The organism is Paraburkholderia phymatum (genome assembly GCF_038900715.1).
In the GTDB taxonomy this organism is placed as follows: domain Bacteria; phylum Pseudomonadota; class Gammaproteobacteria; order Burkholderiales; family Burkholderiaceae; genus Paraburkholderia; species Paraburkholderia phymatum_A.
In genome coordinates this window covers 1-115,343 of record NZ_JAYMRZ010000010.1, presented here as the reverse complement: position 1 = coordinate 115,343, position 115,343 = coordinate 1, and the positions used below count along the sequence as shown (strand labels likewise).

Below are 115,343 nucleotides of genomic sequence, written 5' to 3'. Positions count from 1 at the left end.
CGATTCCTGCCCGCCGAGTCGTTCGATCTTGCGCTCCTGGAGAAACCGCAGCAGGCTGGCCTGGCTTTCCAGCGGAAGATCGCCGATTTCGTCGAGAAACAGCGTGCCGCCGTTCGCTGCCTCGACGCGTCCTATCCTGCGTTGCGTCGCGCCCGTAAACGCGCCGCGTTCGTGACCGAACAGCTCCGACTGCACCAGCTCGCGCGATATCGCGCCGCAATTGATCGCGACGAACGGCGCGTCGCGGCGCGACGACCGTTGATGAATCGCCGCGGCCGTCAGTTCCTTGCCCGTTCCCGATTCGCCCGCTATGAACACGGGCGCATCCGTCGACGCGACCCGCTTGATCGACCGGAAGAGCGCCTGCATCGACTCGCATGAGCCGATCATGTCGCCTTCCGTGAAGGTATGAACGGGCGCGTGTTGCGGCGCGCCCGCGAGCGTCGCCATTCCGCGCGCATGCCCGACGGCCCTGACGGCCCGCTCGGGGACGACGGGGACGGTCACATAGTCCGAGCAGTAGTCGCGCACGAGCCGTCGCATCGTCGAATCGGCGAGTTGCCCCGGCGATACGATCGCGACCCAGCCGATATTCGGCATCGCCAGGCATGCATCGAGCGCTTCGATTTCATGGAGCGGCAATCCTCCCGCAAGGTCGAGGAGCCCGCCCGCCGCATCGGAGCCGTCGACCGCCTTCGCCACCTCCTTCACCGACCTGACTGGTTTCACCTGCCAGTCGCACTGCTCGAAGAATTGACGGATTTCCGCGCTGGGTTTCGCCGACAGGTAGATCAATCGCCGCACGTCCATACCTCCCCCTTCGCGCGCCTGCGTCCGGAAGACAAGGACGCTGCCCGGTGCGCAACGACATGCACCGTCATCGTGAACGAACGCGCGATCGTCGTCGGTCCATTCGACATTCTTATCGGCGCATGCTTTTTTTGACTTTAGGTGGGTAAACCATCACGCGCATCGCTACGACGTCGCCGTGACCGTCAGTTTGCCTGATTACCTGTCATCCGGTCATCGACGATCTGCACGGGAAGCACACATTCAGATCGCGTCACGGACGCATGAAGGAAAAGCACACTTAAAAAGCATAGGCGCTGACGGACATCCACATCATCGTCGTTCAACCGCCGTCGAACAGGCGTCGACACTTCGAGCCAGCCTGAAACATCGCGCGACACGCGTCGCTGATACTTGCCGTCATGCCGCCCACATATCCGACTGCATGACGGCCAACGAATCCACGACATTGACAGGAACTCCCATGACGCTCACCTGTTTCATCCGCTATCAGATCGATCCTTTTCAACGTGACGCATTCAGGCAGTATGCCGAGAATTGGGGAGAAATCATTCCGCGCTGCGGTGGCCATCTGATCGGCTATTTTCTGCCGCACGAAGGCACGAACGACATCGCGTGGGGTCTCGTCGCGTTCGACAGCCTCGCCGCCTACGAAGCGTACCGCGCGCGGCTGCGCACCGATCCGGCATCCGTCGAGAACTTCCGCATGGCGCAGGCGAAGCGCTTCATCCTGCGCGAAGAACGGACCTTCACGGAAGCCGTCGACGGCACGCTCGGCAAGCCAGCGCAGCCCACGCGCCCCGGCGAACGCTGATCGTGCGAATGCGTGCAAGCCGCGCTTATGCGTAGGCACCCAAAGCGCGCATCGCACGCCGGACGCGAGCTGGATCGCCGTTTGCGGAACCGGTTGCGGAACTTATGGCGCCCCGCCGCTGTCGTTTTATTTTTCAGTCGAAACGTGGTGGCTCCCGGCGCCGCATCGCGTCCAGCCGTACGCGCATCGCCGCCGCCCACCGGCCCTACATGCGCACATTCCTTCTGATCTGTCTGCTGGCGCTGTTCAGCGCCCCTGCCTTTTCCGCCGTCACGGCGACGACCGCGACGGGCGCCTCCGCCACCACCGTCACGCTGACGCCCGAACAGGCCCGCGAGGCGCTGGCCGTCCTCAACGACCCGAAAAAACGCGCGCAGATCGAAGACACGCTGACGGCGCTCGCCGCTGCAGGCGCGCTCGCGACACCTGCCGTGCCGGCGCCCGCATCCGGCGCGTCGGCGGCTGCGGCGGCGAGCGCATCGGGCGCGAGCGCGCCCGCCGCGTTCAAGTCGAACGGCCTTGCCTCCCAGTTGGCGCGCCAGGGCGCGCATTGGCTCGCGCAGGGCGGCGCGACGCTTAAGCGATCGGTGGCCGTGCTGCTCGATACGTCGTCGGCGCGGTACTGGTGGAACGTGCAACTATCCGATCCGCACGAACGCGCGAAGGTCGGCGGCGTGCTGCTCGCGCTGATCGGCACGCTGCTGCCCGCGATCGTCCTCGAGTGGATCGTGCGGCGCGTGCTGCGCCGGGCGCGCGCGGCGATCATCGCGCGGCGCGAGGCGCGCGAAGCACGCGACGCGGCGCATCAGGCAGAAGAAGACGCAGCGGCGCGCGCAGCGGGCGCCGTGAGCGCCGCGGCGACGGCGACCGGAACGGCCACGGACAGTAGCCCACCCGCGAGCCCGGCGGCACGGTCGATGTCGACGCCGCCCTCGTCGGCTGCTTCGTCGGCGGCTTCGGCTGCCACGCCAGCCGCCAGACCCTACACTCTCGACGACGAACAGAAGGAAGCCCGCAGCAAACGCCAGGCGGCGCATCACTGGACCACGCTGCAACGACTGCCGAGCGCCGCGCTGCAACTGTGCGTGCGCATGCTGCCGCTGGTCGCCTTCGTCGCGGCGGCAAGCGCGCTGATGTCGTTCTTCACCGACGACGGCACGATTCAGGACGACGCGCTCAACGGGCTGATCGACCTCTATGTGATCTGCCGCGCGATCGTGATCGCGGCGGGCTTTTTCCTGCAACCCGATGCGCCCGGCCTGCGCCTGTTGCGGCTGCCCGATAGCTGGGCGCTCTTCATGCAGCGCTGGGTGGTCCGCATCGTCAGCGTGATCGGCGTGGGCGGCGCGCTGATCCAGATTTCCACTGCGCTCGGCCTGAGCGATGCGGCGCATCTGCCTCTCGTCAAGCTGCTCGCGCTGGTCGGACACGTGATGGTGTCGATCATGATCCTGCAATGCCGCGCGCCGATCGCCGCGCTCGTGCTGGAGCGCACGAGCGAGAGCCAGCGCCCGATGAAGCTGCTCGCGCACGGGCTCATCGACATGTGGGCGGGCGTCGCCGTGTTCGTCGTGATGGCGCTGTGGTTCGTGTGGGCGCTCGACGTGCACAACGGCTACCGGACGCTGCTGCACCTGGGCGGGCTGTCGCTGATCGTGCTGGTCGCCGCGCGCATCGTGTCGATCGTGGTGTACGGCGCGCTCGGGCGGCTCTTTCATGTCGAGGATGAAGAGAACCGCTCGCTGCTGCATCAGCACGCGTACCGCTACTATCCGCTGATACGGCGCATCGTATCGACGGTCATCGCGGTCGTCACCGCGCTCGTGCTGTTGCAGGTGTGGGGCATCGGCGTGTGGCAGTTCTTCCGTCCGGGCGCGATCGGCCACCGTTTGACCTCCGCGCTGATCACGATCTGCGTGGCGGCCGTGATCGCGCTGATCGTGTGGGAAGTCGCGAACGTCTCCGTCGAGAAGCGCCTCGATCAATGGACGAAGAGCGGCGATCTCGTGCGCGCCGCGCGTCTGCGCACGCTGGTGCCGATGCTGCGCACGGCCCTTTTCGTCGTGATCGCGATCGTCGTCGTGCTGACGGGCCTGAGCGAGCTCGGCGTGAACACGGCGCCGCTGCTTGCGAGCGCAAGCATCTTCGGCGTCGCGCTCGGCTTCGGTTCGCAAAAGCTCGTGCAGGATTTCATCACGGGGATCTTCCTGCTGATGGAAAACGCGATGCAGGTCGGCGACTGGGTGACGCTCGCGGGCGTGTCGGGGACGGTCGAGTATCTGTCGATCCGCACGGTGCGTCTGCGCGGCGGCGACGGTTCGTTGTACACGGTGCCGTTCAGTTCCGTGTCGACGGTGAACAACACGAACCGCGGACTCGGCAATGCGGCCGTGAAGGTCAGCATCGCCTACGGCCAGGATGTCGATCTCGCGATCGCGACACTGAAGGAAGTCGGCGCGGCGCTGCGCGAGGACGACAAGTTCAAGGACGGTATCCTGTCCGACTTCAGCTTCTGGGGCGTCGATGCCGTCGACGGCGCGTCCGTCACGCTCGTCGGCCAGATCCAGTGCCGCGACAGCTCGCGCTGGCCGGTGCAGCGCGAATTCAACCGGCGCATTTTCGACGCGTTCCGCGAGAAGGGCATCGCGATATCGAATCCGCAGCGCAACGTGCTTATTCCGCCCGATGCGCCGCAGGGCATTGCGAACGGCGACGAACCCGAAGGCCCGCCGCGTCCCGCGAGCGCACCCGACGGCCCTAACAAGGACAAGCCCGAGCCGAAGGCCGCGCGTCACTGAAGCATCGTTCGCGTTACGACGAGTGCTCGATGCCGACGAGACGCGCATCGAGCAGACTCGCGAGCGCTTCGCCGCCCTGCTGCATCACGTAGTCGTGGTTCCATTTGAAGAACGGACGCGCGAGCGGCGCAAGCAGGTTCATCCAGCCTCGCTTTGTGCGCACGCGCCATTCATAGCGCACGACTGTCACCGCGTCGTGCGACGAAAACTGCCAGCGCCCCGTGCCCTCGACATCGCCGCACGCTTCGCCTTCGAGCACGACGAGCGGCTCGACGCGCGTCACGCGCATGTCGAACGCGACGCGATACGGCAAGCGGCCTTTCCACGTATAGCGATGCAACGCGCCGACGCCGTCGCTCGCGCCCGTCTCCACTTCGATCACGCGCTCGACGCTTTTCCACCAGCTTGGCCAGGCGGCGGGATCGTGGATCGCGTCCCACACGGCCTGGAGCGGCGCGTTGATGCGCCAGATCGTGGTGAAGCGGTATTCCGTATGCACTTTTGGTTCCTTTTTTTGTCTGCGACGCTGTTGGTTTTTTTGCCTTTGTCGCGGGCATCCGCGATGAGTCTGCGACGGCTTCTGTTGTGGTGCTTTTGCCTTTGCGCTGGCATCCGCGAATGCGTTGGTTTTCTTTGTCCTTCGCTGGCATCCGCGTTAGCGCCTCGCGGCGCGGGCGTTGCCCCTGTGCGGGGCGGCACTTGCTTTTGTTTGCAACGGCTTTTGTTGCGGTGTTCTTGCCTTTGCGCTGGCATCCGCGTTAGCGCCTCGCGGCGCGGGTGTTGCCCCTGTGCGGGGCGGCACCTACTTTTCTTTGCAGCGGCAAAGAAAAGTAGGCAAAAGAAAGCCGCTCACACCGCCAATGCTCTGTATTACCCACGGGCTCTCAACGTCCCCACGGTTCGCGCCGCAGCGCACTAGCCCATGTTCGTTGCCAGCGCACTACTTAAGCGCCTCACCTGCATCGTGCACCCGAATTACGGATCGCGATATCGAACGTCCTGCGCCCCTTTGCGGCAAACTGTGTGTAGGCATTCGCACCACACAGGAAACCCTCGCTACGGATGCAGCTCAAGTGCGGGCGTTGTCCTGTACGGTACGGCAACCACATTCACTACCGACATGCGGCGCTGAAACGTTCGATGCCCTTAGCTGCGCCACACGCGTATGAAGCGGGTGAGGCGTCTAGCCGGAACGTTGGCAACAAACATCAGCGAGCACACTGCCGTATGAAACACAGGGACGTTGAGAGCCCGTGGGTAAAGGTCAAGCGCGGGCGGTGTTAGCCCGCTTTCTTTTGCCTACTTTTCTTTGCGGCGGCAAAGAAAAGTAGGTGCCGCCCCGCACAGGGGCAACGCCCGCGCCGCGAGGCGCTAAGCGGATGCCAGCGCAAAGGCAAAAAACACCCACAAGAAATGCCGTTGCAAACAAAAGCAAGTGCCGCCCCCGCACAGGGGCAACGCCCGCGCCGCGAGGCGCAATCGCGGATGCCAGCGACAAAGGCAAAAAACCCAACAGCGTCGCAGACAAAAAAAGAAAGCTAACCGACCCTCCACCACCGCGGCAACAGCCGCCTGACATCACCCCGCCGATACCTGTCATCGATCAGATGCACGACGCCCGCATCCTGCTCGGTGCGGATCACGCGCCCCGCCGCCTGCACGACCTTCTGCAAGCCGGGAAACAGATAAGCGTAGTCATAGCCATTGCCGAACTTCGCGTCGAACGTGCGGCGCATCTGCTCGTTGACATCGTTCATCTGCGGCAAGCCGAGCGTCGCGATGAACGCGCCGATCAACTGATCGCCAACGAGATCCACGCCCTCCGAAAACGCGCCGCCCAGCACGGCAAAGCCGACGCCCGCCCCGCTCGCGCGAAAGCGCGCGAGAAACGCGTCGCGTGCCGCTTCGCCCATGCGCGGCTCCTGCGTCCAGATGGGCACCTGCGGGTGACGCTCGCGCATCGAATCGACGACGCGCTGAAGATAATCGAAGCTGCTGAGAAAGCCGAGATAGTTGCCGGGACGCTGCGCGTACTGCTCAGCGATCAGATCGACGATCGGCGCGAGCGAGCGCTCACGGTCGCGCCAACGCGTCGATACGTGATGCGCGACATGCACGTCCAGTTGCTCTGCCCTGAACGGCCCTTCGACGTCGAGCCAGCCTGTATCGTCCGGCAGGCCGAGCATGTCGCGATAGAAGTGCGGCGGACTGAGCGTGCCCGAGAACAGAACCGTCGCGCGCGCGGCCGCATAGCGCGGCTTCAGGAACGGCGCGGGAATCACGTTGCGCACGCAAAGCGATGTCGACGGCTTCGCGCGCGCAGCCGCGTGATGCAAATCGAGCGTCACATCGACAATCGAATGATCGCCGAACGCCTCAACTAGCGACACGAAATGCAGCGCGTCGAAATAGAAGCGCAGCACGGTTTCATCGATGGCTTGCGGCGCTTCCGCAAGCTGATCGCCAATCGATGCGATCAGATTCTGCACCGCGGATTGCAGCTTCGTCGGCACGGCGGCCAACACTTCATAAGCCGCGTTGCGCTCGCGGTTCAACGCATTCCACTCGCGATTCACGCGGTCGAATGGCTTCTTCAGCGCAGCGGGCGCCGCGTGACGCGCGCTGCGAAACGCGCCCTGATCAAGCGTCGCGCTGTACATGCGGCGCGCACGGTCGGGCAGATTGTGCACCTCGTCGACGAGCACCGCGACACGCCAGCCGTTCATCTGCGTGAGCGCATACAGCATCGCGCTGCTGTCGAAGTAGTAGTTGTAGTCGCCGATCACGACATCGCACCAGCGCGACAACTCCTGCGCGAGATAGTACGGACAGACGCCGTGCGCGAGCGCTGCTTCGCGCACGGCCGCGCGATCGAGCGTGCGCGACTGCAAGGCCGTGTCGCGCGCAGCGGGCAGCCGGTCATAGAAGCCGCGCGCGAGCGGACACGATTCGCCGTCGCACGATTTATCTGGATGCTCGCACGCCTTGTCGCGCGCTACGAGTTCGAGCGTGCGCAGCGGCAGCGTCCCTTCGCTTCGATGCAGCGACTCGATCGCATCGAGCGCGAGAGCACGGCCCGGCGTCTTCGCGGTCAGAAAGAACACGCGGTCGAGATGATCCGCGCCGCACGCCTTTAATAGCGGAAAGATCGTGCCGAGCGTCTTGCCGATGCCCGTCGGCGCTTGCGCCATCAGACAGCGTCCGTCGCGCGCGGCGCGAAACACAGCCACCGACAACTCGCGCTGCCCGCTGCGAAACTCGCGATACGGAAAACGCAGCGCGTTCAGCGCCGCATTGCGCGCATCGCGATGCGCTGCTTCGCGCGCGGCCCACGCGACGAAACGTTCGCACTGGTCCTCGAAAAACGCGCGCAACGACGCGGCCGTGTGCTGCTCGGTCAGCACGGTTTCCTTCTGATCCGCGATGTCGAAGTAGACGAGCGCGACCGTGAGTTCGTCGAGTTCGCGCGCTGCGCACAGCAGATGCCCATACACGAGCGCCTGCGCCCAATGCAGCACCCGATGATTCGCAGGCATCCGTTCGAGATCGCCGCGATGCGTCTTGATCTCTTCGAGCCGGTTGAGCGCGGGATCGTAGCCGTCGGCGCGGCCGCGCACGGTGAGCGAACCGTGCGCGCCTGTCAGCGTGATCTCGGTTTCGTAGCCTGGCGCGCGCCGCGCCGTCACGGTCTGATGTCCCGCGATACCTTCGAGCGCCGAAGGCGCAGGCGTGAAGCGCAGATCGAGATCGCCGCGCCGCGCGGTGAATTCGCAGAGCGTGCGCACGGCGACGATGTAACTCATGCCGTCTCCGTGTCGCTGATGTCGCTGATGTCGTTCATGTCGCCGATGCTCATGCTGGCGATCGCATTCGCATCGTCGTTGCCGCCGACCCAGCGCACGTCGAGCACGCTCACGGGCATGCGATGCTGCATGCAGTACTCGAGCCAGCGGATCTGGTTGTCCTGCAGACGATCGCCCGGCCCTTTCACTTCGATCAGCTCGTAGCGCCGTTCGCCCGGCCAGAAGCGGATCAGATCGGGCAAGCCCGAACGGTTCGCGCGGACGTCGGCCAGCAGCCGCTCGAACCACAGCTTCAGATGCGCAGCAGGCAGGCAATCGAGCGCGAGCGTCAGCAACTCGGGCGTCAGCATGCCCCAGAACACGAATGGCGATTGCAACCCAGCTTTGGTTTCGAGGTGACGCTGTATCGTCGCGCGATATTCACCGCTGTCGAGTTGCGCGAAGCACGCGTCGAACTGCGCGGCACGGCGCAAGCGAAAATCGGGCGCGTGCAGATCGGCGGGACCGCGCTGGAACGGGTGAAAAAACGCGCCGGGCACGGCCGCGAACACGGGCTCCCAACACAAGAGGCCGAAGAGCGAATTGATCAGCGCGTTCTCGACGTAATGAACGGGCGCGTCGTCCGTCGACAGATGATCGCGTGCGATATATTCGACTGCAAACGGATCGGCAGGACGCGGCAGTTCGAGCATGCTGCGCGGCGCGGCGCGCGCTCTCGCCGGCTTGTGCGCGGCAAGTCCGAGCCGTCGTTGCAGACGCGGCACGATGCGTGCGAGACGCTGCAACTCCTCTTCGCTTTCCGGTTCGTCGGCGGCTTGAAGCGCCAGCACGAGCGCTTGCGCATCGCGGCCCGCGCGTTCGAGCACGCGCATGCGCCGGTGCCGCGCGCCGGGCCACGCGCAGCGCTCGTAGACGCGCAACGCCGCATCCCAGTCGTGCCGGCGCTCGGCATACTGGCCGATCGCGAACAGCAGCTTCGCGCGGCGCAGCGCAAGCCATGCGTTACCTTGCGTATCGATTGCATCGACGGCTTCGAGCAGCGGCTCCAGCGCTTCGTCGTCCGTCAGTTCCAGCGCTTCGCGGCACGCGTGCAGCGCCAGGTAGCAGTCGACATCGGCGCTTTGCTGAAACGCGCGCGACGAATCGGCGAACGCGACGCGCTCGTACTGGAACACGCCCAGATCGGCGAGCACGAACTCGGACCAGTCCTGATGCAGATTGCCGAAGAACATCAGCCTGAAGCGCTCGCACAACGGCGCGACGCGCACGCGCAACGCGGCTTCGTCCGACGCGGCATCCCACTCGCGATAACGCCGTTGCCTCGCATCGGCAGCATGGTCCGCATGGTCCGCGTCCGCGCGCAACGCTTCGAGCCACTCGGCCTTGCGCGCGCCCTTGAGCGCAGGCGCGTCGGCGAACATGCGCTGAAGCTCCGGACGCGTCGCGAGCGCGAACAGTTCGTCGAGCGAGACGTGTGCATCCGCATCGATCCATCCGAGCGCGGCAAGCGGCGCGGCGGCCTGCAGCGGGCAACCGATCTCCGCATACGCGAGCCGCCCCGTGCGAAACAGCGTGCCCTTGCGCATCAGCATGCGAACGAGCAGCGCGCGCGACGCTCGCGGCAAACGCGCCCCGTCGTGCAGAAACGTGTGCAGAAAAGCGCGTTCGGCGTCGTCGAGCAGGTCGTCGTAACGCTCGACGATCCACGCGAGCGCGCGCTCGAAATTCAGCAGGTAGTAGAAGGGAGACCCGGAGTACGGATCGGGAGCGTCGGTCGGCACGAATGTCGGGGACAGAAAGGCTGAAAAAGAACTGTATATCTATACAGCCATCATAGCAAAAGCGGCCACACGTCCCGTCGAAATCAATCAACCTCGATGACAACCTGAACGCAACGACGTCACGTGCCGCGCGCTTCTGCTTCCGCTTCCGCCTCCGCATACGTGACCTGCACGGCGGGCACGAACCACGCGAGGCACAGCCCGATCAACGCCGCCAGCGCCGCGACGGCAAGCCCGATATGGATCGACGCGACGAGCGCTTCGCGCGCCATGTGCATCATCGGGTCGCCGGTATGGCCGGCCGCCACCAGCCGCTCGATCAGCCTGGACTGCTCCGCGCGATCGACGAGCACGTCGGGGCTCGCGAACGACTTGAGCCACTGCGCCGCCTGATACGAATCGAGCGAGCGGTTCACGCCCTGCGTGTACAAATGCCCGAGCAGCGCGCCCGTGATCGCCGTGCCGAGCATGCCGCCGAAGATACGCAGCGATTGCAGCAGCGCCGTCACGGCGCCGAGATGATCGCGCGCGACGATCTGTTGCGAACAGATCGTCAGATTCGTAACGACGAGGCCGAGCCCGACTCCGCTCAGGCCCATGCACGACATCCATACGATGTGCGGCTCGTTGCCCTTGAGCGCGACCAGCGCGAGACAGCCGATCACGCACAGCGCAAAGCCGATATACATGAGGCCGTTCGCGCGGCGGATGCGCGTGACGATGCGATTGTTGAGCACGCTGCCGACCGTGGTGCCGAGCAGCAACGGCGTGATCAGCATGCCGGAGTCGTGCGGCGACATCGCATAGCCGCCCTGGAACAGCAGCGGCACATAGAACACCATCGAGAACAGCGCGAAGCCGCCGAGCACGGCCATCGCGAACAGCGCCGCGAGCTTGCGGTCGAGCAGCACATCGACGGGCACGACGGGATAGCCCATGCGCTTTTCCCAGAAGTACAGCGTCAAGCCGCAGACAGTCGTGATCGCGAAGAGCAGGATCGTCGTGCCGCCGATGCCCTCCTTCGGCAGCAATTCGATCAGCAGTTGCAGCGCGCTGAACGTCACGGCAACGACGAATGCGCCGAGCCAGTCGAGCTGGATCGGCCCGCGCTCCTTCAGCCGGCGCAGTTTCGGCACGAACAGCTGCACGAAAACCAGCGACACCACGCCGATGGGCACGTTGACGAAGAACACGAGCCGCCAGCTCTGCATCTGCGTGAGCATGCCGCCCAGCGTCGGCCCGACGATGTTCGCGATGCCGAACGACGACGTGACGAACACGAGCCAGCGCAGTCGCAGCTTCGGGTCCGGGAACAGATCGGCGACCGTCGCGAACACAGTGCCGATCAGAATGCCGCCGCCGATGCCTTGCAAGCCGCGCGCGGCCACGAGATACAGCATGTTGGTCGCGAGCCCGCACAGCATCGACGCGAGCGTGAACAACAGGATCGCCGCGAGCAGGAACGGCTTGCGTCCGTACAGATCGCCGAGCCGCCCGAAGATCGGGATCGTGATGACGGATGCGAGCATGTACGACGTCGCGACCCACGCGTAGAAATCGAAGCCCTTCAGGTCGGCAACGATGCGCGGCAGCGCCGTGCCGACAATCGTCTGATCCAGCGCGACCAGCATCGAAACGAATGCGATGCCGAGCATCGCGAGCAGCGATTCGCGAAACGGCAGCAATTGACGGTGAGGATCATGAACGGCGATGGCGGACATCATGGCGTGCTCCACCCGGAAGGACGCGCCCGTTGCCGGCGTGCGAGCAGGCGGTCTTGTTCATGCAGAGTGGTACGCGCGCCTGAAAATAGCAAGCCGATTGCTCCACGCGCGTCCTTGCCGGCGCACGGCTTGCACACGGCAAGCGCTTTTAAGCTGACTGCACATATCGGCTTTTTCGCGCATGGCCACGCGAGCCGTTCCATACGATCGCACTGGAATAACAGCCGCAGATCCCGCGTATACTTCCGTAGCCATTCCGAACATAGACAAGCGGCCAGCCGTCGCACGACGCGCAATTGTCCTTATCGGTTTGCTATCGTGAACGCGCGACTAGAGCCAGGATGCGATGGACATTGCAACTCAGTCGCAACACGCTCTATGGAACCCGCTGACTGCGTACGGCGCGCACCTTTCCGACGCAAACGAAACGCGTCTACGCTCTCCGTCTTTTAATCAGAACAACGGAATAGTCACGCTTCCGATTCGTTGCGCAACGCCGTTTCATCCAATCGGCTCAGCGATTGAAATCACGCGCGAAATAAGTCCGTGCAGACCAGGAATAAACACCACTCGGCCCTCGTTCAATGACCGTCACGCCCTGTGAACAAAACAGGAACAAGGAGTACGGTCATGAAGTCTCTAGTCGAGGTGTTCGGCATCACGGCGTGTGCAGCCACGCTGGCGACGCTCGTGTCATGCGGCGGCGGTTCCAGTTCGAACAATCCCAGCCCGCCTGTGCAATCGTCGTTCACCGCGACGTCTCTCGTCTCGGATGGCGCCGTGCCCGCATCGCACACCGACCCGAACCTGAAAAACCCTTGGGGTGTCGCCTTCAATCCGAAAGGCTTCGCCTGGGTCGCGGACAACGGCACCAATGTCGCGACGCTCTATGACGGCAACGGCGTGCCGCAATCGCTGGTGGTCACGATACCCAACGGCAAGAACGGCACGGCATCGCCGACGGGCATCGTGTTCAACGGCACGCAGAGCTTCAACGTAGCGCAAAACGGCAAATCAGGGATCGCCGCATTCATCTTTGCGGGCGAAGGCGGCACCATTACCGCGTGGGCGCCCGCCGTCGGACCGACCAACGCATTCACGATGTACGACGACGGGACGGGCGGCGCCGTGTACAAGGGCCTCGCGCTCGCAGCGAACAACGGCGCCAACTTCCTCTATGCCACTGACTTCCACAACAACAAGATCGACGTCTTCGATACCAACTTCGCGAAAGTCGCAATGCCCGGCGGCTTCCACGATCCGGCAATTCCCGCCGGCTTCGCGCCGTTCGGCATCCAGGCGATCGGCACCAGCCTGTTCGTCACTTACGCGATGCAAGACCCCGCAAAACACGACGACGTCAAAGGCGCGGGACTCGGCATGGTCGATGTGTACGATACGGCAGGCAATCTCAAGCAGCACTTCGCGACGGGCGGCGAGCTGAACGCGCCGTGGGGCATCGCGCAGGCGCCAGCCAATTTCGGCTCGCTGAGCGGCGCGATACTGATCGGCAACTTCGGCGACGGGCTGATTCACGCGTTCAACGCATCGACAGGCCAATCGATGGGCTCGCTCAATGGCGCAACGGGCAGCCCGATCGTCCACGATGGCTTGTGGGGCCTCGCGTTCGGCAACGACCTCAGCAACCAGCCTTCGAGTACGTTGTTCTTCGCGGCGGGGCCAAATGACGAAGCGAACGGCGTCTACGGAAGAATCGATCTGAGTCCGGCGTCGACAACTGGTTCGACCACAGGCTCGGGCACGGGCTCGACCACGGGATCGGGCACGGGCACGAGCTCGCCGGGAGGTTCGACCACGGGCATGTAGCGCTTTACACGCAGCAAAGAAAAACGGCCGCTCGCGCACGACGAGCGGCCGTTTTTTTGTTGGACGCCAACATCAAACCTGACGACGCAGTTCCGCAGGCGGCACCTTCATCAGATGACGATACTTCGCGACCGTGCGTCGCGCGACGAGCACGCCCTGGTCCGCGAGCATCTTCGCAAGCGCGACGTCCGACAGCGGATCGCGCGTGTTTTCCGCAGCGATCATCTCCTTCAGCAGCGCGCGCACGGCCGCTGCCGAGCAGGTGCCGCCGCTCTCCGTGCCGAGCTCGCGCGGGAAGAAATGCTTGAACTCGAAGATGCCGCGCGGCGTCGCCATGTACTTGTTGCCCGTCGCGCGCGAGATCGTCGATTCGTGCAGCCCGAGTTCTTCCGCGACGTCGCGCAGGACCAGCGGCTTCAACGCGATCTCGCCGTACTGGAAGAACGGCCTCTGATGCGCGACGATGCATTCGGCGACGCGCTGAATCGTCTCGAAGCGCTGCTGCGCATTGCGGATCAGCCAGCGCGCCTCCTGCAACTGCTGCGCAAGCGGCGAGCGGCTCGCGCCCGCCGACTGCGCGAACAGTTCCGCGTACATCCGATGGATGCGCGCGCGCGGCAGCACGGCGGGGTTCACCGTCACGACCCACTTGTTGCGAACGTTGCGCACGATCACATCGGGGACGATGTAGTTGTCGTCCGCGCGGCCATACGAATTGCCCGGCTTCGGATCGAGCTTGCGCACCAGCGCGCAGGCAATCCGCAGCGCTTCCGCATCGCAGCCGATCTGCTTCTGCAACTCCGCATGCTCGCGCCGCGCAAGCCGGTCGAGATGATGCTCGACGACCTGCTTCGCGACATTGCGCGCAGGCGTATCCGCGGGCATCGCATCGAGTTGCAGCGACAGGCACTCCGACAGCGAGCGCGCCGCGAGCCCCGGACGATCGAGCGTCTGCACGAGACGCAACGCGACCAGCAGTTCTTCTTCCGTCAGCGGAGGGTCGAACTCCACGACGTCCGTCAGGTCGGCGAGATCCTGGCGCAGATAGCCGTCGTCATCGAGCGCTTCGATCACGAGCCGCGCGACTTCGCGATCGCGATCGTCGAGCCGGTACAGACGCAGCGCGTCGTGCAACTGCTCATGCAGCGTCGGCTGCGCGCGCGCCCACTCGGTCGGGTCGGCTGCTTCCGAATCGCCGTTGTAGCGCGACGGTCCGCGGCCATATCCGTCGCCCGCGAAGTCGCCGCCGCCGTCGTCCGAAGAAACGGGCGCCTCCGCAGCCGGCTCCGCCGCCGAGCCTTCGAGCGCGGTATCGCGTTCGGCAGCAGGCAATGCTTCGCCGTCGGCTTGCGTGCCGTCCGCCGTCTTGCTCGCCGCGAGTTCATCCGCGACGGTCGGGTCGTATTCGAGGAAGGGATTCGTATCGAGTGCGTTGCGCAGTTCCTGCTGGAATTCCAGCGACGACAGTTGAAGCAGACGCACGGACTGCTGCAGACGCGGCGTGAGCGCAAACGATTGCTTTGCGCGTAGTTCAATTGAAGGCGGCATACAGACTTTCCTTTCCTATGTACGAGTCTACGAGTCGGCAGTTGTTTGAGGCCATCACGCAACTGTCGTACCAAGTTCCGCAACTGCCTGTTTTGACTCGTCTTTGTCCGTTCCGAATGCCGATCCAATAAGCACTTTGCGCGCCGAATTTACAAATGTTCTGAAATTCGAGCCCAATCATCGCGCATAGCCTGCCCAGCGCTTAGCGGCTTGCCACAAGCGTTTCGCGTTGCCTCCCACGAATTCGAAAGCCGGTTGACAGCAAGCATGCGGCAGTGCGGCACATCGCTTGCTGAGCGCCTCTCAGGGACGCACGGCGTGCGTCGCGCGAGCAACGCACAGCAATTGCGCTCCCGTGTCGGCGACGGACCAGACGGAACCGCGGCGGCAGTGGCCCTTGGTCTGGTCATCGGCGGCGACGGCCGCGATCGATCGCACGGACAACAGGACCGCATCCCTGATCATCAACCGAGAAGGAGAAACCATGAAAACCATCCCGTTCCTCAAGGCCGCAGGCAGCATCGCATGTGTTGCATTCGCACTGAACGCGACTGCGCAGACCACGGCGTCCGCGCCGCCGGCAACGTCCGAAAGCCTCGGCCAGCATATCGACGACGGCACGGTGACGACCAAGGTCAAGGCGGAACTGCTCGGCGCGAAGAACGTGAAGTCCACGCACATTCACGTGAAGACCCGCAAGGGCATCGTGTGGCTCAGCGGCTCGGTGCCGTCCGCCGAAGACAAGACGGCCGCGCAGGACGTCGTGCAGAACGTGTCCGGCGTGAAGGGCGTGAAAAACCATCTGAAGATCGCGGCTGAATGAGTGCCGCCGGGCGCCGCCGGATGATCGTCACCTGATCGTCACCTGATACGCGGCGCTCGTTAAACATGGCCGCCCGTGTGCATGGGCGGCCATGTTTTTTCTCAGGTCTTCATTGCCGCGTACTGATCGCGCATCGAGCGAATGCGATCGTGATTTTGCAGCACGCCCTGATACAGCCGCTCGACGACGGCGCGCACATCGGCGGGGAGGTCCTTCTCGAGCGCATCGTGAAACCGCTTCTTCGCGACGTCTTCGCCCTTTTCGCAATCGGCGAGTATTGCGTGGTCCGAGCGGCTGCCGACAGCGGACTTCACATCGAGCCAGCCGCGATGCAGCGCACCCGCCACGCTGCCGCCGCTTTCGGGCTTGCCGCCCAGTTGCAGCACGAGATCCTGCAACTCGCGCGCGCCGCGCGAACAGCTCGCGGCGCTTTCGAGCAGCGCATCGTTCACGCTCGCGTGTTGCGCTTCCTCCGCTGCTTTCATGAAGCCGCGTTCGCCGTCCTTCGACATTTCGATCAGATCGTTCAGTACGGCAATGACATTGGTCGTCATGACTTCGCTCCCGTTCAGGTGACGCTTCAGCTAACGCATGAAACACGCTCACGCATGCACTCGTCATGCCCGCACGGCAGCGAGACGTGACGGCGACGCGGTTCGCATCTGCTCGTATCGGTTGGCGTCTTTTCCAATGCGGCGAGTAAATCATGCAGAGCTCGCGCGCCGCGCGCTGCCGCCGTTGCGCTGAAAGCCTCGCCGCGCGAGGGCTCGCAATAGAGGCACGCATATTGCTGCATTGCTCGCTGGCCCACTTTCACGCCTTTCGCAGACAGTAACCGCGAGGCGATTACACGATCTCAGATCACATAAAAGGGCCGGCATTCGACAAGGGAGAGCCTCATCATGAACATCAGAAGCGCGGAGCGTCTGCTCCTCGTCGCTATCGTCACGTCAGCCGTCGTCGCGCAGGTGCGCGTGCATACGCTGCCATCAGCAAAAGCCAACCCGTCCGCGCAGACGCGTACGGCGCAACCGCGGCCCACTCGCGAAGTGCCCACATGCGACGAAGCGCGCAGCGGGATGCTGCGCGCTTCGTGCGAGACGCGACGCGATCGACGACCCGTCGACAGTTACGACCGTGAAATAGAACGCACCCATCATTCGCGCTTGAACGACGGCTGGGTCTGATCGCCGGCGGCTTCGCGTTCGCGTTCAGACGTTCAGGCGCGCGAACAGTCCAATGCTGCAAATGACGCATACAGAGCACGCGCCACGCGCCGCTGTACGATCTGCAGCCGCATCGACTAGCGCCGCTTGACGCTGCGATCCGGCTCCATGCCTTCGACACGGAACAGCCCGCTGTGCAGGATCACGCTTTCGCCGCCGTTCTCATCGAGCGCCTCGGCGCAGACGGAACGGATGCGGGCGCGCCCTCTTTCATACGCGCCGAGCAGCGCGCCTTCGAGCGGCGAATCCGCGCCGAAGTGATCTTCGAGCGCCTCGGCCGTGATAGCGCACTCGACAGGCTCGCCATCGACGCGCGCCGTAAAGCGCACGACCAGGCTCGCCCCATCGAATACGGGCGCATCATCGGTGAATGTGATGTGCATGTGAGAGTCCTCGTACGCCGCACGCGGCATGAACACCTTGATCATCCCGTTCATGACGATGCCTTTCGCGCATCCGCGAGTTGCTGCGCCATCTGGAGATGGTGACGGATAACGGGGAGCGCGCGCGTCGCCGCGCTCTTCAGTTGCGCGTCCTGGCCGCTTTCGCTTTCCTTCCGGAACAGCTCGACTGCTTTCCGATGACCGCCCACGGCGACCTCGTCGATATACGCTTTGTCGAAGTCCGCGCCATTGAGCGCCTGCAGCTTGCCGATCAGCGCCGAATCGGCGCCCGGCGCCTTGCCGAGGCCCTTGCCCGCGGCGACCACGTCGAGGCTGCGCGCGAGCCGCGTGTGATCGGCGATCATCTGTTGCGCGAACTTCTTCACCTGCGGATCCGAGGAATTCTTCAGCGCGAGCTTGCTCGCGGCGATCTCCGTGGCGCCCGCCTGCGACGCGTCCTGCACAAACTGCTGATCGCCCGGCGACAGCTTCGTCTGCGCGCTGACGACGCATGTCGCCGCGCCGAGCGCGACGATCGCGGGCAATACGACGGCTCGAACGAGTGGGCGATGCATCATGCGTCTCTCCGCTTTAGCGCCTGCTCTGATCGCTTGCAGCATGGTTGCGCTGAAACTCACGCGGCTTTCTTCTTCGACAGCTGCGCAATCAGTGTCCTGTTGAACGCGGGAATATCGTCGGGCTTGCGGCTCGTGATGAAGTTGCCGTCCTCGACGACTTCCTTGTCGACCCACGTGCCACCCGCGTTGCGAATATCGTCTTGCAGGCTCGGCCAGCTCGTCACCGTGCGCCCTTTCATCAAGCCGGCGGAAACGGGCAGCCACGCGCCGTGGCAAATCACGGCGACGGGCTTCTTCGCCTGATCCGCCGCCTTGACGAACGCCTGCGCCTGCGGCAGCAGACGGATCGCGTCGCTGTTCACGACGCCGCCCGGCAGCACGACGGCGTCGTAGTCGTTCGGCGCGGCCTTGTCGAACGTCGTATCGACGTCGACGGAATCGCCCTTGTCGACGTGCCTGAAGCCCTGGATCTTTCCGCTCCTGGCAGAAATTACGTGTACTGTCGCTCCCGCTTCCGTGAGCGCACGGCGCGGCTCGATCAGCTCGGCCTGCTCGAAGCCGTCGACCGCGAGTACCGCAACCTTGCATCCCGTGAGTGCGTTAGCCATGTATTCGTCCTCCCTCACTATCCGGCTGCTGCGTTATTCGTCCCGCCGGCACGCGAACACGCGGCCGGGCATTCGTTGGTTAATACGAGCAAGTTCAGTGCCCATGGGTCGCCGCGATGCCGTCCATGCATGTCGCGCAAGTACGTGGCACCGCTATTGCGCGGGCTACGCCGTATCGCTGAACGAGCAAGATTCAACAACGCCAGATGAAAACGATGACCCGCCACGCGGTCGAAGCCATTGCCGGCGCGTTGCCGTTACCTTCGCCGATGCCAGCCGGACTGCGTCACGCCGACGACACGCGGCCCGGCTTCACGCGCAAGAAAACGCGGGGCGCGTTCGCGTATTTCGATCTGGACGGCAAGCGCATCACGGATGAAGCGCAGATCGCGCGCATACACGCGCTCGCGATTCCGCCTGCGTGGCGCGATGTGTGGATCTGCTCCGACGCGCGCGGCCATATTCAGGCCACGGGGCGCGATGCGCGCGGCCGCAAGCAGTACCGCTATCACGCGCAATGGCGCGAGACGCGCGACGCCGACAAGTTCGACCGCATGGCGGCCTTCGGACGCGCGTTGCCGAAGATACGCGCGAGCGTCGCGCGCGATCTTGCACGCGAAGCGATGCCGCGCGAGAAGGTCATCGCGGCTGTCGTGCATCTGCTCGACACGACGCTGATTCGCGTCGGCAGCGTCGAATATGCGCGGGAAAACCGGTCGTATGGGCTCACGACGCTGCGCAAGAAGCACCTGAAGATCCACTCAGGCGAAGTGCGTTTTCGTTTTGCGGGCAAGAGCGGGATCGAGCACGACGTGACCGTCGACAACGCGCGCGTCAAGCGCATCGTGCGCGCATGCGCGGAACTGCCGGGCCACGATCTCTTTCAGTACATCGACGAGGACGGCACGCGCCGCACGGTCGAATCCGCCGATATCAACGACTATCTGCGCAATGCGTGCCACGCGGACTTCACTGCGAAGGACTATCGCACATGGGCGGGCAGCGTGTTCGCGATGACCGCGTTGCGGCACCTCGTCTGCGAAAGCGCGGCGGAGGCGCGCCGTCATGTCGTCGCGACAGTGAAGGATGTGGCCGCGCTGTTGCGCAATACGCCCGCCGTGTGCAGGCGCTGTTACATCCATCCCGAAGTGATTGCCGCTTTCGAAGCGGGTGAATTGCAACAACTGCCGTCGCCGCGCGCGAGGCGTCACATGAAGGTCGACGAGGCTGCATTTGCGGCGCTGCTTGCGCAATGCGAAAGACGCGACCGGCTCGCGAACCGGCGCACGCGCAAGAACGGAGGCAACGCGGGGTCCGCCACATCGACGGAGATCGAGCGGGCGAGACTCGCGACGCTGCTGAAAAAATCGAGCGTGCTGCAAAAGACCGACAAGCTGGCCGACAGGCAAGCCACCGGGCGGACGAGCAAGCACGCGAATGCGCGAAAGACCGCCTGAGTGTCGCCTCGTACCCGTCGGGCTTCAGGCTGGCCTCAGGCTCGCCGCGCAAGCACAAGCACGCATGCGCCCTGTGCGGAACGCATGCGTGCCCGTGTCACTCCTCGTAGGCGGCCATCACGAGCCACATATCGCGCTCGCCGTCATGAATCTCCGCTGCCAGCGCGTAGGGATCGTTCGGTCCGCATGTTTTGAGTAGCGTGCGTTGCGCGACTTCCGCATTGTCGAATACGCAATCGTCGAGCGGACGGACTTCGCGCTTGCCTTCGAACATGTGCTCGTTCATCCGGTACACGAGCGGCTGCGTTTTCCATGTATTGAAGCAGTCCTTCACGTGCTGAAAGTCGCCACCGCAGATATTGCTCTGATAGTGAATTTTCGAACGCATCACATTACCTCCATGGGGCGCGTGTCCGTTGCCGCGGTTGTGGATGCTCTACCGCGCAAGCCGGATCGCGAGTGGGACGGGCGTTGATGCACCCGTTGTCCGCAACGCGGATCGCCACGTACCCCCGTTGTGCCGCGCCCTTCAGGTCCTCGATGAAGAACGCGGCGTGATCCGATTCCCTGATTACCCCGGGGCTGTCCGAGGTACCCCGTCACTGCGCGATGTCACTGGCTCGCGCCCGATGCCCCTGCTGCGCCGCTTGCGCCCATCGCGCCTGCGGCCGGGGCCATGCTGCTGCCCGCAGCCGCGCCCGTGTCGCCGCTGGTATTCTCCGCCTTCTTGCAGGCCGCGCCTAGTGACATCGACACGACCGCTATCGCGAGCAACGCGTATTTCCATCCTGGCTGTGTCATGATTCCTCCCGCCTTTGCTAAAGGTCCGGCATATCGCGCCACATCGCACTCGCATCGCGAAGCAGTGGCGCGCGCCGGACGGAATCAAGGGTCATTGCCCGAATCATTGCCCGAGTTATTGCCCCTTCGTATCGCTGCTTGCGTCGGCGCCCGGCACGTTCGTGCTGTCCGTCGCCGACTTCTTGTGCGACTTCGACATCTTATGATGCATCTTTTTCGATGCATGTGTGCCCGACGATGCCATGCCCGCCCCCGTCTCATCGGACGAACTCATCCCGGCGCCATTGCCGCCACCGCCCGCCGAACCGCCGCCGTTACTGCCGCCCGTCTGTGCAAAAGCGCCACCCGACAGTGCGAGCATTGCCGCTACGATCCATGCTTTACGGTTCTTCATCTGTTGGCTCCTTGAAAAACGTGATCAATGAATGCGGTTGACTGCCGCCAAAAAACCTGGTGCCGTCACTCGTCAGTTCAGCAAACGGTGTGCCCCTGCGAGGCCTCGCGCGCCCGGCTGGATGCGGCCTGGCATGGTTTCCCCAGGCATTTGCACGCGATGAACAGCCGCGCCGCGCGCACACGCTCTTTGATATTTACAAAGCGGACGTAAATCTTTCGTGGAATAAATGGCGCAATATGGGCGCTGTGCCGCCACGGGCCCGCGATGCATGCAATGCGTGTCCTGCTTTCCCGGCTTGTGAGTTGACTTTCGTGTTGGCTTGCTTGTTGGCTTGCGTATTCAGCCGATTACCCATTTCCCATCCACCGCATCTGATCGCATTCGATCGAAGGAGAAGCCCATGCGTATATCCACATCATTTCTGTTCGACCTCGACGGCACGCTCGTCGATAGCGTGTATCAGCATGTGCTCGCCTGGAAGGAAGCACTCGACGAAGAAGGCATCGAATTGTCGGTGTGGCGCATTCATCGAAAGATCGGCATGAGCGGCGGTCTCTTCACGCATCAGCTGCTGCGCGAAACGGGCGGCGACATGAGCACGGAACGCGTCGAGCGCCTGCGCCGCGCGCATGCGCGCGCATACAAGCAACTGCATGCGAAAGTGCGGCCCCTGCCCGGCGCGCAGGCGTTGCTGGCCGCGCTGACGGAAAGCGGCACGCCCTGGGCCATCGCGACCAGCGGCCGGATGGAAACGGCAGCCGTGAACCTCGAAGCGCTCGGCGTCGATCCGTCGAAGACCGTCGTCGTCACACGCGACGATGTCAAATACGCGAAGCCCGACCCCGATCTCTTCGTCGCCGCTGCGCACCGGCTCAATGTGCCGATCGAACATGCTGTCGTCGTCGGCGACAGCATCTGGGACATGCTCGCGGCGCGCCGTTGCCGCGCGCTCGGCGTGGGTCTGCTGTCGGGCGGCTACGGTCAGGAAGAACTCGAACGCGCGGGTGCGTTGCGCGTTTATGAAGATCCCGCCGATCTGCTCGATCATCTCGACGAAATCGCCGCGCGGCCCTGATTCGCGACGCTCTCTCGCTCACCCGCTCTCTTTGTGTTCGGCGCTGCACGGCGTGCTGCATACGTGGCACGCCGCGTGCAGCGCTTCTCTCATTCAGCGACTGCAAACATGTCGCATGGGACCAGAGTAAGGCACTGAAACGCCAACGCTGGTCGACCGCGCTGCATGGGACCGGAGTAAGTGCTCTGCATGGGGCTGGAGTAAGTGCTGAAGCACCAACTCCAGCCGACAGCTAAAGCGCCAACGCTGGTCGACCGCTTTGCATGGGACCAGCGCAAGTGCTCTGCATGGGGCTGGAGTAAGTGCTGAAGCACCAACTCCAGCCGACAGCTAAAGCGCCAACGCTGGTCGACACAGGGAGAGAGATCATGAACCGCGAAGTAAACTCCGCCGACACCACACCCCGCCCCGACGACGCGCCGCAAGGCCAGCCACTGCCGCCCGACACCACGAAGGAACTGCCCGAGCTGCCCGATCCCGCCGAAGTCGGCGAGGACGGCTAAGGCGTTCGTCGGACCATTCACGCATGCCGCGCCGACACGACGGCGCGAGGAATAGCTGTTGCTCGAATCCGGCTATACGCACACCCACGACGGAGAACGAATATGACGATGGCGAAGCAACCGCAAGGCGCGAATATCGTCGGCGCGAACAGCAGCCGATCGACAGGCCCGGGCCCCGATGTGATGGCGGCCGCCACGCTCGACGGCGACAAGGTACTGAGCGCCGACGGCAACGATATCGGCAAGATCAAGGACATCATGCTCGACGTGCGCTCGGGACGGATTGCGTATGCGGTGCTGTCGAGCGGCGGCTTTCTCGGCATCGGCGACAAGCTGCTCGCGATTCCGTGGAGCGCGCTCACGCTCGATGCGGATCGCAAATGCTTCGTGCTCGACATGCCGACGCAGAGCGTGAGGAACGCGCCGGGCTTCGACAAGGACCACTGGCCGTCGATGGCGGACGCGACGTGGGCGACGTCGGTGCATCAGTACTATGGGCGCGAGCCCTATTGGCGTACAAGCGAAAGCAACAACGCGGGCGATGGCGAATTCGGCGCCGGCGACATCCCGCCCGGATCGTCCGATGCGCCCGAAGCGGGCGGCGTGAAGCTGTGATACATCGGGGATGATGATGGCTACCAGCAAACGCAGTGGAACGTCGAGTGGCAAGAAGACGGCCGCGCATGCGTCGACGCGCACGAAAGGCGGCCGCCCGCCGCGCCAGCGGCACACGCAGGCGAAGGCCGCGCATCATCGCGCGCGAACGTCGTCGACGGGTTCGTCGAAAAGCACGTCGAAGTACTGGTCGCATCACGTGATGGAAACGAGCGACGCGATGGACCTTGAAAAGGACATCTTCAGGACGGGCAGCGCCGACGAAATCGCGCAATCGCTCAAGCGTTCGTCGACGCGCAGCAAGCGGCGCAAGGGCACGCCGTTCCAGTCGGCGATGTCGATGCTCAACTTCTATATCAACCGCGCGGGCCGCAATCTGCCGAAGTCGCGCAAGAGCACGCTCGAACAGGCCAAGCGCAAGCTGCGCGAGGCGTTCGGCCGCGCGCCCTGACGTCGATGCAGCGACACGATGCATCGACGCCCTTGCCTGCATGCGTGCTGACGGCCCATGCATGAAACAGTCTGGTGGTATCTGATCGTCGGCGGCGTGCTCGTGTTCATGGGCGTCGCCGCGACGACCTTCAAGCGCCTGCCGCTGTCCGCCGCGATGCTCTATCTCGCGATCGGCTATGCGCTCGGTCCGTCCCATCTGCTGCAACTCGACATCGTGCGCGACGCGCACTTTCTGCGGCCCGTCACGGAGGTCGCGCTGCTCGTCTCGCTGTTCGCGATCGGGCTGCGCCTGCGGCTGCCCCTCGTCGCGCCGCTATGGGCGCTGCCGCTGCGCCTGGGCTTCGTCGCGATGCTGCTGACGATTCCGTTGCTCACGCTCGTCGGCGCGTTCCTGCTCGGACTCGACTGGGGCCCGGCAATCCTGCTCGCCGCGATACTCGCGCCCACCGACCCCGTGCTCGCGCACGACGTGCAGGTGCAGGAATCGGACGATGTGGACCTGCTGCGCTTCTCGCTGTCGGGCGAAGGCGGGTTGAACGACGGCATCGCGTTGCCGTTCGCGCTGCTGGGTCTCGCGTTGTGCGCATCGGATACGGCGGACAGCGGCGACCCGCTCGACTGGCGCTTCGCGCTCACCGCCGTGGCGGGCGTCGTCGGCGGCCTCGCGATCGGCGGCCTGCTCGGCTGGATCACGACGGGGTCGGTCGCGTGGCTGCGCACGCGGCACGCGCAGGCTCTCGGGCTCGAAGGCTTCTTTGCGCTCGGCCTGATCGGTCTTGCATACGGCGCCGCGCAGCTTGCGCATACCTATGGATTCGTCGCCGTGTTCGCGGCCGGTGTCGCGATGCGCCGCGTCGAGCATCGCGCGAGCGGCCCGCGTTCGCCACGCGAGACGATCGGCACCGTCGATTCGGAAGATGTCGTCGCAACGGCCGCCGATCCGGAAAAAGCCCATGCGTATATGGCAGAGTCGGTGCTCGGCTTCACGATCGAACTCGAACGCATCGCCGAAGTGGCCGTGATGATGATCGTCGGCAATGTGCTCGCGAGCACTCACGCGTCGCTCTTTACATGGCAAAGCGCCGTGTTGATCGTGGCACTTTTTTTCGTCGTGCGGCCGCTCGCCGTCGAAGCGTCGTTGCTCGGCTCCGATGCGTCTCACGCGCAACGCAGACTGATGAGCTGGTTCGGCATTCGCGGCATCGGTTCTTTCTATTACCTTGCATTTGCACTCGAAGCCATGCAACACGGCTATTCGGCCGATATTCTCGCGCTGGTTCCGCTGACACTCGCCGTCATTACTTCGTCAGTCGTCGTGCATGGCATTACGGCGACGCCATTGATGAACTGGTATCACCGCGCGCGAAATCGTTAAATGGCACGCAAACGTTAAACAAAAAGGCATCGAGTACTCATAATACCGTGCATAACACACATCGATTAAATAATAGCGTCGTATTTAAAGCAGACCTGCTATTGGCGCCAATTCACGCAGTAAATTGACCCGCCACAGCAATGTCGCTAGGCGGGCTGTTAAATCTTGTCTATGATACGCGCTGTCGCAATTGAAAGAACCAGATGCAATAGCGCATGCCGGGTCTGTTCAATTCAATAGAACAACTGTGCAGATGACATTAAGCGGCTTGCATCATCATTCCCGGGATTTTCTTTGCGCCTTTAAGGCAGCAATTCCCTTGGCGTCACGCAGAGGGCGCTCGCGACGCATCGGCGGGCCATGCCGCGCGCTGTTTGTTTTCGTGCTGGCGTTAGCGCTGCCGCTGCGTTCCGCTTATGCGGACGATCTCGCACAAACCGTTACGCCACCTTCATTCGCGCTCTATTACGGCAAATCGCCGCCCGTCGACATGCTTTCGGCATTCGACGCGGCCGTCGTCGAACCCGACAGCGGTTTCGATCCGCTCGCGCACCGCTTGCCGCATACCACGTGGTTTGCGTATGCGAGCGTCGGCGAAGTGCTGCCGTCGCGCAGCTATTACGCGGATTTGCCGAAGAGCTGGCTCGCGGGACGCAATGAGTCGTGGGCCTCGCGCGTCGTCGACCAGAGCCAGCCCGAATGGCCCGCTTTCTTCGTCGATCACGTGATCAAGCCGCTGTGGGACAAAGGCTATCGCGGCTTCTTTCTCGACACGATGGATTCGTGGCAACTCGTCGCCAAAACGGACGACGCTCGCGCGCAGCAGATAGCCGGCCTCGCAAACGTGATCCGCGCGATCAAGGCGCGTTATCCCGATGCGAAACTGATCTTCAATCGCGGCTTCGAAATCCTGCCGCAAGTGCATGATCTCGCGTACGCGGTCGCTTTCGAATCGCTTTATCGCGGCTGGGACCAGTCGCGGCAGCGCTATACGGAAGTGCCCGCACAGGACAGCGAGTGGCTGCTACAACAGGCAAGGACGATACGCGAGCAATATCGTCTGCCCGTCATTTCGATCGACTACTGCCCGCCCGCCGACCGCGCATGCCAACAGGACACGATCGCGAGGATCAAGGCACAGCGCATCGTGCCGTATGTGACGGACGGCGCGCTCGCGACGATGGGCGTCGGCGCGGTCGAGCCCGTCAAGCGGCGCATTCTCGTGATTCAGGACCCGCCGCCGCGCACGGATCTGAACGTGTCGCCGGGCGTGCGTTTTCTGGGGATGCCGCTCAATTATCTCGGCTACCGCATCGACTACCACGACGCGCGAGACCCGCTGCCGCAAGGCGACCTGCATGACCGTTATGCCGGCGTCGTGGTGTGGCTCGACGGCGAGGTGCCGAACAGCAAGGCGTATCGCGACTGGCTCGTCGCGCAGATCGACGCGAAGATGCCCGTGGCCGTCTTCACGACCTTCGGCATTCAGATCGACCCTCGACTCGCGAAGAAGCTCGACCTCGAAACGGTGGCGGGCGCTCCGTCGAACGGCAAGCTCGACGTCGAATCGTATGATCCGAAGCTGATGGGCTTCGAAATGAAGCCGCATCCTCTCGCACGCGATTACACGCCGATACGCGCCGGGCAGCACAGCCGCTCGCTGCTGCGCCTGCGCTCGGGCGACTTCGTGATCGACGGCGCCGCCATCACGCCGTGGGGCGGCTACGCGATGCGGCCGTTCGGCGTGTACGAACTCGATGCCGTCGATCAGGAGCGCTGGGTCGCGCAGCCGATCGAGTTTCTGCGCGCCGCATTGCGCCTGCCCGCCGATATGCCCGTGCCGGATACGACGACGGAGAACGGCCGGCGTCTGCTGATGTCGCATATCGACGGCGACGGTTTCGCGTCGCGTGCGGAATACGCAGAAGGCGCGCCCAACACCGACCTCACGCCGCAATATTCGGGCGACATGCTGTACCGGCTTCTGCGCGATTCGGGCATGCCGACCACCGTATCGCTGATCGAAGGCGAAGTCACCGACGACGGCCCGTTCAAAAGCTACGCGGCGCACCTGCGCTCCATCGGCAGAAAGATCTTCGAATTGCCGAACGTCGAAGTGGCGACGCACACGTACACGCATCCGCTGCAATGGATGCGCGTGACAGGGCTCGGCATTTCCCGCACGGGCACGCAGACGGAAGGCGGCGGCGAGGCGAGCAGCAGCGGCCTGTCCGTCGACATTCCCGGCTATACGTTCAGCATCGACCGCGAAATCAAAGGCTCGATCGACTATATCGACCGCAACGTGGCGCCCGCCTCGAAACCCGTGCGCATGGTGCTGTGGAGCGGCGACTGCCAGGTGCCCTCGCCCGTGCTGAAGGCCTCCTACGACGCGGGCATGCTCAACCTGAACGGCGGCGATACGCTGATCACGAAGAGCTATCCGAGCTGGACGGCCATCGCGCCGCTCGGCGTGATGAAAGACGGCTACTACCAGATCTTCGCGCCCAACCAGAACGAAGAGCTGTACACGGGCCTGTGGCACGGACCGTTCTATGGCTTCTCGCGCGTGCTCGAAACGTTCGCGATGACCGACAAGCCGATCCGCTTCAAGCCGATCGACATCTACTACCACATGTTCTCGGGCACGAAGTACGCATCGATGAAAGCGCTGCGCGAAGTCTTCGATGCCGTCCTCAAGCAGCCCGTCACGCCCGTCTTCACATCCGAATACGCGCGCAACGTGCTCGACTGGCTCGACACCAGCCTGTATCGCGAGCCGGGCAGCAACGTGTGGGTCGTGCGCAACGGCTCGCATCTGCGCACCGTGCGGCTGCCCGCCGGCAAGGTGCCCGACATGACGGGCGCAACGGGCGTGGCCGGCTATCTGCCGGGACCGGGCGGCACCTATGTGCACCTGACGGGCGAAGGCATCGCGCGCTTCGCCGTCATCGATCAGTCGGCCGCGCGCGCCGTGCCCTATCTCGCCGAAGCCAACGGCATGCTCGATCATTTCGTGCGCACGCGCAGCGGCTTTTCGTTCGATCTGCGCTCGCATGTCGCGCCGATGTTTCGCCTCGCCAACGCGGGCGCGTGCCACGTGACGAAGCGCCCCGTCGCGAGCCTCTCCAACGACTATCGCCAACTGCATGTCGACGTCGCCTGCACAACCTGACCGGCAGCGGCTCTTTTCGCCCGCCGTCATCCTCGTGCTCGGCCTGCTGGTCGCGGTGATGCTGGCGCTCGCCTTTCCGCGCGAGAAGCTCAAGGCGCGGCTGCTGGAAGGCGCGAACGCCGACAGCCTGACGATCGCCTATCTCGAAGCGTGGCTGCGCGTCGATCCCGAGAATGCGGAAGTGCTGTCCGAGCTGACGCGCGAATACCTGAAGGGCCAGCGTGTCGCGGATGCCACGCGCATCCTCGATCGTCTTTCGCGCTCCGGCGACGTCGCTGCGCGGCAAAGCGCGCTGGCCATACGCGTATCGCTCGCGCAGCGGCGTCTCTATGCGCTCAAGCCCGGCGATCCCGCACGGCCCGCGCGCATCCGCGAACTTGACGCGCTGCTGCATGAAGCGCTCGGCTATGCATGGACTAACGAACAGTTGCAGACGCTTGCGCAACAGGCGCGCGGACTGAACGACAACGACCTGGCCGCACGCTATTACACGCAGCTCGCGAAGTCGGACCCGAAGCACGCGCGCGACTGGCTCACGGCGCTCGCGCAAACGCAACTCGGCAACCGGAACCCGCGGGCCGCCGCCGATGCGTGGTTCGCCGTGCAGTCGCTGGCCGCGACGCGCGACGAAAAGCGCGCGGCGTTCATCGCGGGTCTGCGCGCGCTGCAATCGGGCAACAACATGGCGGCCGCGATGCAAGCCGCCGAACAGCACATCGGCGATCTCGCCGACGATCCCGACACGCTGCGCTTTCTCGCGAACCTCGCGCTCGCGGCGGGACGTCCCGATCTCGCATCGAAGTACGTGAAGCGGCTGATGAAGATGTCGGCGCTCGACCCTCGCGATGGGCTCGCGCGGCGCGTATCGTTTTCGCGCCCGACGCAGGAGCCGGATGCACAGGCAGGCATAGTCGAGCATCGCACGTCACGCGGCGTGTGGCTGCGCGCAGCCTGGTATCGCCGGCCCGTGCCGCGCGCGACGATGTTGCGCCATGCGCTCGATGCGGCTGGCGCGCGCGGTCAGACGGCGCGGCTCGTGCTGATCGCGACGAATGCAACGAATGCGACGAATGCAGCCAACGCGACGAACGCCGCATCCACGCCATCCGCACCCGCCGCGTCCAGCAACGCCGCCGCTTCCGATTACGAACTCGCGTATCGCGTGTTTCTCGCGAACGGCGACGTCGCCAACGCGCAGCGCATCGCGCAGATGGCCGTCGACAAGGACCCGCGATCGGTCGTGTGGCACGAACGTCTCGCACAGGTCGCCGAGTGGAACCATCACCCGGAAGTCGCGCTGTCGAACTACCTGGCCCTCGCGAAGACGCGCGGCACACAGGACGACTGGAACCGCGTCGCGCGCCTCGCGCCCGGGCTCAACGACGACGCGGCGCTGCTCGCCGTCACGCTGCACCAGGCCGACGAGCAGCCGGGCAATCTCAAGCTGCTGGACACCGTGGTGTTTTCATACGAGCGTCTCGGCGATCCCGACTCCGCGCTGCGCTTTCTGCAAACGCGCTTCAAGGGCCCACTGCGCCGCGAAGCATCGGAGCGCTACGCGCAGGTCGCCGAGCGCAAGGGCGACGACGATCTCGCGCTGCGCACATGGCAAAGCCTCGAACGCGAATACGGGCCGAACGCGGAATACGGCCTGAAAATCGCCACGATGCTGTACGCGCGCGCGCATTTCGACGCGGCGCTCGCCGCGATGAACGAAGCGAAACGCGCCGCGCCGCCGTCGAGCGACGAATTCTGGCGCTTCTACGCGACGCTCGCCGATGCGAACCAGAACACGCGCGAAGCGAACCTCGGCTATCGTCGGTTGATCGCGGGCGGCAAGGCGAACGTGGAGGACTTCGAGCTGATGACGAACTTCTTCAACAACTCGCCGATCGACGCGGGACGTCTCGCCGAATACGCGTACCGTCACGGCGGATCGCCGCGCATGTTGTCGGAAGCGCTGTACGACTATCAGCACGCGCGTGCATGGGGGCGCATCAAGTCGTTGCTGGCGTCGCTCACGCCCGAGCAGCTGAAGCAAGCCGAACAGTCCACGACGTTCCTGCTCGCTCGCGCCGACTATGAGCGGCAATTGGGCCAGGACGACGCCGCGTTGCGCGACATCGAGCGCGCCGCCGCACTCGACCCGAACAGCACGGAAGCGCGCGCCGCCTATATCTGGTTCCTCAACGAGCGCGGCACCGATGCCGCCTTGCAGGCCGCGCTGCGCCGCTTCGCCGGCGACGCCGAAAGCGATCCGCAGCTATGGGGCGCGTATGGCGCGGCATGGCTGCGTCTCGGCGACGGGCGCAAGGCCCTGCACTATCTGCACAAGCAGACCGCGCGGGGCGAGCGAAGCCTGCTGTGGCGCCTGACGTATGCGGATGCGCTCGACCTGAACGGCCGCGTCGACGATGCGTGGCGCTTGCGCAAGCAGGTATGGATCGAGCTTGCGCGCCGCCGGCGCGATCCGTCGAGCGCACCGCCGCTGCCCGCCGCCGAAGTCGACGACCTGCGCGGCCGTTACGTCGCGCTCACCCAACTCCATGCGAACGGCGACCGTTCGCGCGCGGTGCTGATCGAGATGCTGCGCGCCGATCGCAACCGCACCGATGCCAACGGCGCGGCCGCATCCAGGCTCGGCGACATCGGCGAGTTGCCGCCCGCGAAGCAGGACGAAATCCGCAAGGACCAGCGCCTCTATTCGGCGATCGCGCGCGAGGTCGCGATTTCATGGGCGCAGAACGAAGACGCGTCCGACATGGAGCGCGCATGGCTCACGAGGCAGTATATCAGCGACAGCCAGCGCCCCGTCTATGCGCAGGCGCAGCTCGCGATCAGCGATGGCGACGTCAACGAACTGTCGCGCCTGCTCGACACGCTGCCCGATCTGATCCCTCAGCAGAACCGGATCGAGGCGCAAGCGCAGACAGGCCGCGTGGCCGCCGCGCAATCGAGCGCATTCGATGCGCTCACGCGCGGGCCCACGGACGAGACGACCCAGGCCATGGCGCGCGAGCAGTTGCTCGCGAACGCGCAGGCTTTGGCGGGCGCGTTCCGTTACGTCGATCAGGGCCCGTTGCGCTTCACCGAGGAATCGGCGACGGGCAGCGTGCGCGTCACGCCTTCGCAGCATCTGCAATTGCGCTACATGCAGCGCGATCAGACGGCGGACGGCTCGCAGCTCGCGTATGCGCCGAAGCACGACCGGCTCTTCGAAGCAATCTACGGTCACAAGGGACTCTACGACGAAGAGCACGTGACGCTCGGCCGCCGCAATGCGCTCGACGACTTCACGACGGCGCGCATCGAGGGCACGTACAACGTCACGCGGCGCCTCACGCTGACCTATGCGCTCGGCTACAACCAGGCGGCGACGGAATCCACGCAGCTCACGGTGGGCGGCACCAAAGACCTTGCGTCGCTCGGCTTCAGCTATGTGCTCGATCCGCACTGGTTCGGCGGCGCGCGCTACGAATATGCCCGCTTTCACGGACAGGATCGTTCGTATCTCGGCAACGGCGGTCTGGTCGAAGCGAACATCGGCTACAAGATCAAGGCCGATTACCCCGACTACACGATTCGCGCCGTTTTCGCGCATGGCCAGTACAACGCGACGGGCACGCCCGGCAACGACCTGCGCGTGCTGCTGCCGCAGGGCACGCCGTTCACGGCGGCCTCGTTCATGCCGCAGACCTTCACGCAAGGCGGCCTGCTCTTTTCGTTCGGCGACGGGCTGCCCGACGAGTATTCGAAGGGATGGCGGCCGATGTTCATCGGCGGGCCGCTGCGCGACTCGCGCGCGGGCTGGTCGGGCGAGGCCGAGCTTGGCGTCGTCGGCAGCGTGTTCGGCAACGATCAGCTGATGCTTTATGGCGCGTATCAGGGCGTCTCGTCGAATCACTCGACGTCGGTGAAGGAAGTCGGCGTGCGATATCGCTATCTGTATTGAAACTGCATTCAAGAGCATGGACCAGAGGGGAACGACATGAACCACAGCAACAACATTCGCGCGCGCACCGTGACGCTTGTTTCATCCGTCGCGCTGATGGCCGCGCTCGCAGGCTGCGCGGTCGTCGATCGCAGCGCGCCGCCTGCGATTTCGAAGAGCGACAACGTCGCCATCCTGCCCATCGCGAACAACACGGAGACGCCGCAGGCGGGCCAGCGCGCCGCGTCGATCGCGCAGAGCCTGCTCACGTCGTATGGCTACGCGAATCTGTCGCGCTATCCCGCGAGCGCGGACGACGAAACGCTGTTCGATCCCGCGAAGCCCGATGCGCAGCAGAACGCGCTGAACTGGGCGCGTCGGCAGAATGCGCGCTATGCGCTGACGGGCGCCGTCAACGAATGGCGCTACAAGGTGGGCGTCGACGGCGAGCCGGCCGTCGGGCTCACGTTCGACGTGATCGACGTGCAGACGGGCAAGGTCGTATGGACGGGCACGGGCAGTCGCACGGGATGGAGCCGCGATGCCGTGTCGGGCGTCGCGCAGAAGCTCGAGCGCGAGTTGCTGTCGCCGCTCGCGCGCTGAGCGCGTCCAAGCCGTCGGCCGTGTCGGGCTGCATCGTTGCATCGCGACCGCGATTTGACGGCATGTCCGACGCGACTATCATCGACCCTGAGTTCGAATCGAATCCAGACTAAATCCGGCGAACGCGATGAATACGCACGCTAACGAAGAATCGGCGCCGCGCGGGCGCCACAAACGACGACACCAGCCGCGGCAGGAGCAAAGCGTCGGCGCGGGTTCGTGGTGGGCGCGCGTGATCGCACCGCCGCGCGGCTCGACACACCGCAGCCTGATCGCGACGCTCGAAACGGTTGTCGCGACGCTGATCGCCATTGCCGTGTGCTGGGCCTTCGATCGCGACGATCCGCTCCTCGTGCGCAGCGGCTTCGGCTGGGTGTGGATCGTGCCGCTCGTGATCGCGCTGCGTTATGGGTCGATTGCAGGCGTGTTTTCAGGGCTGATTCTGCTCGCGTCGTGGTACGCGCTCTATCCGCAAGGCGACGGCACGACGACGCACGCTTCGCTCGCGCACATGCTGACGACGGGTTCGCACACGCAGCTCTTCCCTGTGAGCTTTTTCCTCGGCGGCTTTGTCGTCACGCTGCTATGCGGGCAATTCGGCGACATCTGGATCACGCGCTTGCGCCAGAGCCGCATCGCCAACGACTATCTCGCCGAACGCCTGTCGATTCTCACGCGCAATCAGTTCATGCTGCGGCTGTCGCATGAAAGGCTCGAACAGGATTTGCTGGGCCGCCCCGCCACGCTGCGCGACTCGCTCGCGCGGCTGCGCAGAATCGTGCTGGATCAGGAGCCGACGGCGACGCAGCAAGGCGCGGTCGATTTGCGCGGCGCGCAGCCGTTTCTCGACGCGGCGGCACAGGCCTGCCAGATCGAAGCCGCGAGCGTGCATGCGTGGCGCGGCGCCGCGCCCTCGACGGCCGTGGCCGCGTCGATCGGCGCGCCTTCCGCGTTCGATCCCGATGATCCGCTGGTGTGCGAAGCGCTCGATACGCGCACGCTGGTTCATGTCGAATCGAAAGCGAATCAGGACATCGCGCACAGCCGCTACGTCGTGGTCGTGCCGCTCATCGATGCGCAGAAGAATCCCGTCGGCGTGATCGCCGTCGAGCGCATGCCGTTTCTCGCGCTCACGCGCGACAACCTGCAATTCCTGCTGGTGCTGTGCAACGTCTATGCGGACGGCGTGCAGCATGCCGTCGTCACGCGCGAGACGCTCGCGGCTTTTCCGTCATGCCCTCACACGTTCGCGCTCGACTACGCGCGGCTCGTTCACCTGAAGCGCGATACGCAGGTGCAGTCGTCGATCGTCGCGCTCGTCTTTCACAACGACGACGCGAGCGCGACGCTCTATGAGCACGTGCTGCGCACGCGCCGCGCGCTCGACGTGCAATGGCCGCTGCAAGACGACGGGCATCGCGTGGTGCTCACGCTGATGCCGCTATCGGGCGAGAGCGCGGTGGACGGCTATCTGATGCGTATCGAAGAGAATCTGCGCGCGCAGTACGGTGTCGATTTCGAAGCGGCGCGCGTGGCCGTGCATTCGATGGCCGTGCCCGCCGACGAGCCCGTCGCCGAGCTGCGGCATCTGCTGGAGCGTTGCGATGTCCGCTACTGACGAAAGCACGCGTGGTCATCGGCGTGCCATACGCGCGCGGTCAGGGGGCGCGCACATCACGTTCGTCGCCGTGCTGCTCGTCGTGCTCGCGCTCGCGTTGCAGGTCGCCGTGTTCGCGATCGCGGCACGCAGCGCGCCCGACACCTCCGCGCAATGGCTCGGCGACATCGCGAGCACGGGCAATGCGTCGCTGCCCTCCATCGCGCATCTGAATACGCAGGTGTTGCTGCTGTGCCTGCTCGTGCAGGCGCTCGCCGCGCTCGCCGCCGCATACGGCCTCGCATCGGTGTTGCCCGTGCGCTATCGTCTGCCGCGCGTGGGTCTGCTGACCGCGCTGTGGGTTCTGAGTTTCGCGGTGCCCATCGGCGCCCTGCTCGGGCCGATCGGCGCAATGGCGATTGCCGCCGCGTTGCCGAGGCAGCGCGCGGAGTTGCCCGTCGTGACCGTCGACGAGCCCGAGTTCGCCGCGAATCTGATGGGCACCGTTTCGTATGGACGCGGCGCGCGGCTGAAGGCCGAATTGCAGAACGCCGAAGCAGGCACGTCGTTTCGGATGACCGCGTTGCTCGCGATGCAGTCGATGCCGGCACGCACCGTTTCGCCGCTGCTGCAAGGCATGCTCGCCGATCCGCTCGACGATATCCGCCTGCTCGCGTACGGCATTCTCGACAACCGCGAGAAGGGACTCACGCAGCGGATACTCGTCGAGCGCCCGAAGGCCGATCCGAAACTGCATCCCGAACTGAACGATGCGCAGCGCGCCGAAGCAAACCGGACGCTCGCGCAACTGTACAGCGAGCTGATCTACGAAAACCTCGTCACAGGCGACGTGTATCGCAATGCGGCCGCTCAGGCCGACGCATACGCAGCCGCGGCGCTCGAGCACGATCCGAACGACGCGGCGCTGTGGCGTCTGCGCGGCCGTCTTGCGATTGCGCGGCTCGACCTCGACGGCGCGGATACGATGCTGCAACGAGCGATCGACTGCGGCTTTCCGCGCGACCGCATGCTGCCGTGGCTCGCGGAAGCGGCCTGGCTGCGCCGCGATTTCGCGCGCGTGCGCGCGCTGCTCGGCGAAATGGACAGCCGCGCGACGACGCCGACGCTGTCCGCCGTCCTCGATTTCTGGAAGCCGCGCGGCCCCGGCGCCGCGCAACGTCACCCCGCCTGAGGCGTCGACATCATGCTCTCATCGCAAACGCCCGAACTGCCGCGCGCCGATTCCGCCGATATCTGCCTCCTGCTCGAAGGCACCTTCCCGTATGTGAGCGGCGGCGTGTCGAGCTGGGTCAACCAGATCATCCGCGCGTTTCCCGAGTACTCGTTCGCGCTGTGCTTTCTCGGCAGCCGTCCGCAGGACTATCCGAAGATGCCGTACGCGTTGCCCGATAACGTCGTGCATCTGGAGAACCACTATCTGTTCGATTTCGCGCCTCCGCCGCTCGTGCAGAAGCAGCGCGGCGATGCGTCCGCGTTCATGCGGTCCGCGCAACTGCACGACAGTCTGCGCAATCCGGCGATGCGTCACGCGGCGGGCCGCATGCTGAAGGACATGCTAGGCGATCTGCGGCCGGGCGGCGCATTGGGTGAAGACGCGTTTCTCTATTCGCGTGAGTCCTGGAACTATCTGACCGATCAGTATCGGCAGTTCTGCACGGACCCGTCATTCGTCGATTACTTCTGGACCGTGCGCATCATGCACACGCCGCTATGGCAGCTCGCGAAGATCGCCGAAGGGCTGCCGCGCGCGAAGATGTTCCATACGGTGTCGACCGGCTATGCGGGCTTCCTCGGCGCGCTCGCGCGCTATCGCTGCGCGCGGCCGCTGCTCGTGTCCGAGCACGGCATCTACACGAAGGAACGCAAGATCGACCTGTTCCAGAGCGAATGGATACGCGACAACCGCAGCATCTTCGAACGCGACGTATCGCAGATCGGCTATTTCCGCGACCTGTGGGTGCGCTTCTTCGAAACGCTCGGACACGTGTGCTACGACGCGGCCTCGGACATCATCGCGCTGTACGAAGGCAACCGCCGGCGCCAGGTGATCGACGGCGCGCCCGAAGAGAAAACGGCCAACATTCCGAACGGCGTGAATCTGCCGAGGCTCGCGCCGCTGCGCGCGCTGCGCGCCGCCACCGTGCCGAAGACGCTGTGCCTGATCGGACGCGTGGTCCCGATCAAGGACATCAAGACCTTCATTCGCGCGATGCTCACCGTCGTGCGCCGCATGCCCGAAGCGCAAGCGTGGATCGCGGGGCCGGAAGACGAAGACCCTTCTTATGCGGCCGAATGTCATGCGCTCGTCGAAAGCCTGGGCTTGCAGGACAAGGTGAAGTTTCTCGGCTTCCAGAAGATCGACGAGCTGCTGCCGAAGTGCGGCGTGCTCGTGCTCAGCTCGATTTCGGAGGCGCTGCCGCTCGTCGTGCTCGAAGGCTTTGCGGCGGGTGTGCCGTCCGTGACGACGGATGTCGGCTCGTGCCGTCAGCTGATCTATGGGCTCGAAGGCGACGATGCGGCGCTCGGCGCGGCCGGACGCGTCGTGCAGATCGCCGATCCGCGCGCGCTGGCGGAAGCGGCGCTCGATCTGCTCGACGACGGCAACTGGCATGCCGCGCAGCAGGCGGGCATTGCGCGCGTCGAACGCTACTACACGCAGGATCAGATGGTCGGCGAGTATCGCGAGCTCTATGCGCGGCTGACCGCGCAAGCGGATCTCGCCGACCCACCCGCATCGGAAGCCGCGCCGATGCCCATGTCGCACTGAACGGGAGCGCACAACGATGGCAGGCATCGGTTTCGAACTGCGCAAGATGCTCCGGCGCAATACGCTGCTGGGGCTGATGCAGGCATACACATACGCGGGCCTGATCGGCGCGGGGCCGTGGGTGCTGTCGATCGTCGGCATTCTGCTGATCGGCGTGCTCAGCATTCCGTTCGTGGTGCCCACGGGACTCATCACGCAGTTTCAGGTGTCGGTCACGTATCTGATCGCGCTGTCGCTGATCTTGACGGGGCCGTTGCAACTGGCCTTCACGCGCTTCACGTCGGACCGGTTCTTCGAAAAGCGGCGCGACCTCGTGCTGCCGAATTTTCACGCGGTGATATTCATCGTGACGGCGGCGTCGGCGATACTGGGCGGCCTCGCGATCGTGTTTCTCTTTCCCCAGCAGACGGCCGCCTACAGGCTGCTGATGCTCGCGGGCTTCGCCGTGATGAGCAACATCTGGATTGCGACGATCTTTCTGTCGGGCATGAAGCAGTACATGTCGATCATCGTCGTGTTCTTCATCGGCTATGCGGTGACGACAGGCTCGGCGCTCATGCTCAACACGTTCGGGCTGACGGGTCTGCTGTTGGGCTTCGTGATCGGGCAAACGGTGCTGCTGGCGGGCCTGCTCGCGCTGATCTACCGCGACTACGACAGTGACCATTTCATCTCGTTCGAGATGTTCCGCAAGCCGTATCGCTATCCGTCGCTGATGCTGACGGGCTTTTTCTACAACCTCGCGATCTGGGCCGACAAGCTGATGTTCTGGTATTCGCCGGGCACGGGCCAGCCGGTGATCGGTCCGCTGCGCGCGTCGATCATCTACGACATCCCCGTGTTTCTCGCGTATCTCGCGATCATCCCGGGCATGGCCGTGTTCCTGATGCGCATCGAAACGGATTTCGTCGAGTATTACGACGCGTTCTTCGATGCCGTGCGCGAAGGCGCGTCGTTGCAGCACATCGAGCGCATGCGCGATGCGATGGTCGAGGCGTTGCGCAACGGTATCTGGGAAATCATGAAAGTGCAGGCGATCGCCGCGATGATGCTGTTCGCGGCGGGCGCCATCCTGCTGCAATGGCTGCGCATTTCGACGCTGTATCTGCCGCTGCTCTATATCGACGTGATCGCGGCCAGCATGCAGGTCGTGTTCATGGGCACGATCAACGTGTTCTTCTATCTCGACAAGCGCAAGATCGTGTTGCTGCTGGTGGGCGGCTTCGTCGCGTTGAACGTCGTGTTCACGGCGATCACGCTGTCGCTGAATCCCGCCTGGTACGGCTATGGCTTCGCGACGTCGCTGCTCGTCGTGGTGCTCGCCAGTCTTTATCTGCTCGACCGCAAGCTCGATTCGCTCGAGTACGAAACGTTCATGCTGCAGTGAGGCCTGTTGCGATGATGAGGCGGCGTGAAGCGTCACGCCGCGTCATCTGCATGAAGCCTGAGTTGCAGCAGGCTTAATGACTCAGCCGTTGCCTTCGCGGCCCCAGCGCGTTTCCCCGATCTGCTGACGGCGCGGATCGCCCTGACGCTCCAGCATCCAGCCCGGATACTCGGACGGCAGGCGGCTCACTTCGTCGAGCTTCGCGAGATCGTCCGCGCCCAGTTCGACCTGGGTCGCCTTGATGTTGTCGTCGAGCTGCTCGACCCGCTTCGCGCCGACGATCACGCTCATCACCGCGCGCTGATGCAGCAGCCACGCGAGCGCGATCTGCGCGACGGATACGCCCTTCGTTTCCGCAATTGCGCGCATGACGTCGACGCAATCGAACGCGCGCTCGCGATCGACGGGCGGAAAGTCGAACGTCGTGCGGCGGCTGCCCGCTTCGCCCTGCTGCTCGCGGCCATACTTGCCGCTCAGCAACCCGCCCGCGAGCGGGCTCCAGACCATCAGGCCGAGGCCTTCGCTCTTCAGCATCGGCACGAGTTCGCGTTCGAGATCGCGGCCCGCGATCGTGTAATAGGCCTGCAACGTATCGAACCGCGCGAGCCCGAGCCGCTCCGACATGCCGAGCGCCTTCACGATCTGCCACGCGGCCCAGTTCGATGCGCCGATATAGCGCACATGGCCCTGCTGCACGAGCGTATCGAGCGCGCGCAGCGTTTCTTCGATCGGCGTCGCGGGATCGAAGCCGTGGATCTGATACAGGTCGACGTGATCGAGTTGCAGCCGTTGCAGGCTCGCCTTGATGCCGTCCATCACGTGATAGCGCGACGCGCCGCGCGCATTCGCAAAGTCGCCCGTCTGGCCGAACACCTTCGTCGCGACGACGACGCTGTCGCGCGGCACTTTCAGGTTCCTGAGCGCCTGCCCGGTGATCTGCTCGGAGAGGCCGGACGAGTAGACGTCGGCCGTGTCGATGAAATTGATGCCGGCGTCGATCGCACGGCCGATCAGCCGTTCGGCGTCGTTCTGCTGCAAGTCGCCGATGTGCTGCCAGATGCCGCCGGTGCCGCCGAACGTCATCGTGCCGAGACATAGTTCCGACACGAAAACGCCCGTGCGGCCAAGCTGGTTGTATCGCATGGTTCGAGACTCCATCGTGGGTGATGAATCGGGGCTCAGCCGATGAGGATACTCGCTGCCTCCCGATGCTGCTGGCGCGTTGCCAGCGCGGCAGCGGCGCCAGGGTTCTGTTCGTGCGATGCGGCGTCGGTCGTGACGCTTCGCTTTCATTCGGCACACGATCGCGCCGTTTTCGTTGCCTGCTCTGGATGCCGCCGGCCACGCGCCCTGCTTGCATTCGCATCGATCGTGCGCTTGTCATCGCCGCGATTGCGCCGCTGCGGGCGGACGTGAGCGCGGCTGACCGGTAGTTGCGTTTAGCCGCGCACGAACGCGGCGGGTCGCAGCGCAGCCAGCCCCACGACGCCTCTGAGATTGCGATGCCAGCACGAAGCCGCGAAACCTGCGAGACTGAAACGGTCTAACGGTTGCGGGGCGCGGCCGCCACTGGACCACTGGATATACGCCGCGCCGCCCTCATCTTCGATCCCATGACTTCCGCCGCCCCTGCCGCCCGCGTGCTGGCCGACTTCCATCCCGCCGTCGCGGGCTGGTTCGAGAAAACCTTTGCCGCGCCCACGGACGCGCAAGCCGCCGCATGGCCGCTGATCCGCAGCGGCCGGCATACGCTCGTGGCCGCGCCGACGGGCTCCGGCAAGACGCTGACCGCCTTTCTCGCCGCGCTCGACGAACTCGTGCGCGACGGGCTCGCGCACGACGGCGCGCTGCCCGACGAAACGCTGGTGGTCTACGTGTCGCCGTTGAAGGCGCTGTCGAACGACATCCGCATCAACCTGCAGACGCCGCTCGAAGGAATCGCGCGTGAACTCGCGCAGCGCGGACTGCCCGCGCTCGACATTCGCACGGCCGTGCGCACGGGCGACACGACGCAGCAGGAACGCGCCGCGCTGAAGAAGCGCGCGCCGCATATTCTCGTCACGACGCCCGAATCGCTGTACGTGCTGCTCGGATCGGAGTCGGGCCGCAAGATGCTGTCGACGGTGCGCACGGTGATCGTCGACGAAATTCACGCGATGGCGGGCAGCAAGCGCGGCAGCCATCTCGCGCTGACGCTCGAACGGCTCGACGCGTTGTGCGGCCGGCGCTTGCCGCGCATCGGCCTGTCGGCGACGCAAAAGCCGATCGAAGCCGTCGCGCGCTTTCTCGTCGGTGGCGCGAGCCTCGACAACGTGACGGATAGCCTGACCGATAGCGCCGCCCACGGCAGCGCGCCCGCCGGCTGTGCGATCGTCGATGTCGGCCACGTGCGCGAGCGCGATCTCGCGCTGGAAATCCCGCCCGTGCCGCTCGACGCGGTGATGTCGAACGAAGCGTGGGAACTGGTCTACAACCGGCTCGCGGAACTCGTCGCGCAACACCGCACGACGCTCGTATTCGTCAACACGCGCCGGATGGCCGAGCGCGTCGCGCGGCATCTGACCGAGCGGCTCGGCAAGGAGGCCGTCGCCGCGCACCACGGGTCGCTTGCGAAAGAGCACCGCTTCGACGCCGAGCAGCGCCTGAAGCGAGGCGAACTGCGCGTGCTGATCGCGACGGCGTCGCTGGAACTCGGCATCGATATCGGCGATGTCGATCTCGTCTGCCAGATGGGCTCGCCGCGCGCGATCGCGCCGTTTTTGCAGCGCGTCGGACGCTCGGGGCACCACGTGGGCGGCATGCCGAAGGGACGGCTCTTCCCTGCTTCGCGCGACGATCTGATCGAATGCGCGGCGCTGCTCGATTGCGTGCGGCGCGGCGAACTCGACCTGCTGCATATCCCGCGCGCGCCGCTCGACGTGCTCGCGCAACAGATCGTCGCGGAAGTCTCGAACGCCGAATGGAGCGAAGACGGTCTCTTCGATCTGTTCCGGCACGCCGCGCCGTATGCCGGTCTGAAACGCGAGCAATACGACGCCGTGCTGCGCATGCTCGCCGACGGCTATACGAGCCGCCACGGCCCGCGCGCCGCGTACGTGCATCGCGATGCCGTCAACGGCACGCTGCGCGGGCGGCGCGGCGCAAAGCTATATGCCGTCACGTCGGGCGGCACGATTCCGGAGAACGCCGATTACGCGGTGATCCTCGAACCGCAAGGGCTCAATATCGGCACGGTCAACGAGGACTTCGCGGTCGAGAGTCTGGCGGGCGACGTGTTTCAGCTCGGCAATGCGTCGTACCGGATCATGCGCGTCGAAAGCGGCCGCGTGCGCGTCGAGGATGCGCAAGGCCAGCCGCCGAATATTCCGTTCTGGCTCGGCGAAGCGCCGGGTCGCAGCGACGAATTGTCGGCGGGCGTCGCGCGTTTGCGTTCGGAGATCGAGCGGCTATTGACGGTTGCGGCCGTCGCAGCGGTTGCGGCCGACGCGAAGACCACGCTGCGCGCGTCTGAGACAGCACCCGCCGATGCGTACGCCGATGCGCGCGGCGAACCCACGGCCGTCGCCGAGCGCCCCGCTGCCGTGCTCGATCTCGAACCGGCTATCGCGTGGCTCGTCGAACGAACAGGCCTGATCGCGCCGGCCGCGCGGCAAATCGTCGAGTATCTCGCGCGCGCGCGTCAGGCGCTCGGCGCGTTGCCGACGCAGGACACGCTCGTCATGGAGCGCTTCTTCGACGAATCGGGCGGCACGCAGCTCGTGATCCACACGCCGTTCGGCAGCCGCGTGAATCGCGCGTGGGGACTCGCGCTGCGCAAGCGCTTTTGCCGCACGTTCAACTTCGAATTGCAGGCCGCCGCAACCGAGGATGCGATCGTGCTGTCGCTGACGGGCGCGCACAGCTTCGCACTCGACGAAGTGTGGCGCTATCTGCGCTCGGCGACGGCCGAGCACGTGCTGATCCAGGCGCTGCTCGACGCGCCGCTTTTCGGCGTGCGATGGCGCTGGAACGCGACGACGGCGCTCGCGCTGCCGCGCTACACAGGCGGGCGCAAGACGTCGCCGCAATTGCAGCGCATGCGCAGCGACGATCTGCTCGCGACCGTGTTTCCGGATCAGGCCGCGTGCCTCGAAAACATCGTCGGCGAGCGCGAGCTGCCGAGTCATCCGCTCGTCGATCAGACCGTCGACGACTGCCTGCACGAAGCAATGGATACGCAAGCGTGGCTCGCGCTGCTGCGGCGGATCGAACAAGGCGAGATCGCGCTCGTGAGCCGCGATCTGCCCGCGCCGTCGCCGCTTGCAGCCGAAATACTGACGGCCAAGCCGTATGCGTTTCTCGACGATGCGCCGATCGAGGAGCGCCGTACCCAGGCTGTGCTGAATCGCCGCTACACGAGCGGCCCCGAATCCGCCGACGATCTGGGCGCGCTCGATGCCGACGCGATTGCGAGCGTCGGCGAAGAAGCGTGGCCGCAAGTGCGCGACGCCGACGAAATGCACGAAGCGTTGATGGGTCTCGCGTGCATCACGCAAGCCGAGGCGCAACGCAACGAAGGCTGGAGCGCGTGGCTCTCCGAGCTGGCAAAGACGGGCCACGCGACGCGCATGCAGATCGCGCAGCACGATGCGCTCTGGCTGCCCGCCGAACGCCTGACGTGTCTGCGCGCGATCTATGCTCACGCCGAGATCGAACCGGGGATCCAGGCGCCCAAAGGTTTCGACGACGCCTGGACGGAAGACGACGCGCTGGTCGACGTGATTCGCGCGCGGCTGACGGGCTTCGGGCCGCTGCCGTTGTCGGCGATTGCGCGCGCGCTGGCGCTGCCCGCATCGGCAGTCGCGCAGGCGCTCACACGGCTCGAAGCGGAAGGCTATGTGATGCGCGGCCGTTTCACGCCGCGCGCCGCCGACGAGGAATGGTGCGAGCGGCATCTGCTCGCGCGCATTCATCGCTATACGGTCCGTCGCTTGCGACGGGAGATCGAGCCCGTCGAGCGGCATGACTTCATGCGCTTTCTGTTCGAATGGCAGCGCGTCACGCCCGATACGCGGGGCGAAGGGCGCGATGCACTCGCAGCCGTGCTCGATCAGCTGGAGGGATTCCAGGCGGCGGCGGGCGCGTGGGAAGAAGACATCCTGCCCGCGCGGCTCAAGGACTATTCGATCACATCGCTCGACGAGTTCTGCCGCTCGGGCAAGATCGTCTGGACGCGGCTCACGGAACGCGCGCGCGGCGCGAGTGCGCCCGTGCGCAGCACGCCCATCGTGCTGTTGCCGCGCCGCGCGCTGCCCGTATGGAGCGCGCTGATCGATTCGGCGAAGCAGCCGGAACTGTCGTCGAAAGCGCAACTCGTGTTCGACGCGCTGACCCAGCACGGCGCGATGTTCTTCGATGAACTGCTGTCGGATGTGCATCTGCTGCGCGTCGAACTGGAGAATGCGCTCGGCGAACTGGTTGCGGCGGGACTCGTCAACTCGGACAGCTTTGCCGGTTTGCGCGCGCTGCTCAAACCCGTCGCGAAGCGCAACGCGTCGTACTATCCGAGCCGCCGTCCGCGCGGCGCCGGCGCGCTGATCGGCGGCATGGACGACGCGGGACGCTGGGCGCTGTTGCGGCGGCCCGCTGCCGTGGCCAAAGACGCAAGCGATGATGCGCCCGCTGCGTCGCCGGCGCGCCGTCCGCCGCCTCTCGCGCCCGACGTGCTCGAACATATCGCGATGGCGCTGTTGCGGCGATATGGCATCGTGTTCTGGCGCCTGCTCGAACGCGAGGCCGAATGGCTGCCGCCGTGGCGCGACCTGCTGCGCGTGTATCAGCGGCTCGAAGCGCGCGGCCAGGTGCGTGGCGGGCGCTTTGTGAACGGACTCGCCGGCGAGCAGTTCGCGCTGCCGGAAGCGATTCCGCTGCTGCGCGAAGTGCGCCGGCATGCGAACGACGGCGCCTACGTATGCGTGGCGGGCACCGATCCGCTGAACGTCGTGGGCACGCTGCTGCCGGGCAGCAAGGTGCCGGCCGTGGCGGGCAACCGCGTGTTGTATCGCGATGGCGTGCCCGTCGCGTCACTCGTTTCCGGCGAGTTCAATCTCCCCTCCGATGCCGACGGCGAGACGAAACAGTTGATGCGCATGCGGCTCGCCCGGCGATATTGAGCACGGCGACGTCGTGCGCCGCACTCAAACGACGATAGCGGCGACCTCGTACCTCAAGCGGTCCGCGCGCCGAAACGCAGCCGTGCGCGCACCGCGCTTTCGGCATCGACGACAGCGCGCGACAACGACTTCGCTGATTTCAACCGTCCTGTGATAAGGACACCGATCGCTACGACGATTCCCATCTGCGCGACAACGATCACGCCGCACATCGGATTGGCCGCAAACGCGGAACGGCAGAACAGCTCGGTGATGGGATCGACCGGGCTTGCACCGTGTGCGCGCCACTCGACGCGTGGATCGGGAAAAGTTTTGAAGGCCGTGCGCGGCAAGCACAGACCGGCGAGTATCCACGCGCTCAGAAACGGCATCAACAACACGCCCCAGAACGCGACCATGCCGTTGAACGCATTGTCGAGGCAGAAGCGGACGTAATCGGCATCGGCATCACGCAACCTGCCCAACGCGAGCAGCGCTTCGCCCTCGCGCGCGAGTTCGAGCCGCATGGGATGCACGGCATCGGCGAGGCGCCTCGCCAGCAGCATGTAGACGGCGGCGCAGACGGCCACTGTGGCGCAAAAACGCAGCAAATAGAAGTATTCCATTATTTCGACGCACTCCTTCGGAAATGCCGGCTCATGACCTTGCGCACTTCGTCGTAATCCGACTTCTGCAGCCCGACGGGGTCGATGATGATCCGGAAAATAAAGAATGAAACGAACAGGCCCGCTATCAGCAACGGCAGCATCACTTCAAGAAAAACAAGCGGCTCCGAACGGGCGAAATCGATCAGTTCGATCAGCGCGTCACCGATCGTTGCTCCACTTGCCATACGCCTCCCGAGACTCTTGCCGCGTCATTGCGTTAATAAAAATCCTACCACTGTGGGCGAATTCGTAGAGGATTTCTAAACGTCAAAATTTGTAGAAAAATGGGCACGGCGACGTCACCGGCTCGCCGCGCCCGTCGGCGCTTCCGTTTCCCGCTTATTCGCCCGGACTGTACATGTCGAGCAGCTTGAGCGTCACGCCATTGGTCCAGCCGAAGCCGTCCTGCAACGGATACTCGCCACCGCCGCCACCGCCCGTCCCCGATCCTTCGACGACATATTTCTCGACCAGCTTCTGCTCTTTCGCATACACGTTCTTCACGTCAGCGAGAAAGCGCGTGCCGATCTGCATGGCGAGATCGCGGCGCCCATAGCGCGGCAGGCCTTCGATCGCGATCCAGTGCAGCGGCGCCCAGCCGTTCGGCGCGTCCCATTGCTGGGTCGTGTTGTACGTCGATGTGGTCAGGCCGCCGGGCTTGAGGAGGATCGCCGACACGACATTCGCGGTCTTCTGCGCGCGATCCGGCCACGCCGCGCCCGCGAAGAGCGGGTACAGCATCGCGGGCGTCTGGTTGTCGCGCGGCTTCGCGAGCTTCCAGTCGTAATCGCCGTAGTACCCCTTGCTGTTCCACAGATACCGGTTGATGCCCTCCGCGCGTTTCGCCGCCTTGCCGATGAACTGCACGACGCAGCCGAAGTCGCGCGCCTCGGAGCAGCCGCGCGCGATGGTCGTCTCCAGATGGAACATCAGGCTGTTCAGATCGACGGGGATGATGGCCGTCGTGCGTACCGTCGTGAGGTTCATGTTGTCGCCGAACCAGCGCGAGCTGAAGTCCCAGCCGCTTTCCGCCGTCGCGCGCAGATCGCGATACACGTCGCTGGGCGTGCGGCCCGTTGCCTGCTGCGCGGTCTGCACGTCTTCGAGATACGACTCGTCGCGCGGCGTGTCGAGTTCGTCCCAATAGCGGTTCAGCACCGTATGGTCGGGCAGCACGACGACGTTGCGCGTCGCGTCGCCGGGCTTCGTCGTCGACGCGCCCTGCATCCAGTACGCGTACTCCTTGCGCATCTGCGGCAGGTACTTCTGATAGACGCGCCCGCCTTCGACCTTCGCCGCGAGTTCGACCATGTACGAGAAGAACGGCGGCTGCGAGCGGCTCAGATAGTACGTGCGATTGCCGTTCGGAATATGGCCATACGTGTCGATCATGTACGCGAAGTTGTCGAGCATGTTGTCGACGAGATCCTCATGTCCCGACTCCTGCAAGCCCAGCATCGTGAAATACGTGTCCCAGTAGTAGCCCTCGCGAAAACGGCCGCCCGGCACGACATAGGGCTTCGGCATCGGAATCAGCGAACTGTACGGCGGCGCGCTCGTCGTCGTGCGCGTCAACGCGGGCCACAGCCAGTTGATGTGATCGCGCAGCGACTGGTTCGCGGGCGGCGTGATGACGGGCTCGGAAGGCGGCGTGAAGTACTTGTTGACGAAGTCCGCCAGCGAAAAGCCGGCATCGTTCTTATGCGCGTCATACAACTGCACGATCGTTGCGGGATCGGCGTTCGGCGTTGCGTCGACGAAGGTCTTCTGGTCGGGATAGATCTGCGCGGTTTGCACGGCGACGAACAGGTCGCCATACAACTGGTCGGGCGGCGGCGGAAGCGGCCCGCCGATCTGCGTATCGGCGCTCGCCACCTGCGCGAAACCGGCGAACAGCATGAAGCCCGACAATGCGATCGCGCGACGCATCGTCGTCGATGGAATGGCGGTTGAATGGTCGTTCGGAACGGACCTGCATGGCACACACGACAGCATACTCATGTCTCCCTCCTCGGAAAGGTGGACAACCGGTCTGGTCTGCCGTCGCGCTTTTATATCGCTTTGCGAGCATCGCACACGATCACGTGCGCGTGCAATCGAGCGCCAACGTTTGCGGAACCGGTTCGTTAGAAGCGCATAATTTCGATGCATTCTGATTAAAGAATGGCTTGTGAAAGGTCGTTAATAGATTCGGAGCCGCAGCCCCGGCCGCTTCGATACAATGAAGCGCAGCCCATACGACGCTTTGCCGCCCGCGTGCTGTACTCATATTCGGAGTTCGACTCAAGGCAACGGTTTGCCCGGGGATCTCTCATGAACGACGGCCAACACGATCAGGTGCTTTTCGCCCGCTTCGGAACGAGCAGTCCATGCTGGCGCCTGTCCAGCGACAGCAACGCGCTCGAGCTGTCGCCGGAAACGGACGACCGTGCGGCCACCGTCGCGATCGCGCTGTCCGGCGCGCAGGCGGCGCAGATTCGCCGGCTGACGGGCGTCACGTCGCATCTGACGATGGACGTGCGCCTGCACGGCGAGCCGCTGCGGCTGCATCTCGTCGGCAAGAAGCTCAACGGCAGCACGTGGGCGGGCACCGCATCGGCGTTCGAGGACACGGAGTCGGTCGCGCGCGATCTGGTGCACGGCCTGTCGTTTGCCGAACAGGTCGTGTCGGAAGTCAATTCCGTTGTCGTGATCGTCGACCGGAACGGCCGCATCCAGCGCTTCAACCGTCTCGCCGAAGAACTCACGGGCATGAAGGAAGAAGACGTGATCGGGCGCAGCGTGTGGGCGCTTTTCATGTCGTCGGAAGCGGGCGCGGCGTCGAGCCAGAACATTTCGGGCTTTTTCAATCGCGGCGTCGCGTATGAAGTCGAACGCCGCGTGCGCACCGTGCACGGCGAACGGCTCTTTCTCTTTCGCAACAAGTTCGTGATGAGCGGCAGCGGCGTCGACGAGCAGTTCCTGATCTGCTCCGGCACCGACATCACCGAGGAGCGCCGCGCGCAGGACCGCCTCACCGAACTCGCGAACACCGACTCGCTGACGGGCCTGCCCAACCGCAACGCGATCCACGACAAGACCCGCACGGCCATCGCGAGCGCGGCGCCGGGCGTCTCCGTCGGCATCCTGTTTCTCGATCTCGACAACTTCAAGAAGGTCAACGATCACTACGGCCACGTGTTCGGCGACCGGCTGATCCAGGACGTGTCGTCGGCCGTGCGCGAATGCCTCGGCGCCGACGACATGCTCGCGCGCCTGGGCGGCGACGAGTTCATCGTGCTGTCGCCCGTCGCGACGGTCGAGTCGATGGAAGCGATCGCGCAACGCATCCTCGAGCGGCTGCGCACGCCGTTCAGCCTCGGGCTCGTCGAGGTCTACACGGGCTGCTCGATCGGCATCGCGATGTTCCCCGAGCACGGCGACAGCCTCGAAGCGCTGATTCGCGCCGCCGATACCGCGATGTACGTCGCGAAGGACGACGGCAAGCGCACCTATCGCGTGTTCTCGCCGGAGATGAACCGCAAGGTCGCCGAATACATGTGGCTCGACACGAACCTGCGGCGCGGGCTCGAAGAAGGCCAGCTGACACTGCACTATCAGCCGAAGCTCTCGCTCGCGACGGGCAAGGTGTACGGCGTCGAGGCGCTGGTGCGCTGGAATTCGCCGGAGCGCGGGCAGATCATGCCCGCCGCGTTCATCCGCTATGCAGAGGAGTCGGGGCTCATCGGGCCGCTCGGCCGCTGGGTCATGCAGACAGCCGCCGAACAGGCCGCGCAATGGAAGGCGCGCGGACTGTCGCTGCGCGTGGCGATCAACGTGTCGGCGCGGCAACTGGTGGACACGGCCATCGTGTCGCATTTCAGAGAGGCCTTGCAAAACGCACAACTCGATCCGTGCCTGCTCGATATCGAGCTGACGGAAAGCTGCCTGATCGAAGACGAAGCGGCCGCGATCGACCTGATCACGCAATTCCGCGATCTCGGCGCGCAGGTCCATCTCGACGATTTCGGCACCGGCTATTCGTCGCTGTCGCAACTGGGGCGTATTCCGCTCGATGTGATCAAGCTCGATCGCAGTTTCGTGAGTTCGATCAACGCGGACAAGAAGTCTCAGGCGCTCGTGCGCTCGATGGTGGCTGTCGCGCAGGCGCTGCAACTGAAAGTGGTCGCCGAAGGAATCGAGACGGAGTCGGAAGAACTGTTCATGAAGGGACTGGGCGTCGAATACGTGCAGGGCTATCTGTATGGCAAGCCGATGCCCGCAGCCGATTTCGAGCGCTGGCTGAATGACAGGCAGAAGATCCGGTTGATCGCCTGAACCCCCGAAAAGTCTGCTCGACCCGACGGATCACCTGCCTGTCGGCCGCTCGCGCGGCTGGCTACCGCTGAATGCATGCTGTGTACTGCCTGTTTGCTGCGTTGACGATTGCTGTGCTGATGGTTGCTGCGTTGATTGCGTTTGTGCCGATTGCGTCCACGCCGATCGCGCGACTCATCGCGTTCACGCGGCGTTCACAGCCGCCTGGCGCAGGTTCCCCGTGCGGCGGTTCTGCAGCATCACGAGCCGCTCCATGAACGCGAGGTCTTTCTCCTCGATCGTGAACGCGGCCTGCACCCAATCCTCCGTGATTTCCATCAGCTCGGCGCGCGAAAGCTGCAATACGCGCTGACGCGCCCGCACCATCGCGCGGATGCCGTTGAGCTTCGGGCGCAGCGTATCGATGAAGGTGCGCGTCGCCACGTACGCCTCGCCCGGCTCGAAGAGCTGATCCACGAGACCGCGGCTCGCGTGCCATTCGGCCGTGTGCGATTCGCCGCCGCCGATCAGTTCCTCCGCGAGGCGCATGCCCGCCTTGCGCGCGACGAGCGAATAGCCGCCCATGCCGGGGAACAGATTGAACGCGATCTCGGGAAAGCCCATGCGCGCGTCGTTCTGCGCGAGCACGAAGTGATGCGCGAGCGCGGCTTCGAAGCCGCCGCCCAGCGCCGAGCCCTCGATCATCGCGATCGAAATCGCTCCCGTGTCGAAACCGCGCGCCGCCGCATGCACGCAATCGACGCACGCGCGCGCGTACGCCATCAGTTCCTGCCGGTGGCCCGAGCGGATCGCATCGGCGAAAAAATTGAGGTCGCCGCCGACGTTGAACATCGACGGAATGGCCGAGCCCGTGACCCAGAAATCGATCGGCAGGCGCGAATCGCGCGCGGCCTGCGCCAGTTCGAGAATGTCGTGCACGAGTTCGAGGTTGAAGCACGGACGCGGCTGCGCCCGCAATATCATCCACATGACATTGCGCTCTTCTTCGTAATAAGCGGAGATTTGCGACAGATTGCCCGCTTCGACGAATGGACGGCAGGCGTGATGGCTTTGCAGATTCATTTTGAACGGTCCTTTAAGGTTAAACACCAAGTGAAGCAATGCGAGCCTAAAACAGACCGGAATACGTTGGGGGAGGCCTAACGAACAGAAGGGAGCAGTTCGTCATAAGGATTGCGATGCCCGCCGGACGGGCTTCTCGGCTAGCGCCGCTTGCGCAAACGATTGCGATTCGAAGCAAAGCTCCAGAGACGCGCGCTTTCGCGTCCTTTAAAAGGGCGCAAAGTCGCCATTAGAATATTTGCTTTAAATTTCGGGCGTTTTTGCCGCGGATGAGGCCGTCGGAGATTGCGCGGCATTGCGCGCATTTGTTAAATCGACGCAATGTGGGCCAGAAAGTGGCATTGCGAATTTCTAATGCGCGATGAATGGCGTTTTCACGCGGCGCGGCGAGCGAGCGCGCATTGCCTGCGGATCAGTCGCGTGGCGCGCGCATGCCGATGCCGATGCAACGTCATGCGCGCCATTTCTCGTGTCGACCGTATGCCGCCGTCACGCGAAGCGTTGGTCGTTACCGCAGACGCACCGACCAGCCATCGGCCTGCTCCTGGGACAAACCGGCCGCCCGCGCCGCATCGCCGATCTGCCGCCACGTCTCGGGATCGACGGGAATGCCGTTGGCCTCGCGCTCGGCACGCGTCGCGCGCTCCGGTTCGCCCGGCGCGTAGATTCGCTCGGCGCCGGCTGCAAGCGGCGACGACTTCACCCACTCGACGAACGCATCGGCCTCGGCTTCGGCGTTCGGCGCATCGAATGCGTTGGGATCGACGATCACCGACAGCATGCAGTTGATGATCGCGTTCGTCTGTTGCAGCGTGTCGTCGTGCGTCGTATAGCCGCCCGACAACGCGCCGCCGAAGATCTCGCACATCGCCGCGAGCCCGAAGCCCTTGTGGCCGCCCGCCTGCCCGCCGACGGGCATCAGCGCGCCGAACGGCGCCTGCATCATCACGGCGGGATCGACGGTCGGCTTGCCTTCGTGATCGATCAGCGAACCGGGCGGCACCTCCTTGCCCTGGTTGTACGCCACGCGCGTCTTGCCATAAGCGACGGCGCTGGTGGCGAAGTCGAGCACGAGCGGCGCCTTGCCCGCGCGCGGAAACGCCGCGCAAAACGGATTGGTGCCGATGCGGCGGTCCGCGCCGCCGAACGGCGCGACGAGCGGATCGCCCGCCACGTTGACGAAGTGAAACGACACAAAGCCCGCCTTCGCGCATTGCTCGGCCCAATGCCCGATGCGGCCGATGTGATGCGCGTTGCGCAGCGCGACGGCGCACACGCCGAGCTTCTTCGCGCGCTCGATGCCCAGTTCCATCGCTTCATGCGCGACGACCTGGCCGAATGCCTTGCCGCCGTCGATCGTCAGCACGGCGCCGACGTCCTTGACGACGCTCGCATGACCATTGAGCTTCAGTTCGCCATCGCGCAACGAATCGACATAACGCGGGATCATGCCGACGCCATGCGAATCGTGTCCCGTCAGATTGGCCGCGACGAGATGATCGGCGACGAGCTGGGCTTCGCGCGGCGCACTGCCCGCCTGCTCCCAGATCGCGCGCACATAGGCGTGCAGTTGATCGGCCGGAATGCGGGGAGCAGACGTCTGGGCAGTGCGCGTGTCGTTCATTCGATGATGGGCTCGTTCAAAGGAGGCGGATGGACAGCGGGAGAGACCGGCCGGCCCCTCCCGCGCGAGAACGTCCGCGAAGCGAACGTTGGGAGAACAACTTCAAGGACAACGTGAACGACGACTACGAGGCCAACGTCAAGGCGCCGCCGCGATCACTTCCGCCACGGCCGCCGTCAGCTTCTTGCCATACGGCACATGCAGGAACTCGTTCGGACCGTGCGCGTTCGACTTCGGTCCGAGCACGCCGCACACCATGAACTGCGAAGTCGGGAAACCCGCCTTCAGCACGTTCATCAACGGGATCGTGCCGCCCTGCCCGATGAACGCGACGTCCGCGCCGTAATGCTGACGCGATGCGTCGTTCAGCGCGGTGGCCAGCCACGGCGCGAGCTCCGGCGCGTTCCAGCCCGTCGCGGCGCCCGCGTCCGGCTTGAACGTGACCTTTGCGTTGTACGGCGGATCGAACTCCAGCAGCGACTTCAACTGCTGCACGGCCTTGTCCGCTTCGACGAGCGGCGGCAGGCGCAGCGACAGCTTGAACGCCGTGCGCGGACGCAGCACGTTGCCCGCATCGGCGAGCGAAGGCAGGCCCGCCGCGCCCGTCACCGACAGCGACGGACGCCACGTCGAATTGAGCAGCGCCTCTTTCGGATCGGCCGTCGTCGGCAGCACAGGGCCGCCGTCCTGGCCGCACGACCACGGCAGCTTCTTCCACACGTCGTCGCCGAGAATCTTCGCGGTCGCTTCGACTTCGCTCAGACGGTCGAGCGGAATCGGGCAATGGAAGCCCTTCGGCAGCAACGTGCCGTCCGCTGCGTCTTCGAGCCGCTCGAACATTTGACGCATGATGCGAAAGCTCGACGGTGCAATGCCGCCGTAGCTGCCCGAGTGAATGCCTTCGTCGAGCACCTGCACTTCGAGGTCGCCGGAGACGAGGCCGCGCAGCGACGTGGTCAGCCACAGTTGATCGTAGTTGCCCGCGCCCGAATCCAGGCACACGACGAGTCCGACCTTGCCGAGCCGTTCGCGCAATGCGTCGACATACGGCAGCAAGTCGTAGCTGCCCGACTCTTCGCACGTTTCGATCAGGCCGACGCAGCGCGGCCGCTCGATGCCTTGCGCGTCGAGCGCCGCCAGCGCCGTGAGGCTCGCGTAGATCGCGTAACCGTCGTCGGCGCCGCCGCGGCCGTAGAGCTTGTCGTCTTCGAGCTTCGGCGTCCACGGACCGAGGTCCTTGCGCCAGCCGTCGAATTCAGGCTGCTTGTCGAGATGGCCGTATAGCACGATCGTATCCGTGCTGCCCGAACGCGTCGCCGGCGATTCGAAAAAGATCACGGGCGTGCGGCCCGGCAAGCGGACGATTTCGAGCTTCAGTCCGCGCACGGGCTGCTGCTCGGCCCACTTCGCGGCCTCCGTGATCACGCGCTCGATGTAGCCGTGCTGCTGCCAGTCGGGATCGAACGCCGGGCTCTTCGCCGGCACGGCGATGTAGTCCGTCAGCGCCGGCACGATCTCATCGTTCCATTTGCGATCGACGAATTCGCGCAGTGCGTCGTGATTCAGCTTGTGAGCCTGTTGGGTTTCGTCGGAGATCATGATGGCAATCCGGGTCAGTCGAAAACGCACATGATAAGCCCCTGGCGAGCGCATTGCCGAATTCATCCGATCCGCGACGACGCTGCGGCGCGGCGCCCGATTGCTGTCTGGCGCGGGCTTGCAGGGCGCTTTCCACGCCGCGTGCGCCCGTCGCGCATTCGCGCGACAATGCATGCATAACTACGACGCGCCTGGGAGGCCCTCGATGAGCTACAACATCGTGGTTCAAGGCGTCGCGTCCGTGGTCGCGCTGGGTCTGTACTTCCTGCCGTCCATCGTCGCCGATCGCCGCAAGCGCCATGACGTGCTGACCCTTGCGCTCTTCAATGCGTGCATGGGCTGGACCGTGTTTGGCTGGCTGCTCGCGCTGTACTGGGCATTTCAGCCGAATCCGCCCGTCAATCTCGAAGGCGAAGTCGTGCGATCGCGGCGCGTCATCAGCATGCGGACCTTCACGAAGATGCTCGGCGAGCGCGTGCAGATGCGCGAGTCGCGCGACCGTTCGACGAAGTGACGCGCCCCCGATCCGTGAACCCCTCGCACGAAAGCGAGTGATGCCGGAGTCATGCCGATGCAGATCACGCCGTTCCAGATTGCGATTCCCGATGCCGAGCTTGCCGCGCTCAAGGCGCGCCTCACGCAAACGCGCTGGCCCGATCCGTTCGACACGCCGCCGTGGGCGCTCGGCACCGATCCGCGCTATCTGCGCGAGCTCGTCGACTACTGGGCAAACACTTATGACTGGCGCGCGACGCAAGAGCGGCTCAACCGTGAGCCGCAGTTCATTGCGCGCGTCGGCGGCCTGGGCGTGCATTTTCTGCATCGGCGCGGCATCGGTCCGAAGCCCTATCCGCTCGTCGTCACGCATGGATGGCCCGGTTCGTTCGTCGAGTTCATCGAGCTGCTGCCGCATTTGTGCGATCCGGCATCGGTGGGCGCGGACCCAGCCGATGCATTCGACGTCGTCGTGCCGTCGATGCCCGGCTACGGTTTTTCCGAGCGACCGTCGAAGCCCGGCATGTCGGTGTTCGCGATCGCGGACCTGTGGGCCGAGCTGATGCGCGGCCTCGGCTACGCGCGCTTCGGCGCACAAGGCGGCGATCTGGGCGCGGCCGTATCCATGGCGTTGGCCGCGAACCACGCGCGACACGTCGACGGCATTCACCTCAATTTCCTGCCGAGTTCGTACGCACCGGGCCTGAGCGCGAGCGATCCGCCCATCACGCAGGAAGAACAGGACTTTCTCGCGTCCAAAGCCGCATGGGCCGACGCCGAAGGCGCCTATGCGCACATGCACGGCACGAAACCGCAGACGCTCGCGTTCGCATTGAACGACTCGCCGGTGGGGCTGGCGGCATGGATCGTCGAGAAATTCCGCGCGTGGAGCGATTGCGATGGCGACGTCGAGCGCGCGTTTTCGAAGGACCAGTTGCTGACTGACCTCTCGCTGTACTGGCATACGCAGACCATCGGCTCGTCGGTGAGGCTCTATGCGGAAACGCGCGCGCGGCCCTTGCGCTTCGAGCCCGGCCAGCGCGCGACGCCGCCGCTCGGCTTTGCGCGCTTTCCGAAAGAGATCAGCCAGCCGCCGCGTTCGTGGATCGAGCGCGTGTTCAACGTCACGCAATTCGCCGACATGCCGCGCGGCGGACACTTCGCCGCGATGGAACAGCCCGCGCTGCTCGCCGAGGAAATCCGGCGTTTCTTCCGACCGCTGCGCAGTTGAGCACGGTTGACTGCGCTACGGTCAAGCGCGGTTCACGATTTGCGCTCGCGTGCCACTCGATGCGTCTACGCGAGCGCATCACATACACGCGGCTGCAACTGCCGCGCTGAAGTGTATCGACGGGCAGCGCCGATTCTGTCTCTGGCCTGCGCACGCCTCGCGCGCAACAATGAACCGTTCGCGCAACTGGCGCTCGATCGAGGTGGGCCACCACCGGGGAACGCGAACCGCGAGCACGCTCGCGTTCCGCCGCGCGCCTGGGCCTCTTGCCACGATCCATCGATCGTTCTTTCCTGCTCTTTCCATACACAGGAGCCCACGCAATGCCTCAAACCACGCATCTGCTCGCATTCGCCCTCGTCGCGCTCGGCATGGCGCTCACGCCGGGGCCCAACATGATCTATCTGGTCTCGCGCTCGATCAGCCAGGGCCGCACGGCCGGTCTGATTTCGCTCGGCGGCGTTGCGTTCGGCTTCGTGTTCTATATGTTCTGCGCGGCATTCGGCATCACGGCGCTGCTGCTCGCCGTGCCGTTCGCGTATGACGCGCTGCGTTTCGGCGGCGCGCTGTATCTGCTGTATCTCGCGTGGCAAACCGTGAAGCCGGGCGGCCGCTCGCCGTTCCAGGTGCGCGAGCTGCCCGCCGACAGCCCGCGCAAGCTCTTCACGATGGGCTTCGTCACGAATCTGCTGAACCCGAAGATCGCGGTGCTGTATCTGTCGCTGCTGCCGCAGTTCATCGATCCGCAGCAAGGCAGTGTGCTCGGACAGTCGCTGATATTCGGCGCTATTCAGATCGTGTTGAGCATTTCGGTGAATTCGACCGTCGCGATCACCGCGGGATCGATTGCCGGGTTTCTCGCGCGCAAGCCGACATGGCTCGTCATTCAACGCTGGCTGATGGGCACGGTGCTCGCGGGCCTCGCCGTGAGAATGGCAACGCAAGCGCGGCGTTGATGAAAGGACGTTGATGAAGGAGCGTTGACGAAAAGGCGTTAACGCAATGTGCCGGGCGCGAAGTCCCGGCACATAGGGTAGAGACTGAATGCAAAGGCGCGCCGCTCGAGCGCGCCTTCGTTTTCAACGCATCGCGACGCTGACGAACTTGTGCTGATGCACCGATCCCGCGGGAATCGAGCGCGGCTGGCGCCGCACGTTATCCTGCGCGAACGTTTCCTGACGCAGTTCGCCCTGCTCGTCGAACCATTGGCAGACGAGCCGTTCCCCCGCTTCCCCTGCGACCGGTCCGATATACGTCACCGTCATGCGCGAGCCGCCCGTCTTGAGCGTCACCACGTCGCCGACGTTGAATCGTGCTGTTTGCGTCGTATCAAATGCGTCGTAAGTGTAAGTAGCAGTCAGCATGGATGTCCCCGATTTAAGCATTAGGCTGGCTGAAAATTCACTGCCATAAACGCACCGCGGTCCAACGAATTAAAAGAGTGGACGAAGATTAACAATTGAATATTTCTGGATCAAGTATTTTTTCATGGAAGCGTTTTCAGCCAATTCGCGATAATGCAACTTATATCTCGAACGTTCGTTCATTGTTGTTTAGTGTCGGAATCCGCTGTGGCAGAAGGCCTGATGCTGTCGCGCAGCACGTTGCGGCAGGCAGTTTAGACCGATCGTGCCGGGCAAACGTAAATACGCCCGACCACTACCTGTCATAATCATGACATCGTCGGTGTTTTCTCCACGTTAACGCGGATTAAAAGGATCGGTGCCGGATAAAATCGACGCCACCAGTAAATAATCGCATCACTGTTGAACGGGAAGACCGGTTGCAATGCGCCATGTAATCAATTGAAATGGTATGACTGTACGCGCCGAAAACGATATCAATTGATATATCAACGCGTTTTTGTTCGTCGCCAATACAAAAATGCGGAATTATCCGGAGACTCGGGATTTTCCCTAAGCGGGCTTTTAGGCGGTGTCTAAATCGCCTTGCAGCAGTCTTTAAGCGACCTTCATCGCGCGCCGATGCGCGACTTGCTGATGCCGGACCAGCGTTACGCTCAGGACGATGCAGACCGCCATCAGCACCGCGTTGATCGCGAGGCTGCGCTGGAACGCATACGCGTAACCCGCCGCCGAAGCCTGCGCGGACAGCGCGCCGAAGAACGCGCCACTGATCGCAGCCGTGCCGAACGCGGAGCCGATCTGGAGCGTCGACGTGATGACGCCCGATGCGAGTCCCGCCTTCGCCGGCGCGACTTCGCCGAGCACGATGCGCATGATCGACGGCAGCACGAGCCCCTGGCCGACACCCGCGAACACCAGTCCGCCATAGAACAGCGTGCCGAGCGCCGCGTGCGTCGCGGCCCAGCCGGTCAACGAAAAGCCGACGGCCATCATCGCAAAGCCGAGCGTCAGCACATGCGCGCCGATGCGCTTCACGACGGCGGGCGACGTCAGCGGCCCGGCGACGAAGCCGAGCGCGAACGGCATGATCGCGATGCCGGATTGCAGCGGCGTCCAGTGCAAGCCCGTCTGCAGATAGATGCCATACGTGAGAAAGAACGCGCTGTTGCAATAGAACAGGAACGCGATCACGAGCCCCGTCGAGAACGCGGGATTGCGGAACAGTCGCAGATCGACGAGCGGGCTGCCGCCCTTGCGCTCGACCTGCCGCTCGATCGCGACGAACGCGGCAAGCGCGGGCACGGCGAGCGCGAACATCGCGAAGGTCCACCACGGCCAGCCGGCTTCGCGTCCGTGCGTCATCGGATAGATCAGCAGGATCAGCACCAGCGACAGCAACGCCACGCCCTTCAGATCGACGCTGTCGCGCGTCTCGGGCTGATTCTCCGGCACGAACTTCCACGCGCCGACGAACGCCAGCACGCCGACGGGAATGTTGATCAGAAAGATCGCGCGCCAGTCGAGACCGAACGGCCGATACGTAATCAGCGCGCCGCCGCCCAGTTGCCCGACGATCGACGCAAGCCCGAACACGAAACCGTAGAAGCCCATCACACGCGTCTGCTGATGCAGCGGCACGACGGCGCGCACGGTGGCCAGCACCTGCGGCGCCATCACCGACGCGGCCATGCCCTGCACGATGCGCGCGATCACGAGCACATGCCCGTTGGGCGCAAAGCCGCACAGCGCCGACGCGACGACGAAGCCCGCCATGCCCGTCATGAACATGCGCCGCCTGCCGAACAGATCGCCGAGACGGCCGCCCGTGATCAACAGCACCGCATACGCCGATGCATACGCGGAGACGATCAGCTGCAACTGCGCGTCGGTTGCGTTCAGGCCCGTGTGGATCGCGGGCAGCGCGAGATTGACGATGAAATAGTCAAGCGGTGCGAGAAACGCGCCGACGAACAGCACGGACAGCGCGAGCCCCTGCCGTTCGAAGCGCTGATGAACTTGCGCATCGGCATGCGATGCGGCTTGTCCGGCGTGTTGGCTCACACCGGATCTCTTCATGCATGTCTGATTCATGACTGATCGTTCAAAAATTCGGCAAAAAAATTTCAGGCCAGCGCGCGCATCGCGATGTCGACGATAGCTTTCAGCTCGTCTTCCTTCCGCTTGCATTTTCCCAGCACGCGCAGGCCTTGCGTCATGCACAGGAGAAAATCGGCGACCGCCTTTTCGTCGAGGTCGTCATTGAACACGCCCGCCGCCTGCCCGCGAATGACGGCCGCCGCAAGCAGCGTGACGACACGCCGCTGGATCGCGCGGATCTTCGCGTGCAGCGCCTCGTCTTCGGGCTGCAATTCGAGCGTGCTGTTCGTGATGAAGCAGCCCGTGAGCGACGACGAGATGCGCGCGTGATGCAGCAGCGCGTTGCGCACGGCCACTTCGGGCGGCACGTTCGCGTTCAGCCGCTCGACGAGACCGGCAATGGCCTTGTCCGCGTAATGGTCGAGCGCCGCCATCATGATGCCGTGCTTGTCGCCGAACACGCCGTACAGGCTGCCGCGCAGCACGCCCGTCGCATTGCAGAGATCGTCGACGGACGTCGCGTGAAAACCTTGGCGCCAGAACACCTTGCTCGCCTCGGCAAGCACCGTGTCGGTGTCGAATTCGCGCGGACGGCCGCGTGCGCTGGCGGCCTCGGGCCTACCGTCTCTGGCTGCGCCAGACGTGCGCCGGGATGCAGTGTTATCGCTCATGCAGGCCAGTTTATGACTGGACATTCAAGAATTCAAGGCAAAACCACGCGGGTGGCGTGGCTTCCGTCCCGTCATTCGGCTCGATCGGGTTGCCGCACGGAAGCGAACAGATCCGTGATCTCCTTCATCGTCGCCGCTTCGCTGGTGTACGTGAAGGTGCCGCGCTCGAGCATTTCCTTCGCCGCGCGCAGCATCGCGCCCAGCGCCGCGCGTGCGAGCGCCCCGCCCACGCTGATCCGCTTGACGCCCATCTGCGCGAGCTCTTCGACGGTAAACGGCATGCCCGCCATGCCCATCAGCACGTTGACGGGCCGGTCGACGGAACTGACCACGGCGGCGATGTCCTCGCGCGTTTTGAGGCCCGGCGCGTAGAGCACATCGGCGCCCGCTTCCTGGAACGCTTGCAGGCGGCGAATCGTATCGGCGAGATCGGCGCGGCCCACGAGGTAGTTTTCCGCGCGCGCGGTCAGCGTGAACGGAAACGACAGCGAGCGCGCCGCCTCGACGGCAGCGCGCACACGTTCGACGGCGACGTCGTGTGCGTAGATGGGATCGCCGGCGCGGCCCGTCGCATCTTCGATCGAGCCGCCCACGACGCCCGCCGCTGCCGCCTGGCGGATCGTCTCGGCGGCATCTTCCGGCGTATCGCCGTAGCCGTTTTCGAGGTCCGCGCTGACGGGAAGATTCGTCTGCGGCGCAAGATCGGCGAGATGCCGGATCATCTGCTCGCGGCCCACTGCGTTATCCGGCACGCCGCGCGAAAACGCGTAGCCTGCGCTCGTCGTCGCGAGCGCCTTGAAGCCGAGCGCTTCGAGCAGGCGCGCAGAACCGATATCCCACGGATTGGGAATGACGAACGGATCGCTCGCCTCGTGCAGCGCGCGAAATGCGCGCGCCTTCTCTGCCTGTGATGTCATGGCCGCTCCGTCAAGAGCCGAAGAAAAATCGCAGATGCGCCGCTTCGCGCATGCAGGACTGGCGCGCACGCGCGAAGCGCGCAAGCAGGTGAAGCGCAGCGGCTTTCACGCGAAAGAGCGCCGCGCTCCGTGCGCCGCGAAAGCTCAGGTTTCGAGCTTCGCGTCCATCGTGATCGTCGCGTTCAATACCTTCGAGATCGGGCAACCTGCCTTCGCATCCGCAGCCGCCTTGTCGAACGCTGCCTTGTCGCCGCCCGGAATCTTCACGACGACGTCGAGATGCGAGGCCGTCACGGCAAACCCGCCGCCGTCCTTGTCGAGCGTGACCGTCGCCGTGGTGGCGATGCGCTCGGGTTTGATATTCGCCTTGCCGAGTTCCGCCGACAACGCCATCGAAAAGCATCCCGCATGTGCCGCCGCGATCAGCTCCTCGGGATTCGTGCCGATGCCGTTTTCGAAGCGCGTCGAGAACGAATACTGCGTGTCCTTGAGGACGCCGCTATCGGTTGAGATCGAACCCTTGCCGTCCTGCAGACCGCCCTGCCAGACTGCCGATGCCTTGCGCTTCATCAGACTCTCCCATCTCATGCCCGCTTCGTGCAGCGCGTCTCCAGCCACGATGCCTGCCGCGACGGTCTCGCCGGAATCCCGCGGCCTCAGGCACCGGTCACGCGCGCCGCGCCGACAGCGTGGGCTTTAGGCGTGGACCGAAGCTTCATCATAGGCGGATATCCGTGGCGTTGCCGTGAAGCGCCTGCGGCGCCTCGAAAGCGCACGGCGCGCGGATTATCTCAGTGGCAGCAAGAATATTTATCGAAACAGGCGCTTTTTTCATCGCCTCCGCGGAAATACACTGGCTTCAACGGTTCGGAACACAGCATTCCAACCGAACTCATCAACAATGTTCTCGGAGGTCATCATGAAATCGCTTCTTTCCGCAGTCGTCGTCGCATCGGCACTGATCGTTCCCGCCGTGTCGTTCGCGCAGCAAGCCAATGCCCCTGTGACGCGCGCACAGGTTCAAGCCGAGCTGGTCGCCGCGCAGCAAAACGGCACGCTCGATCAGAACGACGTGTCGTATCCGAAGGCGACGCCGCAATTCGGTGCGTCGTCGCAGTCGTCGGAAGTCGGTGGCGCGACGGCTGGCTCGTCGCAATCGGGTTCGCGTCCGAGCGTCGAGCAGCGCATCTTCTCGACGTTTCGCGGCAACTAAGCGGCAACTGAGCGCAACGACGTGACGCGGCGGCGCGCGATGCTTCATGCGCCGCCAGATGGACGAAGGCCCCGGCTGACCTGAAACGTCAGCCGGGGCCTTTTGCGTTCGATACGGTTCGATACGGTTCGTTGCCTGTTGCTATCGAGGCGTCGCGCTTATTCGGGGAACGGCAGCGTGTCCTGCCCCTGCGCGCGCATGCCGAACACGTTGAGCGTCATCGCGACCAGCGCGTAATAGCCGAGCAGCCCGACGAGATTGATCGTCACGTCATGACCGAAGCGCTCGACGGCCTTCGCATACGTCGCGTCCGACACGCGCTTCGTGTCATACAGTTCGGTCGTGAAAGCATAGATGAGCGCGTCGTCGGCATCGGCGAATGACGGCACGCGGCCTTGCCGGATCGCTTCGGCATCTTCGGCGCGCACGCCTGCGTCGATGGCGATCGGATAGTGGATGAACCACTCGGCCTGCGCCTGCCAGCGCGACGCCGTGACGAGAATCGCCAGCTCCGACAGACGCAGCGACAGACCCGTCTTGTAGCGGCAGAACGCACCGAGACGCTGCGCGTGCTGTGCGAGTTCGGGGCTATGAATCCAGCCGAGGAACGGACCGTTCAGATTGCCGCGCGGCCCCGACAGGATTTCGTCGAGCACGGCTTTCTGTTCGGGCGACGCATGGTTGGCGTCGAATGATGGCAGACGGTTGGTCATCGCAAGCTCTTCGAGAGTGGGTTCGGTTTGAATCAGGCGGCGCCCGTCGCGGCAAGCGCGCCTTCGATCGCATCCTTCAGGCGGCCGACGATCTGCTCGATATCGCCCGGCGTGCAGATGAACGGCGGCGCGAGCAGCACATGATCGCCGATCTTGCCATCGACGGTGCCGCCCATCGGATACACCATCAGACCGCGCTGGAACGCCTCGCGTTTGATCGCCGCGTGCAGCTTCAGTTTCGCATCGAACGGCGTTTTCGTCGCGCGGTCTTTCACCATCTCGACGCCGACGAAGAGACCCCGCCCGCGAATATCGCCGACATACGGATGCTGCGCATACTGCTCGCGCAGCAGCGAACGCAGCTGTTCGCCGCGCGCTTTCACGTTGTCGAGCAGATGCTCGTCGGCGATCACGCGCTGCACTTCGAGCGCGGCGGCGCAGGCCGTCGCGTGGCCGATATACGTGTGGCCGTGCTGGAAAAATCCTGAGCCCTCCGTGATCGCGTCGTAGATCCTGTCGCTCACGAGCGTCGCGCCGATCGGCTGATAACCCGCGCCGAGCCCCTTTGCGATGGTCAGCAGATCGGGCGACACGCCGTCTTCTTCGCACGCGAACAAATGACCCGTGCGGCCCATGCCCGACATGATTTCATCGAGAATCAGCAGCACGCCGTAGCGGTCGCACACCGCGCGAATCTTGCGGAAGTACTCGCGCACGGGCGGCACGGCGCCCGCCGTCGCGCCGACCACCGTTTCGGCGACGAACGCCGCGACCGTCTGCGAGCCGAGTTCGAGAATCTTCTGTTCGAGTTCGTCGGCAAGACGTTGCGCGAACTGCTCCTCCGTTTCGTCAGTGCGCTGCTCGCGATACGCGTAGCACGGGCTCACGTGATGCGCGTCGATCAGAAGCGGCAGGAACGGCTCGCGGCGCCACGCATTGCCGCCGATCGCGAGCGCACCCAGCGTGTTGCCGTGATAGCTCTGACGCCGCGCGATGATATGGCGGCGCTGCGGCTCGCCCGTTTCGACGAAGTACTGGCGCGCGAGCTTCAGCGCGGCCTCGATCGCCTCCGAGCCGCCCGACACGAAATACACGTGTCCGAGCCCTTGCGGCGCGCGCTCGACGAGATAGCTCGCGAGTTCCTCGGCGGGCTGCGTCGTGAAGAACGACGTGTGCGCGTACGGCAGTTCCTGCGCCTGGCGCTTGATCGCGTCGATCACGCGCTGGTTGCTGTGGCCGAGGCACGAAACGGCCGCGCCGCCCGATGCGTCGATATAACGCTTGCCCGTCGAATCGATGATCTCGATGCCCTCGCCTTTCACGGCGACGGGCAACGTCTGCTTCGGCATGCGGTGGAATACGGTAGTCATGCGCTTTCCTTGGAGGTAGGGAGAACAGCGGCGCTCAAGCCGCCGTGCGTGCCTCGAACATCAATCAACACGCGATGCGCATTTATACGTCACGGCAACATATGTTGTCAATGAAAGAACAAGCCGCCGTGCGCGGCCGCTCGCACGCGCTTCGCCACGGAGCACGCCGTGGCCCGTCGGTCAGCGTATATCAGGGAACGTAGGCGCCCTTCGCGTGCAGCGACTGTTCGGCGAGTTCGAGCTGCTGGACGGCGTCCGTGCCTTCGAGCGCGAGCAGATGCGCGACCAGCGATTCGGCGATCGCCGTCGCCGCCACGAGTGATGGAAAAAACGACGGGCTTTCGTGTGAAAAAATCAGCACCTTGTCTGCGTTCAGCGCGATGGGCGACACGGCGCTGTCGGTGATGGCGATCAGCTTGCTGCCCTTTTCGAGGGCAGCCTCGGCGACGCGCGCGGCTTCGACGGAATACGGCGCGAAGCTCACGACGACGGTTGCGCTATCGCGCTCGATGCCGCGCAGCTGCATTTCGAGCGTGCCCGCTTCGCCCGTCAGCAGCGACACCGACGAGCGAAAGAGACGGTATCCGTAGACAAGGCCGAACGCGACGGGATAACACGAACGGAAGCCCGCGACATGCACGTGCGATGCGCGCCGCAGCAGCTTCGCGGCTTCGACGGTGACGCGTGCATTGTGCGCCGCCGTCACGTCGAGATTGTGCTGATGCGCGACGAGCAGATCGTGTGCGAGCGCGTCTTTCGCATGGCCCTTGACGAGCGAGCGGGCGCGCGTGGTCAGCGGCTCGGGACGCGTGCGCACCCGCGCGACGAACAGGTCGCGCAACTCGTTCCAGCCCGGAAAACCCAGTTGCTGCGACAGGCGCACAAGCGACGCGGGTTGCACCTGTGCGCGCTCGGCGACCTTGCGCATCGACGAAACGGCGACCTCATCGGGATGATCGAGCAGAAACGCCGCCCCCATCTGGAACTGCGGACTGAGCTCCTGAAAGCGTCCGCGAATCAGGGCGGCGAGCTGATCGAAGTTGTCGGGCATACGGTGTACCGGGCGATAAGATGACAACAAATGTTACCACCCGGTATCGGCGTGATCCAATGAAGGGCGGATCGTTCGACCGCTTCCAGCGATGGGTGCTTAACGGCCGCTCAGGGTGTCGTGCTTTTCCGGGTAGAGAGCGGATGTCGGTAGCAGACACGGAGCCCGCTTTCCATGTTTTCGAGCACAAGTCCGCCACCGCTACGGCGCGCGATTTCCGACACGATCGAGAGGCCGAGGCCACTGCCTGCAGCGGTCGTTCCAGGGATGCGATAAAACGGCTCCAGCACTCGCGATAGCTGGTCTTCCGGGATGCCGGGCCCGGAATCCTTCACTTCCACCAGCAGATGCTCGCCGTTCTGTGTGACCGACACATCGACCTTGCCGCCCTCCGGCGTATACCGAACCGCGTTATCGACGAGATTGCGCAAGACGACGGAGAGCGCGGCCGTATCGGCGATCACCTCGACGTCATCGACCTTGTCGAGCCCAAGATCGACCTGCTTGCTTTGTGCCATATCGACGGCATTGACTACCGCTTCATTCGCCAGTTGCCGAAGACAAACGGCGGCCGGCTTCATCGACGAGCCATGCTGCGAACGGGCCAGCGTCAGCAGTTGTTCGACCAGCCGCGCCGTGCGCCGTATCGCTGCCTGAAACGACACGAGTCGCTCGCGCGCCACGAGCGGGTTGTCGGCGGCGCCGAGATGCTCTGCTTGCAAGGAGAGTGCGGCGAGCGGCGAGCGCAGTTCGTGAGCGGCATCTGCGATAAACCGGCGCTGCTGGGACATTGCATCCTTGAGCCGGCCGATCAGCCGGTTTATCGACGTGACGAACGGGAGCAGTTCCTTCGGGATGTCCTGCTCGGACAGCGCATCGAGCGTCGCATCGTCCTGCTGGTCTACGACTTTCGCAAGGCGACGCACAGGCAGCAACGTCGTACGTACAAGAAGGACGATGAGCGCGACCAATATGGGCGTCAGGGCGAGCATCGGAAACAGCGTTCTCATCGCGCCGTCTCTCGCGATTTCGTCGCGTACCATCGAAAGTTCTGCGACCGCAATTCGCTCGCCGGAATGCAATGTACGCACACTGACGCGCCAGCTCTTGCCCTCTTCGTCGAGATTGTGCAGCCCGTCTGGAAGCGTCTGCGGAATGGCAATCGGCGCATCTTTGCGGGCTGACGATTGACCCAGGCGCAAGATGACGAGCCTCACGTCCGAATCCTGACTGCCTTGCCACGCGACTGTGGGCGCTGCGAGAACAAGTTTCCCCGCGTTAATCAGTGCGCCGATTTCCCGAAGATGACCGTCCTGCAGTCTGTTCGCCTCGTGATAGGCGGCGGAAAAAGATGCGCCACCCGCGATCACGCTTAGCGCCACGATGACGGTCGCGATCCACCATGTGAGTCGCGACGTCATGGACCGCGGAGAACGTTCCTGTCGACCATCCATTCGACACCTCGTATTGTGCGAATAATCGTAAGGGCCTGACTTCTTCAGAATGGTGTGTAGCGGCTCTCTTGCGAGCAACCGTGTACTTGCGCTGCGATACCCAAACAATAGTATCAAGGAGCCACGATTGATTCGTCTCGCCCACCTTCGAATTGCGTCGACAGGACTGCTTCCCGGTTGCAAAAAAGAAGGGGAGCGCATCCGGTAGCGCTCCCCTCGACCTGCTACTGACCTTCGTCTCTCGCCCCTGGCGTCAGACCGCGCCCGGATTGATGTACGAAGTCTTGACGATCGTATAGAACTCGCGCGCATAGCTGCCCTGCTCGCGAGGACCATAGCTCGACCCTTTGCGGCCGCCAAAAGGCACGTGATAGTCGACGCCAGCCGTTGCCGTGTTCACCATGACCATGCCCGCCTGGACGTGTCGACGGAAGTGGGTCGCAAGGCTCAGCGAAGTCGTGCAGATGCCCGCCGACAAGCCGAACTCCGTGTCGTTCGCCACCGCGAGCGCCTCGTGATAGTCCTTGACCTTGATGACGGACGCGACAGGCCCGAACACCTCTTCGCGATTGATGCGCATCGCGGCCGCTGTATTCGTCACCAGTGCGGGAGCAAGAAAATAGCCGCGCGTGGACGCTTCGACACGTTCGCCGCCGAACACATCTCCGCCCTCTTCGCGTGCAATCGCGATGTAGCGCTCATCCTGCTGGAGCTGCTTGTCGTCGACGACGGGCCCGATATGCGTTCCGTCAGCCAGTGCGTCGCCGACTTTCAGCGTCTTCATGCGCGCCTTCATTGCTTCGACGAAGCGATCGTGAATGCCTTCCGTCACGATGAGCCGGCTCGATGCCGTACACCGCTGTCCCGTCGAAAAGAACGCACCGTTGATGCATGCGTCAACGGCAACATCGAGATCCGCGTCATCGACCACGACCATCGGATTCTTGCCGCCCATCTCCAGCTGAAACTTCTTGCCCGTCGCAAAGCACTTTGCGCCGATCGCACGGCCCGTCGCCACCGAACCGGTGAAGCTGACGGCGTCGACGTCCGGCGAGTTGACGATCGCTTCGCCGACCACCGAGCCGCGGCCCATCACCAGATTGATGACGCCTGCGGGCGCGCCGGCTTCGGCGATGATCTTCACCAGCTCCCACGTGCTCGCCGGCACGAGGTCCGCAGGCTTGATGACGACCGTGTTGCCATACGCGAGCGCGGGTGCGATCTTCCATGCGGGAATGGCAATCGGGAAGTTCCAGGGCGTAATGAGGCCGATGACACCAAGCGGCTCACGCGTCATCTCGACGGTCATTCCCGGCCGCACGGAAGGCACCGTCTCGCCGCCGATACGCAGCGCTTCTCCCGCAAAGAACTTGAAGATCTGCGCTGCCCGTCCGACTTCGCCAATTGCTTCGAGCAGCGTCTTGCCTTCTTCGCGTGCAAGCAATCGGCCCAGCTCCGCCTTGCGCGCAAGGATGACGCTGCCGACCTGGTCGAGCAGATCGAAGCGTTGCTGGGGCGTCGACAGCGACCAGCGCGCAAAGGCCTCGCGTGCGGCGGCGATCGCGTCGCGCGTCTGCGCATCGTCTGCCTGCGCGAATTCGCCGATGACGTCGTCGAGATTGGAGGGGTTGACGTTGACAGACGTGGCGGCGCCGCGCACCCATCTGCCGTCGATATAGTTGTCGAACTGGTTCATGTTTGTCTTCCTGATTCAGCGTTATCGATGGTCGGCACGCGCGATCGCCTGGAGCAATCCGCGCGAGACGAGGTTGCGATAGAGCGCGCGCACGCCGAAGGTCCAAGGCGCGATCTCAGTGCTCAACTGCACCGTATTGATCAACGCGCCGAGTTGCGGCGTCGAGATCGTGACCTTGTCGCCGAGATGATGCGTGAAGCCGCCGCCTTGCGTGTCGCGGTCCTTGATCGGCGAGAACATCGTGCCGAGAAACAGCATGAAGCCGTCGGGATACTGATGATGGCGTCCGCATGTCTGCGCGACGAGATCGGCCGGATCGCGGCTGATCTCGCTCATATGGCTGACGCCATCGAGAAGAAAGCCGTCATCCGCGCCCTCGACACGCAGCGACACGCTGGCCTTGCGCACCGAGTCGAGATCGAACGATTCGTCGAACAGACGCACGAACGGGCCAATCGCACACGACGCGTTGTTGTCCTTGCACTTGCCGAGCAGCAAGGCCGACCGGCCTTCGATGTCGCGCAGATTGACGTCGTTGCCGAGCGTCGCGCCGGCAATCTCGCCACGGCTGTTGACTGCGAGAACGATCTCGGGCTCGGGGTTATTCCAGTTCGACGCAGGCAGCAATCCGATGTCCGCGCCGAAGCCGACGGCCGACATCGGCTGCGACTTCGAGAACACTTCGGCATCGGGCCCGATGCCCACTTCCATGTACTGGGACCATGCGCCGCGCCGCTCGAGTTCCGCCTTGAGCTTCATCGCCGCGTCAGAGCCCGGCTTGATTTTCGACAGATCCGTGCCGATCGTCGCGGCGATCGTTTCGCGGACGTCTTGCGCTTTTGCCGGATCGCCGCCCGACTGCTCTTCGATGACGCGCTCGATGAGGCTCACCGCAAACGTGACCCCGCATGCCTTGATCGCCTGCACGTCGTTGGGTGCGAGCAGCCGCAGTGCGGGTTCTTCCGTACCGTGCAGAAGATTGGCTTCGATCAGCTTGTCGACGGAGCCTAGCGACTCGCCGCTCACGGTACGCGCGAATTGAACGATGTCGTCGCGATCGAACAGGTCCGCCGTTGTCGGAACGCTAGCTGTGATATCGAGCACTTCGCCGTTGCGAACGAGCACGACGGAAGGCCCTTCGTGCGCCCCCGCTTTACGCCATACGCGGCCGACGAGCAGCGCCCGCTGAATGTCATCGGGAAGATACGCCGATGCGGATGATGAGGTCATGGTGCGGAATGTCTCCAGTTCGTTTCTATGGGCCGCTGATTCGATAAGGGCTGGCATGGGCATGAACGCATCGAGCCAGCCGCATCCCGTTCAATGCGAGTGCCGCGGGTTGCCGCGCTCGGCAATGACTTTCAGATAAAGGGTCGCGGGCTCGAGGCAGCCGCCCGTCGACAGTTGCCCCACAGTCTGCCGATACAACGCCTGCCAGGGCGTCTGCGCCTGCGGAATCTCGAAGCTCGCGCTTGCGCGGCGCCGCTCGAGTTCTTCTTCGTCGACGAGCACGTCGACGCTGCGCGCATTCAGATCGACGCGAATACGGTCGCCCGTTTGCAGCAGCGCAAGGCCGCCGCCCACCGCCGCTTCGGGCGACATGTTGAGGATCGACGGACTCGCCGATGTCCCGCTCTGCCGGCCGTCGCCCATCGTCGGCAGTGACGTGATGCCTTTGCGCACCAGTTCCGCGGGCGGCGCCATGTTGACGACTTCCGCGCTGCCCGGATAGCCGACCGTGCCCGCACCGCGAATCACGAGAATGCAATGCTGGTCGATGTTCAGCGACGGATCGTTGATGCGCGCGTGATAGTCCTCGGGACCATCGAACACAATGGCGCGCGCCTCGAACGTGTTCTGCGCGCCGGGCTCGCTCAAATAGGTTTGCCTGAATGCATCGCCGACCACCGACATCTTCATGATCGCGCTATCGAAGAAGTTGCCCGACAGCACCATGAATCCCGCTCCATGCTTGAGCGGTTCGTCCGTGCTCTTGATGACGTCGCGGTCCGGCTCGGGCGTGCCGTCTGCGATCGCGCCGATCGTGCGGCCCGACACCGTCAGGCACTCGCGATGCACGAGCCCCGCGCGGTCGAGTTCGCGCAGCACGGCAGGCACGCCGCCCGCCCGATGGAAGCTCTCGCCCAGATACTCGCCGGCCGGCATGCAATTGACGATGAGCGGCACCTGCTCGCCGACGCGTTGCCAGTCGTCGAGGCTCAGCTCGACGCCCATGTGCCGCGCGATTGCAATCAGGTGCGGCGGACAGTTGGTGGACGCACCCAGCGCCGACGCAACGACGATCGCGTTCTCGAATGCCTCTTTCGTCATGACTTGCGATGGGCGCACGTCTTCGCGCACGAGATCGACGATGCGCTTGCCCGTCGCGTACGCCATCTGGCCTCGCTCACGATAGGCGGCGGGAATGCTCGCGCAGCCGGGCAACGACATGCCGAGCGCTTCCGCGAGACTGTTCATCGACAGCGCCGTGCCCATCGTATTGCAGTGGCCGATGGAAGGCGACGATGCCGTCGTGAGTTCCATGAAGCCTTCGTAATCGATCTCACCCGCTGCAAGGAGATTGCGCGCATGCCAGATCACCGTGCCCGAGCCGACACGCTTGCCGTGATGCCAGCCGTCCAGCATCGGCCCGCCTGACAACACGATCGCGGGCATGTCGACCGTCGCGGCGGCCATCAGACACGCGGGCGTGGTCTTGTCGCAACCCGTCGTCAGGACGACGCCGTCGAGCGGAAATCCATGCAGGATTTCAACGAGACCGAGATACGCAAGATTGCGGTCGAGCGCGGCCGTGGGCCGGCGGCTCTGCTCGGCGAGCGGATGAACAGGAAACTCCATCGGAATGCCGCCCGCGTCGCGAATGCCCGCCTTGGTCCGCGCGGCGAGTTCGATGTGGTGCCGGTTGCAGGGCGCGAGGTCGCTGCCCGTCTGCGCGATGCCGATGATGGGACGGCCCGACTGCAACTCCTCGCGCGTGAGGCCATAGTTCATGAAGCGCTCGACATAGAGCGCGGTCATGTCGGCATGGGCCGGATCATCGAACCATTCCTGGCTGCGCAGGCGCCGTGTGTTGGGCTGGGTCATTGCGTTGTACTCCATTGTTCGATGTGCTGGCGATGTGTCGGTCACTATCGCCTTGTATTACGGACCGCGCCGACGCCCGTCGGGTGGCACCGCGCGTGTCTCCTTGCCGTCGGATTCACATGTTTGTTATCGGTAACATCTTTCGATATTATCACGCCGTGCCGGGTCGGTGCACCTCGTCTAGCTTACGCGCTCTCATGAGAAATACCCGTGTGATGCCGCGTGCGACGGGCGTTACAGTCACATGCCACACAGATGTCATCCACCACCTCGGTAGATTCCCCTGGCTTGCTCTGCGATGCCTCCTCGTGCTAACTTCGTTACCGATAACATTTTCGCGCACCGATAATTGCGATTCGAGATGTTACCGGTAACTACGATTCGAGGCGCGATTTGCCGCGCCGGCAATCCACCACGCAATACAGTGAGCGGGCTCCCTTTCGAACGGGACCGCGCACGGCATATGCAAAAGGAGACAACCCTATGCCCACCGTTACTCAGGCCGCGGCTTCACCCGTCGCTGTCGATGAGACTGAAGAACTGCTTTACCGCAAGGTACTGAAGCGTATCTTGCCGTTGCTGCTTCTGTGCTACGTCGTCGCCTACCTGGATCGCGTCAATGTCGGCTTTGCAAAATTGCAGATGCTCGACTCGCTCGGACTGAGCGACGGCGTCTATGCCGTCGGTGCAAGCATCTTCTTCTGGGGATACTTCTTCTTCGAGATGCCGAGCAACCTGCTTCTTCACCGCTATGGAGCGCGTTTCTGGATCGCTCGCATCATGGTGACATGGGGTATCGTTTCGTCGTCGCTCGCCTTCATTTCGCCGCTGGCGAGCTTCTTCCACGTCGAGACCTCGACGATGTTCTATATCCTTCGCTTCCTGCTGGGCGTCTGCGAGGCTGGCTTCTTCCCGGGCATCATCCTCTACATGAACTACTGGTTCCCGGCCCGCCGTCAAAGCATCGCGATGTCGGGGTTCCTCATTGCCATTCCCGTGAGCCTGACGCTGGGCGGCATCGTTTCCGGATGGCTGATGGAGAACACACACGGTGTGTTCGGCCTGGGCGGTTGGCAATGGATGCTTCTGCTCGAAGGCATTCCTTCGATCCTCGTTGCATTCGTGGTGCTGTTCCGGATGGGCGACGGCATTCAATCGGCGAAATGGCTGACTGCTTCCGAAAAGGCCCTGTTGCAAAGAAATATCGAACAGGAAAGCGCGAAAAAGACACATAGCGTTGCAGCGGCGCTCAAGAGCCCGCGCGTGTGGCTGCTAACTTTCATCCTGTTGACGTTCAACACCGGCTTCTATGGCCTCGCGTTCTGGCTGCCGTCGATCATCAAGGCGTCGGGCGTGAAAAGCACTTTTAACATCGGCTTGCTGACGGCCATTCCGTATCTCAGCGCAGTGGTCGCGATGATCTGGAATGCGGCGCACTCGCGCAAGACGGGCGAGCGTCGGATGCACGCGGCGATTCCCGCGTGCATCGGCGGCGTCGGCCTGATTCTGAGCGCGCTCTTCGCGAACAACGTGCCGCTGTCGATTCTGTTCCTGACGATCGCGACCTGCGCGATCCTCGGCCTGATGCCGATTTACTGGACCTTCCCCGGGCAGATTCTCTCGGGCACGGCGGCAGCGGCAGGCATCGCGCTGATCAACTCCGTCGGCAACCTGTCGGGCTTTACCGGCTCGATGATTACGAGCGTGGCGAAAGACCTGACGGGCAACATCAACAACGGCACGTATGCGCTTGGCGCCTGCCTGCTCGTCAGTTGCGTGCTGATTCTGTCTATTCCGAAGAGCATGCTGAACAGAGAACCGGCTGAGCGCGGATAAATACTTTCGTCACTGCTGCACCAGTACCGCTGCCTGACAAAGCCCGCCTCTCTGGCGGGCTTTGTCGTTGGTGAATCGATTGCACTGGCAGGCAATACGCGTTGCGCTAACGTGCAATCTTTCTATGCAGCACAGCGGTATCGTTGTCTCACCCATAAACCGCTGAATGTTCTCTGCGTTCAGCGCATTCAGGAGACGACGATGGAAATCGAGCTCCTGTCGTTTCCATTGCGCCGCGAGCCTGTTGGGTTTGCGCGCGTGGACCACCGCGAATCAGCGCGACTTGAATCCAGAACCGCAATTCAAAACCGCGAGTGACATTCGAACGTGAGTTCCGTCTCATGTTCTTCGAGTGCCCGCACACCCTTCGAAGACTCGGAAACGACGCTGAGCATCTGCCCGCGTTGCTGACAGAAATCTGTCGCGCTCTGCATGACAGCCTTGTGCGATCTCGCCCACGCGACGCTGCCGCCAGCGGCCGTCGCGTGAAGGGAATATCGTCCCGGGTTGGCCGCTTCCGTGACGACTGGACTCGAAGTGGAGCAGGCCTGCATCAGCAACGGCGCGATGGCGAACAGGACCGCCCATTTCACGAGCCTCGTTGCCGCCATGGTCAGCCCGTGCATGGTCAGGCAGGCGCGCCACGGTTGTGCCTCATTCATTCCGATATCGTTCACAACAACCTCTACACTGGGCTCCCGTCGCGCGCGCCCGATGCGGCGCCGCAAATGTGTCGAGTATGAACGGTGGACGTCTTGCGATCAGCTATCGGTATTGCAATGCTGTGTTTGAAAAACGGTATCGACGCTGGTCGATCAGAGCGCTTCCTGGCACAGCGACATCATTCGCTGCACCATCGTGCTCGCCTCGTTCAATTCCATTTCGCTCGTGAAGAGCGCGTTCACGCTGGAAAGACGCACGGCAATACCCGCGTCGAGCAGGTCCTCGCTTGCGATTTTCAGCGCGAGTTGCCCGATCCTGACCCGATCGAGCCAGTGCATCTTCACATCGTTCTTCCTCAGCCAGCGACGACAGCATTCGACGACATGATCGACACGCCATTCCTGTGTAAGCGCATGTGAAGCCGCCGCAATCGCGACAAGGAAGCAAAGCAGTTCCGGACGCGCACTGTCCGCGTCGTTGAATTCGGGTTTCAGCATGGGTTGTGGACCTCTATTCCTGTCTTCACTACGTGCGTACCGTTGCACCGAAATCAACCCGTGCGCATGGCGAACAAGAGAGCCCGCGCAGGCGTTTCTCGCACACTGGTTCTGCGTGCGTAAGCGGAAAGTCTACGCCTTTTTGGACGCTCGCCAATCGACAATCAACTGAACGGACGTGCTCAAAGATTGGCGCAGACAGGCGCGCTAGTTGGTCAACCGCCGATACGCATTCAGATGCCGCAGCAAGCCCTGCTGATCGCCGAGACCGTCGAGAAGAATGGCGAGATTGTGGTGCGCATCCGCGTAAGACGGATCGAGTTCGAGACAACGCTCGTAGCTTCGCCCGGCATCCGCGAGCCGATCCAGTCCCTCTAGCGCCACCGCGCGATTGAAATGCAGCACGGCGTCTTCGGGGAAATGAGACAGCGCGTCGTCGAATACGCGCAGCGCGTCTTCGCAGCGCGCTTCGCTTTCGCACAGCAGCGCGCCGAGATCGACGTACGCGGCATAAAACGGTTCCGGCGAAAGCGCTATCGCCTTTCTATACGCCTGCTCCGCGCCTTTCGCATCCGATGTCATCAATTGGCCCGCGAGGCCGTACCACTCGTCGGCTTCGCGCGCGGCGTCCTGCGGTTGCGGCGACGATTCCAGAAACACGACGTCGCCCTTGATCTGCGCCACTTCGAAGTCGAGCAGGTGCTGGCCCGTTATCGCGTCCCATTGCGACGGCCCCGTCCGCACGACGATCTCGTTGCCGACGGCCGTGACGCGAATGCCCGACAGCGGCAACGCGTCCGGCAGCTCGGACCTGAGGCGCTGCAACGCCTGCACGATCTTGCGCGGAGGAATATTCGATGCGCGCAACTGAAGCGCCGTCCTCAGCAGCACGACATCCTGAAACGTGAAGCGCAGCGCGTTGCGCGGCCCGCGCGTCGGCGTCACGAAGCCCGCGTCGACGAGTCCCGAGACGACTCGCCGCGACACGCCCAGCATCGATTCCAGCTCGCGCATCGACAGGCTATGCGCCGCATCTGCTCTCGTCACTTGCGCGCCCGAACCTTGGTGGGCACTTCGGCTGCGGGTGCTTTCGCCGCGCGCGCGGCAGGCTTGCGCGTTCTCGGCGCGGCGGCGATGTCGGTCACGGGCTCAGCGGCCTTGCGCTTTTGCGGGCTCGCGGACTGGCTCTCAGACGGACTCGCCGACGCGGCAGCGGCCTTGGTTCTCGTCCCGCCTTTCAGGCTCGCGCGCAATGCTTCCATCAGGTCGATCACTTCGCCGCCCGGCTCGGGCACATCCGCGCGCTCGGCGGAGACGACCTGCTGGCCTTCGATCTTCCTGTCGATGGCCGCGAGGATGCGCTTTTTCTCCTCGTCCTCGTATGCACTCGCGTCGTAGTGGTCCTCGGCGCCCTGCTCGATGATCTGCATCGCGAGCTTCAGTTCGGACGCGCTGACGCTCACGTGCTCGATGTTCAGGTCCTTCAGCGAGCGCACTTCGTCCGCGAACAGCAGTTGCTGGAACACGAGGCCGTCTTCGGCGGGCCGCACCTGGACGATGCGCGTCTTGCCCTTGAACGCCCACTTCGCCAGCGCGCAGCGGCCGCTCTCCGCGAGCGCCTGTTGCAACAGGCTATAGGGCTTGCCGCCGCGCTTGTCGGGCGCGATGTAATACGCCTTGTCGTAGTAGACGGGATCGACCGACTTCTCCGGAATGAAGGCCACGATCTCGACGACGTGGCTCGCGCTTTCTTCGAGCGCCTTCAGTTCGTCGGCGGTGAAGACGACGAAGCGGTCCTTCTCGAACTCGTAGCCCTTCTTCATCGACGAGCGCTCGACGACGGCGCCTGTCGTCTCCGAGATGTATTGCTGCTTCACGCGGGAACCGTCGGGCGCGAGCATATTGAAGCGCACGTCCGACCCGCTTTCGGTCGCGGAATAGAGCCGCACAGGAATCGACACGAGGCCGAACGAGAGGGACAACGATGCAATCGAGCGTGCCGCCATGAGCTTCTCCCGTGGGCTGCTGCGCTGGCCGGCACTCGTCGGATGAAACCGGCACAAGCGCGAAGCCGCCCCTGAAATTACGCTGAACGCGTTTGCAAGCTTAGCACTGTGTCAGTATCGTGCAGCGATGGGCACGTCGGCGTGCCGTTAGCCGAGAATCGGATGCGACGTGCCGGGGATCGGCCAGCCCCGGTTGTCGGTCGGCACGAGCTGCGTCTGGAACGCGACGAAGAGCGCCTGAAACCGCTCATCCACTTCGACCAGCACTGCGCCGTCCTGGAAGGTCCCGTTCTCCGACGTATGGTCCCTCACGTGGCTGCCCGGCTGCGGCTTCGGATTGCCCTGATTCATGTGCGTTTCGTGCAAGCCGTCCTGCTCCGGCTCGAACAGAAAGCCGAAGCCGTACACGCTGACATTCTTCGTCGGCCTCCAGCCGCGCCGTTTATCGCTGCCGCTCTTGCTCCGATACACATAGTCGACGGGCGCCGCCGACATATCGAGCTGCAACATCCCGTTGACGAGCGCGTTGATGTCGTTGTGCTCGCTCTGCGTATCGAGCGTGATCGGGCGCATCGTCGTGAGATCGACGAGGCGCGTGTCGTGCACGTAGTCCAGCTTCGGAAATGCCGTCTGCGTGAGGCCGAGTGGCAGCTTCGCGAGATCGGCGATCATCGGATGATCGAAATACTGATTCCACGCGTAGAGCACGTGGTATCCGGCGGGACCCGTGAGCGAACTATCGGACTTCACATTGGTGACGATCTCGAAGTCGCCCCCTTTCGTGTCATCGACCACGATCACATAGTGCGGGTCGCCTTTGTAGCCGTCGAGAAAGGGCACGCCCAGTTTCAGCGCGCCCTTGAACACGACGTAGACGTTTTGCGGCATGCTCACGCTCCGTCGAAGAAGGTTGAAAGGCAGCGGCTTACAACAGCGCGATCACCCGCACGTCCCCCTGCTCCGCCGACGCCACGACCTTGCCCGCGACGCGCCGGAACGTGATCGACACCGACGAATCGCCGACGCGCAGATCGCTGATCTCGATCCAGTCGATGCCTTCGGGCAGCATCGGCTGCTCGATCAGCACTTCGCGCCGCGCCGCGTCGATCGTCACGCCCAGGCACGCTTCGAGCATCATGAACGGCGAACCGGCTGCCCACGCTTGCGGCAGACACGCGACGGGGTATGCCGTCGGCGGCTCGCCACGGCGGCGCGGAAAGCCGCAGAACAGCTCCGGCAGCCGCATGTCGAAATTGACGGCCGCCTGAAAGAGCGCCTGCAACAGACGCACGGCGGCCGCCTTGTTGCCGTAGCGCGCGAGGCCACGCGCACAGATTGCGTTGTCGTGCGGCCAGACCGAGCCGTTGTGATACGCCATCGGATTGAAGCGCGGCTGGCCCGCCGCCAATGTGCGCACGCCCCAGCCCGTATGAAAGAGCGCCGACTCCAGCGCACGCGCCACCGCTTCGCCGCGCTCGCGCGACGGCAAGCCGAACGCAAGCAGATGCCCCGCATTCGACGCGAGCACGCGGCACAGATCGCCCTTGCCGTCGAGCGCGATGCCGTAGAAGTTCGTGTCGTCCATCCAGTACTTGTCTTCGACGCACGCGCGTATGGCCATTGCGCGCTCCAAATAGCGCTTGGCCTCCTCGGCCTGGCCGCGCAGCGTCGCGAAGTGCGCCATCGTGTCGAACGCGGCGCTCGCATAGGCCTGCACTTCGACGAGCGCGATGGGCCCGTCGGGATAGCGTCCGTCCGCGTGAAAGACGGAATCGTGGCTGTCCTTCCAGCCCTGGTTCGCAAGGCCGCTGTCCGACGCGCGCTGATAATCGAGCAGCCCGTAGCGGTTGCGGTCGCACACGGCCGCGACCCACTTCGTCGCGCGTTCGAGCGCCGGCCACAGTTCGTCGACGAGCGTCGTGTCGCCCGTGCGTGCAACGTACGCGCCCGCGAGCACGATGAACAGCGGCGTCGTGTCGACACCGCCGTAGTACAGCGCGAACGGCACCTCGCCCGTCGCCGCCATTTCGCTGCGGCGCATTTCGTGCATGATCTTGCCGACGGCGGCATCGCGGAACGCAGAGTCCTCCTTCGCCTGATGCTCGGCGAGAAAGCGCAGCACGCCGCGCGCGAGAGCCGGCTGCAGCCACAGCGTCTGCAACGACGTGATGACGGCGTCGCGCCCGAACGGCGTCGAGAACCACGGAATGCCCGCATACGGATACGGCCCCGTCGCGAGATCCGTCGTCAGCAGATTGAGGTCCGCCTGCGAGCGGTCGATCCATGCGTTGAAAAGCGGATTGCTCGAGCGCACGCGCGCCGATGCGCGGCGCCGCTCGCGCATCACCAGGTGCGCATCGACGAGCGCCGCGCGCACGGCCGAGCGGCCCACGCGCGGCCGCGCCGCATCGATCTGCGACACGTGAAGCTCGGTGACGGTATGCGTCGATTGCGGCACGTTGACGTCGGGCGCGCCCTTGTGCGCCTCGACCTGCACGGCCACCGACAGATAGATCGACACGCATGCCTGCGCCGGCAGATTCACCGAGTAATCGGCTCGGCCCGCGAGCAGCTTGTCGGGCATCGGCGAAAACGCGACGCGCACGCGGCGCGCGACGTCGTCGAGACCCACATAGCCGAGCAACACTTCGTTCTTGTGCACGCGCGGCGTTTCGATCGTGCCTCCACGGTCGCGCTTCAGGCCGCGCACTTCGAACATGTCGCGAAAGTCGCCCGCGAACGAAATGGACAGCGGCACGACGGCATCCGTCGTGCCGTAATTGGTCAGCTCGATCGCTTCGTTCATCACCGTGCCCGACAGCACGCGCACGCGTTCGACGTGAATCACGCCTTCCGGCGTGCTGGCGCCGCCGAGCGGCGGCAGTGGACGGTTGGTCAGATGCGCGGTGAATGACGTGTTGTCGCTGCTGACGCTGCCCGACAGCAGCGACGGCGCGCGGCCGCCGAATGTCAAACGCAACTGCGACAGCACGCGGGTATCGTTGACGAACAGGCCGTCGTCGTGCCCCGTGACATCGCCGAGCGGATCGTTGACGATGAACGTGCCGCCCGACTTCAGCACATGCTGCGTCGCGGCGGCGACGTTCAGATTTTCCGGCGCGATGAACGCGCTGTCGGGGTCGTCGCCGCGATACTCCACGCCGCCCTGATGGGTCAGTCCGCCGAGTGCTTCTGGATCCTGCATCAGCATGCTCCTGTGCTAGTGGCTTCGTTCCGATTGTAGAGGGTTCGCGCAATTAGGACAGAGGATAGCGCGGCGGGTGCCCCGATCCTCATGATTTTTTCGTGTAATGCGCGAAGCGTGAGTCGAGCGGCGCACATGGCACGGGTCGTGCTGTCGATGCGTGAAATGGCTCGATGCGCCGGCATGCGTTCACCGTGCGCGGGACGAACGCAAAGGAATTGATTCGCCATCCTGCCGATATCTGCAGATATCGAATGCAGTGCCCGAATGAAAACAGGCGCCGTTTCCCTCTTGCGGAAACGGCGCCTGCGCTTTCAGACGATGCCGCGGATAGCGGCGTTCAAAAGCAAGCTTCGATAACTGACGGACGCGTAACAGCGGCTTAACGGCGACTTAACGGCGTGCGATCGGCTTCGCGTCACGCGGCGTCTCGCCGACGAAGAGCTGCCGCGGACGGCCGATCTTCTGCTCGGGATCGGCGATCATTTCGTTCCACTGCGCAATCCAGCCGACCGTACGCGCCAATGCAAAGATGCACGTGAACATCGCAGTCGGGATGCCCAGCGCGCGCTGCACGATGCCCGAATAGAAATCGACGTTCGGGTACAGCTTGCGCGACACGAAGTACTCGTCTTCCAGCGCGATCTTTTCCAGTGCCATTGCGAGCTTGAACAGCGGGTCGTCGTGCAGGCCCAGTTCGTTCAGCACTTCGTGGCACGTTTCGCGCATCAGCTTCGCGCGCGGATCGTAGTTCTTGTACACGCGGTGGCCGAAGCCCATCAGCTTCACGCCCGAGTTCTTGTCCTTGACCTGCTCGATGAACTCAGGAATGTTGTCGACGGAGCCGATCTCTTCCAGCATGTTGAGCGCGGCTTCGTTCGCGCCGCCGTGCGCCGGGCCCCACAGACAGGCGATACCGGCCGCGATACACGCAAACGGATTCGCGCCCGACGAACCGGCCAGACGCACCGTCGACGTCGACGCGTTCTGCTCGTGGTCTGCATGCAGGATCAGGATGCGGTCCAGCGCGCGCACCAGCACGTCGTTGACCTTGTACTCTTCGGCCGGGTTCGAGAACATCATCTGCATGAAGTTCGCGCTATACGACAGGTCGTTGCGCGGATACACGAACGGCTGGCCGATCGTGTACTTGTACACCATCGCGACCAGCGTCGGCAGCTTCGCGATCATGCGGATCGCGGAAACATCGCGATGTGTCGGGTCGTTGATGTCGAGCGAGTCGTGATAGAACGCCGACAGCGCGCCGACTGCGGCGACGAGAATCGCCATCGGGTGCGCATCGCGGCGAAAGCCACGAAAGAAAAAGTGCATCTGCTCGTGAACCATCGTGTGCTTCGTGACGGTGTCCTCGAACTCTTTCTTTTGCTGCGCATTCGGCAATTCGCCTTTCAGCAGCAGGTAGCACGTTTCCAGAAAGTCCGCATTCTGCGCGAGGTCGTCGATCGGATAGCCGCGATACAGCAGCTCGCCCTTGTCGCCGTCGATATACGTAATCGCCGAATTGCACGACGCCGTCGACATGAAGCCCGGATCGTAAGTGAACTTGCCCGTCTGTCCGTAGAGCTTGCGAATATCGATTACATCGGGACCCATCGATCCTTTATAAACCGGCAGTTCGATTTTCTCGTCGCTATTCGAAAACGACAGCAAGGCTTTGGTCGTTGATACGTTCATCTGGGATTCCTTTCGACTTTGCATTCCTGAGACATTGCGAAGCCGGCGATCACGCGCATTCGCGCCTCCGGCAGCCGTGTGCATTCTACGGCCCGCATGCCGTTTGATTGCATCGCTCTCGCGCAACAATCAATCTCGTACCAAGCAATACTCGACGATGGAATAAAGGCTCTCCGCCGACAGACAAATGAAAGAGAGAGCGCTCAATGCAACAATGTTTTGCTCCGGCACGTGGCGCCAAACGCAATTGCGTCTGAGATACTGGATTTGTGTTGAGCTTCCCCTGCAAAACACAATGCTGTCTTTGACCCGCCGCGAGATCCACTGAGCGGCGGGTCTCTTTTAAAGTCAGACACAGGAATGCACACAATGAACATGAACATCGACACGCTCTTTCCCGCGACAGAAGAAACGGACGATATCGTCGTCACGGCGCTGAATCATCAGGACATCGTGCTCGCGCTATCGGCGGCACTCGCCTCGGAAAAGGTCGCGGTTCTGCACATGCTCTATCCGCGCACGGACGCGCGCACGCACCGCAGCCTCGACGAACTCGTCGACCGTCTGCACGGGCATGGCCTGCATCAGGTCGCGCGTCTCGTCTCGCAGGAAGCGCATTACCTCGTGTTCAAGGAGCCGGTGAAGGCGTGGAAGGCGTTCAACGAGATCCGTCACGACTCGCTCGCGATCGGCGTGCATCTGTACTATCGCGGCTTCGTCGGTGAAGCGGCCGAGCGCGCGCTCGATGTCGATGCGCACACGAAAGACTGACCAGTCAGAAACTTCAACGCGCGGACTGAACGAACGCGTCGACGAAACGGTTGAAGGCGGCAGGATGCGCGAGATTCATTCCGTGCGAAGCGCCCATCACCGTTTCGCGGCGCGCGTCGCGCAGCCATGAAGCGAGCGTTTCGGCCGTGCGTCGGAACATCAACGGGCTCTTCTCACCGTCGATCAGCAGCACGGGACACTTCACGTCCATTGCATCGTCGGGCGTATAGGCGGGCAGCGGATCGCGAAACTGGCGCGCGAGCGTGTGCGCATTGTCGGTCGCCATGCGCCGGAAATCCGGCGTGCTCTTCGACCAGAAGCCCGGACGGCTGACGGAATCGACGAAGAGTTGCAGCCCCGCATCGACCTGGCCTTCTTCGATCAAGTGCGCGGCACGCGCCCGCAACGCATTGACCGTCTCCGGCAGGCTCGCGGGCGCACGGTCGCCGATCTGCAGCGGCCCGCCCGGATCGGCGAGCGTCAGCGTCTTCACATGGCGCGCATGACGGCGCGCGAAGTGATACGCGACACAGCCGCCGCGCGAATGCCCGACGACATGCGCCGCGCCTGCGCCGAACCGCTCGACGAACTGCGCGACTTCATCGGCGTGACTGCTCCAGCTGAACGGAATCGCGGCGGGCGTATCGGCGGCGGGCCAGTAGTGCGTGAGACTCACGGACACGCATCGGTAGCGCTTGGACAAGCCGGCGAGCTGCGCGTCCCAGTAACGGTAATCGCACAGCGAGCCATGCACGAAGAGCAGCAGCTCGCCCTCGCCCTGCTCGACATAAGGCATGCGCAAGCCGTTGGGCAAGTCGACGAAATGCGGCGATGATGCGGAAATTGGAGTCACTGAAAGAGGCCAATGAAAAAGGCGCGCGGTCGACGACACGCGCGCCATAAAGCCTCATTGTCACACAGCGCTTTCGCGCGCGTTTGCCGCTGGCGGATACGTCGCGGGAAACGCGTGGAAGCGGTCTTTGAAGCGGTCTTCGAAGCTGCCTTTAAAGCGCCCTTTGAAGTGCTTTAAAGCGCCACAAAAGAATGTCAAACGATTGCGTCAGTCGTACGCCGACATTTCGACCAGTCCTGCGCTAGCCGCCGCGCCTGCGCCGCGCACGGCGCACGTCAGCGGTTCGTCGGCGACGCGCACGTCGATGTGCAGTTCGTTGCTGAAGTAGCGCGCGAGATTGCCGAGCAGCGCACCGCCGCCCGTCAGCACGATGCCCGCGTCCGCGATATCGGTGACGAGCTCGGGCGGCGCGTTTTCCAGCGCGGCCTTCACGGCCCCCAGCACCTGACGCAGCGGCGCGGCGATCGCATCGACGACATCCTGCGTCGACAACTCGACCGTGCGCGGCAAGCCGTCGTCGATGCCGCGTCCCGTCGCGCGCATCGTGTCGGGCGGCACGATCGCGAGCGCCGAGCCGATCGTCTTCTTCACGTGCTCGGCCGTCTGCTCGCCGAGCAGCACATGGAAGTTGTTGCGCACGTGCTTGATGATCGCCGCGTCGAACTGGTCGCCGCCGACGCGGATCGAGCCCGTGTACGCGGCGCCGCCCAGCGCGATCACACCTATCTCAGTCGTGCCGCCGCCGATATCGACGACCATCGAGCCCGTCGCCGACGACACCGGCAAGCCCGCGCCCACGGCCGACGCGAGCGACTCGTCGATGAGGTTCACCTTGCGTGCGCCGGCCGCCGCCGCCGCCTCGCGGATCGCGCGGCGCTCGACCTGCGTCGCGCCGGACGGCACGCAGAGCGTGAACGACGCGCGCCGCGCGAAGAACGGCCGCGGACGCGCCATGCCGACGAACTGCCGGATCATGTGTTCCGCCGCCGGGAAATTGGCGATCACGCCAGCTCGCATCGGTCGCACCGCTTCGAGATTGACAGGCGTGCGCCCGAGCATCTGCCTGGCCTCGTCACCGACCAGGGCGACGCGCTTGCGCCCCGCCGCCGACTCGTGCTTGTCGAAGCACACCACCGACGGCTGATTGAGCACGATGCCGCCGTCGTCGGTATAGATCAGCGTGTTGGCCGTGCCGAGATCGACCGCCACGGAGTCGCTGAACAGGCGTCCAAAAACCGATTGCGCATGCGATCTGGCCATAGTCAGGCTCTTTTAAAAGTGTTGAGCTGCCGAGGCGGCAGCGAAAATGTCACACCGCGAACGCGCGGTGCGGCAGTGCGTCGGAAAGTCTTTCCGGCCCTTAAACGCATATCGGCAGATACGTGGCGAACTTTAGGAATATTGACTCACGATATCGCGCGGCCGCGTGAGCGGCCGTATCGACGAAGCTCGTGTGTGCCTGCGATGAAGGCGTTTTCAGGTCCGCGCGAGCGGCGTCAGCGCGCGCGCCAGCGCTTCGCGACCCAACTCGACGCCGTCCCCGGAAATCGTATGGCCGACACCCGGCAGCGCGAATGCTTCGACATCGAAGCCCGCGTCCGTCAGCGCGATTGCAGCGCGCTCGGTTTCCTGCACGGGTATGACTTCGTCGTCTTCGCCGTGGATCAGCGTGACGGGCGTGGCGCTGAGCGTCGTGACGGGCGACGCGAGCCGCCCTGAAAACGCGACCACGACAGCCGCGCCCTGCCGATTCGTCGCCACGTGATGCAGCGACATCATCGAGCCTTGCGAAAAGCCCACGAGCGCAAGCTGGTTGTAACCGAGGCCCCAATGCGCGAGTTCGGCGTCGAGCATCTTTTGCAGCGCGGGCCATGCAAGCGCGATGCGCCCCGGACGGTTGCTTTCATCGACGTCGCGCAGACTGAACCACTGACGCCCGCCGAAGCCGCCGTCGAACGGCTCGCTGCCGTCGAGCGATGCGAACGCCGCTTGCGGCAGCGCCGCACGCCAGAAATCCGCGAGCGGAACGAGGTCCTGAGCATTGCTGCCGACGCCGTGCAGCAGCACGACCAGCGCCGTCGCCGGTCCATCGGCGGGCGCGAGCCGCCAGCCGTTGTCGAATCTTTCCCAGGCCATCGCCTTCATCCTTTTGTCTTGCGCGCTGTGCACCGCTGGCCCTTCCGCTGCAGTGTCACGCGCAGGCGGGAGCATACGCCGCACGTCGCGATCTGGCGCACGTTTCGCGCGCGTTTCGTGCAAAGCGTATGTGGCGCCCAACAACTGACATCGACGGGCGACGCGGCACTGGACAACGCATTTCTGTTCCGCTCCGCGCAACGCGCAAAGTGCGGACCTGTACATGCTTGCAAAGTGTGGACCCGAGGCGGGAACCAGAGAGCCATCGCGACAACGCGCAGCCTCGCCGCGATGGCGCGATGAATCCCGCCCGGCTGTGCAATCGGCGGGTGCCGATTGCCGCGTGCGACTATCATCGGCATGAAGGGCCGTCAGCCACCCGTCAGCCACCCATCAGCCACTGACGACAACGCCGCGCCGCGCGACGGCTTGCGCGTGTTCACCGCCGGAGATCCGCTTGAGCGAACCGAACGATCCGAACCGACCGAACCCATCGAACGACCCACCTTCCCCACCGAAGCCAGCCGCGCCGCCGCCAGGACCGCCCGCTCCGCCGCCGCTGCATGGCGGGCAGCTCGCGCTCGCGACCTTCGCCGTTGCGCTCGCGACGTTCATGAACGTGCTGGACACTTCGATCGCCAACGTTGCGATTCCAACGATCTCCGGCAATCTGGGCGTTTCCGTCGACGAAGGCACATGGGTCATCACGGTGTTCGCTGCATCGAACGCCGTGTCGATTCCGCTGACGGGCTGGTTCACGCAGCGCTTCGGGCAGATCAGGCTGTTCGTCGGCGCGATTCTCGGCTTCGTGATTGCGTCGTGGCTGTGCGGCGTCGCGCCGTCGCTGCCCATTCTGCTGCTCGCTCGCGTGTTTCAGGGAGCCGTGGCCGGTCCGCTGATTCCGCTGTCGCAGGCGATTCTGCTGAACTCGTGGCCCAAGGAAAAGTCGTCGAGCGCACTCTCGCTGTGGGCGATGACGGCGACCGTCGGCCCGATCGCGGGCCCGGCGCTCGGCGGCTGGATCACCGACAGCTACTCGTGGTCGTGGATCTTCTACATCAACATTCCCGTCGGCATCTTCGCGGCGGGCGTCACGTGGATGATCTACCGCACGCGCGAAACGCCGACGCGCAAGCTGCCCATCGATGTCGTCGGCCTCGGCCTGCTGATCACATGGGTCGCGTCGCTGCAAATCATGCTCGACAAGGGCAAGGATCTGGACTGGTTCAGCTCGCCCGTGATCGTCGCGCTCGCGGTCACGGCGCTGATCAGCTTCTCGTTCTTCCTCGTGTGGGAGCTGACGGAGCCGAATCCCGTCGTCGATCTGCGGCTCTTCATGCAGCGCAATTTCCTCGGCGGGACGATCGCGATTTCCGTCGCGTATGCGGTGTTCTTCGGCAATCTCGTGCTGCTGCCGCAATGGATGCAGGAGTATCTGAACTACCGCTCCGTCGACGCCGGGCTCGTGACCGCGCCGCTCGGCATCTTCGCGGTGTTCCTCGCGCCCGTGATGGGGCGCGTGCTGCCGCGCTCGGACGCGCGCATCATCGCGACGCTCGCGTTCGTCGGCTTCGCGATCGTGTTCTTCATGCGCTCGAAGTACGTGATCGAGATCGACACGTGGCACCTGGTGCTGCCGACGCTGCTGCAAGGCATCCCGATGGCGATGTTCTTCGTGCCGCTGACGGCCATCATTCTCGCCGGCCAGCCGGGTCCGAAAGTGCCGGCGGCGGCGGGCCTGTCGAATTTCGTGCGCGTGTTTTGCGGCGCGGTGGGCACGTCGATCGCGGGCACGGCCTGGAACAATCGCACGATCCTGCATCACGAGCGGCTGACCGAGCAGGCCAACGCGAACAACCCGCTGTTCGCGCAGCAGATCGACGCGACGCAGACGCTGCTGCACGTGAGCCCGTCGACGTCGAATGCGATGTTCGATTTCACGGTGAACACGCAGGCCGCGATGATGGGGCTCAACGACATCTTCTATGCGTCGGCGATCATCTTCGTGCTGATCATTCCCCTCATCTGGATCACGCGGCCAGCGCGGGGCGGCGGCGGGGACGCGTCGGGTGCGCATTGAGCGTGGGTTGGGCGTTCGTTGGTCGGGCGTTGGGCGTGCATTGGGCGTGCGCTGGCCGTGCATCGGCCTTCGCATTGCGCGAGCAATCAGCCCACGTTAGCGAAGCATTAACCCAGCAATGAAAGCGGATTGAACGCAGATGCAAAAGCGCTCGCCCACGAAGCGCCTTCGCGCGTTCAGCGAAAAAAACGCGCGGGCGTTTCTCCAAGCGAGTCCCTGAACACGGCGATGAACGACGAAACATCGCTGTAGCCGACCGCGAGCGCAACCTGCGTGACGCTCGCGCCCGCGCCCAGACGCGAGAGCGCCGTCAACAGGCGCAACTGCTGACGCCACTGGCCGAACGTCAGCCCCGTTTCCTTCGTGAAGAGACGCGCCGCCGTGCGCGCGGTAATGGCGGCCGCATCGGCGAAATCGTCGAGCACGCCGGGCCTGCCGGGATCGGCCGCGAGCGTATCGGCGATGAGACGCGCGCGCGGGTCGCGCGGATAGACCAGCGAAAGCGGCGCAACATGCGCGAGACGCGGCAGACGGTCGGCGATCACGGCCATCAGGCGGGACTCTTCGTCGTCCGCGGGCGCGTGCGGGTCGAACGCCGACGCCGCGCCGAGCAATTCGTCCACCAGCCGGTCGACAGCCACCACGCGACAGCGCGCAGGCACAGACGGCGCGCCCGCGTCGACGTGCAGGACACGCAGCACGACGGGCGCCGCCGAAGACATCCGGTGCAACACGTGCGGCAGCATCCAGACGGCGTGACGCGGCGGCGCAACCCACAGGCCGCCTTCCGTATGCACGCTCAGAACGCCTTGCGCGACATGGACGAACTGCGCGCGGCGCTGTGTCCGCCACGGCTGATCGAGCGCACGATGACGCGCGCCCAGCACGAAGGCCGTCCGCGCGACAGAGTCGGGATCGATGGAAGCATCGCTCATCTGACTGTCCGTTTTGCCCGGTCAGCAACCGAAACCGACCAAGACTAGCATGCGCGATCCGCGGATGCCCGATCCCGGTGCAACGCCGCCCCTAGCGCAGTTACGGCGGCAGTCACGGCAGCAGTCACGTCGGTAGCCAACCCAAAATTAAACTTGACGGACTATCTTTCGATATATATCTTTAGATACATCTTACGACACTCGGAGGTGAACTATGCGTCATCACCATTCGCGCTTTTCACGCGAGTTCTCCCGCGACGCCGCATTCGGCCGTGATCCTTCGTTCTTCCACATCCACGAGCGCATTCACGCGTTCTGGCACGCGATCGGCCGCCATCGCGGCGGCGGCCGTCATGGCGGACCGTTCGGCGGCGGTCCTATGGGTGGTGGATTCGGCGGCGGATTCGGCGGCGGTCCATTCGGCGGGGGCGGCGGATTTGGAGGAGACGGCGACGGCTTTCCGCGCGGCCGCAAGTTCACGTCCGACGACCTGCAACTGCTGCTGCTCGCGCTGATCGACGAACAGCCGCGCCACGGCTACGAGCTGATCAAGGCGCTCGAAGCGCGCTCGAACGGCTTTTATGCGCCGAGTCCCGGCATGGTCTACCCCGCGCTGACGTATCTGGAAGAACTCGGCTATGTGACGGTGCAGATCGAAGGCAACCGCAAGCGCTACTCGCTCGCCGACGCGGGCCGCGAATACCTCGCCGCGAACCGCGAGCGCGCCGAACTGATGCTCGCGAAGCTCGCGCACATCGCCCGCAAGATGGACTCGGTGCGCCGCGCGTTCGCGGGCGAACCTGGCGAAGCAGGCGACGATGCGCCCGGCGGCTGGCTGCCCGAACTTACCGCGGCGCGCCGCGCGCTGAAAAACGCGCTGCTGCTGCGCGACAACGCATCGCCGGACGAGCAGCGGCGCATCGCGGCGATTCTCGCGCGCGCCACGGCCGAAATCGAAAGCAAGCCCCGCGAGAACGGCCGCACGTCGCCCGACACCGGTAACGGCGCCCCAGCCTGAACGGTTCGGCCGAACCTCTGGAGAGCACAACCTATGCAAGCAACCCGATCCGATCTGACGGTGACGCGCGTGCGTCATCCGCTGAAATTCCGTCTGCTGCAAGTGAAGCGCGTCGAGACCGTCACGCCGCATCTGATCCGCGTCACGCTGACGGGCGACGATCTGCACGACTTCGCGTCCGCCTCGTTCGACGATCACGTGAAGGTGTTCTTCCCCGCTCCCGGCGAAGAAAAGCCCGCCATACCCGAAGCAGGCCCCGACGGCCCCGTTTTTCCGGCGGGCCAGCCGCGCCCCGTCGCGCGCGACTTCACGCCGAAGCGCTTTGACCGCGACGCGCGCGAGCTCGAACTCGAATTCGCGCTGCACGAAGCGGGACCCGCGACCGAATGGGCGACGCAGGCGAAGGCCGGGCAGTATCTGGGCGTCGGCGGGCCGCGTGGCTCGTTCGTCGTGCCGACCGGCTTCGACTGGCATCTGCTGATCGGCGACGATACGGCGCTGCCCGCGATCGGCCGGCGGCTCGCGGAATTGCCGCACGGCTCGCGCGTCGCGGCCGTGATCGAAGTCGCCGATGCGTCGGCGCGCGTCGAATTCGACACGGCGGCCGATCTGTATATCGAATGGCGCTATCGCAGCGAAGCCGCGTATTGTGAAAACGGCGGTGGCAACGGCGGTGGCAACGGCGGTGGCAACAGCGGTGACAACGGCGGTGGCAACAGCAACAGCAGTGGCAGCGCCCTGCTGCAAGCCGTGCGCGAAACGTTCCTGCCCGACGGCGACGGCTACGTGTGGGCCGCCGGCGAAGCAGCGACGATGCGCGCGATCCGCTCTCACCTCGTCAACGAGCGGGGCGTCGACAAGTCGCGGATTCGCGCGTCGGCGTACTGGAAAAAGGGCGAGCCGGCCGTCCACGAAAATCTCGATGACTGACACAACGCGTCTACCCGGAGCCTCTGGATGCGCCCGCTGAACGAATCAAACCAACCAGGCCAACGGGACGAACCCGACGGTCTCGACAAACGACGCGAGCGGCGCCTGCTGTGGCTGCTCGCGCTCACGCAATTCACGATCATCATGGACTTCATGGTGATGATGCCGCTCGGCCCGCAAATCATGCACGCGTTCCAGATTTCGCCCGCGCGCTTCGCGACGGCCGTATCGGCGTACTCGTGGTGCTCGGGGCTGTCGGGCCTCTTCGCCGCGACGTATATCGACCGCTTCGACCGGCGGCGTCTGCTGCTCGCGATCTATGCGCTGTTCGCGCTGTCGAACCTGGGCTGCGCGCTCGCGCCGAACTATCCGCTGCTGCTCGCGGCACGCGCGTTCGCGGGCATCACGGGCGGCGTGCTGGGCTCGGTCGTGATGGCGATCGTCGGCGACGTGATTCCCGTCTCGCGTCGGGGCGCCGCGACGGGCACGATCATGACGGCGTTCTCGCTCGCGGCGATCGCGGGCGTGCCCGCCGGCGTGATGCTCGGTGCGCACTTCGGCTGGGCTGCGCCGTTCGTGCTGCTGGTCGCGCTGTCGTGCGCGATCTGGCTCGGCGGTCTGCGGATCGTGCCGTCGCTGACCGCGCATCTGCGGCAGCAGCGCGCGCCGCTCGCGCAGGTGCTGCCCGATCTGTGGCGGCTCTTTGCGAATGCGCGTCACCTGAATGCGTTCGCGCTGACGTTCGTCGTGATGGTCGCGCACATGCTCGTGATCCCGTTCATCGCGCCGACGCTCGTCGCGAATCACGGCATCGCGCCCGCGAATCTGTCGTGGCTGTACATGGCGGGCGGCGCGGCGACGTTCTTCACGTCGCGCCGCGTCGGGCAGCTCGCGGATCACTACAGCAAGAAGCAGGTGTTCCGCATTGCCGCGCTGCTGTCGGTGCTGCCCGTGCTGTTCATCACGCATTTGCCCGACGTGCCGTTCTACGCGATGGTGCTGTTCTTCCCGTTCTTCATGGTCGCGATGTCGTCGCGGATGGTGCCGATGCAGGCGCTGCTCACGACCGTGCCCGCGCCGCAGACGCGCGGCGCCTTCCTGAGCGCGAACAGCGCCGTGCAGGCGATGGGCACGGGCTGCGGCGCGTGGTTCGGCGGCTTGCTGCTGTCGACGGACGCGCACGGACATATCGCCGGTTATGGCACGGTCGGATGGCTCGCGACAGCGGGCGCCGTGTTCGCGTGCGCGTGGATCGGACGTGTGAAGAGCGCGCGGGACAGCAAGGATGCGGCCGGCGTCGAGGCAGCGCCCGCCGCAGGCGCGGAGGTGATCGGCGAGGCGTGAGCCCCGCGGCCCACGCCCCCTGCCCTCTGACAGCTACGCTGCGCTGCCCAGCAAGTCTTCGATCATCACGGGCAGCTTGCGCACTCTGACACCCGTCGCGTGATGCACGGCGTCCGTGATGGCGGCCGCGATGCCCGCGAGCCCGATCTCCGCGATCCCGCGCGCGCCGAGTTCGTTGAACACGGGATCGGGATGATCGAGAAACGTCACGTCCATCTCGGGCGAATCCGCATGTGACGCGACGATGTAATCGGCGAGATTACTGTTGATGGGCGCGCCGTTTTGCGCGTCGTACATCGTGTGCTCGAACAGCGCCATGCCGACGCCCATCACGACGGCCCCTTCGATCTGGTTGCGCCCGGCGCGCGGGTTCAGAATGCGCCCCGCGTCGATCACCGTGACGACGCGGCTCACGCGCAGCCTCGCGATCTCCGGCTGCCACGTCACCTCGGCGAAATGCGCGCCATACGAGTAGATCGAGTAGTCCTTTTTCAGCGGATCGTCGAAGCCGCCTTTCGCGCTGCCTCGGCCCGTCGCCGAATGCATTCTTGCCGCTTCCAGGATGTGCGCGAACGGCACGCCCTTTTCCGCAGCATCCGTCTTGCGATGCACGCGCCCCGCGCTGAACGCGAGCGCGTCGGCCTTTTCGCCGTGAAACGGCGAATCGCCGATTGCGCCGGCGCGCGCCAGCACCATGTCGGTCGCCGCGCGCGCTGCCTGCAAGACAGCGGGAATCACGGAAGCCGTCGCCGCCGAACCGCCCGACACCGGCCCGAGCGGCAGCATCGTATCGCCGAGCCCGACTTCAATCTTGTCGAGCGGAATGCCCGTATGGCCGGCGACGAGTTGCGCAAGAATCGTGTACGTGCCCGTGCCGATGTCCTGCGTGCCGCACACGACGCGCGCCGTGCCGTCCGCGCGCAGATCGACGGTCGCCTCGGCCGAAAAGCGCAGCCCCGGCCAGCCGCATGCGCCGACACCCCAGCCGAGCGTCAGCCCGTCGCGCGTCATCGACCCGACTGCAGGCGTGCGCTTTGCCCAGCCGAATTTCTCGGCGCCCGTCTTCAGACACTCGACGAAATGCCGCGACGAAAACGGCAGCCCCGTCGATTCGTCGACCTTCGGCTCGTTCATCAAACGAAACTCGACGGGATCGATGTCGAGCTTGCGCGCCAGCTCGTTCATCGCCGATTCGAGCGCGTACAGTCCGGGCACGGCGCCCGGCCCACGCATCGACGTCGGCGAACCGACGTTGCGCCGCGCGAGCCCCGAACTCACGCGCAGATTCGGCACGCTGTACAGGAACGGCGTGATCTCGCCGCAGCTTTCCTGGTAGTCGTCGGCGATCGCGGTGTGGTTCAGGTAGTCGTGGCGAATCGACGTGAGCTTGCCGGTCTTGTCGGCGGAAAGACGCAGGCGCTGCTGCGTCGTCGGACGATGGCCGACGTTCTGGAACATCATCTTGCGGCTCACGACGAGCTTCACCGGCTGCCCCGTGTGGCGCGACGCGGCCGCGGCGAGCAGCGTATGCGGCCACACCCACAGCTTGCCGCCGAAGCCCGAGCCGAGATAGCGCGAAATCACGCGCACTTTTTCTTTCGGCAGGCCGAGCATCTGCGTCAGCGTGCCCTGATGATTGGCGACGGCCTGCGTGGTCTCGTAGAACGTGTAGCTATCGCCGTCCCAGTGCGCGACGCTCGCATGCAGCTCGATCGGGTTGTGCGTTTCGACGGGCGTCACATAGGTCTCATCGAGCTTCACTTCGCTTCGGTCGTATGCGGCGGCCGCATCGCCGCGCTCGCTCTCGGCGTGCAGCTCGCCGCTCGCCTCCAGTTCGTCGCTGACGTCATACGGCGACTTTTCGTAGCCGACCTTCACGGCCGCTGCCGCAGCGCTCGCCGCCTCGAACGTATCGGCGACGACGGCGGCCACGTACTGGCCGTAGTAGCGGACCACGTCGTCGTCGAACGGCGGCCGCGCTTCGTCGACGAAGCCGTTGTCGATCGAATTGCCTGCAATGCGATAAAAGCGGCCGATGTTGCCGCGATGCAAAATCATCCGCACGCCGGGCATCGCCTGCGCGGCGGCGAATTCGAGCGACGTCACGCGGCCGCTCGCAATCGTCGCGCACACGGGCACTGCGTACAGCATGTCGGGCAAGTCGATATCGGAGGTGTACTGCGCGCGTCCGCTCACTTTCAGCGGACCGTCGATGCGCAACTGCGGCTGCCCGAGCACGGACAGCAAGGATTCGGACACAGTGGACATGGAAAGAGGTCCTCGAAGAGGGATCAGACGGACTGCGTGACCTGCGTGAGCGCATGAATCAGGCAGCGCCGCGCGAGTTCGATCTTGAAGCCGTTCTGGCTCTGCGGCTTCGCATCGGCGAGCGCGGCATCGGCGGCGCGCGCGAAGCTCGCCGCATCGGGGACGGCGCCCGCAAGCGCGGCTTCCGCCTCGGTTGCATGCCACGGCTTCGTGCCGACGCCGCCCAGCGCGACATGCGCGCGCGTGATGCGCCCGTCCGTCACGTTGACGACGACGGCCGCCGACGCCAGCGCAAACTCATACGACGCGCGGTCGCGCAGCTTCAGATACAGCGAGCGGCTGCCCGGAATGGGCGGCAGCGTGACGTGCGTGACGAGATCGCCCGGTTCGAGGACGGTCTCGCGCTCGGGCGTATCGCCGGGCAGCAGATAGAAGTCGTCGATGGGAATGCTGCGCGTGCCCTTTGCGCCTTCCACTTCGATCGTCGCGCCGAGCGCCGTCAACGCGACGTTCATGTCGGACGGATTGGTGGCGATGCACGCGTCGCTGGTGCCGAGGATCGCCATCGTCCGGTTGAAGCCGGTGATCGCGGAGCAGCCGGAGCCGGGCACGCGCTTGTTGCACGGCATCGCGGTGTCGCGGAAATAGACGCAGCGCGTGCGTTGCAGCAGATTGCCGCCCGTGGTCGCCATATTGCGCAGTTGCGCCGACGCGCCCGCCAGCAGCGCCTGAGACAGCACCGCGTAAGGTTCGTGAACGAGCGGATGCATCGCGAGATCGGCGTTGCGCACCATCGCGCCGATCCTGATGCCGCCATCGTCCGTGGTCTGGACGCGATCGAGCGGCAGCCGGCTGATATCGACCACGCGGGCCGGCCGCTCGACATCGAGCTTCATCAGGTCGAGCAGCGTCGTGCCGCCCGCGAGAAAGCGCACGTGCGCGCCCTGCTGCGCCGTCTGCGACGCGGCGCCCGCCGCGATGGCGTCGCGCACGTCGTTCGCGCGCGAGAGCTGAAAGAGTTCCATCGCGGTCTCCTCAGCGCTTGCCGCGCACGGCCTGAATCGCCGTCACGATGTTCTGATACGCGCCGCAGCGGCACAGGTTGCCGCTCATCGCTTCGCGGACGTCGGCGTCGTCGGGGCCGATGGCTTCGTCGAGCAGCGCGACGGCCGACATGATCTGGCCTGACGTGCAATAGCCGCACTGATAGCCGTCGCATTCGACGAACGCGGCCTGCATCGGATGCAGCGCGTCGGGATCGCCGATGCCTTCGATCGTCGTGATCGTGTCCTCCGCGTGCGTCGCGGCCAGTGACAGGCACGCGTTCACGCGGCGGCCGTTCACGTGGACGGTGCATGCGCCGCATTGTCCGTGATCGCAGCCTTTCTTCGTGCCCGTCAGATGCAGATGCTCGCGCAACGCGTCGAGCAGCGTCGTGCGCGGATCGAGCGACAGCGCGTACTGCGTGCCGTTCACATTGAGTTCGACGGGAATCGCGACGGGTGAGACAGGCTGGCCTGGCTGCGCGGCGGCGTCCTGGCCGGCTTCCTGCTGGGTGACTTCGGGTCGGGCGAGAGTATGGGGCATCGGGGCATCTCCATGTGGCAACCGGAACGGAGCGAGCGGAAGGAAGCTGTCGAATGCCTGATGGCGCAGGTCACGATCCTCGACGGCAATGCGGAACCGTGAAGCACCGATGGACAAGCGAAAAGTATAGGCGTCGTTCCGCAAACTCGCCGATGACGTGCCAGTGCAGAACGCCGCGCTCCAGGCGGCGGGCGTCAACCTGAAACGGCAAGCAAGCGCGATGCCTGACAGGCGACAAACATCGGCCGAATCGGTTATCCGCAGGTTATCCGCAGCGCAAGAACAATGATATTCATTCAGAATGGATTCGGCCGACGAGGGACCCGTCCATGCCACGGAAACAAGGGAAGAAGAAATCGCGTCATCGCTTGCGGCCTTTGCTGCTGGCGGGCGCGACGTGCGCGTTGATGACATCCAAAGGCGCGTCGGCGCAGGAAATCGGCCTGTATGGCGGCTGGCTGAAAAGCAGCGTTGGAGAGCCCACTTATTCATGGGCGATCGACTACACGGAAGGGTTCGGAAAATATGTCGCGGGCAGCATCACGTGGCTGAACGAGGGCCATCTGCCCGATCATCACCGCGACGGCCAGGCGGTGCAGATATGGGGGCGTCTGCCCCTCGCGCAGAACCGCTTCGTCGTCGCGCTCGGCGTCGGTCCGTATCGCTACTTCGACACGGAAGCCGCCGAGCACGGCGAGGGCTATTCGAACACGCACGGCTGGGGCGGCCTCTTCAGCGCGCGGGCGACGTGGTACACGTCGCGTCGCTGGACGGCGAACCTGCAGCTCAACCGCGTACAGGTCTCGCGCGGACCGTCGACGACGGCCGTTCTGGTCGGCGTCGGCTATCAGCTCGACGCGCCCGATGAGCCCGGTCCGCGCGCGTTCGCATTGCCGCGCACGCACGACGTGACGAACAACGAAATTGGCGTGCTCGTCGGGCAGACGATCCTGAACAGCCCGGAGTCGCAGACGTCCATCGCGGAATCGATCGAATACCGGCGCGGGCTTACGCCTTATCTCGACGGCACGCTCGGCTATCTGCACGAAGGCAGCGGACTGAAAGCGCGCCGCGATGGACTGACGGCGCAGCTATGGCTCACGCGCGCTTTCTTCGACGATCATCTGACGCTCGGCTTCGGCGCGGGCGCCTACGCGGCGATCCACCACGGCAACGATTCCGGCGAGCGGTCGACGGGAGACGGCATTCTGTCGGGGCTCGTGTCGCTGTCGGCGTCGTACCGGTTCACGAAGCACTGGGCGGCGCGCGTCACGTGGAACCGCGTCGTGACGCGCTATAGCCGCGATACCGATGTGCTGCTGGGCGGCGTCGGCTATCGGTTCTGAGGTTCTGAGCGTGAGGCATCCGCGTCACCACGATACGCCGCGAAACTCACGCCTGTTGCGCGCCGAGGTCCGCGAGCGGATGCGCTTCCGTGCGCCACGGCGACGCAAGGAAATGCCGCACGCGCTCGGGCCGCACTTCGGCGAGCGTCGCGGGCGCCCAGCGCGGCTTGCGGTCCTTGTCGACGAGATGCGCACGCACGCCCTCACTGAAGTCGCCCTCTTCGATCGCGCGCGTGACGATGCCCAGTTCCATCCTGAAGCATTCGGCGAGCGTCATCTGACGGCCGCGCAGCAGCGCGTCGCGCGTGACGTACAGCATGGTCGGCGAATGCGACGTCATCGCGTCATACGCTGCCTGCAGCCATTGACGCAACTCGCGCGGATGCTCGCGCTCCAGATCCTGGCGCAGCGTCGCGACGATGCGCTCAATACCCGAGCGGCGGTCGAAGTGGCGCAGGATCAGTTGCGCAAACGCGCCGAGCCCCGCGTGCGGCACGATGTTGCACGGCGGCTCGAACACGGTGCGCAGCGCGCGCATCAACTCGTCGGCGCTCGCGTCGGCCGTCGCGATGCGCAACAGGCGCTCCTCGAACGTATCGAGCCATTCGGACGGCACGCACAGATCGGCGAGACCGACATGCAGCGCGTCCGCGCCCGTGAGCGTCGCGCCCGTCAGCCCGACATACAGTTCGACTTCGGCGGGCATCACGCTCAGAAAGCGCGTCGCGCCGACGTCGGGCAAAAAGCCGATGCGCGTCTCCGGCATCGCCATTTTCGTGCGCTCGGTGACGATGCGCAGCCGCGCCGCCTGGCCGAGCCCCATACCGCCGCCCATCGTGATGCCGTCGAGCAGCGCGACGACGGGTTTCGGAAACTGGTGCAGCGCGTAATCGAGCCGGTATTCGTCGATGAAGAACTGCTGCCAGCCGCTTTCATTGCGCTCGCGCATCGCGTAGAGCGCGCGCACGTCGCCGCCCGCGCAGAAACCCTTCGCGCCCGCGCCGCGCAGCACGACGGCGACGATCTCGCTATCGGTGCGGCAGCGCTCGATCAGCACGGCCAGTTCGCGCACCATCTCGTGCGACAGCGCGTTCAGCGCGGCGGGCCGGTTCAGTGTGAGGATCGCGACGCGATTGACGACGCGAAACAGCACGTCCGGTTCGGCGGCCGGTTCTGCGGCCGGTCCTTCCTCGAGAACGGCGCTCATCGCTGATGCTCCTTGGCTTGTGTCGCCTGCCATTGCGGCGCGCGCTTTTCGAGGAACGCGTTGACGCCCTCGCGCTGATCAGCGCTGTCGAACAGATCGACGAAGCGCTCGCGCTCGACGGCCAGCGCTGCCGAACGCGGCACGCCGTTGCGCGCCTGCTGGATCAGCTCCTTGCTGAACGTGACGGCCTGCGGACTCAGGCCCGCAACGCGCGCGGCCATCGTCAGCGCGAACTCGCGCGCCGCGCCCTTCTCGACCACTTCCTCGACGAGACCGATGCGCAACGCCGTCGCCGCATCGACGCGCTCGCCCGTCAGCACGATGCGCTTCGCCCAGCCTTCGCCGACGAGCCACGGCAGCGTCTGCGTGCCGCAGCCGCACGGCAGCAGTCCGACGGCCGTTTCGGGCAGCGCCATCACCGCATGCTGCTCGGCGACGCGGATATCGCACGCGAGCGCGCATTCGAGCCCGCCGCCCATCGCATAGCCGTTGATCGCCGCGATCACGACGGGCCGCGCGTTCTGCACTGCTTCGAACGCCGCGCCGAAACGGGCGGCCGCGATGCGCGCGACTTCCTTGTTGCCGTCGGCGAACGTGTTGAGATCGGCGCCCGCGCTGAAGAACTTCGGGCCATCGCCGGTGATGACGACGGCACGCACCTGCGCTTCGCCGTTCAGACGCCCGATGGTCTGCTGCAACTGCAACAGGCCTTCGGGCGTGAACGCATTGGCGGGCGGGCGCTTCAACGTCAGCAGCGCGACGCTGCCTTCATGCGCGTAGTCGAGTTCGATCATTACGCGTCTCCCTCGTTGCGATACAGCTTGATGACTGCGGAAAAATCAAGCTTGCCCGCGCCCTTCGTGCTCATCGTCTGATAGAGCTGCTGCGCGAGCGCGCCGAGATACACCGGTTGACGCGCGAGCTTCGCGGCATCGGTGGCGAGGCCCAGGTCCTTGAGCATCAGATCGGTGCCGAAGCCGCCCGTGTAGCCGCGCGTCGAGGGCGCCGTTTCGATCACGCCGGGGAACGGGTTGTACGTGTCCGAACTCCAGCAGCGGCCCGTCGACGTATTGATGATGCCGCCGAGCACTTTCGGATCGATGCCGAGCGCTTCGCCCAATGCCATCGCTTCGGAGACGCCCGCCATCGTGATGCCGAGCACGAGGTTGTTGCAGATCTTCGCGACCTGTCCCGTCGACGTGTCGCCGCAATGGACGATGTTCTTGCCCATCGATGCGAGGACCGGTTTCACCTGCTCGTAGACTTGTGCGCTGCCGCCGACCATGAACGTCAATGTGCCTGCTGCTGCGCCGCCTGTGCCGCCCGATACGGGGGCGTCCACGAACGTGTTGCCGTTTTCTTTCGCCAGTTCGGCGAAGGCTTTCACGCTGGCCGGGTCGATCGTGCTCGAATCGATGATCGTCACGTTCTTCGCGATGCCCGCGAGGATGCCTTCCTCGCCTGTCAGCACGGCTTTGACGTGAGCTGCTGCGGGAAGCATCGTGATGATCAGTTCGGCTTCTGTCGATGCCGTTTTTGGAGATGTCGCTGCTTTTGCGCCTGCATCTGTGAGTGATTGCACTGCGTGCGCGTTCAGATCGAAGACGGTTAAGGCGTGGCCCGCCTTTAGCAGGTTTAGCGCCATCGGCGCGCCCATGTTGCCCAAGCCTATGAAGGCGATTTTCATGTCAACGTGTCCTTTCTCTTTTGTGTCTGCGACGCGGGTTTCTTTTGCCCTTGTCGCGGGCATTCGCGAATGCGTTCGTTTGCTTCGCCCTTCGCTGGCATCCGCGAGTGCGTTGCTGTTTCAGCGTGCCGCGGGCATCCGCGAATGCGTTCGTTTGCTTCGCCCTTCGCTGGCATCCGCGATGCGCCTCGCGGCGCGGGCGTTGCCCCTGTGCGGGGCGGCACCTACTTTTCTTTGCCGCCGCAAAGAAAAGTAGGCAAAAGAAAACGGGCTAACACCGCCAGTGCTCTGCATTACCCACGGGCTCTCAACGTCCCCATCCTTCATACGGCAACGTCCTTGACCCGCGTTCGTTGCCATCGCACCGGTCAATGCCTCACCCACTTCACTCTCTTGCGTCACAGCATGTGGCGCCGAATATCTTGCCGCCCTATCGCTCAGTGAATAAGCGCTGTGCGTCGCAGACCGCATCGAAACTATCGGAGGCTGATCTATCGGAGACTGATCGTCGTATTCACGCCGTCATTGACCGTCGCGTCATCGAACCACCGCGCTGTCACCGTCTTCGTCTGCGTGTAGAACTGCACGACCTGCTTGCCGTAGGGCCCGAGATCGCCCAGCTTCGAACCGCGTGAGCCCGTGAAGCTGAAGAACGGCACCGGCACCGGGATCGGGATGTTGATGCCCACCTGCCCAATGTCGATCTCGCTCTGGAACTTGCGCGCCGCCGCGCCGCTCTGCGTGAAGAGACCGACGCCATTGCCCATCGGGTTGCCGTTGACGAGCGCAATCGCATCGTCGAGCGTCGGCACCGTCATCACGCACAACACCGGGCCGAAGATTTCCGTCTTGTAGATTTCCATCTCCGTCGTGACATCGCCGAAAATCGTCGGGCCGACGAAGTTGCCGTCCTCATAGCCGGACACCTTCACGTTGCGGCCGTCGAGCACCAGCTTCGCGCCTTCCTTCTCGCCCGCTTCGATCAACCCGAGAATGCGCTGCTTCGCCGTGCGCGACACGACAGGCCCGACGTCGGTCTTCGGCTCGTGGCCCGCGTTCACTTTCAGCGTCTTCGCCTTCTCGACGAGTTCGGGCAGCCAGTCCTTCGACGAACCCACCAGCACGACCACCGATGTCGCCATGCAACGCTGCCCCGCCGCGCCGAAACCCGCGCCCACCAGCGCGTTCAGCGTCTGCTCGCGGTTCGCGTCGGGCAGCACGACGGCGTGGTTCTTCGCACCCATCATCGACTGCACGCGCTTGCCGTGCTGGCTGCCGAGGTTGTACACATGCGTGCCCACGGCCGTCGATCCGACGAACGAGATCGCCTTGACCAGCTCATGCGTGCACAGTGCATCGACGACTTCCTTGCCGCCATGCACGACGTTGAGCACGCCCTTCGGCACGCCCGCTTCGATCGCAAGCTCGACGAGTTGCATCGTCGACAGCGGGTCCTGCTCGGACGGCTTCAACACGAACGTGTTGCCGCAGACGATCGCCATCGGGAACATCCACAGCGGAATCATCGCGGGGAAGTTGAACGGCGTGATGCCCGCACACACGCCGATCGGCTGACGCAGCGTGTACGTGTCGACGCTGCCCGCGACGTTCTCCGCGAACTCGCCCTGCTGCAGCGTGCCGATCGAGCACGCATGCTCGACTACTTCGAGGCCGCGGAAGATGTCGCCCTCGGCATCGGGCAACGTCTTGCCCTGCTCGGCCGTCAACGTCTTCGCGATGCGCGGCATGTGCTCGCGAATCAGCGCCTGGTACTTCAACATGATGCGCATCCGCGCGCCGATCGGCGTGTTCTTCCACGTGGCGAACGCGGCGTGCGCGGAACGGATCGCGGCGTCCACTTCGTCCTTCGTCGCGAACGGCACGCGCGCGAGCACCTGCTGCGTCGCCGGGTTCACGATGTCGCGCCACTCGGTCGCGTTCGATTCGACGAATTCGCCGTCGATCAGCAGCTTCACGGTGTCGACTTTCTGGCCTGCGACAGTCGTTGGAATTGCGCTCATGCTGAATGTCTCCTGAAAATGAATATCGATCGATGGCGGGCCTCAATGGCCGCTACATTGCCGCTCAGTTGCCATTACCGTTGCGAAGCTCGGGGAAATCTTCTTCCCAGTACTCACCGGGCAGCCGCGCGGGCTCCGCCGAGCGCTCCAGCTCGCGCCGCCTCAATTCGACGCGGCGGATCTTGCCGGAGATCGTCTTCGGCAAATCGCTGAATTGCAGCCGGCGAATGCGCTTGTACGGCGCGAGTTTTTCGCGTGAAAAGCGGAACACGTCGCGCGCCAGCTCCGGCCCCGCCTCGTAGCCCTGACGCACGGTGACGAACGCCTTCGGCACGGAAAGACGCAGCGCGTCATTGCTCGGCACGACGGCGGCTTCGGCGATCGCTTCGTGTTCGATCAGCACACTCTCGAGTTCGAACGGGCTCAGCCGGTAGTCCGACGACTTGAACACATCGTCCGAGCGGCCCACGTAGACGAGATAACCGTCGTCGCGCCGCATCGCGACGTCGGACGTGTGGTAGTAGCCGTTGCGCATCGCGTGCTCGGTGGCCTTTGCGTTGTTCGCGTAGCCTGTCATCAGGCCGAGCGGACGCTCGTTGAGCGGCAACGCGATCTCGCCTTCGGTGACGGGATGGTCGTCGGCATCGACGAGGTCGACGCGATAGCCGGGCAACGGCCGCCCCATCGATCCCGGCACGACGGGCTGCCCCGGCGGATTGCCGATCTGGCAGGTGGTTTCCGTCTGCCCGTAGCCGTCGCGGATCGTGATGTTCCAGGCATGGCGCACGCGCTCGATGATCTCCGGATTCAACGGCTCGCCCGCGCCGACGATCTCGCGCAGCTTCACGGGATACGACGCGAGCGGCTCCTGCACGAGCATGCGCCACACAGTGGGCGGCGCGCACAGCGTCGTGACGTTGCAGCGCACGAGCACGCCGAGCGCTTCCTTCGGCACGAAACGCGCGAAGTTGTAGACGAACACGCACGCCTGCGCATTCCACGGCGCGAAGAAGCAGCTCCACGCATGCTTCGCCCAGCCCGGCGAACTGATGTTCCAGTGGATGTCGCCCGGTTGCAGGCCGATCCAGTACATCGTCGACAGGTGGCCGACGGGATAGCTCTGATGCGTGTGCTCGACGAGCTTCGGCTTCGACGTCGTGCCCGACGTGAAGTACAGCAGCATCGGATCGGCCGCGCGCGTGACGCCGTCGGGCGTGAAGGAAGGCGATGCGTCGTATGCAGCGGCAATGTCCGTCCACCCTTCGCGCGGCGCGCCGACCGAGATGCGCGTGAGCTTCGCGTCGAGCGCGTCGAACTTGCCCGTCTCCGCGCTATCGACCACGACGAAATTCGCGCCGCCGATCTGCACGCGATCGTGCACGTCCTCGGGCGACAGTTGTGTCGTAGCGGGCAACACGATCGCCCCGAGCTTCATCGACGCAAGCATCACGTCCCACAACTCGGCGCGGTTCGGCAGCATCAGCAACAGACGGTCGCCGCGCGTAACGCCCAGGCCGCGCAGGAAATTTGCCATCCGCGACGAGCGCTCCGACATCTGCGCATATGAAAGTTTCAGGCCCTCCTGCGCCGGATCGTCGACGATCCACAGCGCCGGGTTGTCGTTGCCTCGCGCGACGACGTCGAAATAATCGAGCGCCCAGTTGAACTCTCCGAGTTCCGGCCATCGGAATTCGTTGTACGCGCGCTGATAGTCCGTGCGGTGGCGCAACAAGAAGTCGCGCGCGTCGAAAAAGCCTTGGGCTGCCGTCATCGTCGTCTCCATTGTCTGTCGTCGGCGCGGATGCGCTTACTCCCGTCCCACGCAAAGCTGGTCGTCGGCGCGGATGCGCTCTATGGGCGGTTTATTCTGCGCTCAAACGTGCCGCGCGATAACCATTCTTTGTACTTCGCTCGTGCCTTCGTAGATCTGCGTGATGCGGGCGTCGCGGTAGTGCCGCTCGACCGCGTAGTCTTCGAGGTAGCCGTAGCCGCCGTGAATCTGGATCGCCTTCGAGCAGATCTCTTCGGCCACTTCCGACGCGTACAGCTTCGCCTGCGACGCTTCCGACAGGCACGGCCGGCCCGCGCTCCTCAGCCGCGCCGCGTGATGCACGAGCAGGCGCGCGGCGTTCAGCCGCGTGGCCATATCGGCGAGCATGTTGGCGATGGTCTGATGTTCCTTCAGCGCCTTGCCGAACTGGATGCGCTCGTTCGCATACGCGCGGGCGGCATCGAAGGCCGCGCGCGCAATGCCGATCGCCTGTGCCGCGATGCCGATGCGCCCGCCCTCCAGATTCGACAGCGCAATGCGCAGCCCCTCGCCAGGCGCGCCGAGCAGATTCGCTTCGGGGACGGCGCAATCGTCGAGCGCGATCGGGCATGTGTCGGACGCGCGAATGCCGAGCTTGCTCTCCGGGCGGCCGACGTTGAAGCCCGGCGTATCCGTCGGCACGATAAAGGCCGAGATGCCGCGCTTGCCCGCATCGGGATCGGTGACGGCGAACACGATCGCGATGCCGGCGCGCGAGCCGTTCGTCACGAACTGCTTGCTGCCGTTGAGCACCCACTGGCCCATCCCTTGGTCTTCACGCAGCGCGGCGCGGGTGCGGATGTTGTTCGCTTCGCTGCCCGCGTGCGGCTCGGTCAGACAGAATGCGCCGATGCGCTTGCCCGTCGCGAGATCGGCGAGATAGCGGTCTTTCTGCGCGTCGGTGCCGAAGTTGAGGATCGGGCCGCAGCCGACCGAGTTGTGGACGCTCATCAGCGTCGCGCAGGCCGCGCAGCCGGCGGCGATCTCTTCGAGCGCGAGCGCGTAGGCGATGTAGTCGGTGTAGGAGCCGCCCCATTCGGGCGGCACGATCATGCCGAGAAAGCCGAGCTCGCCCATCTGCGCGACGACGTCGGCGGGCAACTGGCCGTCGCGGTCCCATTGCGCCGCGTTGGGCGCGAGGCGCTCGACCGAAAAGTCGCGCGCCGCGTCGCGGATCATCCGTTGTTCGTCGGTATAGAACTCGTCCATGTGTGCCGCCTTGCGTCTCCGTGTGCTTCTCTGTGTTCTTTGTTGCGCCTGCTTCATCGCGCTTGCGTGGCGCTTGTGTGGCCCTCGCGTGGCTCTTTCGGCGCGATCGTCGGGACCCAGTGTAGGCGCGGCGCGAGCGCGATTCGATGCCGCGTCCGATCAATCTGCGTGAGCGCATTTGCCATATCGGGACATCGGCTGCGGCCGCGATACGGCAAAATGACGGTGCTGGCGGACGTCGGATGTAATCGAAGTGAGCGGATTTGCCAGATGCGCGCCACGGCCGCCGAACAGCACGCCTCCCAGACCACGCAAGGACCATGACGGGATGAAAGCAGAAAGAGGCACGATCTCCGTGAGCCTCGTCGAAGAGACGCTGGCGCTCGCTCGCGCGCGCGGGCTCGACGTGTTGCCCGTCGTCGAGGCAGCGGGCATCGCGCCGCAAATGCTCGCGAGCGCGAAAAGCCGCGTGACGCCGGCGCAGTACGGCGCGCTGTGGGCCAACATTGCCCGCGCGCTCGACGACGAGTTCTTCGGCCAGGACACGCACGCGATGAAAAGCGGCAGCTTCATCGCGATGACGCAAACCGCGCTGACGGCGCGCAACGGCGGTCAGGCGCTCACGCGGGCCGTCGGCTTCATGCGGCTCGTGCTCGACGACCTGTCCGTGCAGATCAGCCGGCGCGACGACCGCGTGCGCCTCGCGTTCGTCCATCGCGACGGCGCGCCGCAGCCCGCCATGTTTGCATATGCAACGTACTTCATCCTCGTCTACGGTCTCGTGTGCTGGCTGGTCGGGCGGCGCATCCCGCTGATCGAAGCGCGCTTTCGCTGCGCGGAGCCGCCCGCCGCGCACGAATACCGTCTGATGTTCTGCGACGATCTCGCGTTCGGGCAAGGCGAGTCGTATGTCGATCTCGCGCCGGACTTCCTGGAACTGCCCGTCGTGCAGACGACGAAGTCCGTCAAGCCGTTCCTGCGCGACGCGCCCGCGAGCTTCATCATCAAGTACCGCAATCCCGGCTCGCTCGCGGCGCGGGTGCGCAAGACGCTGCGCGCGCTGCCGATGTCCGCGTGGCCGGGCTCGGGCGAAATGGCGCAGCGGCTGAATGTCGCCGAGGCGACGATGCGGCGGCATCTGAATCAGGAAGGCTATACGTATCAGTCGATCAAGGACGATCTGCGGCGCGACATCGCGATTTCGGCGTTGCAGCGCGGCGGGCAGCCGATCGCCGAGATCGCCGCGACGCTCGGGTTTGCGGAGCCGAGCGCGTTTCATCGCGCGTTTCGCAAGTGGACGGGCATGCGGCCCGCCGATTACCGCGCGGCGAACGCGCTCGCGCAGGCCGCGAACGCGGGTATGTCCCGTCGGGCGGAACGGGCGGAATCCGACTAAGCTTAAGACAGGCCAGCCCTTTCAGGCCGGGGCGCCGCACGACATACGTCGCGGCGCGACGGCCGCCGACAATGAGAACGTACCGGCTTCTCCCGTCCCGGCAAGCGGGTTCATGGCGCGCGCCGATCCGCGCGCGCCTCGCGCAAGGCACGGCGTGCGGCGCCTCGATGGCGGCCGGCGCACGCACGGCATTGGCTTGCTGCCCGAGCGTCGCATCGTGTTTTGCCTGCTCCGGTGGCTGCGGCGTTACGCACGGCATTACACAAGGCACCACGCACGGCATTTCGCACCGCATTTCGCACATTACATATTGCATCGCCCGTCGCGCTGGCTTTCGCAACGGCACGACGCTGGCGCGCCGGATCGCCCTGCTCGCGCTCGCGTTCTGCGCCGCCGCATCGCTCGTCGTCCGGCCGGCTGATGCCGCGCAACCGGCCGTCACCCCCGGCAGCGTGTTCGTGATTCCCGTCGCGGGCGCAATCGGCCCCGCGACCGCCGACTTCATCGAGCGCGGTCTCGTCCGCGCCGCCGACGACCACGCGCAGCTCGCAATCCTGCAACTCGACACGCCAGGCGGCCTCGATACGTCGATGCGGCAGATCATCAAGGCGATCCTGGCCTCGCCCATACCCGTCGCGACGTACATCGCCCCGGGCGGCGCGCGCGCCGCGAGCGCGGGCACCTACATCACATATGCGAGCCACATCGCGGCGATGGCGCCGGGCACCAATCTCGGCGCGGCGTCGCCGGTGCAGTTGGGGATCGGCGGACAGGAAGCGCCGAAGCCGGGACAGGCGCCCGCCATGCCGGGCGAAAAGCCCGCTTCCGGCGCGAGCGCCGCGAGCGACAACGCCGCGTCGGGCGCGCTCGCGCTCGACAGCCAGTCGACGGAACTGCGCAAGCAGCTTCACGACGCCGAAGCCTATATCCGCGGGCTTGCGCAACTGCGCGGCCGCAACGTCGAATGGGCCGAGCGCGCGGTGCGCGAAGCGGTGAGCCTGTCGGCACACGACGCGCTCGACCAGAAAGTGGTCGACTTCATCGCACGCGACATCCCCGATCTGATGAAGCAGGTGGACGGCCGCACCTACGAGACGACCGCGGGCGCAAAGCGCCTGTCGACGGCTCATGCGCCCGTCGTCACGCTCCAGCCCGACTGGCGCAGCCGCTTTCTCGCCGTCATCACTGACCCGAACGTGGCCTTGATCTTGCTGATGATCGGCATGTATGGGCTCTTCTTCGAGTTTTCGAATCCGGGCTTCGTGCTGCCCGGCGTGGCGGGCGCGATCAGCCTGCTGCTCGGCCTCTTCGCGCTGCAACTGCTGCCCGTCAACTATGTCGGACTGAGTCTGATCTTCCTCGGCCTCGCGTTCCTGATCGCCGAAGCATTTCTGCCGACCTTCGGCACGCTCGGCTTCGGCGGCATCATCGCGTTCGTGATCGGCGCGCTGATGCTGATCGACACCGACCTGCCCGGCTACGGTATTCCGCTGCCGATGATCGCCGCCGTCGTCGTGTTCAGCGTGCTCTTCATCTTCGGCGTCTCGGGGATGGTGCTGCGCGCGCGGCAGCGGCCCGTCGTGACAGGCGCGGAGGCGATCATCGGCAGCGTCGGCGTCGTGCTCGACGATGGCCTCGTCGCGGTCAGCGAAACGGACGCAAGGACGGACGCAAGGACGGAATCGTCGAGGGACAGCCTGTTGCACGGCGAGCCCGAGCGCGTCGGCTGGGCGCGCGTGCACGGCGAGCGCTGGCGCGTGAGCAGCACCGCACCGCTTGCGGCGGGCAACGCCGTGCGCGTCACCGGGCGGCGCGGCCTCACGCTCACGGTCGTCCCAGCCGGCGATATCCCTCAACAGCAATCGTCTCGTATGGGATCGGGGTAAGCGCCCGGCATGGGCTGGAGCAAGTGCTAAAGCGCAAACTCCCGCCGACAGCTCACGCGCCCACTCTGGTCGACAAAAAGGAGAACGCACATGATCGGTTTCACCTTCGGCTTCGGCAGCATCCTGATCCTGCTGGCAATCGTGCTGATTGCCTCTTCCGTGCGCATCTTTCGCGAGTACGAACGCGGCGTCGTGTTCATGCTCGGACGCTTCTGGAAGGTCAAGGGTCCGGGCCTCGTGCTGATCATTCCCGTCGTGCAGCAGGTCGTGCGCATGGATCTGCGCACCGTCGTGTTCGACGTGCCGCCGCAAGACGTGATTACGCGCGACAACGTGTCGGTCAAGGTGAATGCCGTCGTGTACTTTCGCGTCGTCGATCCGGAGCGCGCGGTGATCCAGGTCGCGCGCTACTTCGAGGCGACCAGCCAGCTATCGCAGACCACGCTGCGCGCGGTGCTCGGCAAGCATGATCTCGACGAACTGCTGTCCGAGCGCGAGCAGCTGAACACCGATATCCAGCGCGTGCTCGACGCGCAGACGGATGCGTGGGGCATCAAGGTATCGAATGTCGAGATCAAGCACGTGGACATCAACGAGACGATGATCCGCGCGATTGCGCGCCAGGCGGAAGCCGAACGCGAGCGGCGCGCGAAGGTGATCCATGCCGAAGGCGAGCTGCAGGCATCGCAGAAATTGCTGCAGGCCGCACAGATGCTCGCGCAACAACCGCAAGCGATGCAGCTGCGCTACTTGCAGACGCTGACGACCATCGCCGCCGACAAGAATTCGACCATCGTGTTTCCGCTGCCCGTCGATCTGTTGACGGCCGTGCTCGACCGGATGGGCAAGTCATCCCATTGACTTAACGCACGCAACGGTTCATTTCAGTTGCGAAACTTACCTATCGGGAATGCAGAACCTAAAATAAACAGGTCATCCTAACTTTTCAGGCCCCTGCCATGAAGCTGATTCCTCGTATGGTTCTAGGTGCGCTCGTCGGCGCGGTATGCGTGTCGTCCGCGCTCGCGCAAACATCGCGTGTCTACGACCAGAACAAGCCCAAGACGCGCGCCGAAGTCAAAGCCGATCTGATCGAATGGCGCAATGCCGGCTACGATCCGCTCGACTGGATCAACTATCCGTCCAATGCAATCGCGGCGGGACGCATCGTCGCGCAACGCCGCGCGCAGGCACAGGGCGTGCAGCAGTAAACACAGCAGTTGCACACGACAACCGGATGCGATGCGTGGCGCGTCTTTCGACGGCCTACGCTACGCATCGCACCGGCGACCCTACCTTTGCCGATGCCACGATGCGCAACGCCCCGACGCGCGATGCCGTGGCCGCCCATTTCCCTTGCTTCCCTGCAGCGACTCCCCTTGTAAGCCGACCTGATGCGCCGCGTCAGGTATCATCACGCCCCTTCGCTACAGAAAATCACGTTTGAGCGCCGCAGCCCGCGAAGCGGACTGGGGCTGGCATGCCGCACGCTGTGACGCCGCGAGTGTTGCATGCGTTCAACGCACGCGTGCCGCCAATGCGGCAATGGCGCACCAATCGTGATTAAATCCGCCCGTGGCGGCCCGACGGGCCGGATACCTCGGCTCCCTTGAAGCCGCGGTCCTGGCTGTGCGCGACGCCGTCGGTCGGCTGAAGAGAGCACGAAAAAGAAGCGGAAATCGAAGCGGTACGACAAGCAGTTACGAACGACATTTCACACGGCGAGAGACTCGGCTCATGGACTCCGTAAAACGGTATTTCGGCTTTGACGAAGCAGGCACGAACCTGCGCATGGAAGTGCTGGCAGGCATCACCACGTTCCTCACAATGGCCTACATCATCTTCGTCAATCCGGCGATCCTTGGCGACGCGGGCATGCCGAAAGACGCCGTCTTCGTCGCGACCTGCCTCGTCGCGGCGCTCGCGTCGCTGATCATGGGCCTCTATGCGAACTACCCGATTGCCTGCGCGCCCGGCATGGGTCTCAACGCGTACTTCGCGTACACGGTCGTCAAGGGCATGGGCTTCTCGTGGCAGGCCGCGCTCGGCGCCGTGTTCATCTCGGGGTGTCTGTTCCTGATCGTCACGCTCTTCCGCGTGCGCGAAGTGATCGTCACGGGCATTCCGCATTCGATCCGCATCGCGATCACGGGTGGCATCGGTCTTTTTCTCGCGATCATTTCGCTGAAGACGGCGGGCATCGTGACGGGCAATCCGGCGACGCTCGTCACGCTCGGCAATCTGCACGATCCGCACGTGGTGCTTGCGATCATCGGCTTCTTCGCGATCGTCACGCTCGATCATTTGCGGGTGCGCGGCTCGATTCTGATCGGCATCGTCGGCGTGACGATCCTGAGCTTCTTCTTCGGCGGCAACGAGTTTCACGGCGTCGTATCGACGCCGCCTTCGATTTCGCCGACGCTCTTCCAACTCGACATCAAGGCCGCGCTGTCGACGGGCGTGCTCAACGTGATTCTCGTGTTCTTCCTCGTCGAGCTGTTCGACGCGACGGGCACGCTGATGGGCGTCGCGAATCGCGCGGGCCTGCTCGTGCACGGCAAGATGCACCGCCTGAACCGCGCGCTGATGGCGGACAGCGCGGCCATCCTGGCGGGCTCGATGCTGGGCACGTCGTCGACGACGGCTTACATCGAAAGCGCATCGGGTGTGCAGGCGGGCGGCCGCACGGGTGTGACGGCGATCACGGTCGCCGTGCTGTTCCTGCTGGCGCTCTTCTTCGCGCCGATCGCGGGCGTCGTGCCGGGTTACGCGACGGCGCCGGCGCTGCTCTATGTGTCGTGTCTGATGCTGCGTGAAATGGTCGACCTGCCTTGGGACGACGCGACGGAAGCCGTGCCTGCCGTGCTCACCGCGCTGCTGATGCCGTTCACGTACTCGATTGCGAACGGCGTCGCGTTCGGCTTCATTTCGTATGCGGGACTCAAGCTGCTGACGGGACGTGCGCGTCAGGTGAAGCTCGTCGTGTGGATTATCGCGGCTGTGTTTTTGTTCCGGTTTTTTTATCTGGGATCGGAGTAGGTGCTTGCAGCGGGCTTTTGTCTGCGACGCTGTGGTTTTTCGCCCTCGTCGCGGGCCTCCGCGCGTGCGTTTTTTGTCTGCGACGGGTTTTGTTTTTTTGGTTTTTATGGCTTGCCGCTGGCATCCGCAATGCGATTCGTGTCTGCGACGGCTTATTGTTTTTGATTTTTATGGCTTGCCGCTGGCATCCGCAATGCGATTCGTGTCTGCGACGGCTTATTGTTTTTGATGGCTTGCCGCCGGCATCCGCAATGCGCCTCGCGGCGCGGGCGTTGCCCCTGTGCGGGGCGGCACCTACTTTTCTTTGCCGCCGCAAAGAAAAGTAGGCAAAAGAAAGCGGGCTCACACCGCCAATCCTTGACCTCTACCCACGGGCTCTCAACGTCCCCGTGTTTCATGCAACAGTGTGCTGGCTTGCATCTGTTGCCAACGCTCCCGCTAAACGCCTCACCCGCTTCATGCACGTGTGGCACAGCTAAGGGCATCGAACGTTTCAGCGCCGCATGTCGGTAGTGAATGAGGTTGCTGCGTCGTACAGGGCAACGCCCTCGCTTGAGCCGCATCGCCTGGCGAGGGTTTCCTGTGCGGTGCGAATGCCTACACACAGTTTGCCGCAAAGGGGCACAGGCTATTCGATATCGAGGGCCGCAATGCGGGTGCATGAAGCAGGTGAGGCATCCGATCAATGCGCTGGCAACGCGCATGGGCCAGCAGATTGCCATGTGAAGGATGGGGACGTTGAGAGCCCGTGGGTAATACAGAGCACTGGCGGTGTGAGCGGCTTTCTTTTGCCTACTTTTCTTTGCCGCTGCAAAGAAAAGTAGGTGCCGCCCCGCACAGGGGCAACGCTAGCGCCGCGAGGCGCATCGCGGATGCCAGCGGAGGGCAAAAAAATCGCGAATGCCCGCGACAAGGGCAAAACAACACAGCGTCGCAGACAAAAAACAAAAAACTAGTTCCGCCAATTCGCTTCATAAAAGCGAACATACCCGCTACGCAACACGACACACTGCGCGCCCGTCTCGGACAACAAACGCCGCGTGGCCGCTTCGATACGCTCGCGGTGCGTCGAGAACGCGCCGATCATGTCTTCGATACGCGGCGATGCCGCGCCGAAATGATCTTCGAGCGCCTCGGCGGTAATCACGCATTCCACCCTTTGCCCATCGACCATAGCCGGAAACGCCAGTGTCAGCTCGCGCCCCGAGTACTCAGGGGCTTCTTTCGGGAAAATGATCTGCATGGGAACACCTTGGTGGACAACATCGCCGAGGGCCGCGCGTGCCCCTGTTCAAGCCTCCGTTATGGATCGCAGCGCGGGCTGTCAATCAGAAACGCGCGCCGTCATCGCGCGCGCCTCAGTTGATTCCAACACTGTAGACGACCTGCGGCCGCCCGCAAGTTTTGTTACGCCACACGCCAGCACGGTGCCGCCATGCACCACGCCCCGGCATTCGATCGGCTCAAGGGTTGCGCTCGACGGGCTCTGCGAACCGAGGGAAATTCCCTGCGCAAAAACCCTATGCGATGCGGCACTGCAGCGTAAGAAGCGTTAGAACTGGGTCGGCAGATGATGATGGTGTTCGTGCGGCCCGCCGTCGTCGGCGGGATGATCGGGCGGCGTCTTGCCCGGCAGATCGCGCGGCCACAGCGTGAGCATCGTGACGCAGCCGACGATGCCGATCGCAATCGCGATCACGCCCGTCCAGACCTCTCGATCCAGGTAGTACAGCGAACCATGAATCGACAACCCGATGCCTCCTAGCGCGATGAAGATCGCAAGCGTGGCGAGGACGACTCTCAACTCCATGCGCACCATGACGTTCTCCTCGAACTGGCGCTGGCCGAGGCGATCGTTGATGGCCCCAGTGCGGCACGCGGCGCGAACGCATGCCATTTACGATGATTGCACTTCTGCGCAGGAAGGCAAGCGAAACACGCGCCGTGCGTCCTCCTGTAAGATGAACCGGCATACATCGGCGCGCGCGTGCGTTGCAGCAGTTGCAGCAGATGCGCCGGTACTGCATACGCAGTGCTGCATCGCGCCACATCGCCCGGCTGCGCAAGCGCATGTATGAAGCACGCGCAAGCGCCGCGCCCGTCGGCATGAAGCACAGCGTACAAAGACGCGCACAACAACGGAGACAAGCAGTGACCCAACGTTCCGTCACGCCGCCCGCCGCGGGTCGCGCCGACGTGATCGCGCAAGCTCACGCGCGCTCGCGCGACTTCGGCCTGCGCGCTTCCGAGGCACCCGACTTCCATCCGCTGGAGCGGTTCGCGCTGCGCGATCTCGTCGACTGCAACCGCTCGCTGTATGCGCACGCGCTGCCCGTGATGGAAACGCTGCACGCGCAAATCGTCGATACGCAAAGCATGGTGCTGCTCACCGACAGCAACGGCGTGATCCTGCACAGTCTCGGCGACAGCGATTTCGTCGAGAAAGCGAAGCGCGTCGCGCTGTGCCCGGGCGTGTCGTGGGCGGAAGCGGATCGCGGCACGAACGCGATCGGCACGGCGCTCGCCGACAGCCAGCCAACCGTCGTCCATGGAGGCGAGCATTTTCTGCAGGCGAATCGCATCCTGACCTGCTCGTGCGCGCCCATCGCCGATCCGTATGGCCGCACGATCGGCGCGCTCGACGTGAGCGGCGACACACGCGGCTTTCACAAGCACACGCTCGCGCTCGTGCGCATGTCGGCGCAGATCATCGAAAACCATCTGTTCGCGAACCAGTTCGCCGAAGCCGTGCGCGTGCGCTTTCATGCGCGCAGCGAATTCATCGGCACGCTGTTCGAAGGGCTCGCCGCGTTCGGCGCCGACGGCACGCTGCTGTCCGCGAACCGCAGCGCGCTGTTCCAGTTCGGGCGGCCGCTCGATGCGCTGCTCGCGCAGCCCTTCGAGGCGCTGTTCGGCACGGCCTTTCGGGCCGCGCTCCAGCAGGCGTCGCGCGCGCCGGGCGAGTGCCTGACGCTGGTGCTGCCAAGCGGCGTGCGCGTGGTCGCGCGGGCCGAATACGCGGCGCGTCCCATGTTTTCCGCCGACGCGGGAAGCCCAAGGACAGCCGCGCAATCGCAATCATCGGCGGCATCGCAGGCGGCCAGAGCGCGCGCCGCCGCCGTCACGTTCGCCACACTGGATACAGGCGACGCGCAGATGGCCGCCGTGCTCCAGCGCGTCGCGAAGGTGCGCGGCCGCGACATTCCGCTGCTCGTGCTGGGCAAGACGGGGACGGGCAAGGAGTGGCTCGCGCGCGCGATGCACGAAGAGTCGCCGCGCCGCGATGCGCCGTTCGTCGCCGTCAATTGCGCATCGCTGCCCGACACGCTGATCGAAGCGGAACTGTTCGGCTATGAGGACGGCGCGTTCACGGGCGCGAAAAAGCGCGGCAGCGTCGGCAAGATCGTGCAGGCCGACGGCGGCACGCTCTTTCTCGACGAAATCGGCGACATGCCGCTCGCGCAGCAGGTGCGCCTGATGCGCGTGCTTCAGGAGCGCTCCGTCGTGCCGCTGGGTGGCACGCGCGCGATTCCCGTCGACGTGCGCGTCGTCTGCGCGACGCACCGCAATCTGCGCGCGATGATCGAAGACGGCACCTTCCGCGAAGACCTGTATTACCGGATCAACGGTCTCGTCGTCACGTTGCCCGCGCTCGCCGCGCGCAGCGATCTGCCTGTGCTCGTCGAGCGGATTCTCGTGCGGCTGCGCAGCGAGGAGCCCGACGGCGCGCGGATGCCGGCATGCGTGTCGCCGGACGTGCTCGCGATCTTCACGCGCTGCCGCTGGCCGGGCAATCTGCGGCAGCTCGCGAACGTGCTGCGCACGGCCGTCATCATGGCCGAGGGCGCGGATGAGATCGGCGTCGAGCATCTGCCCGACGACTTCCTGCACGACTGCGAGCCCGAACAGAACGACGGGCCCGAACGCAACGAGCCTCCACATGCCGATGCCGCGCCCGTCGCGGATTCGCCCGCCCCGCTGCGCCCGGCGCGCATGGAAGAATGGCAAGCGACGCTGATCGAGCAGACGCTCGCGCGCAACAACGGCAACATCTCGGCGGCGGCGCGCGAACTGGGGCTCGCGCGCAACACGATCTATCGCTACATGCGGATGCGCACGACGGATTGACGCGCTGTGGGCATCGCAAGCTCGTTCTTCGCGGATGGGCGTGGGGCGGATCGATGCTTTTCGCCACTCGCCGCTTTGCCGTTCGCCTGTTGCCGTTCGCCCCTCGCCCCTCGCCCCTCGCCCCTCGCC

The 115,343-nt window shown here is 64.5% G+C and carries 92 protein-coding genes and 1 riboswitch (1 of these 93 running past the window's edge); of the genes, 37 read left to right on the top strand and 55 right to left on the bottom strand.

Translation table 11 applies throughout. From position 1 onward, the window contains the following. Positions 1 to 810, bottom strand: partial view of a sigma-54 dependent transcriptional regulator gene (locus VSR68_RS19550; RefSeq protein ID WP_342941407.1) — the 5' portion only. It extends 579 nt beyond the left edge of the window; 810 of the gene's 1,389 nt are visible here — the first part of the coding sequence; it begins with the start codon at positions 808 to 810; its stop codon lies beyond the left edge, outside the window. Between the two features lie 463 nt (positions 811 to 1,273). Here VSR68_RS19550 and VSR68_RS19545 point away from each other — a divergent pair, with 463 nt between their 5' ends. Together VSR68_RS19545 and VSR68_RS19540 are read left to right on the top strand one after the other, a co-directional pair. Continuing rightward, positions 1,274 to 1,624 carry an NIPSNAP family protein gene (locus VSR68_RS19545; RefSeq protein ID WP_342941563.1) on the top strand — a complete coding sequence of 117 codons (351 nt, stop codon included), beginning with the start codon at positions 1,274 to 1,276 and terminating at the stop codon, positions 1,622 to 1,624. Positions 1,625 to 1,833: 209 nt separating this feature from the next. Next, a complete protein-coding gene (locus VSR68_RS19540) occupies positions 1,834 to 4,422 on the top strand; it encodes a mechanosensitive ion channel domain-containing protein (RefSeq protein WP_342941406.1) in 2,589 nt (862 codons plus the stop codon). A 13-nt stretch (positions 4,423 to 4,435) separates the two neighbouring features. Here VSR68_RS19540 and VSR68_RS19535 read toward each other — a convergent pair whose 3' ends face one another. From VSR68_RS19535 to VSR68_RS19520, 4 genes are all read right to left on the bottom strand, one after another. Next, positions 4,436 to 4,921, bottom strand: coding sequence for an SRPBCC family protein (locus tag VSR68_RS19535; protein WP_342941405.1), 486 nt, complete (start codon positions 4,919 to 4,921; stop codon positions 4,436 to 4,438). A 1,039-nt stretch (positions 4,922 to 5,960) separates the two neighbouring features. Beyond that, positions 5,961 to 8,225, bottom strand: coding sequence for an ATP-dependent DNA helicase (locus VSR68_RS19530; protein ID WP_342941404.1), 2,265 nt, complete (start codon positions 8,223 to 8,225; stop codon positions 5,961 to 5,963). Beyond that, complete coding sequence (locus tag VSR68_RS19525) at positions 8,222 to 10,006, bottom strand: VRR-NUC domain-containing protein (protein ID WP_342941403.1); 1,785 nt, start codon at positions 10,004 to 10,006, stop codon at positions 8,222 to 8,224. The genes VSR68_RS19530 and VSR68_RS19525 overlap by 4 nt, the downstream gene beginning before the upstream one ends. Positions 10,007 to 10,125: 119 nt before the next feature. Continuing rightward, on the bottom strand, positions 10,126 to 11,730 hold the full coding sequence (locus tag VSR68_RS19520) for an MFS transporter (protein WP_342941402.1): 1,605 nt from the start codon (positions 11,728 to 11,730) through the stop codon (positions 10,126 to 10,128). Positions 11,731 to 12,360: 630 nt separating this feature from the next. Here VSR68_RS19520 and VSR68_RS19515 point away from each other — a divergent pair. Further along, positions 12,361 to 13,557, top strand: a complete 1,197-nt coding sequence (locus VSR68_RS19515) for a TIGR03118 family protein (protein WP_342941401.1) — start codon at positions 12,361 to 12,363, stop codon at positions 13,555 to 13,557. A 72-nt stretch (positions 13,558 to 13,629) separates the two neighbouring features. Here VSR68_RS19515 and VSR68_RS19510 read toward each other — a convergent pair whose 3' ends face one another. Continuing rightward, entirely contained in the window at positions 13,630 to 15,105 is a 1,476-nt protein-coding gene (locus VSR68_RS19510; RefSeq protein WP_342941400.1) for an RNA polymerase factor sigma-54, read from the bottom strand. A 303-nt stretch (positions 15,106 to 15,408) separates the two neighbouring features. Next, positions 15,409 to 15,591, bottom strand: a complete 183-nt coding sequence (locus tag VSR68_RS19505) for a hypothetical protein (RefSeq protein ID WP_342941399.1) — start codon at positions 15,589 to 15,591, stop codon at positions 15,409 to 15,411. On the opposite strand from VSR68_RS19505, the gene VSR68_RS19500 reads away from it, so the two are divergent. Further along, on the top strand, positions 15,590 to 15,928 hold the full coding sequence (locus VSR68_RS19500) for a BON domain-containing protein (RefSeq protein ID WP_342941398.1): 339 nt from the start codon (positions 15,590 to 15,592) through the stop codon (positions 15,926 to 15,928). The two genes, VSR68_RS19505 and VSR68_RS19500, sit on opposite strands and share 2 nt — an antisense overlap. A gap of 101 nt (positions 15,929 to 16,029) precedes the next feature. On the opposite strand, the gene VSR68_RS19495 is transcribed toward VSR68_RS19500, so the two are convergent. Next, entirely contained in the window at positions 16,030 to 16,482 is a 453-nt protein-coding gene (locus tag VSR68_RS19495) for a PA2169 family four-helix-bundle protein (protein WP_342941397.1), read from the bottom strand. A 348-nt stretch (positions 16,483 to 16,830) separates the two neighbouring features. On the opposite strand from VSR68_RS19495, the gene VSR68_RS19490 reads away from it, so the two are divergent. After that, positions 16,831 to 17,115 (top strand): hypothetical protein, encoded by a 285-nt coding sequence (locus tag VSR68_RS19490; protein ID WP_342941396.1) that lies wholly within the window; start codon positions 16,831 to 16,833, stop codon positions 17,113 to 17,115. 116 nt (positions 17,116 to 17,231) lie between these two features. Here VSR68_RS19490 and VSR68_RS19485 read toward each other — a convergent pair whose 3' ends face one another. The 3 genes from VSR68_RS19485 to VSR68_RS19475 are packed head-to-tail and all read right to left on the bottom strand — an operon-like array spanning position 17,232 to position 18,723. Beyond that, positions 17,232 to 17,591, bottom strand: coding sequence for a DUF1488 domain-containing protein (locus VSR68_RS19485; protein ID WP_428983539.1), 360 nt, complete (start codon positions 17,589 to 17,591; stop codon positions 17,232 to 17,234). After that, complete coding sequence (locus tag VSR68_RS19480; RefSeq protein WP_342941395.1) at positions 17,588 to 18,115, bottom strand: DUF4142 domain-containing protein; 528 nt, start codon at positions 18,113 to 18,115, stop codon at positions 17,588 to 17,590. The genes VSR68_RS19485 and VSR68_RS19480 overlap by 4 nt, the downstream gene beginning before the upstream one ends. 56 nt (positions 18,116 to 18,171) lie before the next feature. Continuing rightward, positions 18,172 to 18,723: a type 1 glutamine amidotransferase domain-containing protein gene (locus VSR68_RS19475; protein WP_342941394.1), complete on the bottom strand. Its 552-nt coding sequence runs from the start codon at positions 18,721 to 18,723 to the stop codon at positions 18,172 to 18,174. Between the two features lie 206 nt (positions 18,724 to 18,929). Here VSR68_RS19475 and VSR68_RS19470 point away from each other — a divergent pair, with 206 nt between their 5' ends. Beyond that, positions 18,930 to 20,180 (top strand): DNA topoisomerase IB, encoded by a 1,251-nt coding sequence (locus VSR68_RS19470; protein WP_342941393.1) that lies wholly within the window; start codon positions 18,930 to 18,932, stop codon positions 20,178 to 20,180. A gap of 97 nt (positions 20,181 to 20,277) precedes the next feature. On the opposite strand, the gene VSR68_RS19465 is transcribed toward VSR68_RS19470, so the two are convergent. The 3 genes from VSR68_RS19465 to VSR68_RS19455 all read right to left on the bottom strand — a co-directional run bounded on the left by VSR68_RS19465 (position 20,278) and on the right by VSR68_RS19455 (position 21,375). Continuing rightward, on the bottom strand, positions 20,278 to 20,568 hold the full coding sequence (locus VSR68_RS19465) for a hypothetical protein (RefSeq protein ID WP_342941392.1): 291 nt from the start codon (positions 20,566 to 20,568) through the stop codon (positions 20,278 to 20,280). Positions 20,569 to 20,792: 224 nt separating this feature from the next. Further along, entirely contained in the window at positions 20,793 to 20,981 is a 189-nt protein-coding gene (locus VSR68_RS19460) for a hypothetical protein (protein ID WP_342941391.1), read from the bottom strand. A 115-nt stretch (positions 20,982 to 21,096) separates the two neighbouring features. Beyond that, entirely contained in the window at positions 21,097 to 21,375 is a 279-nt protein-coding gene (locus VSR68_RS19455) for a hypothetical protein (RefSeq protein WP_342941390.1), read from the bottom strand. Positions 21,376 to 21,778: 403 nt separating this feature from the next. Here VSR68_RS19455 and VSR68_RS19450 point away from each other — a divergent pair, with 403 nt between their 5' ends. The 12 genes from VSR68_RS19450 to pelG all read left to right on the top strand — a co-directional run bounded on the left by VSR68_RS19450 (position 21,779) and on the right by pelG (position 38,880). Next, a complete protein-coding gene (locus tag VSR68_RS19450; RefSeq protein WP_342941389.1) occupies positions 21,779 to 22,453 on the top strand; it encodes an HAD family hydrolase in 675 nt (224 codons plus the stop codon). A 368-nt stretch (positions 22,454 to 22,821) separates the two neighbouring features. Then, positions 22,822 to 22,956, top strand: a complete 135-nt coding sequence (locus VSR68_RS19445; protein WP_342941388.1) for a hypothetical protein — start codon at positions 22,822 to 22,824, stop codon at positions 22,954 to 22,956. Between the two features lie 102 nt (positions 22,957 to 23,058). Then, positions 23,059 to 23,571 carry a PRC-barrel domain-containing protein gene (locus VSR68_RS19440; RefSeq protein ID WP_342941387.1) on the top strand — a complete coding sequence of 171 codons (513 nt, stop codon included), beginning with the start codon at positions 23,059 to 23,061 and terminating at the stop codon, positions 23,569 to 23,571. 16 nt (positions 23,572 to 23,587) lie between these two features. Next, positions 23,588 to 24,022, top strand: coding sequence for a DUF3175 domain-containing protein (locus tag VSR68_RS19435; RefSeq protein ID WP_342941386.1), 435 nt, complete (start codon positions 23,588 to 23,590; stop codon positions 24,020 to 24,022). A gap of 57 nt (positions 24,023 to 24,079) precedes the next feature. Beyond that, positions 24,080 to 25,399 carry a cation:proton antiporter gene (locus tag VSR68_RS19430; RefSeq protein WP_342941385.1) on the top strand — a complete coding sequence of 440 codons (1,320 nt, stop codon included), beginning with the start codon at positions 24,080 to 24,082 and terminating at the stop codon, positions 25,397 to 25,399. 253 nt (positions 25,400 to 25,652) lie between these two features. Beyond that, positions 25,653 to 28,574, top strand: a complete 2,922-nt coding sequence (locus VSR68_RS19425; protein ID WP_428983538.1) for a bifunctional glycoside hydrolase 114/ polysaccharide deacetylase family protein — start codon at positions 25,653 to 25,655, stop codon at positions 28,572 to 28,574. Next, positions 28,549 to 32,526, top strand: a complete 3,978-nt coding sequence (locus tag VSR68_RS19420; RefSeq protein WP_342941383.1) for a tetratricopeptide repeat protein — start codon at positions 28,549 to 28,551, stop codon at positions 32,524 to 32,526. Before VSR68_RS19425 ends, VSR68_RS19420 begins: the two co-directional genes overlap by 26 nt. Before the next feature lie 36 nt (positions 32,527 to 32,562). Further along, positions 32,563 to 33,108 (top strand): penicillin-binding protein activator LpoB, encoded by a 546-nt coding sequence (locus tag VSR68_RS19415; protein ID WP_428983537.1) that lies wholly within the window; start codon positions 32,563 to 32,565, stop codon positions 33,106 to 33,108. A gap of 127 nt (positions 33,109 to 33,235) precedes the next feature. Continuing rightward, positions 33,236 to 34,726, top strand: coding sequence for a PelD GGDEF domain-containing protein (locus tag VSR68_RS19410; RefSeq protein WP_342941382.1), 1,491 nt, complete (start codon positions 33,236 to 33,238; stop codon positions 34,724 to 34,726). Beyond that, positions 34,713 to 35,897: a sugar ABC transporter permease gene (locus tag VSR68_RS19405; RefSeq protein WP_342941381.1), complete on the top strand. Its 1,185-nt coding sequence runs from the start codon at positions 34,713 to 34,715 to the stop codon at positions 35,895 to 35,897. Before VSR68_RS19410 ends, VSR68_RS19405 begins: the two co-directional genes overlap by 14 nt. Positions 35,898 to 35,909: 12 nt before the next feature. Continuing rightward, positions 35,910 to 37,493 (top strand): GT4 family glycosyltransferase PelF, encoded by a 1,584-nt coding sequence (gene pelF, locus VSR68_RS19400; protein ID WP_342941380.1) that lies wholly within the window; start codon positions 35,910 to 35,912, stop codon positions 37,491 to 37,493. 16 nt (positions 37,494 to 37,509) lie between these two features. Then, positions 37,510 to 38,880 (top strand): exopolysaccharide Pel transporter PelG, encoded by a 1,371-nt coding sequence (gene pelG, locus VSR68_RS19395; protein ID WP_342941379.1) that lies wholly within the window; start codon positions 37,510 to 37,512, stop codon positions 38,878 to 38,880. A gap of 81 nt (positions 38,881 to 38,961) precedes the next feature. On the opposite strand, the gene VSR68_RS19390 is transcribed toward pelG, so the two are convergent. Beyond that, a complete protein-coding gene (locus VSR68_RS19390) occupies positions 38,962 to 40,023 on the bottom strand; it encodes an aldo/keto reductase (protein ID WP_342941378.1) in 1,062 nt (353 codons plus the stop codon). A gap of 470 nt (positions 40,024 to 40,493) precedes the next feature. Between VSR68_RS19390 and VSR68_RS19385 the strand changes: the two genes are divergently transcribed. Continuing rightward, complete coding sequence (locus VSR68_RS19385) at positions 40,494 to 45,032, top strand: DEAD/DEAH box helicase (protein WP_342941377.1); 4,539 nt, start codon at positions 40,494 to 40,496, stop codon at positions 45,030 to 45,032. A gap of 53 nt (positions 45,033 to 45,085) precedes the next feature. Here the strand turns inward: VSR68_RS19385 and VSR68_RS19380 are convergent, their stop codons facing one another. The 3 genes from VSR68_RS19380 to treA all read right to left on the bottom strand — a co-directional run bounded on the left by VSR68_RS19380 (position 45,086) and on the right by treA (position 47,608). Next, positions 45,086 to 45,637, bottom strand: coding sequence for a hypothetical protein (locus VSR68_RS19380; protein ID WP_342941376.1), 552 nt, complete (start codon positions 45,635 to 45,637; stop codon positions 45,086 to 45,088). Further along, a complete protein-coding gene (locus VSR68_RS19375) occupies positions 45,637 to 45,864 on the bottom strand; it encodes a hypothetical protein (protein ID WP_342941375.1) in 228 nt (75 codons plus the stop codon). The genes VSR68_RS19380 and VSR68_RS19375 overlap by 1 nt, the downstream gene beginning before the upstream one ends. Before the next feature lie 154 nt (positions 45,865 to 46,018). Continuing rightward, positions 46,019 to 47,608, bottom strand: coding sequence for an alpha,alpha-trehalase TreA (gene treA, locus VSR68_RS19370; protein ID WP_342941560.1), 1,590 nt, complete (start codon positions 47,606 to 47,608; stop codon positions 46,019 to 46,021). 384 nt (positions 47,609 to 47,992) lie between these two features. Here treA and pdeR point away from each other — a divergent pair, with 384 nt between their 5' ends. Beyond that, positions 47,993 to 49,996, top strand: coding sequence for a cyclic di-GMP phosphodiesterase (gene pdeR, locus VSR68_RS19365; protein WP_342941374.1), 2,004 nt, complete (start codon positions 47,993 to 47,995; stop codon positions 49,994 to 49,996). Between the two features lie 183 nt (positions 49,997 to 50,179). Here pdeR and VSR68_RS19360 read toward each other — a convergent pair whose 3' ends face one another. From VSR68_RS19360 to VSR68_RS19350, 3 genes are all read right to left on the bottom strand, one after another. Then, positions 50,180 to 51,058, bottom strand: a complete 879-nt coding sequence (locus VSR68_RS19360; RefSeq protein WP_342941373.1) for a crotonase/enoyl-CoA hydratase family protein — start codon at positions 51,056 to 51,058, stop codon at positions 50,180 to 50,182. Positions 51,059 to 51,566: 508 nt separating this feature from the next. Continuing rightward, entirely contained in the window at positions 51,567 to 52,682 is a 1,116-nt protein-coding gene (locus VSR68_RS19355; protein WP_342941372.1) for a malate/lactate/ureidoglycolate dehydrogenase, read from the bottom strand. Positions 52,683 to 52,820: 138 nt separating this feature from the next. Next, entirely contained in the window at positions 52,821 to 54,281 is a 1,461-nt protein-coding gene (locus VSR68_RS19350) for a M20 family metallopeptidase (RefSeq protein ID WP_342941371.1), read from the bottom strand. A 205-nt stretch (positions 54,282 to 54,486) separates the two neighbouring features. On the opposite strand from VSR68_RS19350, the gene VSR68_RS19345 reads away from it, so the two are divergent. From VSR68_RS19345 to VSR68_RS19335, 3 genes are all read left to right on the top strand, one after another. Beyond that, the gene (locus VSR68_RS19345) at positions 54,487 to 54,795 is read left to right on the top strand and encodes a superinfection immunity protein (RefSeq protein WP_342941370.1); all 309 of its coding nucleotides are present in this window, start codon (positions 54,487 to 54,489) and stop codon (positions 54,793 to 54,795) included. A gap of 57 nt (positions 54,796 to 54,852) precedes the next feature. Continuing rightward, positions 54,853 to 56,007: an epoxide hydrolase gene (locus VSR68_RS19340; RefSeq protein ID WP_342941369.1), complete on the top strand. Its 1,155-nt coding sequence runs from the start codon at positions 54,853 to 54,855 to the stop codon at positions 56,005 to 56,007. A 172-nt stretch (positions 56,008 to 56,179) separates the two neighbouring features. Beyond that, positions 56,180 to 56,277: riboswitch (ZMP/ZTP riboswitch) on the top strand. Positions 56,278 to 56,330: 53 nt separating this feature from the next. Next, positions 56,331 to 56,963, top strand: coding sequence for a LysE family translocator (locus VSR68_RS19335; protein WP_342941368.1), 633 nt, complete (start codon positions 56,331 to 56,333; stop codon positions 56,961 to 56,963). Positions 56,964 to 57,086: 123 nt separating this feature from the next. Here the strand turns inward: VSR68_RS19335 and VSR68_RS19330 are convergent, their stop codons facing one another. The 5 genes from VSR68_RS19330 to VSR68_RS19310 all read right to left on the bottom strand — a co-directional run bounded on the left by VSR68_RS19330 (position 57,087) and on the right by VSR68_RS19310 (position 61,629). Further along, positions 57,087 to 57,371 (bottom strand): YodC family protein, encoded by a 285-nt coding sequence (locus VSR68_RS19330; RefSeq protein WP_342941367.1) that lies wholly within the window; start codon positions 57,369 to 57,371, stop codon positions 57,087 to 57,089. Positions 57,372 to 57,968: 597 nt separating this feature from the next. Then, positions 57,969 to 59,450 carry an MFS transporter gene (locus VSR68_RS19325; protein WP_428983536.1) on the bottom strand — a complete coding sequence of 494 codons (1,482 nt, stop codon included), beginning with the start codon at positions 59,448 to 59,450 and terminating at the stop codon, positions 57,969 to 57,971. A 47-nt stretch (positions 59,451 to 59,497) separates the two neighbouring features. After that, the gene (locus VSR68_RS19320) at positions 59,498 to 60,142 is read right to left on the bottom strand and encodes a TetR/AcrR family transcriptional regulator (RefSeq protein WP_342941365.1); all 645 of its coding nucleotides are present in this window, start codon (positions 60,140 to 60,142) and stop codon (positions 59,498 to 59,500) included. A 71-nt stretch (positions 60,143 to 60,213) separates the two neighbouring features. Beyond that, positions 60,214 to 61,059, bottom strand: a complete 846-nt coding sequence (locus VSR68_RS19315) for an isocitrate lyase/phosphoenolpyruvate mutase family protein (protein ID WP_342941364.1) — start codon at positions 61,057 to 61,059, stop codon at positions 60,214 to 60,216. 144 nt (positions 61,060 to 61,203) lie between these two features. Further along, positions 61,204 to 61,629, bottom strand: coding sequence for an OsmC family protein (locus VSR68_RS19310; RefSeq protein WP_087737290.1), 426 nt, complete (start codon positions 61,627 to 61,629; stop codon positions 61,204 to 61,206). Between the two features lie 349 nt (positions 61,630 to 61,978). Here VSR68_RS19310 and VSR68_RS19305 point away from each other — a divergent pair, with 349 nt between their 5' ends. Then, positions 61,979 to 62,272 (top strand): DUF4148 domain-containing protein, encoded by a 294-nt coding sequence (locus VSR68_RS19305; protein ID WP_342941363.1) that lies wholly within the window; start codon positions 61,979 to 61,981, stop codon positions 62,270 to 62,272. A gap of 158 nt (positions 62,273 to 62,430) precedes the next feature. Here VSR68_RS19305 and VSR68_RS19300 read toward each other — a convergent pair whose 3' ends face one another. The 7 genes from VSR68_RS19300 to VSR68_RS19270 form a co-directional block, all read right to left on the bottom strand. Continuing rightward, a complete protein-coding gene (locus VSR68_RS19300) occupies positions 62,431 to 62,985 on the bottom strand; it encodes a carboxymuconolactone decarboxylase family protein (protein WP_342941362.1) in 555 nt (184 codons plus the stop codon). Between the two features lie 32 nt (positions 62,986 to 63,017). Next, positions 63,018 to 64,355 carry an aspartate aminotransferase family protein gene (locus VSR68_RS19295; RefSeq protein ID WP_342941361.1) on the bottom strand — a complete coding sequence of 446 codons (1,338 nt, stop codon included), beginning with the start codon at positions 64,353 to 64,355 and terminating at the stop codon, positions 63,018 to 63,020. Positions 64,356 to 64,545: 190 nt separating this feature from the next. Continuing rightward, complete coding sequence (locus tag VSR68_RS19290) at positions 64,546 to 65,406, bottom strand: MurR/RpiR family transcriptional regulator (protein ID WP_342941360.1); 861 nt, start codon at positions 65,404 to 65,406, stop codon at positions 64,546 to 64,548. A 110-nt stretch (positions 65,407 to 65,516) separates the two neighbouring features. Continuing rightward, positions 65,517 to 67,061: an ATP-binding protein gene (locus VSR68_RS19285; protein WP_342941359.1), complete on the bottom strand. Its 1,545-nt coding sequence runs from the start codon at positions 67,059 to 67,061 to the stop codon at positions 65,517 to 65,519. 52 nt (positions 67,062 to 67,113) lie between these two features. Then, positions 67,114 to 68,556, bottom strand: a complete 1,443-nt coding sequence (locus VSR68_RS19280; RefSeq protein ID WP_342941358.1) for an aldehyde dehydrogenase family protein — start codon at positions 68,554 to 68,556, stop codon at positions 67,114 to 67,116. 21 nt (positions 68,557 to 68,577) lie between these two features. Then, positions 68,578 to 69,786, bottom strand: coding sequence for a fumarylacetoacetate hydrolase family protein (locus VSR68_RS19275; protein ID WP_342941357.1), 1,209 nt, complete (start codon positions 69,784 to 69,786; stop codon positions 68,578 to 68,580). A gap of 90 nt (positions 69,787 to 69,876) precedes the next feature. Then, positions 69,877 to 71,661 (bottom strand): IlvD/Edd family dehydratase, encoded by a 1,785-nt coding sequence (locus VSR68_RS19270; protein ID WP_342941356.1) that lies wholly within the window; start codon positions 71,659 to 71,661, stop codon positions 69,877 to 69,879. Between the two features lie 483 nt (positions 71,662 to 72,144). Between VSR68_RS19270 and VSR68_RS19265 the strand changes: the two genes are divergently transcribed. Beyond that, positions 72,145 to 73,497, top strand: coding sequence for an MFS transporter (locus tag VSR68_RS19265; RefSeq protein ID WP_342941355.1), 1,353 nt, complete (start codon positions 72,145 to 72,147; stop codon positions 73,495 to 73,497). A 302-nt stretch (positions 73,498 to 73,799) separates the two neighbouring features. On the opposite strand, the gene VSR68_RS19260 is transcribed toward VSR68_RS19265, so the two are convergent. The 7 genes from VSR68_RS19260 to gltA all read right to left on the bottom strand — a co-directional run bounded on the left by VSR68_RS19260 (position 73,800) and on the right by gltA (position 81,563). Further along, on the bottom strand, positions 73,800 to 74,159 hold the full coding sequence (locus tag VSR68_RS19260; protein ID WP_342941354.1) for a hypothetical protein: 360 nt from the start codon (positions 74,157 to 74,159) through the stop codon (positions 73,800 to 73,802). Positions 74,160 to 74,312: 153 nt separating this feature from the next. Then, on the bottom strand, positions 74,313 to 74,657 hold the full coding sequence (locus VSR68_RS19255) for a hypothetical protein (RefSeq protein WP_342941353.1): 345 nt from the start codon (positions 74,655 to 74,657) through the stop codon (positions 74,313 to 74,315). Between the two features lie 207 nt (positions 74,658 to 74,864). Further along, positions 74,865 to 75,704 (bottom strand): tetratricopeptide repeat protein, encoded by an 840-nt coding sequence (locus VSR68_RS19250; RefSeq protein WP_342941352.1) that lies wholly within the window; start codon positions 75,702 to 75,704, stop codon positions 74,865 to 74,867. Beyond that, positions 75,701 to 76,663, bottom strand: coding sequence for a Ku protein (locus tag VSR68_RS19245; RefSeq protein ID WP_342941351.1), 963 nt, complete (start codon positions 76,661 to 76,663; stop codon positions 75,701 to 75,703). Before VSR68_RS19245 ends, VSR68_RS19250 begins: the two co-directional genes overlap by 4 nt. A 147-nt stretch (positions 76,664 to 76,810) precedes the next feature. Beyond that, positions 76,811 to 77,551, bottom strand: a complete 741-nt coding sequence (locus VSR68_RS19240) for a YukJ family protein (RefSeq protein ID WP_342941350.1) — start codon at positions 77,549 to 77,551, stop codon at positions 76,811 to 76,813. 37 nt (positions 77,552 to 77,588) lie between these two features. Next, positions 77,589 to 79,868, bottom strand: a complete 2,280-nt coding sequence (locus tag VSR68_RS19235; RefSeq protein ID WP_342941349.1) for an amylo-alpha-1,6-glucosidase — start codon at positions 79,866 to 79,868, stop codon at positions 77,589 to 77,591. A gap of 393 nt (positions 79,869 to 80,261) precedes the next feature. Further along, positions 80,262 to 81,563 (bottom strand): citrate synthase, encoded by a 1,302-nt coding sequence (gene gltA / locus VSR68_RS19230; RefSeq protein ID WP_342941348.1) that lies wholly within the window; start codon positions 81,561 to 81,563, stop codon positions 80,262 to 80,264. A gap of 369 nt (positions 81,564 to 81,932) precedes the next feature. On the opposite strand from gltA, the gene VSR68_RS19225 reads away from it, so the two are divergent. Further along, positions 81,933 to 82,334, top strand: coding sequence for a hypothetical protein (locus VSR68_RS19225; protein ID WP_342941347.1), 402 nt, complete (start codon positions 81,933 to 81,935; stop codon positions 82,332 to 82,334). 13 nt (positions 82,335 to 82,347) lie between these two features. On the opposite strand, the gene VSR68_RS19220 is transcribed toward VSR68_RS19225, so the two are convergent. The 3 genes from VSR68_RS19220 to VSR68_RS19210 form a co-directional block, all read right to left on the bottom strand. After that, on the bottom strand, positions 82,348 to 83,130 hold the full coding sequence (locus VSR68_RS19220; RefSeq protein ID WP_342941559.1) for an alpha/beta hydrolase: 783 nt from the start codon (positions 83,128 to 83,130) through the stop codon (positions 82,348 to 82,350). A 264-nt stretch (positions 83,131 to 83,394) separates the two neighbouring features. Continuing rightward, positions 83,395 to 84,447, bottom strand: coding sequence for a rod shape-determining protein (locus VSR68_RS19215; RefSeq protein WP_342941346.1), 1,053 nt, complete (start codon positions 84,445 to 84,447; stop codon positions 83,395 to 83,397). Positions 84,448 to 84,663: 216 nt separating this feature from the next. Next, positions 84,664 to 85,323: an alpha/beta hydrolase gene (locus VSR68_RS19210; RefSeq protein WP_342941345.1), complete on the bottom strand. Its 660-nt coding sequence runs from the start codon at positions 85,321 to 85,323 to the stop codon at positions 84,664 to 84,666. A 457-nt stretch (positions 85,324 to 85,780) separates the two neighbouring features. On the opposite strand from VSR68_RS19210, the gene VSR68_RS19205 reads away from it, so the two are divergent. Continuing rightward, complete coding sequence (locus VSR68_RS19205) at positions 85,781 to 87,403, top strand: DHA2 family efflux MFS transporter permease subunit (RefSeq protein WP_342941344.1); 1,623 nt, start codon at positions 85,781 to 85,783, stop codon at positions 87,401 to 87,403. Between the two features lie 176 nt (positions 87,404 to 87,579). On the opposite strand, the gene VSR68_RS19200 is transcribed toward VSR68_RS19205, so the two are convergent. Then, positions 87,580 to 88,338 carry a helix-turn-helix transcriptional regulator gene (locus VSR68_RS19200; RefSeq protein ID WP_342941343.1) on the bottom strand — a complete coding sequence of 253 codons (759 nt, stop codon included), beginning with the start codon at positions 88,336 to 88,338 and terminating at the stop codon, positions 87,580 to 87,582. Positions 88,339 to 88,552: 214 nt separating this feature from the next. Between VSR68_RS19200 and VSR68_RS19195 the strand changes: the two genes are divergently transcribed. Genes VSR68_RS19195 through VSR68_RS19185 form a run of 3 tightly spaced genes read left to right on the top strand, consistent with a single transcriptional unit; the run spans position 88,553 to position 91,630 of the window. After that, a complete protein-coding gene (locus tag VSR68_RS19195) occupies positions 88,553 to 89,356 on the top strand; it encodes a PadR family transcriptional regulator (protein ID WP_342941342.1) in 804 nt (267 codons plus the stop codon). Positions 89,357 to 89,389: 33 nt separating this feature from the next. Further along, positions 89,390 to 90,286 (top strand): siderophore-interacting protein, encoded by an 897-nt coding sequence (locus VSR68_RS19190; RefSeq protein WP_342941341.1) that lies wholly within the window; start codon positions 89,390 to 89,392, stop codon positions 90,284 to 90,286. Positions 90,287 to 90,313: 27 nt separating this feature from the next. Beyond that, positions 90,314 to 91,630, top strand: coding sequence for an MFS transporter (locus tag VSR68_RS19185; RefSeq protein WP_342941340.1), 1,317 nt, complete (start codon positions 90,314 to 90,316; stop codon positions 91,628 to 91,630). Positions 91,631 to 91,663: 33 nt separating this feature from the next. On the opposite strand, the gene VSR68_RS19180 is transcribed toward VSR68_RS19185, so the two are convergent. The 3 genes from VSR68_RS19180 to VSR68_RS19170 are packed head-to-tail and all read right to left on the bottom strand — an operon-like array spanning position 91,664 to position 95,485. After that, positions 91,664 to 93,898, bottom strand: a complete 2,235-nt coding sequence (locus tag VSR68_RS19180) for a xanthine dehydrogenase family protein molybdopterin-binding subunit (RefSeq protein WP_342941339.1) — start codon at positions 93,896 to 93,898, stop codon at positions 91,664 to 91,666. A gap of 23 nt (positions 93,899 to 93,921) precedes the next feature. Further along, complete coding sequence (locus tag VSR68_RS19175; RefSeq protein WP_342941338.1) at positions 93,922 to 94,923, bottom strand: xanthine dehydrogenase family protein subunit M; 1,002 nt, start codon at positions 94,921 to 94,923, stop codon at positions 93,922 to 93,924. Between the two features lie 10 nt (positions 94,924 to 94,933). Next, positions 94,934 to 95,485: a (2Fe-2S)-binding protein gene (locus tag VSR68_RS19170; protein WP_342941337.1), complete on the bottom strand. Its 552-nt coding sequence runs from the start codon at positions 95,483 to 95,485 to the stop codon at positions 94,934 to 94,936. A gap of 329 nt (positions 95,486 to 95,814) precedes the next feature. On the opposite strand from VSR68_RS19170, the gene VSR68_RS19165 reads away from it, so the two are divergent. Continuing rightward, positions 95,815 to 96,831, top strand: coding sequence for a hypothetical protein (locus tag VSR68_RS19165; RefSeq protein WP_342941336.1), 1,017 nt, complete (start codon positions 95,815 to 95,817; stop codon positions 96,829 to 96,831). Between the two features lie 46 nt (positions 96,832 to 96,877). Here VSR68_RS19165 and VSR68_RS19160 read toward each other — a convergent pair whose 3' ends face one another. From VSR68_RS19160 to VSR68_RS19135, 6 genes are all read right to left on the bottom strand, one after another. Then, positions 96,878 to 98,038, bottom strand: a complete 1,161-nt coding sequence (locus VSR68_RS19160; RefSeq protein WP_342941335.1) for an enoyl-CoA hydratase/isomerase family protein — start codon at positions 98,036 to 98,038, stop codon at positions 96,878 to 96,880. Further along, positions 98,035 to 98,832: an enoyl-CoA hydratase gene (locus VSR68_RS19155; protein ID WP_342941334.1), complete on the bottom strand. Its 798-nt coding sequence runs from the start codon at positions 98,830 to 98,832 to the stop codon at positions 98,035 to 98,037. The genes VSR68_RS19160 and VSR68_RS19155 overlap by 4 nt, the downstream gene beginning before the upstream one ends. Continuing rightward, positions 98,832 to 99,725: a 3-hydroxyisobutyrate dehydrogenase gene (mmsB, locus tag VSR68_RS19150; RefSeq protein WP_342941333.1), complete on the bottom strand. Its 894-nt coding sequence runs from the start codon at positions 99,723 to 99,725 to the stop codon at positions 98,832 to 98,834. The genes VSR68_RS19155 and mmsB overlap by 1 nt, the downstream gene beginning before the upstream one ends. A 491-nt stretch (positions 99,726 to 100,216) precedes the next feature. Then, on the bottom strand, positions 100,217 to 101,746 hold the full coding sequence (locus VSR68_RS19145) for a CoA-acylating methylmalonate-semialdehyde dehydrogenase (protein WP_342941332.1): 1,530 nt from the start codon (positions 101,744 to 101,746) through the stop codon (positions 100,217 to 100,219). A 64-nt stretch (positions 101,747 to 101,810) separates the two neighbouring features. Next, positions 101,811 to 103,517, bottom strand: coding sequence for an AMP-binding protein (locus VSR68_RS19140; RefSeq protein WP_342941331.1), 1,707 nt, complete (start codon positions 103,515 to 103,517; stop codon positions 101,811 to 101,813). A gap of 102 nt (positions 103,518 to 103,619) precedes the next feature. Beyond that, positions 103,620 to 104,765, bottom strand: coding sequence for an acyl-CoA dehydrogenase family protein (locus VSR68_RS19135; protein ID WP_342941330.1), 1,146 nt, complete (start codon positions 104,763 to 104,765; stop codon positions 103,620 to 103,622). Positions 104,766 to 105,093: 328 nt separating this feature from the next. On the opposite strand from VSR68_RS19135, the gene VSR68_RS19130 reads away from it, so the two are divergent. The 5 genes from VSR68_RS19130 (at position 105,094) to VSR68_RS19110 (ending at position 111,086) form a co-directional block, all read left to right on the top strand. Continuing rightward, a complete protein-coding gene (locus VSR68_RS19130) occupies positions 105,094 to 106,161 on the top strand; it encodes an AraC family transcriptional regulator (protein WP_342941329.1) in 1,068 nt (355 codons plus the stop codon). 71 nt (positions 106,162 to 106,232) lie between these two features. Then, on the top strand, positions 106,233 to 108,047 hold the full coding sequence (locus VSR68_RS19125) for a nodulation protein NfeD (RefSeq protein WP_342941328.1): 1,815 nt from the start codon (positions 106,233 to 106,235) through the stop codon (positions 108,045 to 108,047). A gap of 90 nt (positions 108,048 to 108,137) precedes the next feature. Beyond that, positions 108,138 to 108,908, top strand: coding sequence for a slipin family protein (locus VSR68_RS19120; RefSeq protein WP_342941327.1), 771 nt, complete (start codon positions 108,138 to 108,140; stop codon positions 108,906 to 108,908). A gap of 98 nt (positions 108,909 to 109,006) precedes the next feature. Next, on the top strand, positions 109,007 to 109,258 hold the full coding sequence (locus VSR68_RS19115) for a DUF4148 domain-containing protein (RefSeq protein ID WP_090865054.1): 252 nt from the start codon (positions 109,007 to 109,009) through the stop codon (positions 109,256 to 109,258). A 526-nt stretch (positions 109,259 to 109,784) separates the two neighbouring features. Further along, positions 109,785 to 111,086 carry an NCS2 family permease gene (locus VSR68_RS19110; RefSeq protein WP_342941326.1) on the top strand — a complete coding sequence of 434 codons (1,302 nt, stop codon included), beginning with the start codon at positions 109,785 to 109,787 and terminating at the stop codon, positions 111,084 to 111,086. Positions 111,087 to 112,038: 952 nt separating this feature from the next. Here the strand turns inward: VSR68_RS19110 and VSR68_RS19105 are convergent. Continuing rightward, a complete protein-coding gene (locus VSR68_RS19105; RefSeq protein ID WP_342941325.1) occupies positions 112,039 to 112,329 on the bottom strand; it encodes a DUF1488 domain-containing protein in 291 nt (96 codons plus the stop codon). Positions 112,330 to 112,638: 309 nt separating this feature from the next. Further along, complete coding sequence (locus tag VSR68_RS19100; protein ID WP_342941324.1) at positions 112,639 to 112,983, bottom strand: DUF2964 domain-containing protein; 345 nt, start codon at positions 112,981 to 112,983, stop codon at positions 112,639 to 112,641. Positions 112,984 to 113,237: 254 nt separating this feature from the next. Here VSR68_RS19100 and VSR68_RS19095 point away from each other — a divergent pair, with 254 nt between their 5' ends. Then, the gene (locus VSR68_RS19095) at positions 113,238 to 115,214 is read left to right on the top strand and encodes a sigma-54-dependent Fis family transcriptional regulator (protein WP_342941323.1); all 1,977 of its coding nucleotides are present in this window, start codon (positions 113,238 to 113,240) and stop codon (positions 115,212 to 115,214) included. Positions 115,215 to 115,343: the final 129 nt, after the last annotated feature.

Bases quoted from the DNA above. Each gene is read 5' to 3' on its own strand.
- VSR68_RS19545 (WP_342941563.1), top strand. From the start codon at position 1,274: ATGACGCTCACCTGTTTCATCCGCTATCAGATCGATCCTTTTCAACGT.
- VSR68_RS19540 (WP_342941406.1), top strand. From the start codon at position 1,834: ATGCGCACATTCCTTCTGATCTGTCTGCTGGCGCTGTTCAGCGCCCCT.
- VSR68_RS19530 (WP_342941404.1), bottom strand. From the start codon at position 8,225: ATGAGTTACATCGTCGCCGTGCGCACGCTCTGCGAATTCACCGCGCGG.
- VSR68_RS19520 (WP_342941402.1), bottom strand. From the start codon at position 11,730: ATGATGTCCGCCATCGCCGTTCATGATCCTCACCGTCAATTGCTGCCG.
- VSR68_RS19515 (WP_342941401.1), top strand. From the start codon at position 12,361: ATGAAGTCTCTAGTCGAGGTGTTCGGCATCACGGCGTGTGCAGCCACG.
- VSR68_RS19510 (WP_342941400.1), bottom strand. From the start codon at position 15,105: ATGCCGCCTTCAATTGAACTACGCGCAAAGCAATCGTTTGCGCTCACG.
- VSR68_RS19500 (WP_342941398.1), top strand. From the start codon at position 15,590: ATGAAAACCATCCCGTTCCTCAAGGCCGCAGGCAGCATCGCATGTGTT.
- VSR68_RS19505 (WP_342941399.1), bottom strand. From the start codon at position 15,591: ATGGTTTCTCCTTCTCGGTTGATGATCAGGGATGCGGTCCTGTTGTCC.
- VSR68_RS19495 (WP_342941397.1), bottom strand. From the start codon at position 16,482: ATGACGACCAATGTCATTGCCGTACTGAACGATCTGATCGAAATGTCG.
- VSR68_RS19490 (WP_342941396.1), top strand. From the start codon at position 16,831: ATGAACATCAGAAGCGCGGAGCGTCTGCTCCTCGTCGCTATCGTCACG.
- VSR68_RS19485 (WP_428983539.1), bottom strand. From the start codon at position 17,591: ATGAACGGGATGATCAAGGTGTTCATGCCGCGTGCGGCGTACGAGGAC.
- VSR68_RS19480 (WP_342941395.1), bottom strand. From the start codon at position 18,115: ATGATGCATCGCCCACTCGTTCGAGCCGTCGTATTGCCCGCGATCGTC.
- VSR68_RS19475 (WP_342941394.1), bottom strand. From the start codon at position 18,723: ATGGCTAACGCACTCACGGGATGCAAGGTTGCGGTACTCGCGGTCGAC.
- VSR68_RS19470 (WP_342941393.1), top strand. From the start codon at position 18,930: ATGAAAACGATGACCCGCCACGCGGTCGAAGCCATTGCCGGCGCGTTG.
- VSR68_RS19465 (WP_342941392.1), bottom strand. From the start codon at position 20,568: ATGCGTTCGAAAATTCACTATCAGAGCAATATCTGCGGTGGCGACTTT.
- VSR68_RS19460 (WP_342941391.1), bottom strand. From the start codon at position 20,981: ATGACACAGCCAGGATGGAAATACGCGTTGCTCGCGATAGCGGTCGTG.
- VSR68_RS19455 (WP_342941390.1), bottom strand. From the start codon at position 21,375: ATGAAGAACCGTAAAGCATGGATCGTAGCGGCAATGCTCGCACTGTCG.
- VSR68_RS19450 (WP_342941389.1), top strand. From the start codon at position 21,779: ATGCGTATATCCACATCATTTCTGTTCGACCTCGACGGCACGCTCGTC.
- VSR68_RS19445 (WP_342941388.1), top strand. From the start codon at position 22,822: ATGAACCGCGAAGTAAACTCCGCCGACACCACACCCCGCCCCGACGAC.
- VSR68_RS19440 (WP_342941387.1), top strand. From the start codon at position 23,059: ATGACGATGGCGAAGCAACCGCAAGGCGCGAATATCGTCGGCGCGAAC.
- VSR68_RS19435 (WP_342941386.1), top strand. From the start codon at position 23,588: ATGGCTACCAGCAAACGCAGTGGAACGTCGAGTGGCAAGAAGACGGCC.
- VSR68_RS19430 (WP_342941385.1), top strand. From the start codon at position 24,080: ATGCATGAAACAGTCTGGTGGTATCTGATCGTCGGCGGCGTGCTCGTG.
- VSR68_RS19425 (WP_428983538.1), top strand. From the start codon at position 25,653: ATGACATTAAGCGGCTTGCATCATCATTCCCGGGATTTTCTTTGCGCC.
- VSR68_RS19420 (WP_342941383.1), top strand. From the start codon at position 28,549: ATGTCGACGTCGCCTGCACAACCTGACCGGCAGCGGCTCTTTTCGCCC.
- VSR68_RS19415 (WP_428983537.1), top strand. From the start codon at position 32,563: ATGAACCACAGCAACAACATTCGCGCGCGCACCGTGACGCTTGTTTCA.
- VSR68_RS19410 (WP_342941382.1), top strand. From the start codon at position 33,236: ATGAATACGCACGCTAACGAAGAATCGGCGCCGCGCGGGCGCCACAAA.
- VSR68_RS19405 (WP_342941381.1), top strand. From the start codon at position 34,713: ATGTCCGCTACTGACGAAAGCACGCGTGGTCATCGGCGTGCCATACGC.
- pelF (WP_342941380.1), top strand. From the start codon at position 35,910: ATGCTCTCATCGCAAACGCCCGAACTGCCGCGCGCCGATTCCGCCGAT.
- pelG (WP_342941379.1), top strand. From the start codon at position 37,510: ATGGCAGGCATCGGTTTCGAACTGCGCAAGATGCTCCGGCGCAATACG.
- VSR68_RS19390 (WP_342941378.1), bottom strand. From the start codon at position 40,023: ATGCGATACAACCAGCTTGGCCGCACGGGCGTTTTCGTGTCGGAACTA.
- VSR68_RS19385 (WP_342941377.1), top strand. From the start codon at position 40,494: ATGACTTCCGCCGCCCCTGCCGCCCGCGTGCTGGCCGACTTCCATCCC.
- VSR68_RS19380 (WP_342941376.1), bottom strand. From the start codon at position 45,637: ATGGAATACTTCTATTTGCTGCGTTTTTGCGCCACAGTGGCCGTCTGC.
- VSR68_RS19375 (WP_342941375.1), bottom strand. From the start codon at position 45,864: ATGGCAAGTGGAGCAACGATCGGTGACGCGCTGATCGAACTGATCGAT.
- treA (WP_342941560.1), bottom strand. From the start codon at position 47,608: ATGCGTCGCGCGATCGCATTGTCGGGCTTCATGCTGTTCGCCGGTTTC.
- pdeR (WP_342941374.1), top strand. From the start codon at position 47,993: ATGAACGACGGCCAACACGATCAGGTGCTTTTCGCCCGCTTCGGAACG.
- VSR68_RS19360 (WP_342941373.1), bottom strand. From the start codon at position 51,058: ATGAATCTGCAAAGCCATCACGCCTGCCGTCCATTCGTCGAAGCGGGC.
- VSR68_RS19355 (WP_342941372.1), bottom strand. From the start codon at position 52,682: ATGAACGACACGCGCACTGCCCAGACGTCTGCTCCCCGCATTCCGGCC.
- VSR68_RS19350 (WP_342941371.1), bottom strand. From the start codon at position 54,281: ATGATCTCCGACGAAACCCAACAGGCTCACAAGCTGAATCACGACGCA.
- VSR68_RS19345 (WP_342941370.1), top strand. From the start codon at position 54,487: ATGAGCTACAACATCGTGGTTCAAGGCGTCGCGTCCGTGGTCGCGCTG.
- VSR68_RS19340 (WP_342941369.1), top strand. From the start codon at position 54,853: ATGCAGATCACGCCGTTCCAGATTGCGATTCCCGATGCCGAGCTTGCC.
- VSR68_RS19335 (WP_342941368.1), top strand. From the start codon at position 56,331: ATGCCTCAAACCACGCATCTGCTCGCATTCGCCCTCGTCGCGCTCGGC.
- VSR68_RS19330 (WP_342941367.1), bottom strand. From the start codon at position 57,371: ATGCTGACTGCTACTTACACTTACGACGCATTTGATACGACGCAAACA.
- VSR68_RS19325 (WP_428983536.1), bottom strand. From the start codon at position 59,450: ATGAAGAGATCCGGTGTGAGCCAACACGCCGGACAAGCCGCATCGCAT.
- VSR68_RS19320 (WP_342941365.1), bottom strand. From the start codon at position 60,142: ATGAGCGATAACACTGCATCCCGGCGCACGTCTGGCGCAGCCAGAGAC.
- VSR68_RS19315 (WP_342941364.1), bottom strand. From the start codon at position 61,059: ATGACATCACAGGCAGAGAAGGCGCGCGCATTTCGCGCGCTGCACGAG.
- VSR68_RS19310 (WP_087737290.1), bottom strand. From the start codon at position 61,629: ATGAAGCGCAAGGCATCGGCAGTCTGGCAGGGCGGTCTGCAGGACGGC.
- VSR68_RS19305 (WP_342941363.1), top strand. From the start codon at position 61,979: ATGAAATCGCTTCTTTCCGCAGTCGTCGTCGCATCGGCACTGATCGTT.
- VSR68_RS19300 (WP_342941362.1), bottom strand. From the start codon at position 62,985: ATGACCAACCGTCTGCCATCATTCGACGCCAACCATGCGTCGCCCGAA.
- VSR68_RS19295 (WP_342941361.1), bottom strand. From the start codon at position 64,355: ATGACTACCGTATTCCACCGCATGCCGAAGCAGACGTTGCCCGTCGCC.
- VSR68_RS19290 (WP_342941360.1), bottom strand. From the start codon at position 65,406: ATGCCCGACAACTTCGATCAGCTCGCCGCCCTGATTCGCGGACGCTTT.
- VSR68_RS19285 (WP_342941359.1), bottom strand. From the start codon at position 67,061: ATGCGCTCCCCTTCTTTTTTGCAACCGGGAAGCAGTCCTGTCGACGCA.
- VSR68_RS19280 (WP_342941358.1), bottom strand. From the start codon at position 68,556: ATGAACCAGTTCGACAACTATATCGACGGCAGATGGGTGCGCGGCGCC.
- VSR68_RS19275 (WP_342941357.1), bottom strand. From the start codon at position 69,786: ATGACCTCATCATCCGCATCGGCGTATCTTCCCGATGACATTCAGCGG.
- VSR68_RS19270 (WP_342941356.1), bottom strand. From the start codon at position 71,661: ATGACCCAGCCCAACACACGGCGCCTGCGCAGCCAGGAATGGTTCGAT.
- VSR68_RS19265 (WP_342941355.1), top strand. From the start codon at position 72,145: ATGCCCACCGTTACTCAGGCCGCGGCTTCACCCGTCGCTGTCGATGAG.
- VSR68_RS19260 (WP_342941354.1), bottom strand. From the start codon at position 74,159: ATGAATGAGGCACAACCGTGGCGCGCCTGCCTGACCATGCACGGGCTG.
- VSR68_RS19255 (WP_342941353.1), bottom strand. From the start codon at position 74,657: ATGCTGAAACCCGAATTCAACGACGCGGACAGTGCGCGTCCGGAACTG.
- VSR68_RS19245 (WP_342941351.1), bottom strand. From the start codon at position 76,663: ATGGCGGCACGCTCGATTGCATCGTTGTCCCTCTCGTTCGGCCTCGTG.
- VSR68_RS19240 (WP_342941350.1), bottom strand. From the start codon at position 77,551: ATGCCGCAAAACGTCTACGTCGTGTTCAAGGGCGCGCTGAAACTGGGC.
- VSR68_RS19235 (WP_342941349.1), bottom strand. From the start codon at position 79,868: ATGCAGGATCCAGAAGCACTCGGCGGACTGACCCATCAGGGCGGCGTG.
- gltA (WP_342941348.1), bottom strand. From the start codon at position 81,563: ATGAACGTATCAACGACCAAAGCCTTGCTGTCGTTTTCGAATAGCGAC.
- VSR68_RS19225 (WP_342941347.1), top strand. From the start codon at position 81,933: ATGAACATGAACATCGACACGCTCTTTCCCGCGACAGAAGAAACGGAC.
- VSR68_RS19220 (WP_342941559.1), bottom strand. From the start codon at position 83,130: ATGCCTTATGTCGAGCAGGGCGAGGGCGAGCTGCTGCTCTTCGTGCAT.
- VSR68_RS19215 (WP_342941346.1), bottom strand. From the start codon at position 84,447: ATGGCCAGATCGCATGCGCAATCGGTTTTTGGACGCCTGTTCAGCGAC.
- VSR68_RS19210 (WP_342941345.1), bottom strand. From the start codon at position 85,323: ATGGCCTGGGAAAGATTCGACAACGGCTGGCGGCTCGCGCCCGCCGAT.
- VSR68_RS19200 (WP_342941343.1), bottom strand. From the start codon at position 88,338: ATGAGCGATGCTTCCATCGATCCCGACTCTGTCGCGCGGACGGCCTTC.
- VSR68_RS19195 (WP_342941342.1), top strand. From the start codon at position 88,553: ATGCGTCATCACCATTCGCGCTTTTCACGCGAGTTCTCCCGCGACGCC.
- VSR68_RS19190 (WP_342941341.1), top strand. From the start codon at position 89,390: ATGCAAGCAACCCGATCCGATCTGACGGTGACGCGCGTGCGTCATCCG.
- VSR68_RS19185 (WP_342941340.1), top strand. From the start codon at position 90,314: ATGCGCCCGCTGAACGAATCAAACCAACCAGGCCAACGGGACGAACCC.
- VSR68_RS19180 (WP_342941339.1), bottom strand. From the start codon at position 93,898: ATGTCCACTGTGTCCGAATCCTTGCTGTCCGTGCTCGGGCAGCCGCAG.
- VSR68_RS19175 (WP_342941338.1), bottom strand. From the start codon at position 94,923: ATGGAACTCTTTCAGCTCTCGCGCGCGAACGACGTGCGCGACGCCATC.
- VSR68_RS19170 (WP_342941337.1), bottom strand. From the start codon at position 95,485: ATGCCCCATACTCTCGCCCGACCCGAAGTCACCCAGCAGGAAGCCGGC.
- VSR68_RS19165 (WP_342941336.1), top strand. From the start codon at position 95,815: ATGCCACGGAAACAAGGGAAGAAGAAATCGCGTCATCGCTTGCGGCCT.
- VSR68_RS19160 (WP_342941335.1), bottom strand. From the start codon at position 98,038: ATGAGCGCCGTTCTCGAGGAAGGACCGGCCGCAGAACCGGCCGCCGAA.
- VSR68_RS19155 (WP_342941334.1), bottom strand. From the start codon at position 98,832: ATGATCGAACTCGACTACGCGCATGAAGGCAGCGTCGCGCTGCTGACG.
- mmsB (WP_342941333.1), bottom strand. From the start codon at position 99,725: ATGAAAATCGCCTTCATAGGCTTGGGCAACATGGGCGCGCCGATGGCG.
- VSR68_RS19145 (WP_342941332.1), bottom strand. From the start codon at position 101,746: ATGAGCGCAATTCCAACGACTGTCGCAGGCCAGAAAGTCGACACCGTG.
- VSR68_RS19140 (WP_342941331.1), bottom strand. From the start codon at position 103,517: ATGACGGCAGCCCAAGGCTTTTTCGACGCGCGCGACTTCTTGTTGCGC.
- VSR68_RS19135 (WP_342941330.1), bottom strand. From the start codon at position 104,765: ATGGACGAGTTCTATACCGACGAACAACGGATGATCCGCGACGCGGCG.
- VSR68_RS19130 (WP_342941329.1), top strand. From the start codon at position 105,094: ATGAAAGCAGAAAGAGGCACGATCTCCGTGAGCCTCGTCGAAGAGACG.
- VSR68_RS19125 (WP_342941328.1), top strand. From the start codon at position 106,233: ATGAGAACGTACCGGCTTCTCCCGTCCCGGCAAGCGGGTTCATGGCGC.
- VSR68_RS19120 (WP_342941327.1), top strand. From the start codon at position 108,138: ATGATCGGTTTCACCTTCGGCTTCGGCAGCATCCTGATCCTGCTGGCA.
- VSR68_RS19115 (WP_090865054.1), top strand. From the start codon at position 109,007: ATGAAGCTGATTCCTCGTATGGTTCTAGGTGCGCTCGTCGGCGCGGTA.
- VSR68_RS19110 (WP_342941326.1), top strand. From the start codon at position 109,785: ATGGACTCCGTAAAACGGTATTTCGGCTTTGACGAAGCAGGCACGAAC.
- VSR68_RS19105 (WP_342941325.1), bottom strand. From the start codon at position 112,329: ATGCAGATCATTTTCCCGAAAGAAGCCCCTGAGTACTCGGGGCGCGAG.
- VSR68_RS19100 (WP_342941324.1), bottom strand. From the start codon at position 112,983: ATGGCATGCGTTCGCGCCGCGTGCCGCACTGGGGCCATCAACGATCGC.